The organism is Micromonospora chalcea, from assembly GCF_002926165.1.
Taxonomy (GTDB): Bacteria; Actinomycetota; Actinomycetes; order Mycobacteriales; family Micromonosporaceae; genus Micromonospora; species Micromonospora chalcea.
This window is the reverse complement of the sequence record NZ_MAGP01000104.1, coordinates 1-92,803: the sequence shown is the minus strand read 5'-3', so window position 1 is coordinate 92,803 and position 92,803 is coordinate 1. Positions and strand designations below refer to the sequence as shown.

General features: G+C 73.2%; 78 protein-coding genes. 41 read left to right on the top strand and 37 right to left on the bottom strand.

Annotation, left to right across the window (positions count from 1 at the left end):
* Window positions 1-390 precede the first annotated feature (390 nt).
* Window positions 391-1,650: an Nramp family divalent metal transporter gene (locus BAW75_RS12075; protein WP_104113628.1), complete on the top strand. Its 1,260-nt coding sequence runs from the start codon at window positions 391-393 to the stop codon at window positions 1,648-1,650.
* A 56-nt stretch (window positions 1,651-1,706) separates the two neighbouring features.
* On the opposite strand, the gene BAW75_RS12070 is transcribed toward BAW75_RS12075, so the two are convergent.
* From BAW75_RS12070 to BAW75_RS12055, 4 genes are all read right to left on the bottom strand, one after another.
* Window positions 1,707-2,651 carry an ABC transporter substrate-binding protein gene (locus BAW75_RS12070; protein ID WP_043325074.1) on the bottom strand — a complete coding sequence of 315 codons (945 nt, stop codon included), beginning with the start codon at window positions 2,649-2,651 and terminating at the stop codon, window positions 1,707-1,709.
* A 32-nt stretch (window positions 2,652-2,683) separates the two neighbouring features.
* Window positions 2,684-3,526: an ABC transporter ATP-binding protein gene (locus BAW75_RS12065; RefSeq protein ID WP_069089928.1), complete on the bottom strand. Its 843-nt coding sequence runs from the start codon at window positions 3,524-3,526 to the stop codon at window positions 2,684-2,686.
* Complete coding sequence (locus tag BAW75_RS12060) at window positions 3,523-4,473, bottom strand: FecCD family ABC transporter permease (protein ID WP_244206092.1); 951 nt, start codon at window positions 4,471-4,473, stop codon at window positions 3,523-3,525. Before BAW75_RS12060 ends, BAW75_RS12065 begins: the two co-directional genes overlap by 4 nt.
* Before the next feature lie 191 nt (window positions 4,474-4,664).
* Window positions 4,665-5,711 (bottom strand): FecCD family ABC transporter permease, encoded by a 1,047-nt coding sequence (locus BAW75_RS12055; protein WP_104113626.1) that lies wholly within the window; start codon window positions 5,709-5,711, stop codon window positions 4,665-4,667.
* A gap of 105 nt (window positions 5,712-5,816) precedes the next feature.
* Between BAW75_RS12055 and BAW75_RS12050 the strand changes: the two genes are divergently transcribed.
* Entirely contained in the window at window positions 5,817-6,749 is a 933-nt protein-coding gene (locus tag BAW75_RS12050) for a helix-turn-helix domain-containing protein (RefSeq protein WP_104113625.1), read from the top strand.
* Window positions 6,750-6,753: 4 nt separating this feature from the next.
* The gene (locus BAW75_RS12045; RefSeq protein ID WP_104113624.1) at window positions 6,754-7,113 is read left to right on the top strand and encodes a YciI family protein; all 360 of its coding nucleotides are present in this window, start codon (window positions 6,754-6,756) and stop codon (window positions 7,111-7,113) included.
* 35 nt (window positions 7,114-7,148) lie between these two features.
* Here BAW75_RS12045 and BAW75_RS12040 read toward each other — a convergent pair whose 3' ends face one another.
* Window positions 7,149-7,616, bottom strand: a complete 468-nt coding sequence (locus BAW75_RS12040; RefSeq protein WP_244206091.1) for a cytidine deaminase family protein — start codon at window positions 7,614-7,616, stop codon at window positions 7,149-7,151.
* 142 nt (window positions 7,617-7,758) lie between these two features.
* Between BAW75_RS12040 and hrpA the strand changes: the two genes are divergently transcribed.
* On the top strand, window positions 7,759-11,754 hold the full coding sequence (gene hrpA / locus BAW75_RS12035; RefSeq protein ID WP_104113622.1) for an ATP-dependent RNA helicase HrpA: 3,996 nt from the start codon (window positions 7,759-7,761) through the stop codon (window positions 11,752-11,754).
* 36 nt (window positions 11,755-11,790) lie between these two features.
* Here hrpA and BAW75_RS12030 read toward each other — a convergent pair whose 3' ends face one another.
* Window positions 11,791-13,446 (bottom strand): D-glucuronyl C5-epimerase family protein, encoded by a 1,656-nt coding sequence (locus tag BAW75_RS12030; RefSeq protein ID WP_051611076.1) that lies wholly within the window; start codon window positions 13,444-13,446, stop codon window positions 11,791-11,793.
* 101 nt (window positions 13,447-13,547) lie between these two features.
* Complete coding sequence (locus BAW75_RS12025) at window positions 13,548-14,486, bottom strand: LysR family transcriptional regulator (RefSeq protein ID WP_104113621.1); 939 nt, start codon at window positions 14,484-14,486, stop codon at window positions 13,548-13,550.
* A 35-nt stretch (window positions 14,487-14,521) separates the two neighbouring features.
* Here BAW75_RS12025 and BAW75_RS12020 point away from each other — a divergent pair, with 35 nt between their 5' ends.
* From BAW75_RS12020 to BAW75_RS11985, 8 genes are all read left to right on the top strand, one after another.
* Window positions 14,522-15,253: a succinate dehydrogenase cytochrome b subunit gene (locus BAW75_RS12020; RefSeq protein ID WP_208635235.1), complete on the top strand. Its 732-nt coding sequence runs from the start codon at window positions 14,522-14,524 to the stop codon at window positions 15,251-15,253.
* 1 nt (window position 15,254) lies between these two features.
* A complete protein-coding gene (locus tag BAW75_RS12015; RefSeq protein WP_104113620.1) occupies window positions 15,255-17,192 on the top strand; it encodes a fumarate reductase/succinate dehydrogenase flavoprotein subunit in 1,938 nt (645 codons plus the stop codon).
* A complete protein-coding gene (locus BAW75_RS12010; RefSeq protein WP_030499798.1) occupies window positions 17,189-17,941 on the top strand; it encodes a succinate dehydrogenase/fumarate reductase iron-sulfur subunit in 753 nt (250 codons plus the stop codon). Before BAW75_RS12015 ends, BAW75_RS12010 begins: the two co-directional genes overlap by 4 nt.
* A 142-nt stretch (window positions 17,942-18,083) precedes the next feature.
* Entirely contained in the window at window positions 18,084-19,268 is a 1,185-nt protein-coding gene (locus BAW75_RS12005; RefSeq protein ID WP_064447499.1) for a zinc-dependent alcohol dehydrogenase, read from the top strand.
* Window positions 19,265-20,206, top strand: coding sequence for an SDR family NAD(P)-dependent oxidoreductase (locus BAW75_RS12000; RefSeq protein WP_043325083.1), 942 nt, complete (start codon window positions 19,265-19,267; stop codon window positions 20,204-20,206). Before BAW75_RS12005 ends, BAW75_RS12000 begins: the two co-directional genes overlap by 4 nt.
* 82 nt (window positions 20,207-20,288) lie before the next feature.
* On the top strand, window positions 20,289-21,434 hold the full coding sequence (locus tag BAW75_RS11995; protein ID WP_104113619.1) for an MBL fold metallo-hydrolase: 1,146 nt from the start codon (window positions 20,289-20,291) through the stop codon (window positions 21,432-21,434).
* A 109-nt stretch (window positions 21,435-21,543) separates the two neighbouring features.
* On the top strand, window positions 21,544-22,221 hold the full coding sequence (locus BAW75_RS11990) for a sugar transferase (protein ID WP_244206089.1): 678 nt from the start codon (window positions 21,544-21,546) through the stop codon (window positions 22,219-22,221).
* Entirely contained in the window at window positions 22,218-22,862 is a 645-nt protein-coding gene (locus BAW75_RS11985) for a NeuD/PglB/VioB family sugar acetyltransferase (protein ID WP_104113617.1), read from the top strand. Before BAW75_RS11990 ends, BAW75_RS11985 begins: the two co-directional genes overlap by 4 nt.
* 7 nt (window positions 22,863-22,869) lie before the next feature.
* Here BAW75_RS11985 and BAW75_RS11980 read toward each other — a convergent pair whose 3' ends face one another.
* Window positions 22,870-24,381 carry a deoxyguanosinetriphosphate triphosphohydrolase family protein gene (locus BAW75_RS11980; protein WP_104113635.1) on the bottom strand — a complete coding sequence of 504 codons (1,512 nt, stop codon included), beginning with the start codon at window positions 24,379-24,381 and terminating at the stop codon, window positions 22,870-22,872.
* 48 nt (window positions 24,382-24,429) lie between these two features.
* Entirely contained in the window at window positions 24,430-25,884 is a 1,455-nt protein-coding gene (locus BAW75_RS11975; RefSeq protein WP_167435558.1) for a D-glucuronyl C5-epimerase family protein, read from the bottom strand.
* A gap of 210 nt (window positions 25,885-26,094) precedes the next feature.
* On the opposite strand from BAW75_RS11975, the gene BAW75_RS11970 reads away from it, so the two are divergent.
* On the top strand, window positions 26,095-28,590 hold the full coding sequence (locus BAW75_RS11970) for a Tex family protein (RefSeq protein ID WP_104113634.1): 2,496 nt from the start codon (window positions 26,095-26,097) through the stop codon (window positions 28,588-28,590).
* Window positions 28,591-29,021: 431 nt separating this feature from the next.
* Complete coding sequence (locus BAW75_RS11965; protein WP_104113633.1) at window positions 29,022-29,456, top strand: hypothetical protein; 435 nt, start codon at window positions 29,022-29,024, stop codon at window positions 29,454-29,456.
* Here the strand turns inward: BAW75_RS11965 and BAW75_RS11960 are convergent.
* Window positions 29,419-30,429: a DUF389 domain-containing protein gene (locus BAW75_RS11960; protein ID WP_104113615.1), complete on the bottom strand. Its 1,011-nt coding sequence runs from the start codon at window positions 30,427-30,429 to the stop codon at window positions 29,419-29,421. The genes BAW75_RS11965 and BAW75_RS11960 overlap by 38 nt on opposite strands.
* Before the next feature lie 214 nt (window positions 30,430-30,643).
* Here BAW75_RS11960 and BAW75_RS11955 point away from each other — a divergent pair, with 214 nt between their 5' ends.
* The 3 genes from BAW75_RS11955 to BAW75_RS11945 are packed head-to-tail and all read left to right on the top strand — an operon-like array spanning window position 30,644 to window position 34,187.
* Entirely contained in the window at window positions 30,644-31,774 is a 1,131-nt protein-coding gene (locus BAW75_RS11955) for a DegT/DnrJ/EryC1/StrS family aminotransferase (protein ID WP_104113614.1), read from the top strand.
* Complete coding sequence (locus BAW75_RS11950) at window positions 31,771-32,979, top strand: glycosyltransferase family 4 protein (RefSeq protein WP_104113613.1); 1,209 nt, start codon at window positions 31,771-31,773, stop codon at window positions 32,977-32,979. Before BAW75_RS11955 ends, BAW75_RS11950 begins: the two co-directional genes overlap by 4 nt.
* On the top strand, window positions 32,979-34,187 hold the full coding sequence (locus BAW75_RS11945) for a glycosyltransferase (protein ID WP_104113612.1): 1,209 nt from the start codon (window positions 32,979-32,981) through the stop codon (window positions 34,185-34,187). The genes BAW75_RS11950 and BAW75_RS11945 overlap by 1 nt, the downstream gene beginning before the upstream one ends.
* Here the strand turns inward: BAW75_RS11945 and BAW75_RS11940 are convergent.
* Genes BAW75_RS11940 through BAW75_RS11915 form a run of 6 tightly spaced genes read right to left on the bottom strand, consistent with a single transcriptional unit; the run spans window position 34,124 to window position 40,874 of the window.
* Window positions 34,124-35,503 (bottom strand): glycosyltransferase, encoded by a 1,380-nt coding sequence (locus tag BAW75_RS11940; RefSeq protein ID WP_104113611.1) that lies wholly within the window; start codon window positions 35,501-35,503, stop codon window positions 34,124-34,126. The genes BAW75_RS11945 and BAW75_RS11940 overlap by 64 nt on opposite strands.
* Window positions 35,504-35,557: 54 nt before the next feature.
* On the bottom strand, window positions 35,558-36,880 hold the full coding sequence (locus BAW75_RS11935; RefSeq protein WP_083297124.1) for an oligosaccharide flippase family protein: 1,323 nt from the start codon (window positions 36,878-36,880) through the stop codon (window positions 35,558-35,560).
* Window positions 36,877-38,157 carry an O-antigen ligase family protein gene (locus BAW75_RS11930; protein WP_146074833.1) on the bottom strand — a complete coding sequence of 427 codons (1,281 nt, stop codon included), beginning with the start codon at window positions 38,155-38,157 and terminating at the stop codon, window positions 36,877-36,879. Before BAW75_RS11930 ends, BAW75_RS11935 begins: the two co-directional genes overlap by 4 nt.
* Window positions 38,158-38,195: 38 nt before the next feature.
* Window positions 38,196-39,203 carry an SDR family NAD(P)-dependent oxidoreductase gene (locus BAW75_RS11925; RefSeq protein WP_069089944.1) on the bottom strand — a complete coding sequence of 336 codons (1,008 nt, stop codon included), beginning with the start codon at window positions 39,201-39,203 and terminating at the stop codon, window positions 38,196-38,198.
* A 49-nt stretch (window positions 39,204-39,252) separates the two neighbouring features.
* Window positions 39,253-40,149: an NAD-dependent epimerase/dehydratase family protein gene (locus BAW75_RS11920; protein ID WP_104113608.1), complete on the bottom strand. Its 897-nt coding sequence runs from the start codon at window positions 40,147-40,149 to the stop codon at window positions 39,253-39,255.
* Window positions 40,146-40,874: a sugar phosphate nucleotidyltransferase gene (locus BAW75_RS11915; RefSeq protein WP_069089945.1), complete on the bottom strand. Its 729-nt coding sequence runs from the start codon at window positions 40,872-40,874 to the stop codon at window positions 40,146-40,148. The genes BAW75_RS11920 and BAW75_RS11915 overlap by 4 nt, the downstream gene beginning before the upstream one ends.
* Before the next feature lie 148 nt (window positions 40,875-41,022).
* Here BAW75_RS11915 and BAW75_RS11910 point away from each other — a divergent pair, with 148 nt between their 5' ends.
* On the top strand, window positions 41,023-41,952 hold the full coding sequence (locus tag BAW75_RS11910; protein WP_104113607.1) for an NAD(+)/NADH kinase: 930 nt from the start codon (window positions 41,023-41,025) through the stop codon (window positions 41,950-41,952).
* A 3-nt stretch (window positions 41,953-41,955) separates the two neighbouring features.
* Here the strand turns inward: BAW75_RS11910 and pgm are convergent, their stop codons facing one another.
* Together pgm and glgC are read right to left on the bottom strand one after the other, a co-directional pair.
* Window positions 41,956-43,599 carry a phosphoglucomutase (alpha-D-glucose-1,6-bisphosphate-dependent) gene (gene pgm, locus BAW75_RS11905; protein WP_069089946.1) on the bottom strand — a complete coding sequence of 548 codons (1,644 nt, stop codon included), beginning with the start codon at window positions 43,597-43,599 and terminating at the stop codon, window positions 41,956-41,958.
* A gap of 33 nt (window positions 43,600-43,632) precedes the next feature.
* Entirely contained in the window at window positions 43,633-44,865 is a 1,233-nt protein-coding gene (gene glgC / locus BAW75_RS11900) for a glucose-1-phosphate adenylyltransferase (RefSeq protein WP_043325096.1), read from the bottom strand.
* Window positions 44,866-44,959: 94 nt separating this feature from the next.
* Between glgC and glgA the strand changes: the two genes are divergently transcribed.
* On the top strand, window positions 44,960-46,153 hold the full coding sequence (glgA, locus tag BAW75_RS11895) for a glycogen synthase (RefSeq protein WP_064447489.1): 1,194 nt from the start codon (window positions 44,960-44,962) through the stop codon (window positions 46,151-46,153).
* Between the two features lie 152 nt (window positions 46,154-46,305).
* A complete protein-coding gene (locus tag BAW75_RS11890; RefSeq protein WP_244206088.1) occupies window positions 46,306-46,860 on the top strand; it encodes a Uma2 family endonuclease in 555 nt (184 codons plus the stop codon).
* 16 nt (window positions 46,861-46,876) lie between these two features.
* Here BAW75_RS11890 and BAW75_RS11885 read toward each other — a convergent pair whose 3' ends face one another.
* Window positions 46,877-47,332 (bottom strand): type II toxin-antitoxin system VapC family toxin, encoded by a 456-nt coding sequence (locus tag BAW75_RS11885; protein ID WP_104113606.1) that lies wholly within the window; start codon window positions 47,330-47,332, stop codon window positions 46,877-46,879.
* Window positions 47,322-47,561 carry an AbrB/MazE/SpoVT family DNA-binding domain-containing protein gene (locus tag BAW75_RS11880; RefSeq protein WP_104113605.1) on the bottom strand — a complete coding sequence of 80 codons (240 nt, stop codon included), beginning with the start codon at window positions 47,559-47,561 and terminating at the stop codon, window positions 47,322-47,324. The genes BAW75_RS11885 and BAW75_RS11880 overlap by 11 nt, the downstream gene beginning before the upstream one ends.
* Before the next feature lie 61 nt (window positions 47,562-47,622).
* On the opposite strand from BAW75_RS11880, the gene BAW75_RS11875 reads away from it, so the two are divergent.
* The 7 genes from BAW75_RS11875 (at window position 47,623) to glgB (ending at window position 57,160) form a co-directional block, all read left to right on the top strand.
* On the top strand, window positions 47,623-48,366 hold the full coding sequence (locus BAW75_RS11875) for a class I SAM-dependent methyltransferase (protein ID WP_104113604.1): 744 nt from the start codon (window positions 47,623-47,625) through the stop codon (window positions 48,364-48,366).
* Window positions 48,367-48,397: 31 nt separating this feature from the next.
* Complete coding sequence (locus tag BAW75_RS11870; protein ID WP_104113603.1) at window positions 48,398-49,015, top strand: TetR/AcrR family transcriptional regulator; 618 nt, start codon at window positions 48,398-48,400, stop codon at window positions 49,013-49,015.
* The gene (locus tag BAW75_RS11865; protein WP_104113602.1) at window positions 49,012-50,241 is read left to right on the top strand and encodes an NADH:flavin oxidoreductase; all 1,230 of its coding nucleotides are present in this window, start codon (window positions 49,012-49,014) and stop codon (window positions 50,239-50,241) included. The genes BAW75_RS11870 and BAW75_RS11865 overlap by 4 nt, the downstream gene beginning before the upstream one ends.
* 14 nt (window positions 50,242-50,255) lie before the next feature.
* A complete protein-coding gene (locus tag BAW75_RS11860) occupies window positions 50,256-51,971 on the top strand; it encodes a 3-ketosteroid-delta-1-dehydrogenase (RefSeq protein ID WP_104113601.1) in 1,716 nt (571 codons plus the stop codon).
* Between the two features lie 107 nt (window positions 51,972-52,078).
* A complete protein-coding gene (locus BAW75_RS11855; protein ID WP_104113600.1) occupies window positions 52,079-52,963 on the top strand; it encodes an SDR family oxidoreductase in 885 nt (294 codons plus the stop codon).
* 4 nt (window positions 52,964-52,967) lie between these two features.
* Window positions 52,968-55,064 (top strand): alpha-1,4-glucan--maltose-1-phosphate maltosyltransferase, encoded by a 2,097-nt coding sequence (locus tag BAW75_RS11850; RefSeq protein ID WP_104113599.1) that lies wholly within the window; start codon window positions 52,968-52,970, stop codon window positions 55,062-55,064.
* Entirely contained in the window at window positions 55,052-57,160 is a 2,109-nt protein-coding gene (glgB, locus tag BAW75_RS11845) for a 1,4-alpha-glucan branching protein GlgB (RefSeq protein ID WP_104113598.1), read from the top strand. The genes BAW75_RS11850 and glgB overlap by 13 nt, the downstream gene beginning before the upstream one ends.
* A 68-nt stretch (window positions 57,161-57,228) precedes the next feature.
* On the opposite strand, the gene BAW75_RS11840 is transcribed toward glgB, so the two are convergent.
* On the bottom strand, window positions 57,229-57,588 hold the full coding sequence (locus BAW75_RS11840) for a winged helix-turn-helix transcriptional regulator (protein WP_043325101.1): 360 nt from the start codon (window positions 57,586-57,588) through the stop codon (window positions 57,229-57,231).
* Window positions 57,589-57,669: 81 nt separating this feature from the next.
* Between BAW75_RS11840 and BAW75_RS11835 the strand changes: the two genes are divergently transcribed.
* The gene (locus tag BAW75_RS11835) at window positions 57,670-58,650 is read left to right on the top strand and encodes a zinc-dependent alcohol dehydrogenase family protein (RefSeq protein ID WP_064447484.1); all 981 of its coding nucleotides are present in this window, start codon (window positions 57,670-57,672) and stop codon (window positions 58,648-58,650) included.
* A gap of 91 nt (window positions 58,651-58,741) precedes the next feature.
* On the opposite strand, the gene BAW75_RS11830 is transcribed toward BAW75_RS11835, so the two are convergent.
* Window positions 58,742-59,785 (bottom strand): App1 family protein, encoded by a 1,044-nt coding sequence (locus tag BAW75_RS11830; protein ID WP_402928813.1) that lies wholly within the window; start codon window positions 59,783-59,785, stop codon window positions 58,742-58,744.
* A 119-nt stretch (window positions 59,786-59,904) separates the two neighbouring features.
* Between BAW75_RS11830 and BAW75_RS11825 the strand changes: the two genes are divergently transcribed.
* From BAW75_RS11825 to BAW75_RS11810, 4 genes are all read left to right on the top strand, one after another.
* The gene (locus BAW75_RS11825) at window positions 59,905-61,509 is read left to right on the top strand and encodes a hypothetical protein (RefSeq protein ID WP_104113596.1); all 1,605 of its coding nucleotides are present in this window, start codon (window positions 59,905-59,907) and stop codon (window positions 61,507-61,509) included.
* Window positions 61,510-61,525: 16 nt separating this feature from the next.
* Window positions 61,526-62,329, top strand: coding sequence for a peroxide stress protein YaaA (gene yaaA, locus BAW75_RS11820; RefSeq protein WP_084789663.1), 804 nt, complete (start codon window positions 61,526-61,528; stop codon window positions 62,327-62,329).
* A gap of 109 nt (window positions 62,330-62,438) precedes the next feature.
* Window positions 62,439-63,092 carry a hypothetical protein gene (locus BAW75_RS11815; protein ID WP_030499746.1) on the top strand — a complete coding sequence of 218 codons (654 nt, stop codon included), beginning with the start codon at window positions 62,439-62,441 and terminating at the stop codon, window positions 63,090-63,092.
* 54 nt (window positions 63,093-63,146) lie between these two features.
* Complete coding sequence (locus BAW75_RS11810; RefSeq protein ID WP_083297126.1) at window positions 63,147-64,088, top strand: TAXI family TRAP transporter solute-binding subunit; 942 nt, start codon at window positions 63,147-63,149, stop codon at window positions 64,086-64,088.
* Between the two features lie 12 nt (window positions 64,089-64,100).
* On the opposite strand, the gene BAW75_RS11805 is transcribed toward BAW75_RS11810, so the two are convergent.
* Window positions 64,101-65,552 (bottom strand): sensor histidine kinase, encoded by a 1,452-nt coding sequence (locus BAW75_RS11805; protein WP_064447481.1) that lies wholly within the window; start codon window positions 65,550-65,552, stop codon window positions 64,101-64,103.
* Between the two features lie 10 nt (window positions 65,553-65,562).
* Complete coding sequence (locus BAW75_RS11800; RefSeq protein WP_043325105.1) at window positions 65,563-66,219, bottom strand: response regulator transcription factor; 657 nt, start codon at window positions 66,217-66,219, stop codon at window positions 65,563-65,565.
* 83 nt (window positions 66,220-66,302) lie between these two features.
* Here BAW75_RS11800 and BAW75_RS11795 point away from each other — a divergent pair, with 83 nt between their 5' ends.
* Together BAW75_RS11795 and BAW75_RS11790 are read left to right on the top strand one after the other, a co-directional pair.
* The gene (locus BAW75_RS11795) at window positions 66,303-66,641 is read left to right on the top strand and encodes a DUF952 domain-containing protein (RefSeq protein ID WP_104113595.1); all 339 of its coding nucleotides are present in this window, start codon (window positions 66,303-66,305) and stop codon (window positions 66,639-66,641) included.
* Window positions 66,642-66,706: 65 nt separating this feature from the next.
* Window positions 66,707-67,249 (top strand): acyltransferase, encoded by a 543-nt coding sequence (locus BAW75_RS11790; RefSeq protein ID WP_030499741.1) that lies wholly within the window; start codon window positions 66,707-66,709, stop codon window positions 67,247-67,249.
* A gap of 56 nt (window positions 67,250-67,305) precedes the next feature.
* On the opposite strand, the gene BAW75_RS11785 is transcribed toward BAW75_RS11790, so the two are convergent.
* The 3 genes from BAW75_RS11785 to BAW75_RS11775 all read right to left on the bottom strand — a co-directional run bounded on the left by BAW75_RS11785 (window position 67,306) and on the right by BAW75_RS11775 (window position 72,089).
* Window positions 67,306-69,054 carry a CDP-glycerol glycerophosphotransferase family protein gene (locus BAW75_RS11785; protein WP_104113631.1) on the bottom strand — a complete coding sequence of 583 codons (1,749 nt, stop codon included), beginning with the start codon at window positions 69,052-69,054 and terminating at the stop codon, window positions 67,306-67,308.
* A 188-nt stretch (window positions 69,055-69,242) separates the two neighbouring features.
* Complete coding sequence (locus BAW75_RS11780) at window positions 69,243-70,526, bottom strand: nucleotide sugar dehydrogenase (RefSeq protein ID WP_043325107.1); 1,284 nt, start codon at window positions 70,524-70,526, stop codon at window positions 69,243-69,245.
* Window positions 70,527-70,529: 3 nt separating this feature from the next.
* Window positions 70,530-72,089: a glycosyltransferase gene (locus BAW75_RS11775; protein ID WP_104113594.1), complete on the bottom strand. Its 1,560-nt coding sequence runs from the start codon at window positions 72,087-72,089 to the stop codon at window positions 70,530-70,532.
* Between the two features lie 309 nt (window positions 72,090-72,398).
* On the opposite strand from BAW75_RS11775, the gene BAW75_RS11770 reads away from it, so the two are divergent.
* Window positions 72,399-73,565 (top strand): hypothetical protein, encoded by a 1,167-nt coding sequence (locus BAW75_RS11770; RefSeq protein WP_064447479.1) that lies wholly within the window; start codon window positions 72,399-72,401, stop codon window positions 73,563-73,565.
* Window positions 73,566-73,574: 9 nt separating this feature from the next.
* Here the strand turns inward: BAW75_RS11770 and BAW75_RS11765 are convergent, their stop codons facing one another.
* Together BAW75_RS11765 and BAW75_RS11760 are read right to left on the bottom strand one after the other, a co-directional pair.
* Window positions 73,575-75,452, bottom strand: a complete 1,878-nt coding sequence (locus tag BAW75_RS11765; protein WP_104113593.1) for a DUF6311 domain-containing protein — start codon at window positions 75,450-75,452, stop codon at window positions 73,575-73,577.
* Between the two features lie 11 nt (window positions 75,453-75,463).
* The gene (locus BAW75_RS11760; RefSeq protein WP_104113592.1) at window positions 75,464-76,924 is read right to left on the bottom strand and encodes a hypothetical protein; all 1,461 of its coding nucleotides are present in this window, start codon (window positions 76,922-76,924) and stop codon (window positions 75,464-75,466) included.
* A gap of 176 nt (window positions 76,925-77,100) precedes the next feature.
* Here BAW75_RS11760 and wecB point away from each other — a divergent pair, with 176 nt between their 5' ends.
* Window positions 77,101-78,189 (top strand): non-hydrolyzing UDP-N-acetylglucosamine 2-epimerase, encoded by a 1,089-nt coding sequence (wecB, locus tag BAW75_RS11755; RefSeq protein ID WP_043325111.1) that lies wholly within the window; start codon window positions 77,101-77,103, stop codon window positions 78,187-78,189.
* A 75-nt stretch (window positions 78,190-78,264) separates the two neighbouring features.
* Here the strand turns inward: wecB and BAW75_RS11750 are convergent, their stop codons facing one another.
* Genes BAW75_RS11750 through BAW75_RS11735 form a run of 4 tightly spaced genes read right to left on the bottom strand, consistent with a single transcriptional unit; the run spans window position 78,265 to window position 82,052 of the window.
* Window positions 78,265-78,870: a hypothetical protein gene (locus BAW75_RS11750; RefSeq protein WP_064447476.1), complete on the bottom strand. Its 606-nt coding sequence runs from the start codon at window positions 78,868-78,870 to the stop codon at window positions 78,265-78,267.
* Window positions 78,867-80,249, bottom strand: coding sequence for a glycosyltransferase (locus tag BAW75_RS11745; RefSeq protein ID WP_030499733.1), 1,383 nt, complete (start codon window positions 80,247-80,249; stop codon window positions 78,867-78,869). The genes BAW75_RS11750 and BAW75_RS11745 overlap by 4 nt, the downstream gene beginning before the upstream one ends.
* Window positions 80,246-80,809, bottom strand: coding sequence for a hypothetical protein (locus BAW75_RS11740; RefSeq protein ID WP_051611092.1), 564 nt, complete (start codon window positions 80,807-80,809; stop codon window positions 80,246-80,248). The genes BAW75_RS11745 and BAW75_RS11740 overlap by 4 nt, the downstream gene beginning before the upstream one ends.
* Window positions 80,810-80,837: 28 nt before the next feature.
* Window positions 80,838-82,052, bottom strand: a complete 1,215-nt coding sequence (locus BAW75_RS11735) for a glycosyltransferase (RefSeq protein WP_244206087.1) — start codon at window positions 82,050-82,052, stop codon at window positions 80,838-80,840.
* Between the two features lie 119 nt (window positions 82,053-82,171).
* On the opposite strand from BAW75_RS11735, the gene BAW75_RS11730 reads away from it, so the two are divergent.
* On the top strand, window positions 82,172-83,818 hold the full coding sequence (locus tag BAW75_RS11730; RefSeq protein ID WP_104113591.1) for a glycosyltransferase: 1,647 nt from the start codon (window positions 82,172-82,174) through the stop codon (window positions 83,816-83,818).
* A 41-nt stretch (window positions 83,819-83,859) separates the two neighbouring features.
* Here BAW75_RS11730 and BAW75_RS11725 read toward each other — a convergent pair whose 3' ends face one another.
* The 3 genes from BAW75_RS11725 to BAW75_RS11715 all read right to left on the bottom strand — a co-directional run bounded on the left by BAW75_RS11725 (window position 83,860) and on the right by BAW75_RS11715 (window position 86,849).
* Window positions 83,860-84,903, bottom strand: coding sequence for a Gfo/Idh/MocA family protein (locus tag BAW75_RS11725; protein WP_043325113.1), 1,044 nt, complete (start codon window positions 84,901-84,903; stop codon window positions 83,860-83,862).
* A 56-nt stretch (window positions 84,904-84,959) separates the two neighbouring features.
* Complete coding sequence (locus tag BAW75_RS11720) at window positions 84,960-86,066, bottom strand: DegT/DnrJ/EryC1/StrS family aminotransferase (protein ID WP_104113590.1); 1,107 nt, start codon at window positions 86,064-86,066, stop codon at window positions 84,960-84,962.
* A gap of 150 nt (window positions 86,067-86,216) precedes the next feature.
* Window positions 86,217-86,849, bottom strand: a complete 633-nt coding sequence (locus BAW75_RS11715) for a TetR/AcrR family transcriptional regulator (RefSeq protein ID WP_043325115.1) — start codon at window positions 86,847-86,849, stop codon at window positions 86,217-86,219.
* 154 nt (window positions 86,850-87,003) lie between these two features.
* On the opposite strand from BAW75_RS11715, the gene BAW75_RS11710 reads away from it, so the two are divergent.
* From BAW75_RS11710 to BAW75_RS11695, 4 genes are all read left to right on the top strand, one after another.
* Window positions 87,004-87,906, top strand: a complete 903-nt coding sequence (locus BAW75_RS11710) for an ABC transporter permease (RefSeq protein WP_043325116.1) — start codon at window positions 87,004-87,006, stop codon at window positions 87,904-87,906.
* Window positions 87,899-88,699: an ABC transporter ATP-binding protein gene (locus BAW75_RS11705; protein ID WP_030499725.1), complete on the top strand. Its 801-nt coding sequence runs from the start codon at window positions 87,899-87,901 to the stop codon at window positions 88,697-88,699. Before BAW75_RS11710 ends, BAW75_RS11705 begins: the two co-directional genes overlap by 8 nt.
* Before the next feature lie 104 nt (window positions 88,700-88,803).
* Window positions 88,804-90,303: a bifunctional cytidylyltransferase/SDR family oxidoreductase gene (locus tag BAW75_RS11700; RefSeq protein WP_043325117.1), complete on the top strand. Its 1,500-nt coding sequence runs from the start codon at window positions 88,804-88,806 to the stop codon at window positions 90,301-90,303.
* 19 nt (window positions 90,304-90,322) lie between these two features.
* Window positions 90,323-91,999: a CDP-glycerol glycerophosphotransferase family protein gene (locus BAW75_RS11695; protein ID WP_104113589.1), complete on the top strand. Its 1,677-nt coding sequence runs from the start codon at window positions 90,323-90,325 to the stop codon at window positions 91,997-91,999.
* A gap of 8 nt (window positions 92,000-92,007) precedes the next feature.
* Here BAW75_RS11695 and BAW75_RS11690 read toward each other — a convergent pair whose 3' ends face one another.
* Window positions 92,008-92,754 (bottom strand): alpha/beta fold hydrolase, encoded by a 747-nt coding sequence (locus tag BAW75_RS11690; protein WP_104113588.1) that lies wholly within the window; start codon window positions 92,752-92,754, stop codon window positions 92,008-92,010.
* Between the last annotated feature and the right edge of the window lie 49 nt (window positions 92,755-92,803).

The following is a 92,803-nucleotide window of genomic DNA, read 5'->3' as shown; positions in this document are numbered from 1 at the left end:
CAAACAAGGCCTCACCAAGAAAGAGATCATCCGCTGCCTCAAGCGCTACATCATCCGCGAGGTCCACACCGCCCTCCTCGCCGACTACACCGCCCTCAACACCCCTTGACATCCATAGGAGCATCCGACCGATCCGATCCGGCTCACCGCCGCCCCACCGAACGGCCGTCCCGCACCCGGGACGGCCGTTCGGCGTGCTGCGCCCGGGGCGATCGACCGGGCCGGAGCAGCCGCCGCGGCGGGGCGACACCGTCCCTCGTGTGCGCTTTCCCCTCCGTGCTCAGGTTAGTGGCATATGTGAGTAATAGTCGGGAACAACCCGCCTGACTCCGCCTCGCCCCCGCCGGTCGTCGTCTCGTCCCGCCGCCCGTCGTCCGTCGAGGAGCACCAGTGGTAACAAACGACTCGCCTGTCGTACCCCCACTGCGGACCGCCCGCGCCCCGCGCCCGGTACGCGGACGCCTCATCCTGCTCGGGCCCGCGTTCGTAGCGGCGGTCGCCTACGTCGACCCCGGCAACTTCGCCACCAACTCCACCGCCGGGGCCCGGTACGGCTATCTGCTGGTCTGGGTGGTGGTGGCGGCGAACCTGGCCGCCATGCTGGTGCAGACGCTCACCGCCAAGCTCGGCCTGGCCACCGGGCGCAGCCTGCCCGAACTGTGCCGGGAGCACCTGCCCCGGCCGCTGAACCGAGTCATGTGGGCGCAGGCCGAACTGGTCGCCATGGCCACCGACCTGGCCGAGGTGATCGGCGGGGCGGTCGCGCTGTACCTGCTGTTCGGCGTCCCGCTGCTGCCCGGCGGCCTGATCGTCGGCGCCGCCTCGTTCGCCATCCTGGCGCTGCGCTCCAGAGGTTTCCGGACGTTCGAGATCGCCATCGCGGTGCTGCTCGGGGTGATCGTGCTGGCGTTCGCGGTCAACCTGGTCACCGCGCAGCCGGACGTGTCCGACGCCGCGGCCGGCCTGCTGCCCCGCATGCAGGGCACCGACAGCATGCTGCTCGCCGCCGGCATCCTGGGCGCGACGGTGATGCCGCACGTCATCTACGTGCACTCGGCGCTGACGCCGAACCGCCTGCCCGCCGAGGGCGAGGCGCAGCGACGGGTGATCGCCAAGGGCCTGCGGGTCGACGTGCTGATCGCGCTCGGCGTCGCCGGGGCGGTCAACCTGGCCATGCTGCTGGTGGCGGCGAGCAGCTTCCACGGCACGTCGATCCCCGGCACCGACACCCTCGAAGGTGTGCACGCCGGGCTCGCCACCACGCTCGGTACGGCCGCCGCGGTCGGTTTCGCGGTCGCGCTGCTCCTGTCCGGCCTCGCCTCCACGAGCGTCGGCACGTACGCCGGCGAGATCATCATGCAGGGCTTCCTGCGCCGCCGGATCCCGCTGCTGATCCGCCGGATGATCACGCTGCTGCCCGCGCTGGCGGTGCTCGCGATCGGCGTCGACCCGACCCGCGCGCTGGTGCTGTCGCAGGTGGTGCTGAGCTTCGGCATCCCGTTCGCGCTGATCCCGGTGGTGATGTTCACCCGGCGCCGGGACCTGATGGGCAGCCTGGTCAACCGGCGGGCCACCACCGCGGCGGCGGTGGCGATCACCGCGTTCGTGGTGGCCCTCAACGCGTTCCTGCTCTGGCAGCTGGCCGCCTGAAACACGCCAGCGCCCGTCCGGCCTCGTGCGGCTGGACGGGCGCTGGTGATCGGGGCTCAGGCGGCCAGGTACTTCTCCAGGTCGTCCAGGATCTTGTTGGCGGCGCCCACGCCGATGCCGGTCATCCAGATCTCGTCGGAGACCACGTGCGCCTTGCCGGCCTTGACCGCGGACAGGCCCTTCCACAGCGTGCCGCCGGTGACCTTGGCCTGCTCGGCGGCGGCCTTCTCGCCGTACGCGGTCACGAACACCACGTCGCCGTCGGCCTCGGCGATGCGCTCCGGGCTGACCCGGTCCATCCGCTTGTCCTCCTTGCCGGCGAGCATCTGCCGCTCGGGGCGGCCCAGGCCGGTGTCGCCGACGACGATGCCGGAGAAGGAGTCCGGCCCGTACAGGCGGATCTCGGTCGGCATGAAGCGCACGATGGAGACCTTGCGGGACGCGGCGTCGCCGAGCTTGGCGCCGAAGTCCTTCGCCCGCTTCTCGTACTCGGCCAGCAGGTCCTTGGCCTGCTGCTCCTTGCCCAGCGCCGCGCCGTCGAGGAGGAAGTTCTCCTTCCAGGTGATGCCGACCTTCTCGGTGAAGACGGTCGGGGCGATCTTGGACAGCTCGTCGTAGAACTTCTCCTGGCGGAACTTGCTGCCCAGGATGAGGTCCGGGTTGAGCGCGTTGATCGCCTCCAGGTCCGGCTCGGTGAGCACGCCGACCTCGGTGATGCCGGCGAGCTTGTCCGCGCCGAAGTAGGTGGGCCAGCTCTTCGCCTCACCGGCGGTGGCCGCGCCGACCGGGGTGACGCCGAGCGACAGCGCGGTGTCGATCTTGTCGGTGTCGAGCACGACCACACGCTTCGGCTCGGCGGGCACCTTCGTGGTGCCCATGGCGTGGGTGATCTCCCGGGTCTCCCCGGTGCCGGCGCCGCCGACGGGATCGCTCTCCCCGCAGGCGGTGAGACCGACGCCGAGGGCGAGCGCGGCGGTGAGTGCGACGGCGAGACGACGCATGGTGTTCCTTTCGGTGGTGCGGGTCGGCGCGCTCAGGCGTCGCCGACGGGGACGCCGGCCGTGGCCGGCGTGGCGGCCGGAACGGCCGAGGTCTGGGTGAGGGCCGGCACCACGAGCGGGGCGCCGCTGACCGGGCAGGGCACGACCACGCAGTCCAGCCCGAACACGTCGCGGACCAGGTCGGCGGTGAGGATCTCGCGCGGCTCGCCGGCGGCGACCACCGCGCCGTCGCGCATGGCGATCAGGTGACCGGCGTACCGGGCCGCCTGGTTGAGGTCGTGCAGCACGGCCACCACGGTCCGGCCCCGCTCGGCGCGCAGCCGGTGCAGCAGGTCCAGCACCTCCACCTGGTGGGCCAGGTCGAGGTACGTGGTGGGCTCGTCCAGCAGCAGCGCGTCGGTGTCCTGGGCCAGCGTCATGGCGATCCACACCCGCTGGCGCTGGCCGCCGGAGAGCGTGTCCACCGCCCGGTCGGCCAGCCCGGCGACGTCGGCCAGCCGCATGGCTTCCTCGACCGCCCGGCCGTCCTCGGCCGACCACTGCCGCCACCAGCGCTGGTAGGGCTGCCGGCCGCGCCCGACCAGGTCGGCCACGGTGATCCCCTCGGGCACCAGCGGGCTCTGCGGCAGGACGCCGAGTCGCCGGGCCACGTCCCGGGTGGGCAGGTCCCGGATCGCCGCGCCGTCGAGCAGCACCGCGCCCCGCCGGGGCGTGAGCAGCCGGGCCATGGTGCGCAGCAGCGTCGACTTGCCGCAGGCGTTCGGGCCGACGATCACGGTGAACGTGTCGGCCGGCAGGTCGAGGTCCAGTCCGTCCAGCACGGTCCGGCCCTCGTAGCCGACGACCAGGTCGCGGGTGGACAGCAGCGCGGTCACGAGCGCCTCCCTCGGGTGCGCAGCAGCACGAAGATCAGGTACGGCCCGCCGATCGCCGCGGTCAGCACGCCGGCCGGCAGTTGGGTGGGCGCCAGCAGCCGCCGGGCGCCCAGGTCGGCGAGCACCAGCAGCAACGCGCCCAGCAGCGCGGCGCAGAGCAGCGGCGGTCGCTCGGTCCGGGCCAGCCGGCGGGCCACCTGCGGGGCCACGAGCGCCACGAAGTCCACCGCGCCCACCTGGGCGGTGACCATCGCGGCGGCCAGCACGCCGGTTCCGGCCAGGCCGATGCGCCGGGCCACCGGCCGCAGGCCGATCCCCCGCGCGGTGTCGTCGTCGAGCGTGCTGCTGCGTAGCGCCCAGCCGGCCCAGAGCAGCACCGGCAGCAGCACGGCGAGCGTGCCGGCGATCCAGGCCGCCTCGCTCCACCCCTTGCCGGCGAGCGTGCCGATGAGCCAGATCTGCGCGCGCAGCCCGTCGATCGGGTCGGCGGTGAGCATGACGACCTCGATCAGCGCCCGGAACGCGAAGGCCACCGCCACGCCGGCGAGCACGAACCGCTGGGCGGCCAGGCCGTGCCGGGCGCCGAGCGCGAACACCAGCACCGCCGCGGCCAGGCCGCCGAGCAGCGCCGCCGGCGCCACCAGCACCGCCGCCGCGCCGCTGGTCAGCGCGATCGTGGGGGCCAGCCCGGCGCCCTGGGTGACGCCGATGACGTCGGGGCTGGCCAGGGGGTTGCGGGCCACGCTCTGGATCAGCGTGCCGGCCACGCCGAAGGCCGCCCCGGCGACCGCCGCGAGGACGGCGCGGGGCAGTCGCAGGTCGCGCACCACGAGGTCGTACGGGGTGCCCGCGCCGGAGAGCGACCGCACCACGTCGACGGGGGCCACGTACGGCGTCCCCAGCGACAGGCTGACCACCACCGCGAGGCAGAGCAGCACGAACAGCACCAGCGCCAAGACGACAGGACGCCACCGGAACGGCACCGCCACCGCCGCCCCGACCCGCAGAACCCCGCGCCCGGCCCCCCGCGGCCCACGTCGTTGATCTTGCACTTGCTGCCCCGACCGCGCCGGGATCGCCCCTTTCGCCGGGGCGGCAAGTGCAAGATCGCGGGAGTCTGTGCCGGGGACCGGGGTGGTCATGTCGTCACCGTTTTGGCTCGGTGGACCAGGTAGGCCAGCAGCGGGGCGCCCAGCAGGGCGGTGATGATGCCCGCGGGGATCTCGCCGGGCGGGGCGACCAGGCGGCCCGTCACGTCGGCCGCCAGCACCAGCGCGGGGCCGAGCAGCGCGGCGACCAGCAGCGTCCACCTGTGGTCGGCGCCCACGAGCGCCCGGGCCAGGTGCGGCACCGCCAGCCCGACGAACGCGATCGGCCCGGCTGCGGCCACCGCGGCGCCGGTGAGCAGCACGCCACCGCCGCCGGCGGCCAGCCGGACCAGGGCGACCCGGTGGCCGAGCCCCCGGGCCACGTCGTCGCCGAGGGCGAGCGCGTCCAGGCCACGGGCGGCCAGCAGGGCCAGCAGCACGCCGGCCGCCACGAACGGGAGCACCTGACCGGCCACGCCGACGCCCCGGCCGGTCAGCCCGCCGACCACCCAGAAGCGGTACTCCTCGAACGTGCGGGCGTCGATGCTGAGCAGCGCGTACACGATGGCGCCGAGACCGGCGTCGAGGGCCGCGCCGACGAGCGCGAGGGTGACCGGGCTGGCGCCGTCGCGGGCGCGGTTGGCGACCGCGAACACGAGCAGCCCGGTGAGCAGCGCGCCGGCGATGCCGAACCAGACGTACCCGGCGAGCGTGCCGACCCCGAACACGGCGATGGCCAGCACCACGCCGAACGAGGCCCCGGCGCTGATGCCGAGAATGCGCGGCTCGGCCAGCGGGTTGCGGGTGACCGCCTGGAACAGCACCCCGGCCAGCGCCAGCGCGAGGCCGACGACCAGCCCGAGGACGGTACGCGGCAGCCGCAGTTCCCGGACCACGGTGGTGGCGTCGCCGCCGTCCGGAGAGACGAGCGCGTGCCACACCTGGTCGACGGGGAAATGACGGCTGCCGAGCGCGAGACTGGCCAGCAGCGCCAGCAGGAGCAGGAGCGCCGCCGCCACGGTGACCGCGACGCGGCGGACGGTGCCGCGGCGGACGGGAGCCCCGGCCCGCGCGGGCCGGACGGCGACGGTGGTCACGAGGGGTTTCGCCTTCCGGTTAGGTGCGCCTTACCTTAGCTGACCTGCTAAGGCGTACCTAAGCGGGTTGCGCCTCCACCAGGGGGAGGCACGATGGTGGATGCCATGGACGGTGCGGAGCGCTACTCGATCGGTGACCTGGCCCGGCGGACCGGGCTGCCGGTGAAGACCATCCGGTTCTGGTCCGACCGTGGCGTCGTGCCGCCCACCGACCGAGGGCCGGCCGGTCAGCGCCGCTACGACGCGGCCGCGGTGGCCCGGCTCGACCTGGTACGGACGTTGCGCGAGCTGGGTGTGGACCTGCCCACTGTGCGCCGGGTGGTGACCCGGGAGGTCACCCTGGCCGAGGTCGCCTCGGCGCACGCGGACGCGCTGACCGCGCAGATCCGCCTGCTGCGGACGCGCCGCGCGGTCCTCACGGTGATCGCCCGGCGCGGGGCCACGCCGTCCGAGGCCGACCTGCTGCACCGGCTGGCGGGCCTGGCCGTGCGGGAACGACGGCGGCTGGTCGACGAGTTCCTCGACGCGGCGTTCGGCGGCCTGACCGATCCGGGGTTCGCGGGCATCCGCCGGTCGCTCACACCAGAGCTGCCGGACGATCCGGACGACTGTCAGATCGAGGCGTGGGTGGAGCTGGCCGAGCTGACCCTGGACCCGGGATTCCGGGCTGGGCTGCGCCGGCTGGCCGAGCAGCACGCGGCGGACCGGAACGGCGCCGAGGGCGTACGCCGGGACGTGGTCGCCGTGGTCCGGGATGAGGTGGCCCCGGCGCTCGCCGACGGCGTCGAGCCGGCCTCGCCCGACGCGGATCCGATCGTGGCCCGGGCGGCGGCCCGGTACGCGCGGATCTGCGGCAGGCCGGACGACGCCGACCTGCGCCGGCGGATGCTGGACCGGTTGCGGACCGCGAGCGACCCTCGCCGGGAGCGGTACCTGGAGCTGCTCTCCGTGATCAACGGCTGGCCACCGGCCGAGAGCCTGGCGCCGGTGCTGGACTGGTCGATCCGGGCACTGCGCGCCCGGCAGCACCTAGCCTGAGGACATGCGATTCGACAGGCACACGGTGGTGCTCCTGGTCCGTCCGGACGACGCGCCGGACCTGCCGCCCGACGCCCTGGAGCGGATCCAGGACGCCCACCTGGCCCACCAGGCCGGGCTGGTGGAGCAGGGCGCGGTGCTCGCGGCCGGGCCGTTCCTGGACGGCGACGACGAGCGGATCCGCGGTTTCGCGGTGCTGTCGGTGGACCCGCAGATGGCCCGGGAGCTGTACGCGAACGACCCGGCGGTCCGCGCGGGCCGGCTCGTCGCGCAGGTCAGCAGCTGGATGGTGCCGGAGGGTCAGGTCCGCTTCGAGCAGGTGCCGGTGCCCCGCTCGATGCTGGAGGCCGCGGCCGGCGACTGAGCGTTGCGGCTCAGCGCGCCGGACCGGAGCGCCGGTCAGTCCTCGGCGGCCTGCCGGACGCCCGGCACCACCGGGGTCGGCCACAGCGGGGCACGCGGTCCGGCCGGCACCTCGACCTGCTGGTCGGACCAGACGTACGTCTCGGGCAGCAGGTCGGCGATCGGGACCGCGCGCAGCCCGTCGGGCGGGCCGACGATCACCTTGATCGCCGGGAAGTAGTCGAGCAGCACCTGACGGCAGCGCCCGCACGGCGGGATGACGCCCCGGCCCCGGTCCCCCACCGCGACGATCGTCTCCAGCTCGCCGGCGCCCTGGGTCGCGGCGGCCCCGATCGCCACCACCTCGGCGCACGGGCCGCCGGTGAAGTGGTAGACGTTGACGCCGCTGAACACCCGGCCGTCGGTGCTGCGTACGGCGGCGGCGACGGTGTGGTTGTCGCTGCGGCAGCGCAGCTTCGCCACGGCGGTGGCGGCCTGCACGAGCGCCCGGTCGGTGTCCCGCATGATCATCCCCGCCCCTCGTCGGCCCCGTCGGCCCCCGTCGGCGGCAACTTTATCCCCGCCGGGCGGCCCGCCGGTGACGGCGCGCCCGTCGCCGGTAACCCGGGGGCGGTCCGCCGCGCGGCTGCCTATCCTTGGCGACGACATGCAGAAGCCAGCCGTACCCGCCGCCCCTGAGACCGCCCGCGACCTGCACCGCCGCCTCGCCCCGCTGATGTTCCGCGACCAGCGCCGCCTCCAGCGGCGGCTCGACGGCGTGCGGCGGCTGCGTGACCCGCAGCGGCGGGACGCGGCGCTGGCCGAGATCGGGGCCGAGGTGACCCGGGCGGAGGCCCGGCTGGAGTCGCGCCGCGCGGCCGTGCCGGCGATCACCTACCCGGCGCAGTTGCCGGTGAGTGAGCGCAAGGACGACATCGCCGCCGCGATCCGCGACCATCAAGTGGTGATCGTGGCGGGTGAGACCGGCTCCGGCAAGACCACCCAGCTCCCCAAGATCTGCCTGGAGCTGGGGCGCGGGATCACCGGCCTGATCGGGCACACCCAGCCCCGCCGGCTGGCGGCCCGCACGGTCGCCGACCGGATCGCCGACGAGCTCGGCACCGAGCTGGGCGACGTGGTCGGCTACAAGGTGCGCTTCACCGACCAGGTGGGCGAGAACAGCCTGGTCAAGCTGATGACCGACGGCATCCTGCTGGCCGAGTTGCAGACCGACCGGATGCTGCGGCAGTACGACACGCTGATCATCGACGAGGCGCACGAGCGCAGCCTCAACATCGACTTCATCCTCGGTTACCTCAGGCAGCTCCTGCCCCGCCGGCCCGACCTCAAGGTGGTCATCACCTCGGCGACCATCGAGACCGACCGGTTCGCGAAGCACTTCGCCGACGCCGAGGGCAACCCGGCGCCGGTGGTCGAGGTGTCCGGACGCACCTATCCGGTGGAGGTCCGCTACCGGCCGCTGGTCGAGGTGACCGAGGCCGAGGAGGAGGACGAGGCCGACGAGGAGAACGTCCGGGACCAGATCCAGGCCATCGGCGACGCGGTCGAGGAGCTGGCCGCCGAGGGGCCGGGCGACATCCTGGTGTTCCTCAGCGGCGAGCGGGAGATCCGCGACACCGCCGACGCGCTGGGCAAGCTGGTCCAGAAGAAGCGGTCGCTGCTCGGCACCGAGATCCTGCCGCTGTACGCCCGGCTGTCCACCGCCGAGCAGCACCGGGTCTTCGCCGCGCACTCCAACCGCCGGGTGGTGCTGGCCACCAACGTCGCGGAGACCTCGCTGACCGTGCCGGGCATCAAGTACGTGGTGGACCCGGGCACCGCCCGGATCTCCCGCTACTCCAGCCGGCTGAAGGTGCAGCGGCTGCCGATCGAGCCGGTCTCGCAGGCCAGCGCCAACCAGCGCAAGGGCCGCTGCGGGCGTACCTCGGACGGCATCTGCATCCGCCTCTACGACGAGCAGGACTTCGACTCCCGCCCCGAGTTCACCGACCCGGAGATCCTGCGCACCAACCTGGCCTCGGTCATCCTGCAGATGACGGCGATCGGGCTCGGCGACGTCGCCACGATCATGTTCATCGACCCGCCGGACCGGCGCAACATCACCGACGGCGTGAACCTGCTGCACGAGCTGGGCGCGCTCGACCCGGCCGAGACCGACCCGGCGAAACGGCTCACCGCGCTGGGCCGGCGGCTGGCACAGCTCCCGGTCGACCCCCGGCTGGCCCGGATGGTCCTGGAGGGCGAACGCAACGGCTGCGCCACCGAGGTGGTGGTGATCGCCGCCGCGCTGTCCATCCAGGACCCGCGCGAACGCCCGGCCGACAAGCAGGCCCAGGCCGACCAGGCGCACGCCCGGTTCGCCGACAAGGAATCCGACTTCGTCGCGTACCTGAACCTGTGGCGCTACCTGCGGGAGAAGCAGCGGGAGCTGTCCTCCAGCGCGTTCCGCCGGATGTGCAAGGCCGAATACCTCAACTACCTCCGGGTACGGGAGTGGCAGGACATCGTCAGCCAGTTGCGCCAGGTGAGAAGCACCTCGGACAAGGGTGAGGGCCGGCGCGGCGCCGGCGCCGACCTGCCGGAGGAGATCGACACCCCGAAGGTGCACCAGTCGCTGCTGCCCGGCCTGCTGTCGCACCTCGGCCTCAAGGACGCGCAGAAGCACGAATACCTGGGCGCGCGGGGCGCGAAGTTCGGGATCTTCCCCGGGTCGGCGCTGTTCAAGAAGCCGCCGCGCTGGGTGATGGCCGCCGAGCTGGTGGAGACGTCCCGGCTGTGGGGGCGGGTGGCCGGGCGGGTCGAGGTCGAGTGGGTCGAGCCGCTGGCCCAGCACCTGGTCAAGCGCAGCTACAGCGAGCCGCACTGGGAGAAGAAGCAGGCCGCGGTGATGGCCTACGAGAAGGTCACGCTGTACGGCATCCCGCTCGTCACCTCGCGCAAGGTGAACTTCGGGCGGATCGACCCGGTGCTCAGCCGGGAGCTGTTCATCAGGCACGCCCTGGTGGAGGGCGACTGGCAGACCCACCACCACTTCTGGCGGGACAACCAGAAGCTGCTGACCGAGATCGAGGAGCTGGAGAACCGGGCCCGGCGCCGCGACATCCTGGTCGACGACGAGACCATCTTCGCCTTCTACGACCAGCGCATCCCCGCCGACGTGGTCTCCGGCCGGCACTTCGACTCGTGGTGGAAGAAGACCCGCCGGGAGCAGCCGGACCTGCTCACGTTCACCCGCGAGCTGCTCGTCAACGACGGCCGGGGCGGGGTGGACGAGGAGGACTTCCCGGACGAGTGGCGGGCCGACGGCGTGACGCTGCCGCTGACGTACACGTTCGACCCGACCGCGCCGACCGACGGCGTCACCGTGGACATCCCGCTGCCGCTGCTCAACCAGGTGCCGGCGGAGAGCTTCGACTGGCAGGTGCCCGGGCTGCGCGAGGAGCTGGTGATCGCGCTGATCCGGTCGCTGCCCAAGCCGGTGCGGCGCAACTTCGTGCCGGTGCCCGACTACGCGCGCGCCGCGCTGGCCGCGATCACGCCGGGCGAGGAGCCGCTGCTGGCCGCGCTGACCCGGCAGCTGCGCCGGATGACCGGCGTGACAGTGCCGCCGGACGCCTGGGACCCGGGGAAGCTGCCGCCGCACCTGCGGGTCACGTTCCGGGTGCTCGGCGAGGACGACAAACCGGTCGCCGAGGGCAAGGACCTGCCGGCGCTGCAACGCGAGCTGCGCCAGGAGGTACGGCAGGTCGTGGCCGCCGCCGCGCCGGACGTGGCCCGTTCCGGGCTGACCGAGTGGTCGATCGGCGCGCTGCCGCGCACCATCGAGCAGGTCCGCGCCGGCTTCGCGGTGACCGCGTACCCGGCGCTGGTGGACGAGGGCGCCACCGTCGGGGTGAAGGTGTTCGACTCGGCCGCCGAGCAGGAGGCCGCGCACTGGGCGGGCACCCGGCGGCTGCTGCGGCTGACGCTGCCGTCGCCGGCGAAGTTCCTCCAGGGACGGCTGAGCAACGAGGCGAAGCTGGCGCTGTCCCGCAACCCGCACGGCAGCGTGCCGGAGCTGATCGAGGACGCGGCCGGCGCGGCGATCGACAAGCTGATCGGCGACGCGGGCGGCCCGGCCTGGGACGCCGAGGGCTTCGCCGCGCTGCGCGACAAGGTGCGGGCCGACCTGGTGGACACCGTGGTCGAGGTGATGGACCGGGTCCGCCGGGTGCTGGCCGCCGCGTACACGGTGGAGCAGCGGCTCGGCGCGACCCGCAACTTGGCGGTGGTGGCCGCGCTGGCCGACATCCGTGCCCAGCTCACCGGCCTGGTGCACAAGGGCTTCATCACCGAGACCGGCTACGCGCGCCTGCCCGACCTGCTGCGCTACCTGACCGCGATCGAGCGGCGGCTGGACCGGCTGCCCGGCAACCCGCAGCGCGACAAACAGCAGCAGGACCGGATCGCGGTGGTGCAGAAGGAGTACCAGGACATGCTCGCCGCGCTGCCCCCGCCGCGGCGCGCGACCCCGGCGGCCCGCCAGATCCGCTGGATGATCGAGGAGCTGCGGGTGAACGTGTTCGCCCAGGCCCTGGGAACCCCCTACCCGGTCTCCGAGCAGCGCATCTACCGGGCCATGGACGACGCCGAGGGCCGCTGATCCGCCGCGCCGGCCGACGCCGGCGCGGCGGTCCGGTCAGCGGCGGATCACCGCGCCGAAGCCGAGCCAGCGACCGGCGTACGGCCCCTCCACGAGGCGGACGTGCTCGCGGCCGTTGAGCACCGAGCGGCCGTCGATGGCCACCGCGTCACCGACCCGGTAGGTGGTGGGCACCGACTTCATCAGCCCGGCGGCGTCGATCGAGTACGCCGGTGGCGCGTCGACGGCTATCGTGCCGGGCCGGTGCAGCTTGTAGCCGAACCCGGCGCAGATGCCGACCTGGTACCGGTAGGGCGAGTACTCCTGCACGTAGTAGCCGGCCAGGGTGCCGGCGGTGATCGCGTACCAGATCCCGGTCTGCCGCATGATCTTCACGCGGTCGCCGGAGGGCGCGGCGCTGGCGCGGGCCAGCGTCATCTTCGTCCGCGCGGTCACCGTGCCGGCGCTGTTGAACTTGTACGCGGTGTGCGTGCCGGAGGAGAACCGGATGTTGCCCTTCACGCCGTAGGGCGGGTAGTCGGTGTACCAGAGGTCGGCGAGCTGGGCCAGGTACGTGTCACCGGTGATGGCGTACTGCTGGACGAACTGGAACATGTGGGTGGAGTGGTACTGGCCGGCGTCGATGCCGTGGGTCAGGCAGTAGCGGCTGCGCCAGTGCCGCACCCGGGTCTTCTCCCACACGTCCCGGTAGGTGGTGATCGCGCCCTGCAGCATGAGTTTGGCGTCGGCGTTGCGGGTGAGCACCCAGTAGTCGTAGAGGCCGTACGCGGAGAACATGTGCCCGTTGTAGGTGCGGTCGCCGCGGACCGCCTTCGGGTGCGGGTACTCCTCCAGCCACAGCAGACCGTCGACCACGTACACGCCCCACGGCTGGCCGGCCGCCGCGGGCAGCAGGTACGAGGCGAAGGTGGCGTCCGCGGCGCCCTTCCACTTCGTCTCGCCGGTGCGCTGGTAGAGCCGGGTGAACAGGCTCAGCGCCTGCCCCTGGGCCATCATCGAGTACCAGGGCGCCGGGTAGAGGTCGGGGCCGCCGTGCAGCCGGTGGTCGAACGGGTACGGATAGAACCACGCGCCGGAGCGCAGCGTGCGGCGGTCGATCAGGCGCTGCGCCTGCCGCTTCGCCCGGTCCAGGTATGTCAGGTTCCCGGTGATCCGGTGCGCCTCCATCAGGTGCAGGCCGTACTGCGCCTGCGCGACCGGGTGGTCGTAGAGCCGGCCGCCGAGGCGCACCATGCGCACCCCGGTGGAGTCGTGCACACCGGGATCGACGAGCGGGACCGGCGAGGTCATGTGGTAGGGCTCGATGCCGATCGGCAGTTCCCGGATCTCGAAGTCGTCGTACCGGAACTGGAACGGCACCGACGCCGCGCCGGCGTACCGGCGGGTCGGTCCGCCGACGCGGCCGGCGCCCGGGGTGGAGGCCGCGCGCGGGGCGAGCCGGGGCATGTCCCGGGCCGGGATCGCGGACAGGTTCGGCAGTGGCTCGACCGGCCCCGGCGGGCCGATCTCCAGGGCCGGGTCGATGACCGGGTCCGCCGGCGCCAGGAGCGAGGTCGCCGGTGACGCCGCGGCCCAGGCGGGGCCACCGCCGAGCAGCGGGACCGAGGCGGCGGCCAGGGAGCCGGCGACGACGGCACGCCGGCTCAGTGCGGGTGTCGGGCCGGCGGCCCCGGACGGGTCTTGATGGCGCATGCGAACCTCCCGTGTCTTCACATGCCGGGCATCAGCCTTCCCATGCTGTTCCGGTCGGCCGGGACGAGCAAGGACATTCGTCGCGACATGTCGGAGATCCGTCAAGTGGCGGCAAGCGGCTCGACACCGGCGGGGAGCTGGTCGGCGGCGGTGGCGTCGTGGACGTACTCCAGGAGGATGCGGCGCAGCTCGCGCCCGGCGTGGGTGGGGACCACGTCGCGGCGGCGGGCCACCGCGATGGTCCGGCGGACGCCGGGCGGTACGAGCCGGGTGACCCGGATGCCGGCGCGGCGGGCCACCACGATGCCGGGCACCAGCGCGACGCCGAGCCCGGCCTCGACGAAGCTGAGCACGGCGTCCATCTCTCCGCCGTCGACGGACAGGGTCGGCTCGAACCCGGCCGCCCGGCACGCCTGGAGCGTGGCGTCGCGCAGGTCGTAGCCCTCGCGGAACATGACCAGCGGCTGGTCGCGCAGGTCGGTGATGGACAGCTCGCCGGTGGCCGAGGCGCCGGGCAGCGGGTCGACGGAGGCGACCACCAGGCTCTCGCGCAGGATCGGGTCGGCGCGCAGCCCCGGGTCGGTGCCGGCCGACGGCATGATGATCAGGGCGAGGTCGAGGTCGCCGCGGAGCAGGTCCCGGACGAGGTCCTGCGAGCCGCCCTCCTCCACGCGCAGGTCGATCGTGGGGTGCGCGTCGCGGAACCGGCGCAGCACCGGCGGGGCGAGCGAGGTGGCCAGGCTGGGCGTGGCGCCGAGCCGGACGCGACCCCGGCGCAGCCCCACCAGTTCCTGCACCTCGCGGGTGGCGGTCTCCACGTCGGCGAGGATCCGCTTGGCCAGCGGCAGCAGCACCTCGCCGGCCGCGGTGAGGGTGATGTTGCCCCTTACCCGTTCGAACAGCGGGGCCCCCAGGTCGGCCTCCAGCGCGTGAATTTGCTTACTCAACGAGGGCTGGGTTATGCCGACAAGATCGGCCGCCTGGGTGAAATGTCGTACTTCGGCGACCGCCACGAAGTACCGAAGCTGATGGAGCTGCATCTACATAGCCTACGGCTATCAACGCTGCGATTTCGATGCATTGGACGCCTGATCGAAGTGCTCCTAGCGTCGTTCGCGTGGTAATCACGAAAACTCGGTCGCCCATCCGCTCCAATGTCGGCCTCAAGGCCGTCATGGCGGTGACGGGCATCATTCTGGTGCTGTTCCTGATCGCGCACATGCTCGGCAACCTGAAGATCTTCACGGGCGAGACCTCGTTCGACCACTACGCGCACTGGCTGCGCGACATCGGCACGCCACTGCTGCCGACGACGTGGTTCCTGTGGATCCAGCGCACCGTGCTCACCGTCGCCGTGCTGGGGCACATCGGCGCGGCCACGCTGCTCGCGATGCGGTCCCGGGCCGCCCGCCCGGTGCGGTACGCGCACCGCCGCAAGATCCACGTGAACTACGCGGCCCGCACGATGCGCTGGGGTGGTGTGATCATCCTGCTCTTCGTGATCTACCACATCCTCGACCTGACCACGGGTCACCTGAACCCGAAGGGCGACCCGGCCAACCCGTACGGCAACGTCGTCGCCGACTTCGCGCCGGAGCGGTGGTACGTCACGCTCTTCTACACCCTCGCGCTGGTGACCCTCGGCTTCCACCTGCGCCACGGCGCGTTCAGCGCGTTCCGCAGCCTCGGCCAGCAGACCCCGAAGGGCGAGCGCCGGGCCAGGATCGCCGCGCTCGTCTTCGCCGTCGCGCTCGTCGGCGGCTACCTGCTGGTCCCGTTCGCCGTGATCACCGGATTGGTGTCCTGACATGGATCTGTACCGCGAAGGCGACCCGATCGCCGACACCCGGGCCCCGGACGGCCCGATCGAGACGCGGTGGGAGCGCCACCGCTTCGAGATGAAGCTGGTCAACCCGGCCAACCGCCGCAAGATGACGGTGATCGTGGTCGGCACCGGCCTGGCCGGCGGTTCCGCCGCCGCCACGCTGGCCGAGCAGGGCTACCAGGTGCGGTCCTACTGCTACCAGGACAGCCCGCGCCGGGCCCACTCGATCGCCGCGCAGGGCGGCATCAACGCCGCCAAGAACTACCGCAACGACGGCGACTCGGTGCACCGCCTCTTCTACGACACGGTCAAGGGCGGCGACTTCCGCTCCCGCGAGTCGAACGTGCACCGGCTGGCCGAGGTGTCGGTCAACATCATCGACCAGTGCGTGGCGCAGGGCGTGCCGTTCGCCCGCGAGTACGGCGGCCTGCTGGACACCCGCTCCTTCGGCGGCGCGCAGGTGCAGCGCACCTTCTACGCCCGGGGCCAGACGGGCCAGCAGCTGCTGCTCGGCGCGTACCAGGCCCTCGAACGGCAGATCGGCCTGGGCAACGTGGAGATGAACGCCCGCCACGAGATGCTCGAACTGGTGATCGTCGACGGCCGGGCGCGCGGCATCGTGGTCCGCGACATGGTCACCGGCGAGATCAGCACCGAGATGGCCGACGCGGTGGTGCTCGCCACCGGCGGCTACGGCAACGTCTTCTACCTCTCCACGAACGCCAAGGGCTGCAACGTCACCGCCTCCTGGCGGGCGCACCGCAAGGGCGCGTACTTCGCCAACCCCTGCTACACGCAGATCCACCCGACCTGCATCCCGGTCTCCGGCGACCACCAGTCGAAGCTGACCCTGATGAGCGAGTCGCTGCGCAACGACGGCCGGGTATGGGTGCCCAAGGCCAAGGGCGACCAGCGCAGCCCCCGGGAGATCCCCGAGGACGAGCGGGACTACTACCTGGAGCGGATCTACCCGTCCTTCGGCAACCTGGTCCCCCGCGACATCGCCTCCCGCGCCGCGAAGAACGTCTGCGACTCCGGACGCGGCGTCGGCCCGACCGGCCTCGGCGTCTACCTCGACTTCGCCGACGCGATCAACCGGCTCGGCCGCAAGGCCATCGAGGCCAAGTACGGCAACCTCTTCGAGATGTACGAGCGGATCACCGGCGAGGACCCGTACGAGGTGCCGATGCGGATCTACCCCGCCGTGCACTACACGATGGGTGGCCTCTGGGTCGACTACGACCTGCAGTCGAGCATCCCCGGCCTGTTCGTGATCGGTGAGGCCAACTTCTCCGACCACGGCGCGAACCGGCTCGGCGCCTCGGCGCTGATGCAGGGCCTCGCGGACGGCTACTTCGTGCTGCCGAACACGCTCGCCAACTACCTGGCCTCCTCCGGCCCGCTGGACAAGGTCGACGCGAGCCACCCCGAGGCGGTCGCGGCGCGTACCGACGTCGAGGACCGGATCAAGCGGCTGCTCGCGATCAACGGCGACCGCACCGTGGACTCGTTCCACCGTGAGCTGGGCCAGATCATGTGGGAGCACTGCGGCATGGAGCGCTCCGAGGCCGGGCTGCGCAAGGCGATCGACGAGATCCGCGCGCTGCGCGAGCAGTTCTGGCAGCGGGTGCGCGTGCCGGGCGACGGCGAGGGGCTCAACCAGTCGCTGGAGAAGGCCGGCCGGGTGGCCGACTTCTTCGAGCTGGCCGAGCTGATGTGCATCGACGCGCTGCACCGCGAGGAGTCCTGCGGCGGTCACTTCCGGGCCGAGCACCAGACGCCCGACGGCGAGGCGCAGCGCGACGACGACCGGTTCGCGTACGTGGCGGCCTGGGAGTACACCGGCACCGGTGAGCCCGTGCTGCACAAGGAAGACCTGACCTTCGAATACGTCCACCCCACGCAGCGGAGCTACAAGTGAACCTGACCCTGCGCATCTGGCGCCAGCACGGCCCCGAGGACAAGGGTCGGATGGTGACCTACCCGGTGCAGGACGTGTCCCCGGACATGTCCTTCCTGGAGATGCTCGACGTGCTCAACGAGCGGCTGATCCTCGACGGCGAGGAGCCGGTCGCGTTCGACCACGACTGCCGCGAGGGCATCTGCGGCATGTGCAGCCTCATGATCAACGGTGAGGCGCACGGCCCGCAGCGCGGCACCACCGCCTGCCAGCTGCACATGCGGCAGTTCTCCGACGGCGACACGATCGACATCGAGCCGTGGCGGGCCCGGGCCTTCCCGGTCGTCAAGGACCTGGTGGTCAACCGCAACGCGTTCGACCAGATCATCGCCGCCGGCGGCTACGTCACCGCGCCGACCGGCAGCGCACCGGAGGCGCACTCGGTGCCGGTGCCGAAGGCCGACGCCGACGCCGCGTTCGAGTCGGCCGCCTGCATCGGCTGCGGCGCCTGCGTGGCGGCCTGCCCGAACGGCTCCGGCATGCTGTTCACCGCCGCGAAGATCACCCAGCTCTCGCTGCTGCCGCAGGGCCAGCCGGAGCGCTACACCCGGGTGATCGGCATGGTGGACGCGCACGACGAGGCCGGCTTCGGCGGCTGCACGAACATCGGCGAGTGCGCGGCGGCCTGCCCGAAGGGCATCCCGCTGAACACCATCGGCCGGCTCAACCGGGACTACCTGAAGGCGACCGCCAAGCGCGCCGGCTCCTGACCGGACACGGCACGACCCACGCGACCGCCGCACCCGCATCCAGGGGTGCGGCGGTCGCGCTCGTACGGGGGCCGCCGCCGATTCAAGCCGCCTCTCGCGGGTAGCAGTCCGATGGACGGCACCGGAGAGGGGACATACAGGCATGAAGGCACTGACCTGGCACGGCAAGCGGGACGTTCGCGTCGAGGACGTCCCGGACCCCCGGATCGAGGAGCCGACCGACGCGATCGTCCGGATCACCTCGACCGCCATCTGCGGTTCCGACCTGCACCTGTACGAGGTGCTCGGGCCGTACCTGAAGCCCGGCGACGTCCTCGGGCACGAGCCGATGGGCGTCGTCGAGGAGGTCGGGCCCGGGGTGACCCGGCTCAAGAAGGGCGACCGGGTGGTCGTCCCGTTCAACATCTCCTGCGGCTCGTGCTGGATGTGCGAGCGGCAGCTCTACGCCCAGTGCGAGACCACGCAGGTCAAGAGCCAGGGCAAGGGCGCGTCCCTGTTCGGCTACACCTCGCTGTACGGCTCGATCCCCGGCGGCCAGGCCGAGTACCTGCGCGTGCCGCAGGCCCAGTTCGGCCCGATCACGATCCCGGACACCGGCCCGGACGAGCGCTGGCTCTACCTCTCCGACATCCTGCCCACCGCCTGGCAGGCGGTGAAGTACGCGGACGTCCCGCCCGGCGGCACGCTCGCCGTGTTCGGGCTCGGCCCGGTCGGGCAGTTCAGCGCCCGGATCGGCCGGCACCTCGGCGCGGGCCGGGTGATCGGGCTGGACCTGGTCCCCGAGCGGCTGGAGATGGCCCGCCGGCACGGCATCGAGGTGCTCGACGTCAGCCAGCTCGACGACGTGCCCGGCACGCTCATCGACCTGGTCGACGGGCGCGGCCCGGACGCGGTGATCGACGCGGTCGGCATGGAGGCGCACGGCGCGCCGCTGGGCAAGATGGCCCAGACCGCCGCCGGGCTGCTGCCGGACAAGCTGGCCCAGGCGATGACCGACAAGGCCGGCGTGGACCGGCTCGTGGTGCTGCACGCCGCGCTCAAGGCGGTACGGCGCGGCGGCACCGTGTCGATCTCCGGCGTGTACGGCGGCGAGCAGGACCCGATGCCGCTGATGGAGATGTTCGACAGGGGCATCCAGCTGCGCATGGGCCAGTGCCACGTACGCCGCTGGGTCGACGAGATCATCCCGCTGCTGGAGCGCGACGACGACCCGCTGGGCGTCGAGGACCTGCGGACCCACCGGCTGCCGCTGACCGACGCGCCGCGGGCGTACGAGATGTTCCAGAAGAAGGAGGACGGCTGCGTCAAGGTCGTGCTCGCGCCGTGACCCGGACGGTGGTCGTCACCGGCGCGACCAGCGGGATCGGCCGGGCGACCGCCCTGGAGCTGGCGGGCCGCGGGGACCGCCTGGTCCTCGCGGCCCGCTCCCCCGCCACGCTCGACGAGGTGCGCGACGAGTGCCGGGCCGCGGGCGCGCGGGCGATCGCCGTACCGATGGACGTGACCGAGCCCGGCGCGGTGGCCGCGCTCGCCGACGCGGCGCAGGCCGAGTACGGCCGCGTCGACGCCTGGGTGCACACCGCCGCGGTGATGTCCTACGGCCGTTTCGACGAGACACCGGCCGAGGTGTTCGAGCAGGTGGTCCGCACCGACCTGCTGGCCGCCGCGGCGGTGGCCCGGGAGGCGCTGCTCCGGTTCCGGGCCGGCGGCGGCACGCTCGTGCTCACCGGCTCGGTGCTCGGACACATCACCGCGCCCTACATGAGCGGCTACGTGGCCGCCAAGTGGGGCCTGCAAGGGCTGGCCCGCACGCTCCAGCAGGAGGCACGGGAGACGCCGGGCGTCGCGATCTGCCTGGTCAACCCGGGCAGCGTGGACACACCCGTCTACCGGCAGGCGGCCAACTACCTCGGCCGGGTCGGCCGTCCGCCGCCGCCGATCGCCTCGCCCGAACGGGTGGCGCGGGCCATCGCGCACTGCCTCGACCGGCCGCGCCGCGAGGTGTCGGTGGGGCGGCTCAACGTGGTCATGCGCTTCGGCTTCACCGCCCTGCCCGGGGTGTACGACGCGCTGGTCGGACCGCTGATGCGCCGGGCCGGGCTGACCCGGCAGCCGATCGCCGCCCACCGGGGCATCGTGTTCACGCCGAACCCGGCCGGTGAGGCGGTCCGCGGCGGGTGGCTGCCGGAGGTGTCCCAGGTGGTCCGGGCCGTGGGCGGACGCGCGGCGACTGTGGCGTCCGCGGTACGCCGCCGGCTGCCCTGACCGTGGCGTGGGTGGCCGGCGTGCGGGCGGACCGGGACGACTGTGGTTACCGTGTACGGCGGGACACGGCGGAGGGACGAGTATGCGGGAAGCAACGGGGCAGGAACCGGACCGGACGCGCGGCGGGCGGGTGTGGAAGCTCGCCGGGCTGGCCGCCGTCGCCGGGCTGGCCTGGACGGCGCGGGACGTACCGGCGCAGCTCGGCGGACGGCTCACCGGCGCCCGGGCGGAACGGGCGGCCCGGTCACCGCGCTTCCGCGACGGCACCTTCCACAACCCGGCCGGCGCCAGCGCCACCATGGTCGCCGACCCGGGCCGCAACCTGCTCCGGGAGCTGGTCTTCGGCAAGCAGAAGCGGCGGCCGGGCAGCCCGGTGCCGCTGCTGCGCCCCGGCGCCGCGCCGGCCGCCGACCCGGCCCGCGAGCTGAACGTCGTCTGGTACGGCCACGCCTCCACGCTCGTCGAGATCGAGGGGCAGCGGGTGCTGCTCGACCCGGTGTGGAGCGACAGGTGCTCCCCGTCCGGGCTGGTCGGCCCGCGGCGCATCCACGAGCCGCCGGTCCGCCTCACCGACCTGCCCCCGCTCGACGCGGTGCTGATCTCACACGACCACTACGACCACCTCGACATGGAGACCGTCCGCACGCTGGCCGATCTCCAGTCCGCACCGTTCGTGGTGCCGCTCGGCGTCGGCGCCCACCTGGCCCGCTGGGGCGTACCCGAGCACCGGATCGTCGAGCTGGACTGGTCGGAGAGCCACCGGGCCGGCGGGCTGACGCTCACCGCCACCGCCGCGCAGCACTTCTCCGGGCGCGGACTGCGCCGCGACGGCACGCTGTGGAGCTCCTGGACGATCACCGGTACGCACCGGAAGGTCTTCTACACCGGCGACTCCGGCTACTTCGACGGATACGCCGCGATCGGCGCCGAGCACGGCCCGTTCGACGTGACGCTGATGCAGATCGGCGCGTACGACAGGGCGTGGCCGCACATCCACATGTTCCCGGAGGAGGCGGTCGCCGCCCACCTCGACGTACGCGGCGGACTGCTGGTGCCGGTGCACTGGGGCACGTTCAACCTGGCCCTGCACGACTGGTCCGAGCCGGTGGACCGGCTCTGGGCCGAGGCGAAGGCGCGCGACGTGCGGCTCGCAGTGCCGCGCCCGGGCGAGCGGGTGGTCGTGGACGAGCCGCCGGCGGTCGACGGCTGGTGGCAGTCGGTCGCCTGAGCCACGCCGAAAAATTCGGACAAGGCAATCTTCTGCGCATATTTGCGTACTCTGTTCGCTGACGAGTCAGCGGCCGGAGGACAGCATGCAGGTTCGCCTCTCCCCAGGCGTGGAAGACCCCCGCACACCCACACCGCAGGCAGGCGTCGCCGCCACCGTCAAACGGGGTGTCGACGTCGTCGTCTCGGCGACCGCCCTGCTGGTGACGGCACCGATCCTGGCCGCGGTGGCGGTCGCGGTGCTGCTCGGCATGGGCCGCCCGGTCCTCTTCCGCCAGCGGCGCATCGGCCGGTACGGCGGGGAGTTCACCATCCTGAAGTTCCGGTCCATGGCGGGCGGCGGCGACGGCTTCTCCCCCGGCGACGACCAGGCACGGCTGACGCCCCTGGGGCGTTGGCTGCGGGCCACCAGCCTGGACGAGCTGCCCAGCCTCTGGAACATCCTGCGCGGCGACATGAGCCTGGTCGGCCCGCGCCCGTTCCCGACCAGCTACCGCGACCTCTACACGCCGGAGCAGTTCCGCCGGCACGACGTCCGGCCCGGCCTCACCGGGCTCGCGCAGGTCAACGGCCGCAACGAACTGGGCTGGGCGGAGCGTTTCGCCTACGACCTGCGCTACGTGGAGCACTGGAGCCTGCGGCTGGACGCCCGCATCCTGGCCCGGACCGCAGTCGCGGTGCTGCGGCAGCAGGGCATCAGCGCGCCCGGCGCCGCCACCGCGCACGAGTTCCGTGGCACCGCCGCGGAGGATCCGGTGGCGGCGACCGCGGGAAGCGGGTCCCGGTGACCCTCGACCTCGTCGTCGTCGGGTGCGGCGGCCACGGCCGGGAGATCGCCCAGATCGTGGCGGCGGTCAACGAGTCCGCCGCGCGGCGGCCGTGGCGGCTGGCCGGCTTCGTCGACGACAACCCGTCCGAGCAGAACCGCAAACGCGCCGAGTCGTGTGGCGCGCCGTACCTGGGGACCGTGGCGGCGCTCGGCCAACTACCGCCGCAGACCCACGTCGTCCTCGGCCTGGGCGACCCACGTGTCCGGCAGAAGGTGGGCGCGCGGGTCGACACGTACGGCAGGCCGGCGGCGAGTCTCGTCCACCCGGACGCCACCGTCGGCCCGGACCTGGTGTCGGCCGAGGGCCTGGTGGTGTTCGCCGGTGGCCGGATCACCACCAACGTCACCGCCGGGCGGCACCTGCACGTCAACCAGAACGCCACACTCGCGCACGACTGCGTGGTCGGCGACTACGTCTCCCTGCACCCGCTCGCGGCCGTGTCGGGCGACTGCCGCCTCGACACCGCCGCGCTGATCGGAGCGGGCGCGGTGGTGCTCCCCGGCCTGCGGGTCGGCGCCGGTGCGACGGTCGGCGCCGGCGCGTGCGTGGTACGCGACGTGCCGCCGGAGATCGTGGTCAAGGGAGTACCGGCCCGCTGAGCGGCCCTCAGAGCACGAAGGCGTCGGTCCAGAGCGCGCCGGAACGGCCCGACAGCGCGTCCAGCATGGCCACCGCCTGACCGTCGGTGAGCTGCGCGACGAAGTCGACGATCGCCCGGCCCCGGGCCCGGCCGATCCGGTCCGGGGTACGCGGGTGCAGCTCCGCCTCGGCCAGCTCCACCAGGTCGTGCAGCCGGCGCGGCAGCCGGGACTCCTCGTCCGGGTCCAGCAGCCACTCCCAGAGCGCCTCCACCAGCGTGCCCAGCAGCCGGGCCTGGCCGCGCTGGTGCAGCGCCAGGTCCGGGCGGGCCAGCACGAACCGGTGGTGCACGAACTTGAGCACCTGCACCTCGTGCCACTGCGCCTTGGCCAGCAGCACGTACCCGGAGCGGACGTGCGGGTCCGGGGTCACCGTGATGGCGTCCACGAAGCGGGTGGACCAGCGCGCGGAGAACCGGGCGACGTACTGCTCCGCCTCGATCGAGCCGTCGAACGGCAGCGCCAGCAGCCCCTCCACCAGCTCCTCGCGAACGTGTTCGACTGCGGCGGCGAACGCCTCGTCGTCGGCGATCCAGCCGTCCTTGCGGTGCAGTTGCCGGCGCAGCCGCTCGATCGCCGCGCCGGGGCGCCGGCCCGCCGCCTCCAGCGCGGACGCGGTGATCGACCGCAGGTGCCCGCACTCGCGCTGCCAGGCCATCAGCTCGGCCGCCACCGCGCCCTGCTGGAGCACCCCGACACGGTAGAAGTCCTCCACGTCGTGGATCGCGTACGCGATGTCGTCGGCGGTGTCCATCACCGACGCCTCGGGCGTCTGCTGCCAGTCCGGGATGCGGCCGGCGAACGGCTCCCGCGCCTGACGCAGGTCGTCCAGCTCGGTGCGGTACGCGCCGAACTTCACCGACCCGCTCTCCGGGTCCTCCGGCGGGGCCGCCGCGCCGCGGGGCGCCGGGTCGAGGTGCCGGGGGTGCGGGTCGGGATGGTCCAGCCGGGTCCACGGGTACTTCAGCATGGCGGCCCGGACCGCCGCGGTCAGATCCAGCCCGGTGGTCGCCGCGCCGCGGATCTCGGTGCTGGTGACGATCCGGTACGACTGGGCGTTGCCCTCGAAGCCGTCGGCCAGCCCGAGCCGCTGCCGGGCCAGCCGGTCCAGCACCCGCTCCCCCAGGTGCCCGAACGGCGGGTGGCCGAGGTCGTGCGCGAGCGCGGCGGCCTCCACCACCTCCGGGTCGCAGCCGCCGAGCTTGTCCAGCAGGTCCCGGTACACCGGGTCGGCCATCAGCCGCTCGGCGATCGCGCGCGCCACCTGGGCGACCTTCAGGCTGTGGGTGAGCCGGTTGTGCACCAGAAGCCCCGACCCGCCGGGACTGATCACCTGGGTGACGCCGTTCAGCCGGGCGAAGAACGGCGAGCCGACGATCCGGTCCCGGTCGGCCCGGAACGGGCCGGCCGCCAGGTCGCCGAGTGCCCGGGCGCTGCCCCCGAAGAGCCGCCGGGCCCGCGGATCCGCAGGTGCCTCCATGATCGCCACGCTAGCGCAGCGACTCGCCCGGCGCGCCACGACCTGTGTCTAGGGCAGCGGGGGCGCGTCCCCCAGCACCAGCCCGGGGGCCGCCGGCAGCCAGTAGCCCAGGTAGGTGCCGGCGGTGACCTGGTAGCTCAGGCGGCCGTTCACCCAGGCACTGGCCCCCATCGGCGCGCCCGAGGTGCGCGGGAAGGTGACGGTCTTGGACCCGACCACCTGCCACCTGCTGTCGTAGGCGTAGCCGGTGTAGGTGCCGGGCTCCACGGTCAGCAACCGGGTGGGCGCGTACGTGTGCTGGACGAACTTCCCGGCGAGCCACCGGTTCGCGGCGTCCTCCGCGACGAACATGCCGGCGAACACGCCGTTGGCCATTCGGTAGTAGACGCCCCGGCCGGTCACCCGGACGCGCTGGTCGGCGGTGGCGGTGGAGAAGCGGATCAGATTGATCGACTTCTGCGCGACGATCCGGCCGGCCGCATCGAACTGGTAGGCGACGTGGGAGCCGGGACCGAACCACACGATGCCGTCGACCGGTGGGTACGGATAGTCGGCGCGCAGCACGTCGGCGTACGCGGCGAACACGCCGGCATGGGTCAGCTGGTGCAGCGAGAGCATCTGCTGGGTGTGCACCTGGTGGTAGCTCGGGTAGGAACGCGCGCAGCCGACCGAGTACCGGCTGGCCCACTGCGGGACGCGCAATATGGCCGGCACGTACCGCCGCACCGTCGTGGCCGTCCCGTCCATCAGGCTCACCGCCCGGCTGTCCCGGGTGATCCGCCAGTAGTCGTACACGCCGTAGAACGCGTAGATCATGCCGTTGAGGACCCGTTCCCCGCGCACCCCCGGGCTGTCCGGGTATTCCTCCAGCCACAGGTAGCCGTCCGCGTCGGTCCAGCTGACCCAGGGCACGCCGAGCTGCGGTTCGAGCGTGAGGCTGAGGAACGTGCGGTCCGCCGCCGTACGCCAGGTGGCGTCGCCGGTCACCTCGTACAGCCGGACGAACAGGCTGAGCAGCTCCCCCTGCGCCATGGCGCTGTACCAGGGCGCCTGGAGCACCAGCCCGGTGCACCGGGGCAGGTCGAAGGGGTACGAGTACCACCACGCCCCGCGGGACTCCACCTTGCGGTCCAGGTTCCGCCGGGCCTGCGCGATCGCCCGGTCCAGGAAGAAGCGGTCACCGGTGACCTGGTAGGCGTTGAGGTTGTCCAGCCCCCAGTCGGCCTGGACCACCGGGTGGTCGTAGAGGACGTCCTGCCAGTTGAAGAGCCGCACCCCGGAGGCGTCGTGCGCCAGCGGGTCGGTCCGCGGGACTGTCATCTGCCGCGAGGTCGGTGAGACCGAGCCGGGCAGCAGGCGCGGCAGGTAGCCGTCCCGGGCGTACGCGCTGAGCGTCGCGCTCCGCTCGGGGAGGGCCGCCGCCGCGCCGGTCACCGGCGTCCCCGCCAGGCCGAGGGCGAGCACCGCGGCCACCGGCGCGCGCCAGGACAGGCGGATCCTCATGGGACCTCCAAGGTCGGGATTGTGCCTCCCATCCCAGCAACCTCTTGTCGCTTTTGCCACCCTCGTTTCATCATGCGTGGAATAGACGTACATAACATGAATACTTCTGACTTTTAGGTATCCTCCGCCGGACGCGGACGGGCGCGGACGCCGGCGTCGCACCGGGACGGCAGAATGCACGGGAACCCACCCGAGAAGGCGGATCAGATCGTGACCCAGTCAGTGCACCAGCGGATCGCCGAGGAACTCGGCGTCGCCGAACGTCAGGTGCGGGCAGCAGTCGAGCTGCTCGACGGCGGCGCCACAGTGCCGTTCATCGCCCGCTACCGCAAGGAGGCCACCGGCCTGCTCGACGACGCGCAGCTGCGCACACTGGAGGAGCGCCTGCGCTACCTGCGCGAGCTGGACGAGCGGCGCGCGGCGGTGCTGGAGTCGATCCGCAGCCAGGGCAAGCTCGACGAGGCGCTGGAGGCGCAGATCCTCGCCGCCGACTCGAAGTCGCGCCTGGAGGACATCTACCTGCCCTACAAGCCGAAGCGGCGCACCCGCGCGCAGATCGCCCGCGAGGCCGGGCTGGAGCCGCTCGCGGACACGCTGCTCGCCGACCCGGCGCAGGACCCGAAGGCGGTCGCCGCCGGGTTCGCCGACCCGGACAAGGGCGTCGCGGACGCCGCCGCCGCGCTGGACGGCGCGCGGGCCATCCTGATCGAGCGCTTCGGCGACGACGCCGACCTGATCGGCACGCTGCGCGAGCAGATGTGGTCGCGGGGCCGGCTGGTCTCCCGGGTACGCGAGGGTCAGGAAACCGCCGGGGCGAAGTTCGCCGACTACTTCGACTTCGCCGAGCCGTACCCGAAGCTGCCCTCGCACCGCATCCTCGCCATGTTCCGGGGCGAGAAGGAGGGCGTGCTGGAGCTGACCATGGATCCGGAGGCCGACGGGGACGCCGACGCGAACCCGGGCCCCAGCCGGTACGAGGCCGCCGTGGCGGGACGCTTCGGCGTCAGCGACCAGGGACGGCCCGCCGACAAGTGGCTGGCCGACACGGTGCGCTGGGCCTGGCGTACCCGGATCCTCATCCACCTCGGCGCGGACCTGCGGATGCGGCTGTGGCAGGCGGCCGAGGAGGAGGCCGTGCGGGTCTTCGCCACCAACCTGCGTGACCTGCTGCTGGCGGCGCCGGCCGGCGCGCGTCCCACCATGGGTCTGGACCCGGGCCTGCGCACCGGCGTGAAGGTGGCGGTGGTCGACGCCACCGGCAAGGTGGTCGCCACCGACACGATCTACCCGCACGAGCCGCGCCGGCAGTGGGACGCCTCGCTGCACACGCTCGCCACGCTCGCCGCCGCGCACGGCGTCGAACTGGTCGCGATCGGCAACGGCACCGCCAGCCGGGAGACCGACAAGCTCGCCGCCGACCTGATCAAGCAGCACCCGGAGCTGAAGCTGACGAAGGTGGTGGTCTCCGAGGCGGGCGCGTCGGTCTACTCCGCCTCCGCGTACGCCTCGCAGGAGCTGCCCGGCCTGGACGTCTCGCTGCGCGGCGCGGTGTCGATCGCCCGCCGCCTCCAGGACCCGCTGGCCGAGCTGGTGAAGATCGACCCGCGGTCGATCGGCGTCGGGCAGTACCAGCACGACCTGTCCGAGGTGAAGCTGTCCCGCTCGCTCGACGCGGTGGTCGAGGACTGCGTCAACGCGGTCGGCGTGGACGTCAACACCGCCTCCGCGCCGCTGCTCACCCGGGTGTCCGGCATCGGCGCCGGGCTGGCCGAGAACATCGTGCTGCACCGCGACGCCAACGGGCCATTCCGCACCCGGGCGGAGCTGAAGAAGGTGCCCCGGCTCGGGCCGAAGGCGTTCGAACAGTGCGCGGGCTTCCTGCGCATCCCCGGCGGCGACGACCCGCTGGACTCCTCCAGCGTGCACCCCGAGGCGTACCCGGTGGTGCGTCGCATCCTCTCCTCCACCGGGCAGGACCTGCGCGCGCTGATCGGCAAGTCGGCGATCCTGCGCGGCCTGCGCGCGACCGACTTCGTCGACGACACGTTCGGCCTGCCCACCGTCACCGACATCCTGGCCGAGCTGGAGAAGCCGGGCCGCGACCCGCGCCCCGAGTTCCGCACCGCGACGTTCGTCGAGGGCGTGGAGAAGATCAGCGACCTGACGCCGGGCATGGTGCTGGAGGGCGTGGTCACGAACGTGGCCGCGTTCGGCGCGTTCGTCGACGTGGGCGTGCACCAGGACGGTCTGGTGCACGTCTCGGCCATGTCGCACACGTTCGTCAAGGACCCGCGCGACGTGGTGAAGTCCGGCGACGTGGTGAAGGTCCGGGTGCTCGACGTGGACGTGCCGCGCAAGCGGATCTCGCTGGCGCTGCGGCTGGACGACGAGGCGCCGGCCGGCGGCGGGCGCCCGGCGAGCGGCGACGGCCGGGGCGGCTCCGGTCCGCGGCCGGGCGGCCAGGGCCGGGGCGGCCAGGGTCGCGGCGGGCAGGGCGGAGGCGGCCAGCGCGGCGGCTCGGGCGGCGGCCAGGGTCGCGGCGGGCAGGGCGCCGGCCAGCGCGGTGGCGGGCAGGGCGGCGACCAGCGCGGTGGCGGGCAGGGCGGCGGGTCGCGCGGTGGCCAGCAGCAGCGGCCCGGGCGCGGTGGCGGCGCCCCGCTCAACGACGCCATGGCGGAGGCGCTGCGACGGGCCGGCCTGGCCTGACACGTCCCGCTGCCGGGCCGAGGTCACGAACGCCTCAGCCCGGCAGCCCCGCCGGGGAACCGCGACGCGCCGGCCCGTGTCGCGGTCACGCGCCCCGGCAGGGCGACGGCCGCGGGGACGGGCCGAGGCACCGGCATGGAACCCTTGATCAACACGATCTCGCCGAGGTGGTGGTATCAGAGGCTCCGCGACACCACCACTTCGGCGAGCTGGAGTTGATCACACCGGGCAGCGCGCCGGGAAAGGGACGGGTCACGCCTGCCGGAGCCGCGAACACCACTCACCAAGCGCGTTGTTGACCAAGGAGTTTGTGGCCTGTTCGGGGCGTTCGACTGACACAAACCCCTTGATCACCGCAGCCTCGGCGGTGCGCGCGCCGGGCCCGACGGCCTGTGCGCCGGGCGGGGCCGGTTCCGCGTACCCTCGCGGTCGTGGGCGGTGAGGACGACGAGCGGTGGCGGGAGCGGCGACGCCACGCGGTGCGGGCGCACGCGGAGGCCGCCGCCCGCGAACGCGAGGCCGAGCAGGCGGAGGCCGCGGAGCTGGTGGCCCGGTTCGCCGCCGAGGCGCTGCGGCGCGGGCTGCGCGCCGGCCGGCTGACCGCGACCGGGCACGACGGGCGCGGTCGCTACCGCACGCGGATCACCGGCTGGTACGTGGACCGGGCGCACAGCCGCGCGGTGGACACCGACGGGCGTTTCTACCTGCTCACCGTGCCGCCGGGCCTGCGGACGCGGCTGCTCGGGGCGGACCCGCCGCCCAGTCCGCCGCCGCTCGTGGTCGGCCGGGGCGGCCGGGACGGCGAGTCGGTGCCGCTGGCGACCCTGCTCAGCCGTCGTCTCGACGCCGGCGACGACTGGCGCTGACCGGGGCCGGACGCCGGTCTGCCCGCTGCCGGGGCACCGCGTGCGCGGCCCGCCGGGCGACGTGCCGCCACCAGCACAGCTGGACCGCGAGCGTGAGCAGCCCGGCGAGCACGATCGCGGCCAGGTTGATCACCAGTTGGAGGGCGGAGCCGGCCGCCTCGTGCCACACGCCGTACGCGGACGCGACGGCCACGTTCGCCGCCGCCGGCACTGTGGTCACCGAGATCAGCACACCCACGAGCGAGCCGGACTTCTTCGAGGTCAGCGACAGCATGCCGGCCACGCCGGCGAGCAGGCCCACCACCCAGGACAACGCGTCCGGACGCCAGATGAAGTCGGTCATCGGCCGTTCCGCCAGCAGCATGTCCCGGTCGACCAGGCCGGCCGCGGTGAGCGCCCAGGTGCTCAGCGCGGTGGCCGCCATGGCGACGAGGAAACCGACCGTCAGCGCCTTGACCGAGTGGCCGACCACGCGCGGCTGACGCCGCAGCAACGCCACGCAGAGCGCGGCGAGCGGACCGAACTCGGGGCCGACCACCATCGCGCCGACGATCAGGATGGGCTGGTCCAGCAGCACGCCGATTCCGGCGATCATGGTGGCCACCACGATCAGGGCGAGGAACGTGCCGGTGAGCACCGTCTGCTCGCCGGTCTTCGCGGCGATCTCGTCCCACACCACGGCGTCCTCCCCGTGGCCGGGGGCTTCTTCGGCGGCCCGGTCGGCCGCCTCGGACAGGGTCAGCTCGACGTCGTTGGTGGCGATCGCGCCGTGCGCCTCGACGCCGAGTTCCTGGAGCCGGCTCAGTACGCCGTCGGCGCTCTCCCGGACCACGTCGCAGGTGACGTAGTCACCCGCGGGCTGGCGGGCGGCGCCCGGCAGCACCACGAGGTGCGTGACGCCGGGGTCGGCGGCCAGCAGCTCCACGACCGCCGACGACTGGTCGCGCGGCGCGATCACCCTCAGGTGCAGCACTCGGGACTCCCGGATCGTTGATTCCTGGCGGGGCCGCCGAACTCTACTCGTTCCCGGGCTCAGCGGTTCCCGGCTCGACGGCGTCGCGCGGCACGATCGTGTGCTTTTCGGCACGAACACGGCGTACGCCATCACTCCTTGCCGGTTGTCCCGTTTTACCGTCCGTGACCCTTCGCTGCCACGACCGTGATCCCGCTGCGGGGACGGAGGCTCGATGACCGGCCGGATCTACCTTTCCCCGCCCGACGTCGGGCCCCTGGAGGAGTCATACGTGCTCCGCGCGATCCGCTCCGGTTGGGTCGCGCCGCTCGGCCCCGAGGTGGAGGCGTTCGAGCGGGAGGTCGCGGACCGCGTCGGGACGGCCGGCGCGCTGGCCCTGAACTCCGGCACGTCCGCGCTGCACCTCGCCCTGCTCGCCCTGGGGGCCGGGCCGGGAAGCGTGGTGGTGGCGCCGACGATGACGTTCGCGGCCACCGCCAACGCCGCGGTCTACACCGGCGCCGAACCCGTCTTCGTCGACTGCGACCCGGCGACCGGAAACATGGACGTGGCAGCGCTCGCCGAGATGCTCGGCATGCTGCGCCGATCCGGCGAGAAGGTCGCCGCGGTACTGATCGCGGACATGTTCGGCACCTGCGCCGACTACGACGCGCTGCTGCCGGTGTGCGAGGCGGCGGGCGTGCCGGTGGTCGAGGACGCCGCGCAGGCGCTCGGCGCGACCTACCGCGGGCGTCCGGCCGCCTCCTTCGGGCGGCTCAGCGCGCTGTCGTTCAACGGCAACAAGATCATCACAACGTCCGGTGGGGGCATGCTGCTCTCCGACGACGAGGCGTTGCTGGCCCGCTGCCGGCACCTGGCCACCCAGGCGCGCGAGCCCGTGCCGCACTACGAGCACGTCGACGTGGGTTACAACTACCGGCTCAGCAATCTGCTCGCCGCACTCGGCCGGGCCCAGTTGCACCGGTTGGACGGAATGATGCGCCGGCGCCGCCTGGTGCGCGAACGGTACGCCAAGCTGTTCTCCGGCGTGCCCGGGGTCCGCCTGCTCGGGGACGGGGACGAAGGCTCGAACTGCTGGCTGACCAGCATCGTGGTCGACCCCGAACGGACCGGGTGGGCGGCGGCGGAACTCGGGGCCCACCTGTCCGCGCGGGACATCGAGACCCGGCACGTGTGGAAGCCGATGCACCGGCAGCCGGTTTTCGCCGGGTGCCGATCGGTCGTGACGGGCGCCTCGGACCGCCTGTTCGCCCAGGGCCTCACGCTACCCAGCGGCTCCGTCCTGGACGACGGCCGTCTGGCGCGGGTCATCGGCGCCGTCGAGCAGTTCCTGGACGCCCGGTGACGGCCGGCGCGGGCACGCGCCCGCTGCGGATCGCCGTCCTGCTCAAGACCGACCAGGGTGGACTCTGGATCGTCCCGCAGGTGGAGGAACTCCGCCGCCGCGGGCACGAGGTCGTGGCGATCCTGCCGCGCGAGACCGGGCGGCTCACCGGGGAGCTGCGGCAGCGAGGTGTCGAGGTGCACGACTCGCCGTTCGACTTCCGCTTCCGGCCGCGCCCGTCGACGCTGCGGGACCTGTGGCGGCTGCGCCGCCTGATCGGCCGGATCCGCCCGGACGTCCTGAAGTACCACCTGTACGCGTCAGCGCTCGCCGCCCGCTTCGCGAGCCTACGCATGCCGCTGCGGCGGGTGCACATGGTGGCCGGGCCGCTGTACCTGGAGTCTCCGCTGATCAAGCTGGTCGAGCGGGTGTTGTGGCGGCTCGACCACGTCACCATCTGCGGCACCGGCCACACCTCCGGCCTCTACGGCGCGCTCGGATGTCCCGCGTCCCGGCGCCCGGTCGTCACCTACGGCGCCCGGACCGCGCACTTCGCCGACCTGGAGGGCTCGACCGGCCGGCGGGAGGTACGGGCGAAGGCGCGCGCCGAACTCGGCATCGAGGAGGATGCATTCGTCGTCATCATGGTCGCCTACGTCTATCCACCCCGGAAGCTGGTCCACCAGGGCCGCGGCATCAAGGGACACGACGTGCTGCTGGCGGCGTGGCGCGAGTTCCGCGCCGCCCACCCGGACGCCCGGCTGCTCCTGGTGGGCGCCGGTTTCTCGGCGGCCGGCGAGGCGCACCGCCGCGAGTTGATCGGCCGTTTCGGGGTCGACCGCGATCCGAGCGTGACGTGGTTGACGTCGGTGTCGGACGTCCGGGCCTGCTACCGTGCCGCCGACGTGAGCGTCAGTCCCTCGCTGTCCGAGGGACACGGCGCCGCCTGTGAGGCGGGAGCCACCGGGGTGCCCAGCATCGTCAGCGACGCCGGCGGTCTGCCCGAGACGGTCGACGAGACGACCGGCTGGGTGGTGCCGCGCAACGATGTGGCCGCGCTGGTCGCCGGACTGGAGCAGGCCCACCGGGAGTTCACCGACGGACGGCTCCGCCTGCGCGGTGAGCGGGCCCAGCAGTTCGCCCTGCGGCACTTCGACAACCAGGTGGCGGCCGCCGACGTCGCCGACGTGGTGGAGGCCGTCTGCCGCACCGGTGGGAGATCCTGATGCGGGTCGTGGTGACGTCCGAGTCCCGCTTCACCCGGACTCCCGACGGCGCGGTGTGGGTCGAGGCCGGGCCGGACAACTCGATCTGGCGACGCTACCTGGTCGCCTTCGACCGGGTGCGCGTCGCCGCCCGGGTCCGGGACGTCGACCGACGGCCGGAGGCCGCGGCCCGGGTCGACGGGGACGGCGTCGAGGTGTGGGCGTTGCCGTACTACGTCGGGCCCCGGGGTTACCTGCTCGGGCGGCGGGCGATCGCCGAGGCGGTGAGCGCCGCTGCGGAACCAGCGGACGCCGTGGTGCTCCGGGTACCGTCACCGATCGGCTCACTGCTGGCCCGGGCGCGTAGCCGGGCGCGGCTCCCGTACGCGCTCGAAGTGATCGGCGATCCGTACGACGTGCTCGCCCCGGGAGTCGTCCGGCATCCGCTGCGGCCGCTGCTGCGCACGCTGTCCACCCGGACGCTGCGCGGGCAGTGCCGCGAGGCCGCCGCGGTGGCGTACGAGACGGAACGGCGCCTGCAACGCAGGTATCCCACGTTGCCGACCACGCCCACGGCCGGCATCTCCAGCGTCGACCTGCCGCCGGCGGCGTTCGTGCCGCGGGCCCGGCCGGTCCGGCGGCTCCCGGACGAGGCGACAGTGGTTTCCGTCGGCTCGCTCGAACAGCTCTACAAGGGGATCGACACGCTCATCTCCGCGTTGGCGCTGATGCCCGCCGACGGTCCCCGGGCTCGGCTCGTGCATGTCGGCGTGGGCGCCTACCGCCCCCACCTGGAGCGGTTGGCCGACCGGTCGGGAGTGGCCGACCGGCTGAGGTTCACCGGTCCGCTGCCCGACGCCGACGCGGTCCGCCGCCAACTGGACGCGGCCGACCTGTTCGTGATGCCGTCCCGCACCGAGGGCCTGCCCCGGGCGCTCATCGAGGCGATGGCCCGGGCGCTTCCGGCGATCGGTTCGACCGCCGGGGGCATCCCGGAGTTGCTCGATCCGGAGTGCCTGGTTCCACCCGACGACCCGGCCGCTCTGGCCGCCGCCGTCACCGCGATGCTGGCCGACCCGCGCCGGCTCGCGGACGCCTCGGCCCGCAACCTGCGCCGGGCACATGACTTCTCCGCCGAGACGCTGGACGCCCGCCGGGCGTCGTTCTACCGGACCGTCGCCGAGACCGCCGCCGGACCGGGCGGGCCTGCTCGTCGTCCCGTCCGCTGACGTCCGGCGGCGTCCCGGAGGATGTCGAGGTAGCGGCCGAGCTGATCCTCCCGGAACAGTCCGTCCAGCGCGGTGGCCGGCACGGCCGGCACCCGCCCGGTCCGCTCCTTCACGGCCAGCCACTCCCGCAACTGGGACGCGATCGCGGCCGGGTCGTTCGCCACGACGCCCGCGCCGCGTTCGCGCAGCAGGCGTGCGGCCACGCCGTTCTCGTAACCGAGCAGCAGGACGGGGCGGCGGGCCTGGAGATAGTCGAAGATCTTGCCGGTCATCGTGCCGGCGTCCCGCGGATCGTTCCACATGAGCAGGACCAGCGCGTCCGCGTCGGCCTGGATCCGCCACGACTTCTCCGGCGAGACCGGGCCGAGCAGCGTGACGGAGTCGGCCACGCCGGCCCGCTCGGCGGCGGCGCGGGTGATGCCGTGGTCCTCCCCCGCGAAGATCACATGCACCCGAGCGGCGTCCGCGCCGAGCAGGGCGATCGCGTCGACGAGCGGGCCCGGGTCACGCCTGCCCGGATAGATGTAACCGGTGTGTGCGAGCGTCAGAGTGGCCCCCGACGCATCGACGCCAGCGGGAGTCGCGGCGGACTCCGCCGGCACCGGCCGACGGTCGATGCCGTTCATCACCACACGCGTCCGCACCCCGAACGTGTGGTGGATCGTGTCGGCCAGCGGCTCCGAGACCGTCACGCACGCCGCGACCGTCCGCAGCACTCGCCGCTCCAGCCTCTTGTCGACCGCTCGGCGTAGCGCTGTCCGGACCCAGTGGTCGTTGCCGACCGACCACAGATCCCGGTAGTCCGCGACCCAGGGCGCCCGGAACCGCCGGGCGAGCGTCGCGGCCACCACGAACCCGGAGAAGGGCGGGCCGGACGCCAGGATGACGTCCGGGCGCCAGCCCGCGGCGGCCCGGTCGAAGGTGCGCGCCGGTGGACGGATCCAGTTGAGCTGCGGGTCCGGCAGCAACAGCTCCATGCCGACCTTCACCAGGAGGCGATCGGCGCCGGCGCGGATCCGCCGGAGCCGGGATGGCGACGCTGTTCCGCCGCCGGTCACCGCGCCGCCCCCGCCTCGGCCGGGCCGTGGCAGCCGTGGTGACGGCGCGACCCGGATCAGGTGCTCCTCGGGCACCGGGACGGGAACCGTGCCCTGGTTCGCCCCGACCGCTGTCAGTACCCGGACGTCCCACCCCTGTCGTGCCGCGAACGCCGCGAGGGCCGCGGGACGGCGGGCGCCGACGGTCTCCGCCGGTGGGAAGTGGTACGAGACGATCAGCAGGCGCGGTGCCGGCTCCGGATGCAGGTCGTTCGTCATGCAGGGATAAACGATTTCTTCCCGGACAAGAAATGACGAAAGGTGTCGAACGCCTCACCCCTGCGACACGAGTTGCGGCGCGGGGCGGGGACGACCGCGGTCCCGGCCGGCCGCCGTCACGACCCGCAGCGACATCAGCCACCCGACGCCGTACGCCAGCGCGCCGGACACCCCGAACGCCCACACCGCGGTCAGCGGTGACCCGCCGACCAGAGCCACCACGGACACGGCTCCCGCCACCAGCGCGACGCGGCCCGCGTCCCAGGCGAGCTGAAGACCCTGTCGTTCGAACACGACAAGCGTCTGCGACAGCGGAGAGACCACGAGTTGCGCCGCCATGAAGACGGCCAGGGCCTGGGCATAGGCGCCGCTGCTGTGCCACTGCGCGCCGAAGACCAGGCTGAAGGCCGCGGGCGCGCCGACCACCACGAGGAGCGCGCCGGGACCGGCGACCAGCGCCAGCCTCCGGCTGGCGCGCAGAAACGCGCGCCGGCCGCTCCGGGGCTGCTCCCTGGCGATCCGGGCGATCTCCCCCAGGTAGACCTGGGCCACCGCGGACGCCACGAGCGCGGCGGGCATGGCGAGCACCCGCTGGGTCAGTCCCAGCCAGCCGGCCACCGCCGAGCCGTACCAGTAGGCGATGAGCAGCACCGGCAACTGCGTGCCGAGGACGTTGAGCAGACCGGACGGGGCCAGGAGGAACGGGAACCGCCGGTACCGGCGTGCGACCGCCAGCAGGCGTGGCGGCCGCCGGCCGGCCCGGGCGGTCGCGCCGCGCCGACGGGCGTCCCGGAGCAGGACCGCGGCGGCCGCGACCTGACCGAACCCGAAGCCGAGCGCCAGGCCACCGGGGCGAAGTCCCGCCACTCCGGCCACGATCTGGGTGACCACCACCGCCACGGACTGGAAGAGGTTGCGCCGGCCGATCGCGCCGTAACGACGGTGCCGCACCGCGAACTGGTTCAGCACGAGGACGACACCCATCGCGGCGGCGGAGGGCGGCACCACCCAGAGCCAGCGGGCCAGTTCGGGCTGACCGAACCAGAGCGCCGCCCGGTCCCCCGCCAGCAGGACGACCGCCGATGCCAGGATCGCCGTGCCGGCGGCCGCGACGAGGCCGAGCCGCACCAGCGCGCGTGCGTCCTCCTCCCGCTCGGGAAGCGGAACGGCCATCTCGAACCGGAGCGCGGCCACCGTGCCCACTGTGAGCACGAGCGCGGCGACCACGGCGAGCACGCCGAAGTCAGCCGGGCGGTAGAGCCTCGCGAGCAACGGGACCGCGGCCAGCGCCAGCAGTTGACCGCCGGCCGACCCGGCGGCGATGCCGAGCACTCCGCGCCGCCCGCTCGACATGGCGAGCCGCGCCCGCCACCTCACCCAGCGACCCCCGGGCGGTCGACCGGCCGCGTCCGCCCGCCGCGAGCCCGTACCCCGGCGGGCAGTGTCGCCCCGGCCAGCACGAGCACGCCGAGGGCCAACGCGGCGAAGAGCGGACGACCGGCGTTCACGTCCCCGGACGTCGACACCGCCACCACGTTGAAGGCCAGCACGGCCAGGACGAACCCAGCCACCGGATCACGCCTGGTTGCGCGCCAGAGCCCCGCCGCGACGACCACGGTGGCCAAGATGAAGGCCCCGCCCACCAGCCAGCCCGCCTCGGCCGGCAGCTCCAGCCACAGGTTGTGCGGATAGTTGTGCACGAGCATGCCGGAGTAGTCGCCCCAGTTGCCGTAGCCGACGCCGCCCGGATTCTCGGCGATCATCGGCACGCTGACCTCCCGCATCTCCGCTCGGGCGGTGCCGAACATCTCCTCGCTCGGATCGACCAGGAGCGCGTACACCCGGGGCGGCAGCAGCGACGGCAGGGCGATGACGGCGAGCACCAGGCCGCCCATCAGGCCCAGACCTACCCACTCACGCCGGCCCCGCCGGATCTTCAGGCGGAACCCGGCCAGCACCAGGATGAAGAGGGCCACCACAGTGGCCAGCAGCGGTCCCCGGGAGCCGGTCGCCAGAAGACCGAGGCCGAGCAGCACCGCCAGGCCCGCCGCCCACCACGCCGCCACCCGTTTGCGCAGATAGAGCCAGGTGAGAGCGACGAGCGCACCGCCGATTGCCCGGGCCAGCCAGATCGGGTTGGAGCCGAAGCCGTCGGCCCGGCCGTCCTGCGGATCACCGTTGAGCGTGGCGATCGCGAGCACCACCCCCGACAGGACGAAGACGGCGGCGAACATCTCGACGTCACGCCGCCCGCGCAGCACCGCCACCGCCGCCGTGGCGAACACGGTCAGCGTCATGAGCAGCAGGAACTTCTGCCGGCCGTAGTCCGTCTCCGGCGGGTGCAGGATTCCCGGCAAGGCGAGGACGCCGAAGACCACGAGGGTCCAGAAGATCACTGTCCGGGACCGCGAGGCCGGACGGAGCAGCTCGTGCAGGAGCAACGGGACCGCGAGCACCACTGCGGCGATCAGGAACCCGCGGCCGACCATGCGCGGGAACTGGTCGAAGTTGAGCACCAGCACCACGGCGGTGGCGCGCAGCACCGTCGAGACGACACCACCCGTGCGCCGTACCGGTGTCTCCGGTCCTGCGGGCCCACCGGGGCCGCGGACCGTGCCGATCGCCGACGACCGGCGGCTGTCCTGCATCACCATCACGTTCGAGCCTCCTGCGGCACCGAGCTTGGAACCCGTCACACCGCCCGGTCGGAGCGGTAACGCGCGAGATTGGCCGGATCGAGGAACCACTCGACTGTCGCCTTCAGCCCCTCGTCGATGCTCGTGACGGGCTGCCACCCGGTCCGCGACCGGAGCAGGCCGGCGTCGCCGAGCAGGCGTTCCACCTCGGACTCCGCCGGGCGGAGCCGGGACTCGGTGACCACCACCTCCGGCTGGGCGCCGAACATCGCGGCGATCTTGCGGACCAGGTCGCCGACCGAGGTCTCCCGGCCCGTCGCGGCCTGGAACACGCCGCCCACCACAGCGTCGTCGGGTGCCGTGCCGACGGCCTGGAACGCGGCCACGGTGTCCGTCACGTAGAGGAGGTCCCGGGTGGTACGCAGCGCGCCCAGCCGGATCACCCCGTCCTCCTTCGCCAGCTGGCTGATGATGGTGGGGATGACCGCCCGGGTGGACTGCCGGGGGCCGTACGTGTTGAACGGCCGCAGCGTGACCACCGGCAGGCCGAAACTGAGGTGGTAGCTCTCGGCCAGCTTGTCCGCGCCGATCTTGGAGGCGGAGTACGGCGACTGCCCGCGCAACCGGTGCTGCTCGGTCATCGGGACCGTGGTGGCCGTCCCGTACACCTCGCTCGTAGAGGTGACCACGACCCGGCCGACGCCGGCCGTCCGCGCGCTCTCCAGCACGTTGAGCGTGCCGGTGATGTTGGTGTCCACGTAGGACTGCGGCGCGAGATACGAGTACGGGATGCCACCCAGCGCGGCCAGGTGATAGACGGTGGAGGCGCCGTCGACAAGCCGCTGCACCATCCCCCGGTCGCGGATGTCCCCCGCGACGACCTCGACGCCGGCCAACTGGTCCGGGCCGAAGGTGTCCAGCCAGCCGTGCGATCCGGCGCCGTTGTAGCGCACGAGGGCGCGTACCGGGTGGCCCGCGGCGACGAGGGCCTCCACCAGGTGGGAGCCGATGAAGCCACCGGCTCCGGTCACCACCACCGGCCCGTCGGACGACTGTGCGGTCATGATTCGCTCCTCCTCTTCACCGGTCCGGCCGTACCGGTACCGGGTCGGCTCAACGAGCCGGCGCAGCCGCCGGAGCCGCCTGGCTCCACAGCGCGCCGACCGAGTCGTACAGGTCGTGTTCGGGCGTCCACCCCAGGACCGAGGCGGCCAGGCCGACGTCGGCGCGCATCCAGCCCACGTCGGCGGAGCGGGGGGACGGCGCATGGTCCTCCCGGACGCGGACCGGCCGGCCGGCCGCCGTGACCAGCAGGTGGACGGCGTCGCGCACGGGCACCGCCCGGCCGCTCGCCACGTTGAGGACACGGGCTCGCGGCGCCGTGACGGTCACCGCCCGCCCGACCGCGGCGGCCACGTCCCGCACGTCCACGAAGTCCCGGTACGCGTCCAGCGGGCCGGTGCGCAGGTCCTCGCCGGGCGCGAGGCGCGACAGCAGCGCCGCCACCCGGCCGAGCAGCGTCGTGCGGGGCATGCCGGGACCGACGGGGTTGAACACCCGGAGCACTACCGCGTCCACCCGGCCGGCTGCGGCCGACAGCTCCGTGAGGCGGGTCGCCGCGGCCTGACTCACGCCGTAGGCACTGACCGGCGCCGCTGGCAGGTCCTCGGCGGCCGCAGCGCCGAACGGAACGGGACCGTACTCGGCGGCGGAGCCGAGGCGGACCAGGCGGGCGCGGGGCGCGGCGACGGCGACGGCGTCGACCAGCTTGGCGGTCACCAGCGTGTTGGCCCGGACGAGGTCCTCGGCGGTGCCGCTCACCGCGCCGGCACAGTTGACCACCGCATCCGGCCGGACGGTGTCGAGCAGCGCACGCAGCGTCTCCGGCGCCGCGGTGACCAGTTCGCACTCGTCGCGCGACGGGCACGTGAGGTCCGCCGTGGCGGCCAGCTCCCGTCGTACGTGCGCGCCGATGAAGCCGGAGGCGCCGAAGAGGAGTACGCGCATCATGCCCCGGCCGGGGTGCCGGCGGGCAGGAGCAGGTCCCGGACCTCGGCGAAGCACCGGTTGGCCTCGTCGTAGTCCTCGGGGCGGCCGATGTCCAGCCAGTAGCCGTCGAACTCGTAGCCGGCCGGTGGTTCGCCCCGCCCCAGCAGGTCGAGCACCAGCTGGTCGAACCCGAACGGCTGCCCGACCGGGTAGCGGGCGATGGTGCTGCGGGAGAGTCCGTAGACGCCCATGCTCACCCGGTAGTGCAGGACCGGCTTCTCGGAGAAAGATGTGATCTTGTCGCCGGCCAGTTCAAGAACCCCGAAGTCGATCTTGACGGTACGCCGGTAGGTGGCCACCGTCAGCGGCGCGCCCGACCGCGCGTGGGTGGCCAGGAGGTCGGCGTAGTCGAGGTCGGTGAGCACGTCGCCGTTCATCACCAGGAAGTGCTCGGGCAGCCGGTGCCGGATGCCGAAGAGCGGGCCGATGGTCGACAGCGGCCGGTCCTCCTCGACGTAGTCGACCGCCAGGCCGAACCGGGAGCCGTCGCCGACGAAGGCCCGGATCAACGCGCCCAGGTGGTTGATCGCCAGGGTGACGTGGGTGAAGCCGCGATCGGCGAGCTGCCGCAGGACGATCTCGAGGATCGCGTAGCTCTCGCCGATGGGCACGAGCGGCTTGGGCAGGGTGGAGGTGTAGGGACGCAGCCGTACTCCCGCGCCGCCCGCCATGATCACGACATGCATCGACTCTCCACTCGTTCCCCCGCCCTACCTCGCGTCCAACGAACCGGACCCACCCGGGGGTACGGAAATCACCTGTTCGGGGGCGTTTCCCCGGCTTCGCGCCCGCGGGTGGGCCCGCCGCCGCGCGCCGCTGTGATGAGCTGTACCGGTGGCGGGAGATGTGCTGGGGCTGGTGCTGCACCCCACCCGGGACGTCTCCGAGGTGGTGCGGATCATCGTGGACTGGGCGGCCCGGCACCGGATCACCCTCGCCGTACGCGCCGAGGACCGTACGCGCGTGCCGGCCGCGGTGGAGGCGGTCGCCGCGGACGAGCTGGCCGACCGCTGCGCCGCGCTGATCAGCATCGGCGGCGACGGCACCATGCTGGGCGCGCTGCGGATGGCCGTACGCGACCCGAAGCCGGTGCTCGGCGTCCACCTGGGCCGGGTCGGCTTCCTGGTCGAGGTGGAGCCGCCGGACCTGCCCCGGGCGCTGGAACGGCTGGTGGAGCACGACTTCACCGTCGAGTCGCACGCCTGCCTGGCCTGCGACGTCTGCGGCGACGACGTGGTGGCGTTCAACGACATCGCCCTGGTCCGGCAGCCCGGCGCCGGGTTCGTCACGGCCACCCTGGCGGTGGACGGCCAGCGGTACGGCTACTACCGCTGCGACGCGCTGGTGGTGAGCACGCCGACCGGCTCGACCGCGTACAGCTACGCCGCCGGCGGCCCGTTGATCTCACCGGCCACGGAGGCGATGGTGGTGACGCCGTCGGCGCCGATGGCCGGGATCTCCCGCTCGGTGCTGCTCTCCGCGCACGAGACGGTGCACCTGGAGCTGCGCGCGGACTCGGCGCCGGTGGCGGTGGAGATGGACGGGCTGCTGATCCGGCAGGCGGCGACCGAGGGCTCGGTGCACATCCGGTACGTCAAGGACGCCGGCCGGGTGGTCCGCCTCGACCCGCGCCGCTACCAGGAGCGCAACCAGCTCAAGTTGAGCCTGCTGGGCACGCCGCTGCTGCCGGACCAGCTGCGCGAGCTGTTGCCGGACGGGTTGCGGGAGCAGCTCAACCGCCGGGAGCTGCCCCCGCCCCGGTGACCGTCAGGACGCCCCGAGCACCCCGTCGACGAGCGCCTTGGCCTCCTCCTGGATCCGGGCCAGGTGCTCCGGACCCTGGAACGACTCGGCGTAGATCTTGTAGACGTCCTCGGTGCCGGACGGGCGGGCGGCGAACCAGCCCGACTCGGTGGTCACCTTGAGGCCGCCGATCGCGGCGCCGTTGCCGGGCGCGGTGGTGAGGATCGCGGTGATCGGCTCACCGGCCAGCTCGGTGGCGGTGACCTGCTCCGGCGAGAGCTTCGCCAGGACCGCCTTCTCCTCGCGCCCGGCCGGGGCGTCGATGCGGGCGTACGCGGGCGCGCCGAAGCGGTCGGCCAGCTCGGCCCAGTGCTCGCTGGGCGTACGCCCGGTGGTGGCGATGATCTCGGCGGCGAGCAGGCAGAGCAGGATGCCGTCCTTGTCGGTGGTCCAGGTGCCGCCGTCGCGGCGCAGGAACGACGCGCCGGCGCTCTCCTCGCCGCCGAAGCCGACGGCGCCGTCGAGCAGGCCGGGCACGAACCACTTGAACCCGACCGGGACCTCCAGCAGCGGGCGGCCGAGGTCGGCCGCGACCCGGTCGATCATCGAGGAGGAGACGAGCGTCTTGCCCACCGCCGCGGCCGGGCCCCACTGCTCCCGGGTACGGAACAGGTGGCCGATCGCCACGGCCAGGTAGTGGTTGGGGTTCATCAGGCCGCCGTCGGGCGTGACGATGCCGTGCCGGTCGGCGTCGGCGTCGTTGCCGGTGGAGACCGCGTAGTCGTCCCGGGCGGCGATCAGCGAGGCCATCGCGTTCGGTGACGAGCAGTCCATCCGGATCTTGCCGTCGCCGTCGAGCGTCATGAACCGCCACGTCGGGTCCACCAGCGGGTTGATCACCGTCAGGTCGAGGCGGTGCCGGTCGGCGATCTCCCCCCAGTACGCCACGCTCGCCCCGCCCATCGGGTCCGCGCCGATGCGCACCCCGGCGTCGCGGATCGCGTCGATGTCCAGCGCGGCGGGCAGGTCGTCGACGTACCGGGCGAGGAAGTCGTACCCCCCGGTGGTGTCGGCGGCGCGCGCCCGCGCGTACGGGATGCGTCTCACCTCCTTGAGCCCGGCGGCGAGGATCGCGTTCGCGCGGTCCTGGATCCACTTCGTGGCGTCGGTGTCGGCGGGCCCGCCGTGCGTGGGGTTGTACTTGAAGCCGCCGTCGGACGGCGGGTTGTGCGACGGGGTGATCACGATGCCGTCGGCGAGGCCGCTGGTGCGGCCCCGGTTGTGGGTGAGGATGGCGTGCGAGACGGCGGGCGTCGGGGTGTAGCCGTCGCGGCTGTCGCGCAGCACGGTGACGCCGTTGGCGGCGAGCACCTCCAGCGCGTCGGCCTCGGCCGGCGCGGAGAGCGCGTGGGTGTCCCGGCCGAGGAACAGCGGCCCGTCGAGGCCCTGCTCGCGCCGGTAGTCGCAGAGCGCCTGGGTGACGGCGAGGATGTGGTCGGAGTTGAACGCGTGGCGCAGGCTGGACCCGCGGTGCCCGGAGGTGCCGAAGGAGACCTGCTGCGCCGGGTCGTCCGGGTCCGGGTGCTCGGCGTAGTAGGCGGTGACCAGCCGGGGCACGTCGACCAGATCGTCGGGCTGCGCGGGCTGGCCGGCACGGGGGTGGGCCACTGCGGGATCCTCCTCGGGTTGCGGTGGTGCTGCTCAGGGCTCGACGCGCTGGCCCTTGCCGATCACGACGATGCCGTTGTCGGACACGGTGTAGCGCTGGCGGTCCTTCTCCAGGTCGACGCCGATCTCGGCGCCCTCCGGGACGTGGACGTTCTTGTCCAGGATCGCGCGCCGGACGACCGCGTGGCGGCCGATCTGGACACCCTCCATCAGCACGGCGCCGTCGACGTGCGCCCAGGAGTGGACCTTCACCTTCGGCGACACGATCGAGTTCTCCACCAGCGAGCCGGAGATCACCGAGCCGGGCGACACCATCGAGCTGACCGCACGGCCGACCCGCTCGCCCCAGGCGTGCACGAACTTGGCCGGCGGGTACGGCGGCTGCTCGGTGTAGATCGGCCACTCGAAGTTGTAGAGGTTGAACACCGGGTGCACGTTGATCAGATCCATGTGCGCGTCGTAGAACGAGTCGAGCGTCCCCACGTCCCGCCAGTAGCCGCGGTCCCGGTCGGTGCTGCCCGGCACCTCGTTGTCCTTGAAGTCGTAGACGTTCGCCTCGCCGCGCTCGACCAGCATCGGGATGATGCTGCCGCCCATGTCGTGCTTGCTGGTCTTGTCCGCCGCGTCGCGCTCGACCGCCTCGCACAGCGCCTTCGTGGTGAACACATAGTTGCCCATCGAGGCGTAGATCTGGTCCGGCGCGTCGGGCAGCCCCACCGCGTCGGTGGGCTTCTCCCGGAACGCGCGGATGCGCTTGCCGTCCTCGCCGACCTCGATCACGCCGAACTGGTCGGCCATCGACAGCGGCTGCCGGATGCCGGCGACCGTCACCCCGGCGCCGGAGGCGATGTGGTCGTCGACCATCTGCCGGGGGTCCATCCGGTAGATGTGGTCGGCGCCGAAGACGATCACGTAGTCGGGCTGCTCGTCGTTGATCAGGTTGAAGCTCTGGTAGATCGCGTCGGCCGAGCCGGCGAACCACCACGGGCCGCGGCGCTGCTGCGCCGGCACCGGCGTGACGTAGTTGCCGAGCAGCGTCGACATCCGCCAGGTCTTGGTGATGTGCCGGTCCAGCGAGTGCGACTTGTACTGGGTCAGCACGACGATCTTGAGGAAGCCGGCGTTCGCCAGGTTGGACAGGACGAAGTCGACCATGCGGTACATCCCGCCGAAGGGGACGGCGGGCTTCGCCCGGTCGGTCGTCAGGGGCATCAGGCGCTTGCCCTCCCCGCCGGCCAGGACGATCGCGAGCACCTTGGCAGCCATGCTCAGACGCTAACGACCCGGAACCGACTTCACCACTCGGACGCCCACACTTGCGCACCGCGTGCGACACGCCGCTCTGCACTAGGGTGCGGGCATGGCACCGATGCGCGTCGACCTGCTCACCCGCGAGTACCCGCCGGAGGTGTACGGCGGCGCCGGCGTGCACGTGGAATACCTCGCCCGCGAGCTGCGCCGGCTCGCCGACGTGCGGGTGCACTGCTTCGGCGCGCCGCGCGACGAACCCGGCGTCACCGCGTACGCCGAGCCGGCCGCGTTGGCCGGCGCGAACGCCGCGCTGCGGGTCATGGGCGTCGACCTGGAGATGGCCGCCGGCACGGCCGGTACCGACGTGGTGCACAGCCACACCTGGTACGCCAACCTGGCCGGGCACACCGCGAAGCTGCTGCACGGGGTGCCGCACGTGGTCACCGCGCACAGTCTGGAGCCGCTGCGCCCGTGGAAGGCCGAGCAGCTCGGCGGCGGGTACGCGCTCTCCTCCTGGTGCGAGCGGACCGCGTTCGAGGCCGCCGACGCGATCATCGCGGTGAGCGCGGGGATGCGCCGCGACGTGCTCACCGCGTACCCGGCGGTTAACCCGGACCGGGTCCGCGTGGTCTACAACGGCATCGACACCGCGCAGTACGCCCCGGACCGGAACACCGACGTGCTCGACCGGCTCGGCATCGACCCGTCCCGGCCCAGCGTGGTCTACGTCGGGCGGATCACCAAGCAGAAGGGCCTGCCGTACCTGCTGCGCGCCGCCCGCGAGCTGCCCGCCGACGTCCAGCTGGTGCTGCTGGCCGGCGCACCTGACACGCCGGAGATCGGCGCGGAGGTCGAGGAGCTGGCCGCCGAGCTGCGCGCGAAGCGGTCGGGGGTCGTCTGGGTGGCGGCGATGCTGCCCAAGCACGAGGTGATCCAGGTGCTCACCCACGCCACGATCTTCGTCTGCCCGTCCGTGTACGAGCCGATGGGCATCGTCAACCTGGAGGCGATGGCCTGCGAGACGGCGGTGGTGGCGACCGCCACGGGCGGCATCCCGGAGGTGGTGGCCGACGGCGAGACCGGACTGCTGGTGCCGATCGAGCAGGCCGGTGACGGGTCCGGCACGCCGCTGGACCCGGAGCGTTTCGTGGCCGACCTGGCCGCGCGCATGAACGAGTTGCTGGCCGACCCGGAGCGGATCGCCGCGTTCGGGGCGGCCGGGCGGCGGCGCGCGGTGGAGCACTTTTCCTGGGACGCGATCGCCCGCCAGACGCTCGAGGTCTACCGCTCGGTGGGGGTGTAAGGAAGGGCACCTTCTTAACGCCTGCGGTAGAGGAAGGGCACCTTCTTGACAGTCCGCCCGAGACGACGGCCCGGCCCGGACTGCGGCACGCCGCACACCGTCCGGCGCGTCCGTGTCGGCCGCGAGCGCGCTCGGCCCGGTACGATTCCGGCATGAGCGCGGAGGCGGTGGGCAGATCCATGCCGTCGACCGTGTCGCTCGACGACCTGACCGCGATGATGGCCGCGGACGAGCACCATCGATACGAGATCAGCCCTGAGGGAGTTCTCTCGATCATGCCGCCGCCGGGATACGCCCATGCGATCATCGCGACCCGGCTCATGGTGTGGCTCGCCCAGGGCGGCGTACCGGCGGATCACGTCGCCCAGGCAGTCGGGCTGCGCATCCCGGGCCGGCACGGCGGCGTCGGTGGACGCATCCCCGACCTCGTGGTGTGGAGCAAGACGCAGGCCGACGGCGTGTGGCTGCCACCGGGCGACGTGCTTCTCGTGGTCGAGATCGTCTCGCCCGGCTCCGAGGGCATCGACACGGTGACCAAGCGCGGCGAATATGCGGGAGCGGGCATCCCGCAGTACTGGGTCGTCGAGCAGGACCCGGCGCAGACCGTCACGATGCACCGCCTGAACGGCTCGCGTTACGACGTACGGGCCACCATGCCGCTCGCCTGGGTCCTCAACACCACACCGGTCGAGCACGACCTCGGCTGACGGCCCTGGCGGAACATCAATCGTCGGGCGCGATGAGGGTCAATCCGGGAAAGTAACTGCGGTAGCGGCTGCTGTCGCGGGTCAGCAGCCGGTAGCGGCAGACCGCTGCGTGAGCGCCGATGTAGAAGTCGGCGATCGGCGAACGCTTGGCATCCCCACGCGACCGGTGCCGCGCGTACGCCTTGCCGGCCAGGAAACCGGCCGGGTAGGGCAGTTCCTCGCGGAGGAAGTCGGTGGCCGGCAGCGCGTCATCGAGGTCCTCCACGCGGGCGAAGCGCACGGACACCTCGGCGTAGACGATCGGGTTGATCACCAGGAGGCCGGCATCACGGGAAGCGGCCAGGGCGTCGCCGGACCAGTCTGCCCACTTCGGGTCGTCGGTGAAGATGTCCAGCAGGACATTCGTATCGACGAGGGTCGCGACCGTGTCGGTGGCTCGGCCCGCCACGGCCCGGACCCGCTCACTCGCCACGGAGCAGTTCCATCAGCTCATCTGTCGACATGCCCTCGACCTCTCGAGCAGCGCCTCGTCCACGCATGCGCCGGACCAGGCGTCGCCCACGGGTTTCCGCGTCCTCGACGCGCACGATGCGCAGGGCGCCGCCCTCCTCGATCACGTCCACCTCGTCGCCCTCGTGCAGGTTGTGCCGCGCACGCAGCTCAGCCGGGATGGTCACCTGCCCCTTGCTGTTCAACCTCATCGCGGTCCTCCTGTCACGTAATACAGATGATACGTGTCACAGGCCGAAGTAGGGTCGCCCGATGCCCGATGCGACCTTCGCCCATCCGCGCCTCGCGCCGGTCTACGACGCGTTCGACGGCGACCGGGACGACCTGGCCGCCCACCTCGCGCTCGCCAGGGCGTTGGGCGCGCGCACGGTGCTCGACGTGGGCTGCGGGACGGGGTCGCTGTCGGTCCTCCTGGCCCGGCACGGGCACACGGTCGTCGGCGTCGACCCGGCCGAGGCGTCCCTCGACGTCGCGCGGGCCAAGGACGGGGCCGGCGCGGTCCACTGGATCCACGGCGACGCCACGGCGCTGCCCGCGCTCGACGCCGACCTCGCCACGATGACCGGGAACGTGGCGCAGGTCTTCCTGACCGACGCCGACTGGGGGCGGACGCTCCAGGGCATCCACGCCGCGCTCCGGCCGCAGGGGCATCTCGTCTTCGAGACCCGGCGTCCCGAACACCGCGCCTGGGAGGAATGGGCGACTGACACCGGCCCGGTCGTCCGGTCTGTCCCGGGCGTCGGGCGGGTGGAGCGGCGTCTTCGGGTCACCGCGGTCGACCTGCCGTTCGTCTCCTTCCGCTTCACCTACCGGTTCCTGACCGACGGGGCGGTGGTCACGTCGGACTCGACGCTGCGGTTCCGCGACCGCGACGAGGTCGAGTCGAGCCTGACCGCCGCCGGATTCCGGGTGCTCGACGTGCGGGAGGCGCCTGACCGCCCCGGTCGGGAGTTCGTCTTCGTCACGCAGCGGCGTCGGCCTGCCGCCGATTATTGACGCTTCCTGCCAAAAATGCTTCACTGGTCACATGGCCTCGGACAACCTGCCCGCGCGGCGCCGACGTGGCCGGCCCACGGTGCTCGATCCCGAAGCGGTCGGCACCGCGGCCCTGCGGCTCTGGGCGGAGCGCGGCTACGGCGCCACCGGCTGGGACGACATCTCCGCGGCCACCGGCATCAGCGCCCGCACCCTGATGCGGCACTTCCCGTCCAAGGCCGCCCTCGCCTGGGTGGGGGTGCCCGCCGCCACCCGGCGGCTGTCCGAGGCGTTCCGCACGCTGCCCCTGGACATCCCGCTGTCGGACGCGCTGCGCGCCGCGGTGGTCGCCTCCGTCTCCGACGACGCGCTCGTGCTCAGCGCGGGCGGGTACTGGATGCGGGTCGTCGCCGAGGAGCCCGAACTGGCGGAAGCCTCCGCCCGCGCCTACGCGCCCTGGACCGAGGCCCTCGCCCGGGAGATCGCCCGGCGCCGACCGGGAGCGCCGACGGCGATCTACCAGGCCGTCGCCGCCGCGTACCGCGAGGCGGCCCAGGGCGCGCTGTACGACTGGGCCCGCGGCGGCCCCGACGGCTCGCCCGCTAACGCCGTCGACGCCCTGCTGCGCCGGCTGGACATCCGCATCACCACACCCGAGGAAGCCCCGTGACCACCACGCGCCCGATTCCCGACCCGCTCGCCCCCGCCACCCTCGGTCCGGTGCGCCTGCGCAACCGCGTCATCAAGTCCGCGACCTTCGAGGGGGCGACCCCGGACGCCCTGGTCACCGACCGCCTGATCGAGTACCACACCGCCGTGGGCCGCGGCGGCGTCGGCATGACGACCGTCGCCTACCTCGCCGTCGCGCCCGAGGGGCGCACCGAACGCGGCCAGATCTACTGGCGGCCCGAGGCGCTGCCCGGGCTGCTCCGGCTGACCGAGGCGGTGCACGCCACCGGCGCCAAGGTCAGCGCCCAGATCGGCCACGCCGGGCCGGTGGCGAACTCCCGCTCGAACGGGCTGCCCTCGCTCGCCTCGTCGGCGCGGTTCAACCCCCTGGCGATGGGCTTCGACCGCGCCGCGACGCACGACGACATCCGCCGCATCGTGGCCGCACACGGCAGCGCCGCCGCGGCGGCGCGCGAGGTGGGCTTCGACGCCGTCGAGGTGCACCTGGGCCACACCTACCTCGCCGGATCGTTCCTGTCGCCGAAGCTCAACCGGCGCCGGGACGAGTTCGGCGGCGCGCTGGCCAACCGCGCCGAGTTCCCGCGCCGGATCCTGGCCGCCGTCAAGGAGGCAGTCGGCGACGACGTGGCCGTCATCGCCAAGATGAACATGAGCGACGGCGTACGCGGCGGGTTCGACCTCGACGAGTCGATCCCGTTCGCCCGGATGGTGCAGGCCGACGGGCACCTGGACGCCCTGGAGCTGACCGGCGGGTCCTCGCTGCTCAACCCGATGTTCCTGTTCCGGGGCGACATCCCGCTGGCGGCGATGGCCGCGCCCCAGCCGCCGCTGCTGCGGCTCGGCATGAAGATGTTCGGCCGGTTCCTGTTCCGCGACTACCCCTACCAGCCGCTCTACTTCCGCGACCTCGCGCTCCGGTTCCGCCGCGAGCTGTCCATGCCGCTGATCCTGCTCGGCGGCGTCACCGACCTCGACGGGATGCGCACGGCCATGAGCGACGGCTTCGAGTACGTCGCGATGGCCCGCGCACTGCTCCGGGAGCCGGATCTGATCAACAGGATCAGCCGCGACGCCACCGCCCGGTCGCGCTGCACCCACTGCAACCTCTGCGCCGCCAGCATCTTCACCGGCACCCACTGCCCCCTGGACGCCGAGGGGACGGCGGCGCTCGTCGCCGCCGGCACCCGGCCCGTCGTCGCCCCGTAGCAAGGAGTCCCCCGATGTCCGTACCCCGGCAGCCCCGGCCGACCTCGGTCGACCTCGTCGTGATCGGCTCCGGCACCGGCCTCGCCGCCGCGCTCAGCGCCCACGAGGCCGGCCTCTCCGTCGTGGTAGTGGAGAAGTCGCGCTGGGTCGGCGGCTCCACGGCACGCTCCGGCGGCGCCTTCTGGATCCCCGCCAATCCCGTGCTGGCCGCCGAGGGCTCCGGGGACACGCCCGAGCGCGGCGCGGCGTACCTGGAAGCAGTCGTGGACGGCTCCGCGCCCGAACAGCGCTGGCGCAGCTTCCTGGAGCACGGCGCCGCCACGATCGAGATGCTCACGCGGACCACCCCGATGCGGTTCCTCTGGGCCCGCGGCTACTCCGACTACCACCCGGAGCTGCCCGGCGGCACCGCCGAGGGCCGCAGCTGCGAGTGCCGCCCGCTCGACCTGAAGGTCCTCGGCGCCGACCGCGCGCGGCTGCGTCCCGCCGTCCTCTCCGCACCAGTGCCCATGCCGGTCACCGGCGCGGACTACAAGTGGCTCAACCTGATGGCGAAGACCCCGGTTCGCGCGCTGCCCCGCATCGTGACCCGCCTCGCCCAGGGCCTCGGCGGCCTCGCGCTCGGGCGCGAGTACGCCGCCGGCGGCCAGGCCATCGCCGCCGGCCTGTTCGCCGGCGTCCGCCGCGCCGGCATCCCGGTCTGGACCGAGACCGCGCTGGAGCGGCTCCTGGTCGAGGGGGACCGGGTCGTCGGGGCCGAGCTGCGCCACGGGGAGACGACGTTCGACGTACGGGCCGAGCGGGGCGTCGTGCTCGCCACCGGCGGCTTCGACCACGACCTGCCGCTGCGGCACGCCCACCACCACCGCGACCTGGGCGACTGGAGCCTCGGCGCGGACAGCAACACCGGCGACGGGATCCGCGCCGGGCAGGAGGCGGGCGCCGGCACCGACCTGATGGAGCAGGCGTGGTGGTTCCCCGCCGTCGCGCCGGTCGGCGACGCCGCGCCGTCGGTGCTCCTCGCCGAGCGTTCCCTGCCCGGGTCGCTCATGGTGGACGGCACGGGCCGCCGGTTCGTCAACGAGTCCTGCGACTACATGACGTTCGGGCAGCGGGTGCTCGGCCTCGCCGACGAGGGCGGAGCGCTGCCGGCCATGTGGCTGGTCTTCGACCAGCGGTACCGCAACAGCTACGTCTTCGCCGGCACGCAGTTCCCCCGCGCCCCGCTGCCGAAGTCCTGGTACGCGGCGGGCATCGCGCACCGCGCGGGCAACCCGGGTGACCTCGCCCGCTCGATGGGCGTGGACGCCGACGCGCTGAGCGCCACCCTGGCGCGGTTCAACCAGCTCGCCGCGGCCGGCGTCGACGACGACTTCGCGCGGGGCGCCAGCGCGTACGACCGCTACTACGGCGACCCGACGGTGACGCCGAACCCGAACCTGCGGCCCCTGGCCGGCAACCTGTACGCCGTCCGGGTCGTCCTGTCCGACCTCGGGACCTGCGGCGGGATCCGGGCCGACGGCCTCGGCCGGGCGCTGTCCGACGCGGGGACACCGGTCCCCGGGCTGTACGCGATCGGCAACGCCGCCGCCAACGCCTTCGGCCGCACCTACCCGGGGGCCGGGGCGACCATCGGCCAGGGCCTGGTCTACGGCTACATCGTCGGGCGGCACGCGGCGGGCAAGCTTTCCGCCGCCGACCAGGCCCCGGCCCGCCGGACGGCGGAATAGGCACGGTCTTGTCGCGATCACCGCACCCGGGGCCGCCCGGCGTGCCAGCATCCGGCAGGACGCACGGGGCCGACCCGGACGACCGCCGGCGAAGCGGAGGAACCGACATGGGTACGTACGCGGTGACCGGCGCGGCCTCGGGCATGGGCCGGGCGTCCGCCGAGCGGCTGCGGCGCGACGGGCACACAGTCGTCGGCGTGGACCTGCGGGACGTGGAGGTGATCGCCGACCTCTCCACACCGGCCGGGCGCGCGGCGGCGGCCACCGAGGTGCTGGAGCGCGCCGGAGGGCGGCTCGACGGGGCGGTCTGCGCCGCCGGGCTCGGCGGCATCCCCGGCCGGGACCGCCTCGTGCAGCAGGTCAACTTCTTCGGCGTGGTGGAGCTGCTCGAGGCGTGGCGACCGGCACTGGCCGCCGCCGGCAACAGCAAGGTCGTGGTGTTCGGCTCGAACTCCGTCACGCTCACCCCGATGGTGCCGGAGCGCGCCGTACGGGCCCTGCTCGACCGCGACGCCGACCGGGCGCTGCGCGTGGTGGGGCGCTTCGGCAAGCGCTCGGCGCCGTTCGCGTACGCGAGTTCGAAGCTGGCGGTGACGCGGTGGGCACGCCGCGCCGCGATCTCGCCGGAGTGGGCCGGCGCCGGCATCCGGGTGAACGTCCTGGCCCCCGGCATCATCGCCACCCCGCTGCTGGAGGAGCAGATCGCCCGGGGCGAGAAGGAGGCGGTCGAGGGGCTGCCGGTGCCGATCGGCGGGCGCGGCCAGCCGGCGGACGTCGGCGAGTGGGTGACGTTCATGCTGTCGCCGGCCGCCGACTTCCTCTGCGGTTCGGTGATCTTCCTGGACGGCGGCTCGGACGCCTACTTCCGCACCGACGACTGGCCCGTCTCCACCGGGCCGGCCGGGGTGCTGCGCTACATGCGGCGCGCCAAGGCGTGGCGCCGCGGAAGCAGCGTGCAACCGAGCGCGAGAGGATCTCGCGCAGTAGGTTGAGCGGGTGACTGGACGGTTCCCGATCGAAGACGTCTCCCCCGTCGTCTCCTGCGGTCGCTACCCGGCCAAGGCGGTGGTCGGCGAGGTCGTGCCGGTGTCGGCGCGGGCCTACCGCGAGGGCCACGACGCGCTCGGGTGCAACGTGGTCTGGCTCGGCCCGGACGGCGCGGCCCGCCCGTTCACCCGGATGCGCCCGGGCGAACCCGGCCAGGACCGCTGGCACGCCACCATCCGCCCGGACGCGGTGGGCCTGTGGCGCTTCGCCGTGGAGGCGTTCCAGGATCCGTACTTAACCTGGCAGAACGCGGTCACCAAGAAGCTCGCCGCCGGCCAGGGCGCGGCCGAGCTGGCGAACGACCTGGCCGAGGGCGTACGCGTGCTGACCGCCGCGCTGGAGCTGGTGCCGAAGGCCGACCGGGATCGCGTACGCGAAGCCGCGCGGGCCCTGGCCGACGACGGCCTGGACCTGCCGCGGCGGGTGAGCGCGGCGCTGGACCTGGCCGACCTGCTCTGGGAGCACCCGGTCCGTGAGCTGGTCACCACCGGCGAGGAGCGCACGCTCTGGGTGGACCGGCCCCGGGCGCTCTTCTCCGCCTGGTACGAGTTCTTCCCCCGCTCCGAGGGCGCGGTCCCGGCGACAGTCGACGCGCCCGCCCGTTCCGGCACGTTCGCCACCGCCATGGAGCGGCTGCCGGGTGTCGCGGCGATGGGTTTCGACGTGCTCTACCTGCCGCCGATCCACCCGATCGGCCGGGTCAACCGCAAGGGCCGCAACAACGCGCTCACCGCCGGGCCGGACGACGTGGGCTCGCCGTGGGCGATCGGCGCGGCCGAGGGCGGCCACGACGCCATCCACCCCGATCTGGGTACGCCTGAGGACTTCCGCGACTTCGTCGCGGCCGCCGCCGAGCAGGGGCTGGAGGTGGCGATGGACCTGGCGTTGCAGTGCGCGCCGGACCACCCGTGGGTCACCGAGCACCCGGAGTGGTTCACCACCCGGGCCGACGGCAGCATCGCGTACGCGGAGAACCCGCCGAAGAAGTACCAGGACATCTATCCGCTGAACTTCGACAACGACCCCGAGGGCATCCGGGCCGAGGTGCTGCGGGTGGTGCTGCACTGGGTCGGCGAGGGCATCCGGATCTTCCGGGTGGACAACCCGCACACCAAGCCGTTCGACTTCTGGCACTGGCTCATCGCCGAGGTCAAGAAGGTCGACCCGGACGTGCTGTTCCTGGCCGAGGCGTTCACCCGGCCGGCGATCATGCACGGGCTCGGCAAGATCGGTTTCACCCAGTCGTACACCTATTTCACCTGGCGCACGACGGCGGCCGAGATGCGGGAGTACTGCGAGGAGCTGGTCGCCTCGGTCGACTGGATGCGGCCGAACTTCTGGCCGAACACGCCGGACATCCTGCACTCGTCGTTGCAGCACGGCGGCCCGCCGATGTTCAAGATCCGGGCGGTGCTGGCCGCGCTGCTCTCCCCCTCCTGGGGCATGTACGCCGGGTTCGAGCTGTTCGAGCACGTGGCCCGGCCGGGCGCCGAGGAGTACCTGGACAACGAGAAGTACGAGCTGCGGCCCCGGGACTGGGACGCCGCGCTGGCGCAGGGCCGGTCGCTGGCGCCGTTCATCACCACGCTGAACCGGGTACGCCGGGACAACCCCGCCCTGCACCAGCTACGCAACCTGCGGTTCCACGACATCGACAACCCGGCGCTGCTGTGCTGGTCGAAGCACGACCTCCAGACCGGCAACACGGTGATCGTGGTCTGCTCGTTCGACTCCCGCGAGGTGCAGTGGGGCAACACCACGCTCGACATGCCGGCGCTCGGGCTGGACTGGCACGAGCGGTTCACCGTGCGCGACGAGCTGACCGGCGCCGAGTACGACTGGGGGCAGCGCAACGCGGTACGCCTCGACCCGTACCTGCAACCGGCGCACGTGCTCACCGTGCGCCGCCCGGCCGCACCGGCCCCCGCCGAACCGGAGCGGCCGGCCGCACCAGACCTGACAGTCGAAGACGTACCCGCCGACCTCTCCGGCGGCACCGCCCCGACCGCACCGGCCGACAAGGACGACGCCCGATGGACCAGCTGATCACCGGCGAGGTACACGACCCGCACGCCGTGCTCGGCGCACACCCGGCCGGCGGGAGCACCACGATCCGGACGCTGCGCCGGGGCGCCGGTGAGGTGACGCTGCTCGTCGACGGCGAGGCGCACCCGATGAAGCGGGTGCACGACGCCGGTGTCTTCGAGGCGGTGCTCCCCGGCGAGGTGCTCGACTACCGGGTCGAGGTGGACGGCACGACGCACGACGACCCGTACCGTTATCCGCCCACGCTCGGCGACCTCGACCTGCACCTGATCGGCGAGGGCCGGCACGAGCGGCTCTGGGCGGCGCTCGGCGCCCGGGTCTTCGACGAGGGCGTCGCGTTCACCGTCTGGGCCCCCAACGCCCGCGCGGTGCGGCTCGTCGGCGACGTCACCGGCTGGGCGCCGGACGACGGGTGGCCGATGCGGTCGCTCGGGTCCAGCGGCGTGTGGGAGATCTTCGTGCCCGGCCTGCCGGTGGGCACCCGCTACAAGTACCGCATCCTGGGCGCCGACGGCAGGTGGCGGGACAAGGCCGACCCGATGGCCGCGCGCACCGAGGTGCCGCCGGCCACCGCGTCGGTGGTGCACGAGTCACGGTACGAGTGGGGCGACGCGGACTGGCTCGCGCGCCGGTCGCGGCAGGCGCCGCACCAGGAGCCGATGAGCGTGTACGAGGTGCACCTGGGCTCGTGGCGGCCGGGCCTCGGCTACCGGGAGCTGGCCGAGCAGCTCACCGCGTACGTGCTGGAGATGGGCTTCACCCACGTGGAGTTCCTGCCGGTGATGGAGCACCCGTTCGGCGGCTCGTGGGGTTACCAGGTCACCGGCTACTACGCGCCCACCGCCCGGTTCGGCGACCCGGACGACTTCCGGTATCTGGTGGACCGGCTGCACGCCGCCGGCATCGGCGTGCTCCTGGACTGGGTGCCGGCACACTTCCCGAAGGACGAGTGGGCGCTCGCGCGTTTCGACGGCACCCCGCTGTACGAGCACCCCGACCCGCGTCGCGGCGAGCACCCCGACTGGGGCACGTACGTCTTCGACTTCGGCCGCAATGAGGTCCGCAACTTCCTGGTCGCCAACGCGCTGTACTGGCTGGACGAGTTCCACATCGACGGGCTGCGCGTGGACGCGGTGGCCTCGATGCTCTACCTGGACTACTCCCGCTCCGAGGGGCAGTGGGCGCCGAACGTGCACGGCGGCCGGGAGAACCTGGAGGCGATCGCGTTCCTTCAGGAGGTGAACGCCACCGTCTACCGGCACCACCCGGGCGTGCTGATGATCGCCGAGGAGTCCACCGCCTGGCCCGGCGTCACGAAACCGACCTCCGAGGGCGGGCTCGGGTTCGGGTTCAAGTGGAACATGGGCTGGATGCACGACACCCTGCTCTACACCTCCAAGGACCCGATCTACCGGCAGCACCACCACCATCAGCTGACGTTCTCGCTGGCGTACGCGTGGAGTGAGAACTACGTGCTGCCGATCAGCCACGACGAGGTGGTGCACGGCAAGGGCTCCCTGGCCGGCAAGATGCCCGGCGACACGTGGCAGCGGCTGGCCACCGTGCGGGCGCTGCTGGCGTACATGTGGGCGCATCCGGGCAAGCAGTTGCTCTTCATGGGCTGCGAGCTGGCCGACGACAGGGAGTGGAGCGAGGAGCGCGGCCTCGACTGGTACCTCACCCACGACCCGGCCCGGGCGGGCGTGCAGCGGCTGGTCGCCGACCTGAACCGCGTCTACCGGGCCAGCCCGGCGCTCTGGGCGCAGGACACCGACCCGGCCGGCTTCCGCTGGATCGCCGGGGACGACGTGGCGAACAACGCGGTGTCGTTCATCCGGATCGCCCCGGACGGGCAGACGCTGGTGTGCGTGGCGAACTTCTCCGCGCTGCCGCTGGACGACTACCGGATCGGCCTGCCGGCAGCAGGTACGTGGGCCGAGGCGCTGAACACCGACGCGAACCACTACGGCGGTTCCGGCGTGGGCAACCTGGGCGAGGTGCACGCGGAGAACATCCCCTGGCACGGCCTGCCCGCATCGGTCTCCCTGCGGGTCCCCCCGCTGGGCGTTCTCTGGCTCCTACCCGCAACTGCCTGAGTGCGAGTACCGCCAGAACAGCCACGGCGGCCGGCACTGAGACAGCGTCTTCGGTTGGGCGGGTTGGTTCAGCGCTCGTTCTGTTCCTGGAAGTCGATGATCGCTTCGCCGTTGTCTCGAGCCCAGTCGGTCAGAACCTTGATCGGCTCGACCAGGGTCTGCCCGAGTGGAGTGAGGCTGTACTCGACGCGTGGGGGTGCCTCGGCGTAGGCGTGGCGTTCGACCAGGCCGTATGCCTGCAGGCGGCGCAGGGTCTGGGTGAGGACCTTGTGGGAGATGCCGCCGATGAGGTGGGCCAGCTCGCCGGGGCGCCGGGGTTGCAGGCTGAGTGCGAACAGCACGATCACCGCCCACTTCTCGGTGATGATCTCGACGGCCAGGCGGGTGGGGCAATCGGCGAGGAAGACCGGGCCCGGGGTGTCGTGCACAAAGTCGAAAGGTACCAGCGGGTTCCTATCGGCTCCGTAGCGTCTTGCGGCGAAGCCCTTCAGGAACGCAAGGAGCCATTCATGCCACGAGTAGTCGTGTTCGACGAGACCGGCGGTCCGGACGTTCTGCGCGTCGTCGACGAGCCGGTCGTCGAGCCCGCGGCCGGCGAGGTACGCGTACGGATCGAGGCCTTCGCGGTCAACCCGCTCGACCAGATGGTCCGGGCCGGGCAGTCCCCGCGGCCCGTGCCGTTGCCGCACGCGCGGCTGGGCGTCGAGGGGACCGGTGTGATCGACGCGCTCGGGTCCGGGGTGACCGGGCTGGCCGTCGGCGACCCGGTCATCCTCGGTGCGATACCCGACTTCGAGACCAGGGGTGCGTACGCCGAGTACACAGTGCTGCCGGCCGACCGGGTCGTGCCACGGCCCGCCGGGCTGGAGCCCGTCGCTGCGGCGGCGCTCTGGGTGTCGTACTTCACCGCCTACGGCGCGCTGGTGGACAGAGCCGGGATGCGGCCCGGGGACCAGGTCCTGATCACCGCGGCGTCGGGCGGTGTCGGGCGGGCCGCGATCCAGATCGCCAACCAGATCGGCGCCGTGCCGATCGCGGTCACCCGGCAGAGCGCCAAAGTGGAGAGCCTGTTGGCCGCCGGAGCCGCCGCGGTGATCGCCACCGACCGGGAGGACATCGGGGAGGCCACCCGGCGGCACACCGGTGGGGTGGGCGCCGACATCATCCTGGACGCTGTCATGGGCCCGGGCCTGGCCGAGCTGTCGCTGGCTGCGAAGCTCGGCGGCACCCTGGCCACGGTGGGCTGGCTGGACCCGCGCCCGGCGTCGTTCCCGGCGAATCCGTCACTGACCATCTATCGCTACATGAGTTTTGCGGACATGGTCGACCCGGTGACCGCCCGGCGCGTCGCCGCGTTCCTGGCCGCTGGTGTCCGCACCGGCGTGCTGCAACCGATGGTGGACCGGGTGTTCACGTTGAACGACATCGTCGAGGCGCACCGGTACCTGGAGAAGGGAACGGCGACGGGCAAGATCGTGGTGACGCCGTGACAGTCGGCCGCCGATCATGAGGTTGACGGCAGTTGTTGATCTCTACAAGGCGGTCAACCTCATGATCGACGCGAAGAGGAGGGGCCGGCGGTCAGACCAGGTCGGCTTCGCGGAGGAGCTTCCAGAGGCCGGCGCCGTCGGGGGCGCTGAGCCACTTCTGGCCCACCGGGCCGGAGGACGACGACCGCCCGGCCGGGGCGGGCAGGCTGCCGGCCAGCACCGACTGGGTCGGCGACAGCTGCCGGATCGCCACCCCTGCGACGTGGTCCGGGTGCGCGGCGGCGAACTCTCGGTAGATCTCCGGGTCGTGCTGCCCGTCGTCGCCGATCAGCAGCCACCGCACCTCGGGGAACTCCCGGGACAGCCGGGCCAGCGTGGCCCGCTTGTGCTCCCGGCCGCTGCGGAACCACCGGTCCGCGGTCGGCCCCCAGTCGGTGAGCAGCAGCGGCCCGGCCGGGTAGAGGTGGCGGGACAGGAACCGGGTGAGCGTCGGCGCGACGTTCCAGGCGCCGGTAGACAGGTAGAACACCGGCGCGCCCGGGTGGGCGGTGGCCAGCCGCTCGTACAGCACCGCCATGCCCGGCACCGCGGTGCGGGCGTGCTCGTCCAGCACGAACGTGTTCCACGCGGCCAGCAGCGGCCGGGGCAGCGCGGTCACCATGACGGTGTCGTCGATGTCGGAGAGGATGCCGAACCGGACGGCCGGGTCGAGCACGCGCACCAGCGCCTCCACCGGTTCGGCGTCGGCGACGCTGAGGCGTACGCAGCCCCAGCCGGGGGTGAAGTCGGCCTCGATCACGGTGTCGACGAACCCGCTGCGGTCGGCGGTCACCTCCTGGCGCACGCCGTCGGCCTCGATGGTCACCCGGATGTGCTTGGCGGGCAGCGTGGCGAAGCTGCGCCAGCCCCGCACCTTGTCCAGGCGGCCCCGCCGCCGGGTGTCCGGGCGGCCCAGCAGTACCCGGCAGAGCACCCGCGCCCAGCCCGGGGCGCCGTAGCCCGCGTACGCGATGATGTTGGGCTGCCACCCGGTGCGCCGCAACCGGCGCTCGACCAGGCCGTGCACGGCGTCCTCGAAGCGCGCGGCGCGGTGCAGTCGCGGTACGGCAAGCTGGTCCGGTGGTGTGGGTGGCACGCTGCAACACTGCCACACCCGGCCGGGCCCGGCCACGCGAGTGATCCACACCGATCGGCCCTCGGAGCCGCGTTCCGCCGTGACAGACTGCGGTCGGGGCGACGACGGGGGCGTTGGTCGTGTCGACGACGAAGCGGGACCGGGTGCGGCCGCGTCCGGACGCGCCGGCGCTGGCAGCGTTGCTGCTCGGTGTGGCCGGAGTCGGCTACCGCCTGGTGCTGACGCTGCTCACGGTGCCCGCGTCGAACAGCGACGAGGCCACGTTCGGGCTGGCCGCGCTGCACATCGCCGAGCGCGGTGAGCGGCCGGTCTTCCTCTACGGCCAGCGCTACATGGGCGTGCTGGAGTCCTACCTGGCCGCGCCGCTGGTCGGCTGGGCCGGGCCGAGCTGGCCGGTGCTGCGGCTGCCGCTGCTCGCGCTGTTCGCGGTGTTCCTGTGGCTGGCGTACCGGCTGACCCGCCGCCTGTTCTCCCCTTGGCTGGCGGTCGTCGTGGTGGGCCTGCTGGCGCTCGGCTCGGAGCGGGTGGTCCGCGACCAGCTCACAGTGGTCGGCGGCCGTCCGGAGGTGAAGCCGGCGGTGCTGGCGATGCTGCTGCTCGCGGTCGCGCTCGGCGAGGAGCGGGTCCGGCACCGCTGGCTGGCCACCGGCGCGTTCGGGCTGCTCGCCGGGCTGGCGCTCTGGTCGGACTGGCTGATCGCGCCGTACCTGCTGGTGGCGGGCGTGGTGCTGGTCCTGGCCATGCCCCGGGAGCTGATCGGCTGGCCGGGCGTGCTGCTGGTGGCGGGCTTCGCCGCCGGGATCGCGCCGGTGGTGAAGGACAACATCGTCGCGCCGGCCGGGCAGGACTCGCTGTCGGTGTTCCGGGAGATCAGCACCAAGGAGGGCGTCGCGCCGTCGCTGGCCGAACGGCTGCGCGGCGGACTGCTGGAAGGGGTGCCGCTGGCGTCCGGCCTGTGCCCGATGGACGGCTGCGCGCGCTGGACGCAGTGGTTCGGCGTGCTCTACCCGGTGCTGCTGGTGGCCGCCGCCGCGCTCGGGCTGGTCGCGTACCGCCGGGCCGCCGACCACGCCGCGCGGGTCCGGGCCGCGGCGATCCTCGCGCTGGTAGTGGGCGCGGCGCTGACCCTGCTGGCGTACGTGCGCAGCCCGCTCGCCGCGACCGACCCACTCGGCAACTCCCGGTACCTGTCGGTGCTGCAGATTTCGCTGCCGGCCGTGCTGTGGCCGCTCTGGCTGGCCGCCGCGCACGCGCTGCGCAGAACCGCCGGTCCGGCCGCCCGGCTCGGCGGCGCCACGGCGGCCGTGGTGCTGGCCGGGCTGACCGCCGCCACGCTGGCCGGGACCGTGGCGTTCCTGCCCGGCGTGCCGGGCGTACGGGACGAGGAGCGCACGGCCCGCCGCCTGGCCGACACGGTGCGGGAGGCCGGTCTGCACGAGGTGTACGGGGACTACTGGACCTGCAACCGGCTGATCTTCAACACCGGAGAGACGGTGGCCTGCGGCGTGCTCGACGGGGCGCTGACGCCCGGGCAGAACCGCTATCCGGCGTACTGGCAGCGGGTGGCGCGCGCGCAACGGCCCGGGTACGTGCTGGACGTCGGCTCCCCCGCCGAGCGCACGCTGCGGCGGCTGCTTGGTGACCGCGCCGACGCGGCGGTGGTGGCCGAGGTGGGCGGCAGTCGCGTGTACCACCCCGACCGTGCCGTGCGGCCGTGGCGCTGAGCCCGGCCCGTACGCTGTGCCGGTGCTCATCCTGCTGCCCCCGTCGGAGGGGAAGGCCGAGGCCGGCACCGGCCGCCGGCTGGACCTGTCCCGGCTGTCCCTGACCGAGCTGAACCCGGCCCGGGAGGCGGTGCTGACCGCGCTCGTCGACCTGTGCGCCGGGCCGGACGAGACGGCGGCCCTGGCCGCGCTGGGCCTCACCGAGGGGCAGCGCGGCGAGCTGCGCCGCAACGCCCGGCTGCGGGAGGCGGCGACCGCCCCGGCCGGGCGGCTCTACACCGGGGTGCTCTACGAGGCGCTGGGCCTGGACACACTGCCCCCCGACGCGCAGCGGGCGGCCCGCCGCCAGGTGCTGATCAGCTCCGGGCTGTGGGGCGCGGTACGCCTCGCCGACCGGATCCCGCCGTACCGCTGCCCGATCGGGGCGCGGCTGCCCGGGCTCGGGGCGCTGTCGGCGTACTGGCGTGGCGCGCTCGGGCCGGTGCTGGAGCCCGCCGCCGGACGCGGCCCGGTGCTGGACCTGCGCTCCGGCGCGTACGCGGCCACCTGGACGCCGCGCGGCGCGCTCGCCGAGCGGACGGTGACGGTGCGGGTGCTGCACGAGCGGACCGTGGACGGCACGCCGACCCGGTCGGTGGTGAGCCACTTCAACAAGGCGACGAAGGGGCGGCTGGTGCGGGATCTGCTGCTCGCCGACGCCCGGCCGCGTACCGCCGACGCGCTGGTGGGGGCGCTTCGGGAGCTGAAGTACACGGTCGAGGAGGCGCCCCGGGCGGCCGGGCGGCCCCGGCAGGTCGACCTGGTGGTCACCGAACTCTGACCGGCGGGCTTCCCGCAAATTTTGCTCAAGGCTCGGCCGCATCGGTTCCCGACCCGGCCGTTGGCGGCAACGGTAGAGGTACCCCGACTCTGACCGAGGAGCTGCGCCGATGCTCGCCGAGCCCACCTCGCTGCTCGACCGCCCCCGCCCGTCCCCGCCGCTGGACTGGCTGACCCTGACCGACGCCTTCGAGATCGCCTGCATGGTGCGCTGCACGCCGCCGCCGGCCGCCGACGTACGCCGCCTGGACCCCGGACCGCACCGGGGCGGGATCGCCGAGTTCAACCGCGAGGACGCGGCGCACCGGATGCGGCAGCTGCTGGGTCGACTCGACGTGCCGGTGCAGCACGAACTGACCACCGGTGGCCTGCGCCGCCGCTACGAGCTGCACCGGCTGGCGGTGCCGCCGCAGCACCGGGCGGCGTACGCGAATCTGCTCACCACGGGCTGGCGGCAGGGCCGCCGGGAACTGCTCGGCGGGCCGTTCCCGGGCGCCTCGGCGGCGCGGCGGCTCTGGCGGCCCCGGCTGGCGGCGGCGGCCTGGCGGGCGGCGCTGCTCGCCGGCGGCCGGCACGTACGCCGGCACTGCCTCGGCATCCGGCTGGCCGACCGTGACCTGGCCGCGGTGCTGGTCCGCAGCGCGGCGCTGCTGGAGGTGCCGGCGGCGTTGCGGCCGGGCGCGGGCTGCTTCCTGGTGATCGTGCCCAACGGAGAGCACCGGACCCGGATCACCGAGAGCGCGGAGCTGGCCGCCGCCGGCTGACCGGCCCGGCGGCGGGCTTGCGCGGCGGCGGGTGCACGGCGCAGAGTGCAGCCCGTGAGCCGACACTGGCCTGTGCGCGCCGCCGCCCCGCTCGTGCTGGTGCTGCTGCTCGTCTCCGGCCTGGCCGGATGCCGGGACGAGCCGGCCGAGCCGACCCGGATCCGCATCGCCACCGGCAGCCCGACCGCCGTCTACCACGCCTTCGGCCAGTCGCTCGCCGCCGTGCTCAACCGGGAGCTGCCCGGGGTACGGGCCGAGGTGGTGGTCACCGCCGCCTCGGCGCAGAACGTCCGGCTGGTCGGGTCCGGCGCGGCGGAACTGGGCTTCACCCAGGCCGACGTGCTCCCGGCACGTGAACCCGAGCATCCGTCGGTGCTCGCCGTGGCCCGCGTCTACGACGACCTGCTGCACCTGGTCACCCGCGCCGGCGGCCCGATCCGCACGCTCGCCGACCTGCGCGGCCGGCGGGTCTCGGTGGGCGCCGACGGGTCCGGCACCGAGATCACCGCCACCCGCCTGCTGGAGGTGGCCCAGCTCGACGGCGACCGGATCCGCCAGGAGCACCTCGGGCTGGACGACTCGATGACCGCGCTGCGGGAGGACCGGATCGACGCGTTCTTCTTCTCCGGCGGACTGCCCGTACGCGGCGTCGCCGACCTGGCGGAGCGGACCTCGCTGCGGATCGTGGACCTGGGCGAGTGGACCGAGGCGCTGCGCCGCGGGTACGGGCAGGTCTACGTGACCCGGGACATCCCCCGCTCCATGTACCAGGCGGAGCCGGTCAGCACGGTGGCGAACCCGAATTACCTGATCGTCCGCGCCGACCTGCCCGCCGCGCTGGTGCGCGACGTGACCCGGCTGCTGATGGAGCGCCGGGCGGAACTGGCCGCCGCGCACCCGGCGGCGGGCCGGATGAGCCAGCGGTCGGCGATCGTCACCACCCCGCTGCCGCTGCACCCGGGCGCGGCGCAGTGGTACCGCGCCGCGAAGCCCTGAGCCCGCGCGCGGTCAGCGGGTGGCCGGCTCGCCGTCGTGTCGCGGGCCCACCGGCTCGGCGGTCTCGGCCTCCCCGCCGGCCTCACCCGGATCGTCGGCGGGCGCCGGGAACCACAACTCGGCGACCAGGCCCCGGGGCTCGCCCCGGCGCATGGTGAGCCGGCCGTCCGAGGCGTCCACGAGCACCGCCGCGATGGTCAGCCCGAGTCCCGCGCCGTCCACGTTCTGCACGTCCGGCGCCCGCCAGAACCGTTCGGTGGCCTGGTCGAGCTGGCTGGCCGTCATGCCCGGGCCGGTGTCCCGGACGGTGAGCGTCGTACCGCCCTCGGCGGCGCGGACCGTCACCGTCACCTCTCCCCCGGCCCCGCTGAACTTCACCGCGTTGTCGATCAGGGCGTCCAGCGCCTGGTCGATGGCGGTGGGTACGGTGCGGGCGTACACCGGCTCGCCGTCCGCGTCCAGGCGCAGCGCGACGTCGCAGTGCCGGGCCAGCGGCAGCCAGGCGGACACCCGGGACGCGGCGGTGGCGGCGGCGTCCACGGTGACCCGCTGGTTCTCCTCCCGCTCGGCGCGGGCCAGGGTCAGCAGCGCGTCGAGCACGGTGGCCAGCCGGTCGGTCTCCTCCAGCGCCAGCCGGTGCTCGGCCCGCCCGTCCGCGTCGCTGAGGCTGGGACCCAGTTCCTCGACCCGCAGCCGCAGCGCGGTCAGCGGGTTGCGGAGCTGGTGGCTGGCGTGCGCGACGAAGGCGCGCTGCCGGTCCATCACGTCGGAGACCGCGTCGGCCATGTCGTTGAAGCTCGTCGCGAGCCGGCGCAGCTCGGGTGGGCCGAGCCGGGGGCGCACCCGCGCGGTCCGGCGGCCCTCGGCGATCTCGTGGGTCACCGCGTCCAGCTCGGTGACCGGGCGCAGCACCCAGCCGGCCAGCCCGAACGCGGTCGAGACGCAGGCCAGCACCGCGAGCAGGCCGATGCCGGCCAGCAGCAGCCACCACGCGCTGACGGTGCGGCGCACCCCGTCCGCCGGGCTGGTGGTCACCACCGCGCCGAGCACCTCGCCGCCGTCGTTGATCGGCACGGCCGTCACCACCGGCCCGCCGTCCCACGGCCAGACCGACTCGGGGCCGCTGAACTGCTGCCCGGACAGCGCGGTGTCGAGCGCCGCGCCGGTGCCCGCGCCCGGCTCCCAGGCCGACGAGGCGGCCACGGTACGGCGCTCCCGGTCCACCACCGCGGCACCGATGCCGTAGAGGGCGTCGTAGGCGGCCAGTTCCCCGTCGAGCGGACCGGGGCTGCCGCCGCGCAGCGCCGGGCCGGCGAGCGAGGCGAACCGGGTGGCGTCGGCGAGGCGGTCGGCGCGTACCCGGTCGGTCTCCCGGGAGGCCAGCGTGAACGCCAGCGGCGTCTCCAGGGCGATCAGGACGAGCACCATCAGCAGCAGGTAGCTGATCACCAGTCGGCGCCGCACGGGCCCCTCCTCACGCGCCGCGGAGCCGGTAACCGACCCCGCGCACGGTCTCCACCAGCGTCGCGTCGCCGAGCTTGCCGCGCAGCGACCCGACGTGCACCTCCACGGTGTGCCGGTCGGCCCAGGTGGTGCCCCACACGTCGAGCAGGATCCGCTCGCGCGGCACCGCCACCCCCGGCTGGCGGGCCAGCGAGAGCAGGATGTCGAACTCCTTGCGGGTGAGCGACACGTCCCGGCCGTCCACGCTCACCGTCCGGCCGCCGACGTCGATGCGCACCGGCCCGGCCTCGATGAGGTGACGCTCCGGGACGGTGTGCGCGGCGCGGCGCAGCACCGCCTCGATGCGCGCCTGCAACTCCACCATCGAGAACGGCTTTACCACGTAGTCGTCGGCGCCCAGCCGCAGGCCCAGCACCCGGTCGCGTTCCTCGCCACGGGCGGTCACCGCGATGATGCCGAGCTGGCTGCTGCGGCGGCGCAGCTCGCGGCACACCTCGGTGCCGTCGCCGTCGGGCAGCGTCAGGTCGAGCAGCACCAGGTCGCAGGGGGCGGCGGAGAGCGCCGCGGCGACTGTGGCGGCGTGTTCCACCTGGTAGCCGCGCCGGGTCAGCGCGGACGACAGCGCGGCGGCGACCCGACGGTCGTCCTCGACCAGGAGGATCCGCACCCGTTCCTCCCTCCGCTCGACGTGTGCCCTGCGAATGGTGGCAGACGCGCCGCCGGGACGCGAGGCCGCTCTAGGCTGCTGGCGTGATCTACAAGATTCTCTCCGACGACGAGTGGGCGCGGGCACGGGCGGACGGGCGGTTCGCCGGCACCGCGATGGACCGGCAGGACGGCTACGTCCACCTGTCCGCCGCCGACCAGGTGGTGGAGACCGCGCGGAGGTTCTTCGCCGGGGTCACCGGCCTGACCGTGCTCGCGGTGGACGAGTCCCGGCTCGGCGTCGCGCTGCGCTGGGAGGAGTCCCGCGGCGGCGCGCTGTTCCCGCACCTGTACGCCGCGCTGCCGGTGGACGCTGTCGTCGCCGCGCATCCGCTGCCGGCCGACCGGCCCGCCGCCGACGCGGTGGCCGAACTGCTCGGGTGAGCGCTCGTTATGCTGCGTCGAGCCCGCCCGACGGCGCGACGCGCCCTGCCACGATGCGAGTTGAGATGACTGACAGCAACGACCGGTCCGCCTCCGTCTTCGTCCACCCGACGGCCGACGTGGAGGACGGCGCCAAGGTCGGCGACGGCACCAAGGTCTGGCACCTGGCGCACATCCGGTCGAGCGCGCAGGTCGGCGCCGGCTGCGTGATCGGCCGCAACGTCTACGTCGACGCGGGCGTCACGGTGGGCGACCTGGTGAAAATCCAGAACAACGTCTCGGTCTACCAGGGCGTGACCATCGAGGACGAGGTGTTCGTGGGTCCCTGCGCCGTGTTCACCAACGACTTCCGCCCGCGCGCGCAGAATCCGGACTGGACGATCACGCCGACGCTGATCCGGCGTGGCGCCTCGATCGGCGCGAACGCCACGCTCGTCTGCGGCATCGAGGTGGGCGAGTACGCGATGATCGCCGCCGGTTCGGTGGTGACCCGCGACGTCAAGCCGTACCAGCTGGTGGCCGGCAACCCGGCCCGGCCGAAGGGCTGGGTCGACGCCAAGGGCGAGGTCGTCTCCCGCGACGTCGACAACCCGCCGCACCAGGGCTGACCAGGCGACGAGGGGCGACGACCAGGCCGGTCGTCGCCCCTCGTCATGGGTACGCCTCAGCCGCAGAGCCGGCCGATCTCGTCCCGGAAGCGGTCCATCGGGTTCGACCCGGCCGGGCCGAGCAGGTACTCCTTCAGCTCCCGTCGCGCCCCGGTCATCGGGTCGTCGCCGGACCGCGTCACGTCGAGGATCTTCGCCAGCTCGCCGCAGTCCGCCGAGAGCAGGTACGCCGCGCGCGCGGTCGGGAACTGCCGGCGGAACTCGTCCTCGGACAGGCCGGCCGGGTTCGCCACCACGTACGGCCGCTCGCTCTGCACGAAGTCGGAGACCACGCTGGACACGTCGCTGACCAGCAGGTCGGTGACGTTGAAGCAGTCGAACAGCCCCGGCGTGCGGCCGGTGACCACCAGGTGCGCGGTCCCGTCCAGCGAGGACGGATCGGTGTCGCCGCCGGCCGCCTTGATCCGGCCCACGATGCGCTCGTGTACGGCCCGCGCCTTCGCCGACCGGCTGCCGGTCAGCGGGTGCGGCTTGTAGATGACCCGCACGTCACCGGCGGCGAGCAGCCCGGAGACGATCCGCTCCCCCATCAGCACCAGCGAGGTGTGGTACGGGTCGTCGTCGAGCCAGCCCTCCCAGGTGGGCGCGTAGAGCACGGTGAAGCGGTGGTCGGCGGCGCCGGAGCCGAACGTGTGCACCCCGGCGAGCTGCGGCCGGCCGACCTCCACGATGTCGCGGTCCAGCACGCCGACGTCGGCGCGCGCGTACCGCTCCCGCCCGGCCGGCCCGGCCACCCAGACCTCGTCGTACACCTTGCTGTACGGATTCACGCTCGCCTGCTTGTCGCTGTCGCCGTGGCCGACGAAGACGTGCTTGACGCCCGGTTCCCGCAGCAGGTGGATGTTGGCGCCGACGTTCGCGGCGTACAGCGCCACGCGCAGCGAGCTGAGGTCGAGGTTCATGAAGTCGACGCCGGCCGGCACGCAGATGACCGGCAGCCGGGTGTCGGCGAGCTGCTCGAACGCGTCAGCGGCGCGCAGCAGAACCACCGCGCGGCGGCCGGTCGCCTCCACCGGGGCGAGCCACATGTTGGCCTGGTAGACGTCCTTGGCCGGGCCGGCGAAGTAGAGCGCGACCTCGGGCCGTTCCCGGGCCATCCAGTCGTGCACGGCGGGCAGCACGCCCGGCTGGCTGCCACGGCCGCGCAGCGCGGTCAGCGCCAGCACCGCGGCGGTGACCAGGCCGGCGGCGAGCGTCACCAGGCCGGTGACCACCACCGGGGCGACCTGGTCGCGCGCGGCGGCCACCACCGCCGCCGGCACCAGAAGCACGTTGAGCAGCGGCATGTTCAGCCCGGCCAGCCACCGCGCCCAGGCCGGCGGCACCGGGACGCGCCGCAGCGCGCCGAGGTCGATGTTGCGGGTGTACGCCGGGGGGTCGACCCGCCCGTCGATCACCTTCGTCACCGCGTTCGTGGCTACCGCAACGGTCCAGAGCGCGGCGGGCAGCAGCAGCACCGCGATCGTGCCGGCCACGCCGGGGCGGGCCGAGACGACCACCAGCAGGACCACCGACAGGTCCCGCACCAGCCGCCGGAAGGTCTCGCCGAGCCCGGCCTTGTCGAGCAGTTCGGCGGTCGGAGTGTGCCGCCCGGCCAGGGCCAGTTCACCGGCGAAGGCGACCACGGCGGCCACCGCGAACGGCACCACCAGGCCGAGTACTCCGGAGAGGACCATGACCGCGTAGCCGAGGAGCGTCGCGCCCACCGCGGCGAGACCCTGCTGGCTGCGAATTCTGCTCAACAACGACACGCTCCCTGTCTGCCCCGACGTCGGCCAGGTTCGATTCGGACCGCTGCGACCCTAAACGGGTCACATGACACAAGTATTGCCGGGGTGTCCGGCAGGTGAACGGCGGACGCCGATCGGCTGGTGGCGACACGCGACGGGCCCCGGCCGTGATCACGGCCGGGGCCCGGTACGCGCGTGTGCGGTCAGCCTCCGATGACCACCCGGCGCACGCCGGTCCAGCGCTCCGGGTCGGTGACCCGCCGGCCGTCCACGAGCACCGTCACGCCGGGCAGGTCGGCCGGGGACAGCGTGCGGTACTCCGCGTGGTCGGCCTGGATCACCGCGGCGCCGAGCGGCTCGCCGTCGTAGCCGGGCAGGCCGTGCGCGGCCAGCTCCTCGTTGCTGTACATCGGGTCCGACACGTACGGCACCGCGCCCCGGCGGCGCAGCGCCTCGACGGTCGGGAAGACGCCGGAGAAGGCGGTCTCCTTGACGCCACCGCGGTAGGCGGCGCCGAGCACCAGCACGCCGACCCCGGTCAGGTCGCCGTACGCGGCGGCGAGCAGGTCGACCGCGTACTCCGGCATGGCCGCGTTGGCCTCGCGGGCCGAGCGCACCACGGTGGCGGCCGGGTCGTTCCACAGGTACATCCGCGGGTAGATCGGGATGCAGTGGCCGCCGACCGCGATGCCCGGCGAGTGGATGTGGCTGTACGGCTGCGTGTTGCACGCCTCGATGACCTTGGTGACGTCCACGCCCACGGTGTCGGCGAAGCGGGCGAACTGGTTCGCCAGGCCGATGTTCACGTCCCGGTAGGTCGTCTCGGCGAGCTTGGCCAGCTCGGACGCCTCGGCCGAGCCGAGATCCCACACGCCGTTGGGGCGGTCCAGGTCGGGCCGCTCGTCGAAGTCGAGCACCGCCTCGTAGAACCGGACGCCGTGCGCGGCCGACGTCTCGTCGATGCCGCCGACCAGCTTCGGGTAGCGGCGCAGGTCGGCGAAGACCCGGCCGGTGAGCACCCGCTCGGGGCTGAACACGAGGTGGAAGTCGGTGCCGGCGGTGAGGCCGGACCCCTCGGCGAGCATCGGCGCCCAGCGGTTGCGGGTGGTGCCGACCGGCAGCGTGGTCTCGTAGCTGACCAGCGTGCCCGGCTTCAGCCCACGGGCGATGGCCCGGGTGGCGTCGTCCATCCAGCCGAAGTCCGGCACGCCCTCGGCGTCCACGAACAGCGGCACGACCACGACGACCGCCTCCGACTCGGCGACCGCGGCGGCGGTGTCGGTGGTGGCCGACAGCAGGCCGGCGGCGACCGTCTCCTTCAGCTTGACGTCCAGGTCGGCCTCGCCCGGGAAGGGCACCGCACCGTCGTTCACCAGCTGGACGACCCGCTCGGAGACGTCGGCCCCGATCACCCGGTGCCCCTTGGACGCGAACTGCACGGCCAGCGGCAGACCGATCTTGCCGAGCGCGACGACGCAGATGTTCATGAACTACTTTCCTCCTCGGGGGAGCCGGCGCCGAAGACGGGCCGCGACCCGGCGAAGCGTCACCGGCCAGACGGTGAACGCCAAGTGACCTTTGTGGTTGTTGTTGATCGTGACCAGATGCAGTCGGGTGCCGTCGCGGTACACCACCCGGTGGATCAGCGGCGGCCGGAACCCCCGCACCGGGACGGCGGCGCTGTCCGCCACCCGGACCCGGACCGCCCGGGTCGTTCCCGCCGGACCGAGGTCGGCGGCCAGATCCGGGAGCCGGAACGTGGCCTCCACAGTCGTGCCCATCGGGTCGGCCGGCAGCAGCCGCGCCGCGGCCTCCGCCTCACCCACCCGCACGGACATGTCCCCGCCGACCAGGTCGGCGAGATCCGGCCGGGGACTGCGGGCGAGGATCTGCACCCGCCGGTCACCGTCGGGCCCGGTCACCGAGCGTACCGAAACCGCGGTCAGCGCGGCGAGCCACCGGCTCGCCGCCGGCTCCAACTCGTACCATTCGTCACTCAGGCCACCCGCCTCACCGAAGCCCGGGAACGCGGCGAACCAGCGCTGGTCGCGGACCACCGTCGAGGGCAGGCCGTCGGCGGCGGTCAGCCGGATGATCGCCACCAGGTCCTCCGGCCGGCCGTACGCCGCAGTGCCGACGAGTACGCGGGTGGCCGCGTCGAGCCGGTCGCGGATGCCGTCGGTGAGGTACTCCCGGACCAGCTTGCCGACCCGCGACCGGACCTGCTCCCGGGTCTCGGCGTCGAGCTTGAGGTAGTCGGGGCGGAACAGCTTCGCGATCTCCCAGGCGAAGTGGCGCCGCAGCACCGCGTCGCGCCGCTGCCCCGGCTCCACCATGTCGGCCACGAACCGGACGATGCGCTCCACGCACTCCAGCCGGGCGAGATGGTCGCTGCGGTAGGTGATGTTCGTGGAGTTGAGGCGCTTGACCGCGAAGTAGTAGTCGTAGTCGGCGAGCACCGAGATGCGGGCCGCCCGCAGGCACGCCTCCAACGTGAACGGCTGGTCGCTGCCGACCGCCATGTCCTCGGGGAAGCGCAGGTGGTGACGCTCGATCAGGTCCCGCCGGAACAGCTTCGTGTTCGACAGCGAGAACGGCAGCGGCGAGTCGAACAGGTCGATGTCGGACCGGGTCCGGTCGTAGATCTCCTGGTGCACGTAGCGCTTGTTCACGCCGACCATGCGGCCGAGCACCACGTCCGAGCCCCACCGGTCGGCCGCCGACACCAGCCGCACCCGCGCCTCGCGGCCCAGGTGGTCGTCGGCCCCGATGAAGAACACGTACCGGCCGGTGGCCAGGTCCAGCGCCCGGTTGCTGGGGGCGGCCGGCCCGCCGGAGTTGGGCTGGTGCACCACCGTCAGGACCGAGGGGTACGCCGCCGCGAACCGCTCCAGCTCCGCGCCGCTGCCGTCGGTGGAGCCGTCGTCGACCGCGACGATCTGCAGCCGGTCGTGCCCGATCGTCTGGTTGACGAGCGACTCGAGGCAGGTGGTGAGGTCCGGCATGGTGTTGTACACCGCGACGACGACCGTGACGTCCGGTCGGCTCACCGCCCGGCCGCCGTCCGGGCCGAGGTGTCGATCGTGACGGCGCCCCGTGCCGCGGCTGCCGCCCCCAGGTCCGCCGCAGAGATCGCCCCGTCAGAACCCATGCCCGTCCGTCTCCGTGTCAACCACTGTCGCACGTGCGACCCGAGCGAGTGTACGACAAGCGCGGCGCGGGAGGCCGATGCCCGGCCGTGCCGGGAAGCCGGTGTAGCCGTTGCTACCCTGCACCCGGCTCCGGGGCAGCGCTCCCGCCGGTCGCCGACGCCCCGGACGCTGACGCCGGGGGCGAAGATCACTCGGACAGGACCACGCATGACCGCACCGACGCGCGGCCAACAGCCGCCCGCGGAGACGGTTTCCCAGCACCGGGCCTCCTTCGGGCACCGGCTGGCGACCGCCTTCCGCAACGCCCTGCCCGCGCTCGTCGGCTACGTCGCCGTGCGAGCGGTGGGGCTGGTCACGCTCTGGCTCTGGGCCCGCGCCACCGGGGCCCGGCCGGCCGCGCTGCTCACCGGGTCCGACGGCGTGTGGTACCTGCGGATCGCGCGCGACGGCTACGACGGCTACGCCCGGGTCCAGAGCGACATGGCCTTCTTCCCGCTCTATCCCCGCCTGGTCGGGGCGCTGGAGCCGTTGACCCCGCTCGGCGCGCGCGCCACCGCGCTGGCGGTCGCCGCGGTTGCCGCGCTCGCCGCCGCCTGGGGTCTGTTCGCGGTCGGCGAGCGGCTGTACGACCGCCGCGTCGGCATCCTGCTCGCCGTGCTCTGGGGCGTGCTGCCGCACAGCATCGTGCAGAACATGAGCTACAGCGAGGGGATCTTCACCGCGTTCGCCGCCTGGTCCCTGTACGCGCTGCTGCGCCGCTCGTGGCTGCTCGCCGCCGTGCTCAGCCTGTGCGCCGGACTGACCCGGCCGACCGGCTCCGCGTTGCTCGCCGTGGTCTGTCTCGCGGCGCTGATCGCGGCGTTGCGCCGCCGCGACGGCTGGCGCCCGTGGGCCGCGCTGGTGATCGCGCCGGCCGGCTGGGTCGGGTACCTGGCCTGGGTGGGCTGGCAGACCGGGCGGCCGGACGGCTGGTTCCACATCCAGGACGCCGGCTGGGGCACCACCTTCGACTTCGGCGCCGACACGGTCCGGGTGGCGCAGCGCGTGCTGGCGCAGCCCACGGCGCTGACCATGTACGTGGTGACGCTCGTGGTGCTGATCGCGCTGGCGCTGTTCGTGCTCAGCGCCCTCGACCGGCAGCCCTGGCAGCTCCTGCTCTACAGCGGCCTGATCCTGCTCACCACGCTCGGCGCGGCCGGCTACTACCACGCGAAGGCGCGCTTCCTGCTGCCCGCGTTCCCGCTCCTGCTGCCGGTCGCCGTCGCGCTGGCCCGGGCCGGCTGGGCCCGGGCCGTCACCGTGCTGGCCCCGCTGCTGATCGTCTCCGCCTACTTCGGCGGCTACGTCCTGATCATCTGGAACCGGTCGCCGTAGGCGCGCCGCTCAGTTGCTGAACGGCCGCACGTCCCAGAGCCACACGTCGTCGACCTGGCGGCCCGGCCCGTACAGGGCGTCGAGCACCACGCGCAGGTCTTCCTGCCGGCGGTGCTTGGGCAGCGCCACCGCGTCCGCCCGCCAGTAGCGGGCGTCGGCGCGGGCCTGGGCGACCTCGGCCGGCGTCACGTCGGTGCCGCGCTTGCCCTCCGCGACCAGCGTGAGCAGCTTCGCCGTCGGCTGCGGCTCGACGCCCCACCGCCCGGTCGGGTCCTCCTTGGACGTGGGGGCGAGGAAGTAGCCCTGCGGGACCGCGAACTCGGCCAGCGCCGCCGAGCCCCAGTAGACCGAGGTCATGTTCGCCACCGGCACCGGCACCAGGGTGCGGCCGGGGGCCACGTGGTCACGCCAGGTGCCGGCGGTGACGAAGTCCGGCACCGCGGGACGGCCCTGGGCCGGCAGCGGGGTGGGCAGGAGCGGCACCAGCGCGGCAGCCACCGCGACGACAGCGATCCGGGCCGGCAGCCGGTCCCCGTCACGCGCGAGACTCGCCATCCGGTCCAGGGCCAGCGCCAGCAGGACACCCACGGCCATGGTGGTGATGAACCCGAAGCGAGCCACCACCACGGCGTCGAAGACCGGAAGGTGCTGCAGCAACGCGAACGGCGCCGGGATCGTGGTCCGCTCGGTGCCCCAGGTCCAGGTGGTGCCCATCGACAGCAGCGCGCACACCACGGCGACCAGGGTCAGCACCCGGACGGTGACCTCCTTGCGCAGCCACCACGCGGCGGCGACCGCCACCACCACCAGCGACCAGCCGAAGAAGCTGACCTGCTCGGTGGTGTTCGGGCCCCACCCGCCGGCGCTGGTCGGGCTGCCGGCGATCGACTCGGTCGCGTAGCGCACGTAGGAGCCGAGCTTCAGGGCGTAGACGTCGGGGCCGCCGGGGTGCCCCATCCGGTGCTGCGGCCCGAAGAACTGCATCCACAGCGGGTACGCGGTGACGACAGCGACCAGCGCGCCGGCCACCCCCAGCCCGCCCAGCAGCCGGGGGGCGCGCCGCAACGCGACCTTCGGCGCCAGCGCGAGATGGGCCAGCGCGGCGAGCAGGCAGCCGAGCGCGAGCAGGAAGAGGATCTCCACGCTGATGAAGAACTGTGCCGCGATCAGCGCGCCGAGCACCAGCCCGTCCCGCAGCACCCGGCCGCCCCGGGCCAGCACCAGCACCCGCCAGCCGATCAGCGGCACCAGCCACTGCGCGGTCATGTGCGGGTGCCCGTTGCTGTGCGACACCAGCGCCGGCGCGAACGCGCAGAACAGGCCGCCGACGAACGCGGCGGCACGGGACCGCACCACGTGCCGGGACAGCACGTGGTACCAGGCGTAGCCGGTGCCGACCAGGTTGAGCGTCATCAGCAGCACGTACGCCGTCGGGGCGCCGAACAGCAGCGTCACCGGCGACAGCAGGATCCCGGGCAGCTGCATGCCGACGTTGGTCATCAGGTTCACGCCGTCGGGGGCGTTCTGCGCGGTGGTGAAGAACGGGTTCTCCAGGTGCCGGACCGCGTGCGCCGCGTACGCCAGCATCCACTCGTTGAATCCCTGGTCGTCCGGGCGGCTGCCGAGCAGGCGTCCGTCCGGGTTGCGCCACCCGCGGGCGGTCACCAGGAGCGCCCAGGCCAGGTAGACCGCCGCGACGACGCCGTCCCACCGGCTCCACCGCCGGACCGGCCGCTCGCCGGTCCCGTCGCCGGCCTCGGTGCGGCCGCCGTCGTCCGTCCCGGTCTCCGCCGGCTCCGGCGCCCGGCGGACCTCCGTGTCGCCGGGCGAGGTGTCTCCGGGAGTGGCCGCAGCGGGGTCGGTGGGACGGGTGTCCGGAACGGTCATGAGGCAGGAGTTTACGGCTGCGCGGCGTCGTCGCCCGGCACCCCCCGGGCCGCCCGCCCGGCGCGTCTCCACGGCCTGGTCAGCGCCGCGTCGAGCGCCGCCACGGCCAGCACCACCAGGCTGATCCGCAGGTAGATCGCCTCCTGGATGCCGAACCGGCTGTACTCCCCGGCGGACAGCATGAGGCTGGCGAGCACACTGACCAGGCTCACCACCACACCGAGCACGCCGGCCAGGACGAGCCACGGTCGCCGGCGGACCGCGCCGGTGAGCACGCACGCCAGCACTGTCGCCACGACGGCGCCGGCGAGCAGAGGAAGCACCAGGTCGCGGCGCGGGTACCAGACCCTCTCGACCGCGTCCGGCAGCATCGACACCGGGCGGCCGTACGTGTGCAACTCGGTGCTGCCCAGCGCCATCGGCAGGATCCGGCCGACCATGATCTCGCGGTAGTGATCCGGCTCGGCCATCGCGTACCGGAAGCCGATTGCCATCTCGTGCTCCTCGGCCCACCGCTGCAGTTCGGGGCAGTTCGCGTACGCCTCGGAGAACTTGCGGACGTTCCACCGCCGGACCAGGCTCGGGTCCTCGATCGCCACGCACCGCGGCATGCCGAGCTCGCGGTGGTAGACCTGCCGAATCTCCGGGTCGCGCTGCACCTCGACCATCAGCCGGTAGAGGAACGTCTCGTCGGTCTGCGAGCGGCCCGACGCGCTCCACCTGGCGAACGTCTCGTCGGTGGGACCGAGCAGCGCCGCGTTCCAGCCCAGCCCGGCGCCGATCGCGACCAGCGCCACCACCGCCGCCCAGCGGTGCGGGCGGCTGCGCCACGCCAGCACCGCCAGCACCGCCGGCACCAGCGCGATGAACAGCAGCATGTCCTGCCGGACGAACATCCACCACACGGTCACCACGACCGTGGCGGCGAGCAGCGGCCACGAGCGCCGGCGCACCCAGAGCACCAGCAGGCCGAACGCGAGCAGGCCGAGGCTGATGGAGAGCGACTCGGCGGTCAGCGTGTGGTCCCACACGTAGACCGCGCGGGTCAGCGCCAGCACGAACAGCGCGACCCCGGCGCAGACCCGGGCGGTCGTGCCGCGCAGCATCGTCCAGAGCGCCAGCACGAGCACCACCCACGCCGCGGTGCTGATCAGGGCCTGCGTCCACGCGCGGGCCGGATCGCTGCCGGCGAGCGTGTAGAGCAGCGGCGTGCCCCACAGTCGCGGCGCGTGCCCGGTGAAGGAGAGCGTCGCGGTCGGGTTCGGCCCGTCGAGCAGCCCGGCGTACGACCGGGTGTCGAAGGTGCGGAACGCCTCGGCCCGCGCGGCGATACTCAGCCGCGCGGCGACGAACGCGACGACCAGACCCGCGAGCACGAGCTGCGCGGGGCGCGGCCGGGGACGCGGCCGCCGGGCGGCGGGCGGCTCAGCCGGCTCCTGCGGGCGCTCTTGAACGACCGACGACTCGACCATGACGGGATTTCCTCGCGCTCGTGCCGGCCTTGTCGGCGTCCAGAAGCGGAATGCCCCGATGTTAGCCTGGATCGCCCGCGTGGGGGTTCCCCTCACCGGCCGGCGCAGCCGGTTCCGCGGGGCGCCCACGGACGCCGCCCCGGTCGGACGGACAGTCAATCGGAGGGATCACCCACATGAAGGTCGTCAGCATCGTTGGCGCCCGGCCCCAGCTGGTCAAACTCGCACCGATCGCCGCGGCGTTCGCCGCCACGGAGCACGAGCACGTCATCGTGCACACCGGGCAGCACTACGACGCCGACCTCTCCGACGTCTTCTTCTCCGGGCTCGGCATCCCCGACCCGGACGTGCACCTGGGCATCGGTTCCGGCAGCCACGGCGTGCAGACCGGCAAGACGCTGGCCGCCCTCGACCCGGTGCTCGCGGCCGAACGACCCGACTGGGTGCTGGTGTACGGCGACACCAACTCCACGCTGGCCGGCGCGCTGTCCGCGGTGAAGATGCACCTGCCGGTGGCCCACCTGGAGGCGGGGCTGCGTTCGTTCAACCGCCGGATGCCGGAGGAGCACAACCGCGTCCTCACCGACCACTGCGCCGACCTGCTGCTGGCGCCCACCGAGGAGGCGGTGCGCCACCTGTCCGCCGAGGGCCTGGCCGCCCGTTCCGTGCTGGTCGGCGACGTGATGGTCGACGTGTGCCTGCGGGTCCGTGACGCCGTGCTGGCCGGTGACCAGCCGCGTCCCGAGCTGCCGGCCGGCATCGACCCGGACGCCCCGTACCTGCTGGCCACGCTGCACCGGGCGGAGAACACCGACGACCCGGAGCGGCTGGCTGCGCTGGTGGGCGCGCTCGCCGAGCTGCCGGTGCCGGTCGCCCTGCTGGCGCACCCGCGCCTGCTGGCCCGCGCCGAGGAGCACGGCATCAAGCTGGGTGGCGGCGCGCTGCACGTGGGCCGGCCGCTGCCGTACGGCGGCATGGTGGCCGCGGTGCTCGGCTCCGTCGGTGTGGTGACCGACTCGGGCGGCCTGCAGAAGGAGGCGTACCTGCTGGACCGGCCCTGCACCACGCTGCGCCCGGAGACGGAGTGGGTGGAGACCCTCGCGGACGACTGGAACCGGCTGGTTCCGGACCCGTCCGCGCTGGGCGCCGACGGCTGGGTGCGGACCGCCACCCGGCCCCGGCCGGCCGCCGCGCGCGGCAACCCGTACGGTGACGGCCGCGCGGCCGAGAACGTGGTCCGGGTGCTCGCCGAGCACGCCCGCTGAAATCGGACCGGCCCGCCGGGCGCCGTCGCGATCGACGGTGCCGGCGGGCCGCTTCACGTGGTGCGGCAGGCGGCGTCAGGCCGCCGCGGTGAGCTGCGCCAACGGGGGCGGGTCGAGCGAGGTGGTGGCGACCACGTTCGGGAAGCGGCGGGCCAGCCGCCAGCCGAGCGTGATGGACAGCGCGTCGGAGGCCACGATCAGGTCGACCGGGTCGCGCTCCAGGTCCAGTTCGGACAGCCGCTTGTCGGCCAGCCTGGACAGCACCAGCGGGCGCACGTTCGAGTACGCCTTCATGAACACTCGCTTGTGGAACGCCCGGCTCAGGCGCTCCTGCCGCCGGCTGAGGCCGCTCGCCGTGCCGCCGCCGGCCAGCCGGCTCAGCCCGCGGGCCACCCGCCGGGGTCCGCTGGTGACCACGATCCGTTCGGTACGCAGCAGCGGATGCCGCTTCTCGGCGGCGCCGAGGGTGAACAGCCGCACGTTGGGCCGGCCGGCCAGGTCCGCCCAGTTGGTGTCGCTGAGGACCACCACGTCCAGCCGGGCGCCCTCGTCGAGGAGCCGCTCGGCCAGCGCCACGACCTTCTCGTGCGGTTTGTGGTTGAACGCCAGCAGCAGCGCCCGCGGCGTGCGGGACGCGCCCGCGGTGGGCGGCTGGTTGCCGGCTGCGTCGTCGAACGTCACGATGCGATCCTTCCCGCCTCGATCTTGCGCCTGACCATCGAGCGCAGCCTGGCCTCCAGCGGCGCCGTGACCGCCTGCCGGGTGAACGTGTCGGCGTGCGCACGCGCCTCGGCACGCTGCTTCGCCGACATGTCCCGGGCCGCCTTGCCGGCGGCGATCATCGACTCGGCGATGTCGTGCACGTCGAGGCTCTCCGGGTTGAACCAGAGGGGATAGCCGGCCAGCACGTCCTGCGCGGCGATGCCGGGCGCGTGCACCGAGACGATCGGGCTGCCGCTCGCCATGTACTCGAAGATCTTCCCGGAGGTGACGTACCGCGCGCCGCCGGCCAGGAAGACCAGCACGTCGCTGTCCTGGTAGACCTTGCCGACCTCGGTCTTGGAGACCGGGCCCCGGTAGTGGATGCCGTACTCGGGCAGCGCGTGCCCCTGCTCGCCCTCGACCAGGCCGAGCCGCGCGATGAGGTCGGTCTTGCCCTGCTTGAAGTAGCCGAGGTGACCGTGGATGTTCAGCTCCGCGTCGGCCAGGTCGGGATGCCGCCGGGCGATCTGGAACGCCTCGGCCATCTGCTCCACCGGCTGGGTGCTGTTCATGGTGCCGAGGAAGGAGAAGCGCAGCGGGCGGTCGCGGTCCGACTCGGACGGCGGCGTGGGCGCGTCGAGCTGGGTCAGCAGATCCGGGTCCCAGCCGTTGGGGACCACCATCATCCGGTCCGCGGCGTTCGGGTAGCGGTCGGCGTACCAGGCCAGCAGCGGCTGGTTGACGAAGATCGAGGCGGAGGCGTCGCGCAGGATCCGGCGCTCCCAGCGCCAGGCGGGGTGGCCCGGCTCGTACCCCGGCTCCTCGGTGAACATGTTGAGCGTCCAGGCGTCGCGGTAGTCGACGGCGAACGGCACGCCGGTGGCCTTGTGGATCATCCAGGCGGCGGCGAACGAGGCGAACGGGTTGCCGGTGGCGAGCACCACGTCGAAGCGCCGCCGGGCGTGCATCCGCAGCGCCTTGCGCACCGACGCCAGCGCCCAGGACAGGTAGTGCTCGGGGAAGAACTTCTTCAACCCGAAGTTGTAGAGGTTGCGGGCCAGGATCGGCGACATGCCCCGGAACCGGCCGTAGGCGTGCAGGTCACGTTCCCAGGCGAAGTGGCTGATGTTGGGCCGCTCCACCTGGACCGACGGGTGCACGGTCTCGGCCAGCTGCTCGTCGACCGAGCCGATCACGCGGTGCAGGAACGACAGCGGCGACGCGAAGGCGGTCACGTCCCAGCCGTGCTCGGCCAGGTAGTTCGCGGTGGCCCGGGCCCGGTACACGCCGCTGGCCCGCGACGGCGGAAAGTAGAAGGACAGGTACAGGATGCGCGGTCGGCGCGTCGGGCGCGTCATGGATTGTCCCCCTGGGCGGAATCCGGGTCGGGTCGGTTCTGGCCATCGGTCGCCACTCCAGAGTAGTCGTAACTGAAGCAGACTCTCGGGCTCGCGTGACCGCGTCGGCGCTCCAGCAGGCGCACCGCGTACGGCATCGCCACCGGATCGGTGACGACGAGCACATCCACCGTGGGACGCGCGCAGGCCCGGGCGAGAAGCCGGTCACGCTGGTCGCCGCGCATCCGCACGAACGCCCGGTGCGCCGGGTCGGCGAGGCGCCGCTGGAACGCGCGCTCGGCCCGCTTCGACACCTTCCGCAGCGGACCGCGGCCGATGGTCCGCAGCAGTTTGCGGGGCGCCTTGTACAGCGCCGCCTGTTCGACCCGGTCGGCCGGCAGCCGACGTTGCAGGGCGGCCAGGTCGATCACCCGCACGCCGGTGGCGAACGTCTCACGACTCCAGGGGCCCATCTTGTCGACCACCACGGTGGCGGCGCCCCCGTCGGCGATCACCTGGCGGGACTCCTCCACGACCGCGCGCCGCCGGACCGACCCGACGGACAGGAAAAGGACGTGCATCTCACTCCATCAGCTGCGGCGCCCGGCGTCAGACCGCCGGGTCGGCCTCGTCGGAGAACCACAGGCGGCGGTGCGTCTCGGCGACGGCGGCGTAGCCGTACCGGTCGGCGAGCGCCTTACGGGCGTGGGCCGGTTCGAGGTCGTCGGGGAACCGGGACCGCAGCCGCCGGTATCCGGCGACGATCGTCTCCGGGTCGTCTGTCACGTCGATCATCTGACCGGCGGCGTCCTCGATGCCGGCCAGCGTCCGCTCCGGACCGCCGCAGCGGGTGACCAGGACGGGCAGCCCGGCCGCGATGGCCTCGATGACCGCCACCCCGAACGTCTCGCGGCGGCTCGGGTGCACCAGCAGGTCGTGCTCCCGCATCAGCTCCAGCGCCCGCTCGGGCGGGACGGCCCCGGTGAACGTGACCGCGTCGGCCACCCCGAGCTCGGCCGCCCGGGCGGTCAGGCTCGCCAGCAGCGCGCCCTCCCCCACCAGCGTCAGCGTCAGTGCCGGGTCGTCCTGCCGGCACCGCGCGAACGCCTCCAGCAGCAGCGGTACGCCCTTGAGCTCGGAGAGCGCGCCGACGAACAGCCACCGGCGCAGCGCGGTGATCGGCGTCGGACGGGGCCGGTCGAAGGAGATCGGGTTGGCGATCGCGCCGATCCGGTCCGCGTGGTGCGGGAACGCCTCGACCAGCGGGGCCCGGACGCCCTCGCCCACGGCGAGGAAACCGGCGCACCGGTCGAGCACCTCGTCGTACATCTCCCGGCCGCGGGCGGTCTCGAGCACCTTGTCCAGGAAGCTGGCGTGCTCGGTCACGTAGACCCGGGTGTCCGGGCCGGCGTTGCGGATCGCCGCCCAGCCGCTGGGCAGCCCGACGTGGGCGTGCACGACCGGTGCGGTGAGCGGACGGCCGCCGAGGGCCGCGCGCAGCGCCTCGTCGTGCCGGTCGGTCCTGGCCGCGTGCCCCAGCCCGCGGGGCACCGGCACCGGGACGTAGACCAGGTCGGCGCCGCCGACGGTCGGGGTGCGGTGCCGGGCGTGGCCGAGCAGGACGCGGTGGGCGTCCTTGACCCGGCGCTCAGCCGCCGGATCGAGGGCGGCCACCCAGGCGTCGCAGTGATAGACGGTCATCCGGTCGGAAACCGGTGCGGTCGCGTCGACCATCGCCTGGACGAACGAGCCGCGGAAGGGCAGTTCGCGGGTCGGGAACCAGGGCGTGAGGACGACGACGTCCCGTGCTGAAGTTGCCGGCACCCGAACCTTCCTCGCCGCAAGTAGGGACCGCGCCACGTTAACATGCACGAACCGCGCTCGCCGACCACGCGGGTCGGCGTTGCGGCGCCAGCCTCCGCGATCGGAAGGACCCAGCCCAGATGGGCAGCAAGCTCGCAGCCGGCGTGCTCCGTCGCGTCACCGCTCCCCGGGTGGTGCGTCACCGCGCGGCGGCCCGTCTGATCCACGGCCTGGCGGCCGCGCCGCTGCTGCCGGCCGGCGCGCGGTCGTCGCTGGCCCGCCGCCTGCGCGCCGGCATGGTCCGGGCCGGCTGGCCGGCGGCGGAGTCCCGGGCCGCGCTGGTCGCGGTGGCCGGTGGCGTGGGCCCGGCCGCCCGTGCCGACCTGCTCGCGCAGGAGGCCGCCGACGAGATCGCCGAGGGACGCACCCCGGCCCACCTGACTGCCGCCGTCGAGGCCGACCTGGCCGAGGCGGACCGGGCGTACGCCCGGGGTGACGGCGAGGCGGCGGCCCGGCGGCTGCACCGGGTGCTGCACACCCAGTTCCACCGGGTGATCCACTTCGACCAGCTCGACTCGCCGCTGGCGGACGATCCGGCGGCGTTCCTCGCGCCGCTGCACGGCAGCGCCGTGGGTCGGGCGCTGCTGACGCCGCGCGGCCGCCGGCAGCCGGCCGCGCCGCCGCCGACGGACCGGCCGCAACGGGTGCTGCTGCTGCTCAACGGAAGCGCGCACTTCGTGCAGGCGATCCGGGAGCGCTACGCCGCCCACCCCGATGTGGAGCTGCGTTACGTGCGGCTGGACGACGACCCCGTGGCCGGGCCGCTGATCCGGCAGTCCAGGCGCATGACCGCCGAGGCGCTGCTGCGCGACACCGAGTACGGCAGGCAGGTCGAGGCCTGGCTGCGCCCGCACCTGGACTGGGCCGACACGGTGTTCGTCGACTGGGCCGCGGCGACCGCTGTGATGGTCGGCCTGGTCGACCCCGGCGACACCCGGGTGGTGGTCCGGCTGCACAGCTACGAGGCGTTCGGCAGGTGGCCGAACCTGATCGACTTCAGCCGGGTGGACGACGTCGTCTTCGTCTCCGAGCACCTGCGTGACTTCACGCTCCGGGTGGCGCCCGGGCTCACCGGCGCGCACGCGCCGCGTACCCACGTGTTGTGCAACGCGATGGACCTGGCGCCGTTCGCGCGGCCGAAGGACTCCGCGGCCCGGTTCACGCTCGGCCTGGTGGGCACCAGCGCGGTCGCCAAGGACCCGCGGTGGGCGATCGAGGTGCTGCGGCTGCTGCGCGCCGCCGACGAGCGGTACCGCCTGCTGCTGGTCGGCGGGAGCATCGACACCGGGATGAGCCGGGCGGCGCGCGACTACGCGGCGGCGCTGGAGACGGATCTGGCCGAGCTGGCGCCCTCCGGCGCGGTGACCCGGCTCGGCCACACCGACGACGTGCCGGGTGTGCTGACCGGCATCGGCGTGGTGCTCAGCAGCTCGGTGCGGGAGAGCTTCCACTGTGCCGTGGTGGAGGGCGCCGCGAGCGGCGCGGTGCCGGTGGTGCGGGACTGGCCGTTCTTCGCCGATGGGGAACACGGCGCGCGTACCGTCTTCCCGGCCGACTGGGTGGTCGCGACGCCGGCCGAGGCCGCCGCCCGCGTCCGTGCGGTCACCGCGGACGAGCAGGTCTGGCGGGCCGCCGGCGAGGCCGCGGCCAAGCACGCCTCGGCCACCTGGGACTGGTCGGTGAACGCACCGGGCTTCGACCGTCTGCTGGGGATCGACGGGAGGTGACCGGGCCGGCCGGGCGGCGGCGACGCCCGGCCGGGCCGGTGTCAGGCCGGTGTCGGCTGCAGGCCGCGCCCGTCCCGGTCGGCGGCGGCCGGGCCCACGGCCACGGTACGGCCGTCGGACGCGGATTCCAGCAGGGCGGCGGCGACCTGGACGGTACGCAGGCCCTGCCGCAGGGTGACGATGTCGCTCTGCTTGCCCTCCACCGCGTCGCGGAACCGCTCGTGCTCGACCAGCAGCGGCTCCCGCTTCGGGATGGCGTAACGGACCATGTCACCCTCGGCCACGCCGCGGAACGCGCGCAGCGCCTCCCACTCGGTGTCGATGGCGGCGTTGGCGTAGAAGGTGAGGTCGGCGGTGAGCGTGTCGGCCACGAAGCAGCCCTTGTCGCCGGTGACGACGGTGGACCGCTCCTTGAGCGGGCTCAGCCAGTTGACCAGGTGGTTGACCATGGTGCCGTCGGCGAGCTGGCCGACGACGGCGACCATGTCCTCGTGCAGCCGGCCGCTGCGCGAGACCGTGCGGGCGGAGACCGAGGTGTACTCCTGGCCGGTCACCCACGCGGTGAGGTCGATGTCGTGGGTGGCCAGGTCCATCACCACGCCGACGTCGGCGATCCGGTGCGGGAACGGGCCCTGGCGCCGGGTGACGACCTGGAACACCTCGCCCAGCTCCCCGGCCTCCAGGCGGGTGCGCAGGCTCTGCAGCGCCGGGTTGTAGCGCTCGATGTGGCCGACGCCGGCGACCAGGCCGGCGGCCTCGAACGCCTCGACCAGCCGGGTCGCCGCGTCGACGGACTGCGCGAGGGGCTTCTCGATCAGCGCGCAGACGCCGTTGGCGGCCAGCTCCATGCCGATCGGCTCGTGCAGCGCCGTCGGGCAGGCCACCACCGCGTAGTCGACGCCGAGGGCGAGCAGGTCGCTCAGCTCGGGTACGACGGGCGCGCGCAGCGTCCCGGTCACGTCGCCGGCCGGGTCGACCACGCCGACCAGCTCGACGCCGTCGAGGTTGGACAGCACCCGGGCGTGGTTGCGCCCCATGGCGCCGAGGCCGATCAGACCGGCGCGCAGCTTGCGACCTTCACTCACTGAGCCCTCCTTCGTTCGCGACTGCGGGGCTCGCAAACCCGGCTCACTCCTCGCGCTCACCGGGCACCGCCGGCCAGGTTCGCGCCCTCGGCGATCCGCTCCAGGTCGGCCTGGCTCAGCGACGGGTGCACCGGCAGCGAGACGACCTCGGCGGCGGCCCGCTCGGTCTCCGGCAGGTCCCACGCGCCCGGCTTGCCGTCCACGAGGTACGGCTTGAGCCGGTGGATCGGGGTCGGGTAGTAGACCGCGTTGCCGATGCCCAGCTCGGTGAGGCGGGCCTGGGCGGCGTCCCGGTTGCCGGTGACGCGCACGGTGTACTGGTGGTAGACGTGCCGGGCGCCGTCGGCGACCGGCGGGGTGACCATGCCGGTGATCGCCGAGTCGAGGAACTTGGCGTTGGCGCGGCGCTGCTCGGTCCACTCGCCGAGCTGGGTGAGCTGCACCCGGCCGATGGCGGCGGCCACGTCCGTCATCCGCATGTTGGCGCCGACGATCTCGTTGGCGTACCGCTGCTCCATGCCCTGGTTGCGCAGCAGCCGCAGGGTACGGGCCAGCTCGGCGTCGGCGGTGCTGATCATGCCGCCCTCCAGGGCGTGCATGTTCTTCGTCGGGTAGAAGCTGAAGCAGCCGGCGGTGCCGAACGCGCCGACCGGGGTGCCGTTCAGCTCGGCGCCGTGCGCCTGCGCGGCGTCCTCGACCACGGCGAGTCCGTGCTGCTGCGCGATCGCCATGATCCGGTCCATCGCGGCCGGGTGGCCGTAGAGGTGTACCGGCATGATCGCGACGGTCTTCGGCGTGACGGCGGCGGCGACCGCCTCCGGGTCGACGCAGAAGCTGCCCGGCTCGATGTCCACGAAGACCGGCTCGGCGCCGACCAGCCGCACCGCGTTGGCGCTCGCGGCGAAGGAGAACGAGGGCACGATGATCTCGTCGCCCGGGCCGAAGCCGAGCGCCATCAGCGTCAGCTGCAGCGCGGAGGTGCCGGAGTTGACGGCGACGCAGTGCCGGCCGCCGACCAGGTCGCCGAACTCCTCCTCGAACGCCGCGACCTCGGGGCCCTGCACGACCCGGCCGCTCCGCAGCACCCGGACGGCCGCCTCGATCTCGGCCTCGCCGATGATCGGCCGTGCGGGGGGAATGAACTCTGGATGCGGCCCGGCCATGGGGCTTCCTCCTGTCGACACGTGGTTCATGGGAGACATTTCGGGGGATGCTACCGCTCTGTCAGGAAAACAATCGGGTCGCGCTGATTGTCCGACTGAATGTGACGTTCTGTTCATGATCGACGACGGCCCTCCGGGGAGCGACCCGGGTCAGACTTCCACCTCGTCGCGCACAGGCCCCACGCATGCTACCCGCAGGGCGGCGACGATCGCGGCCGCCATCCGGGGCACCTCGGCGGGCTCCAGCGGGGCCCGGGAGATCGCCATCCGCCAGTACACCGGCCCCACGATGAGATCGACGGCGGCGCGCCGGTCGGTGTCCGGGGACAGCTCGCCGCGCTCGACCGCCCGGCCGATCAGGATCCGCCCCACCGCCTGCTGGTAGTCGTCCAGGGCGGCCTGCAGCTTCTCCGCGATCTGCGGGTTGCGGGCCGCCTCGGCCAGCAGGTCCGGGATGATCTGCGCGGCCAGCCGGTGACGCAGCGCACGCGCCATCACGTGCAGCAGGATCTCCAGGTCACCGAGCAGGCTGCCGGTGTCCAGCAGCGGGATGTTGCGGCCCGCCACGGCGGAGACCATGTCCAGCACCAGGTCGAGCTTGGACCGCCAGCGGCGGTAGATGGCGGTCTTGCTCACACCGGCCCGGCGGGCCACCGCCTCGATGGAGAGGCGACCGTAGCCGACCTCGGCCAACTCCTGCATCACGGCGGTACGGATGGCGCTGGTGATCTCCCCGCGCAGCACCGCCGCGCCGGCCGGGGCACGCCTCTTCTCGGTCGTCACGTGGAACAATGTAGCGCAACGACGGTACGGTTGCGTCCCGACGTTCGGTGGACTACCTTCCATGCAGCAGCGAGGCGGCTCCTCCCCGCCGGGCCACGCTGGATCTGTTCACCGCACTGCTCCCCATCAGCACGAAAGATCGGAGCGCCTGATCATGGCCAACACCGCGGTGGCCGACCCCGAATCCGGACTGAGCCGGGCCGAACTGGCCCGGCGGTACGGGTTGCGGGTCGCCGGGGAACGACCACCACTGGGCGAGTACACCCGCCGGTTGTGGGCGTACCGGCACTTCATGACCGCGTACTCGCGGGCGAAGGTCGCGTCCTCGCTGAGCAACACCCAGCTCGGGCAGCTCTGGCAGGTGCTGACACCGCTCACCAACGCGGCGGTCTACTTCCTGATCTTCGGCGTGATCCTGTCGCAGAACCGGAACGTGTCGAACTTCATCGCGTACCTGTGCACCGGCGTGTTCATCTTCATGTTCACCCAGACCGCGGTGTCGAACGGCACCAGCGCGATCACCGGCAACCTGGGCCTGATCCGGGCGCTCCAGTTCCCCCGGGCCGCGCTGCCGATCACGGTCACGCTGGTGCAGCTCCAGCAGCTGCTCATGTCGATGGTCGTGCTGGGCGCGATCGTGCTGTTCACCGGCGAGCCGGTGACCTGGCGCTGGCTGCTGCTCGCCCCGACGCTGCTGCTTCAGACGGTCTTCAACATCGGCCTCACCATGATCATGGCCCGGATCGGCTCCAAGATCACCGACCTCAAGCAGATCATGCCGTTCGTGATGCGCACCTGGCTGTACGCCTCCGGCGTGCTCTACCCGGTGGCGCTGTTCCGCCAGCACCTGCCGCACTGGGCCGCGAGCCTCCTGGAGTGGAACCCGCCGCTGGTCTTCATCGAGCTGGCCCGCTTCTCGCTGCTCAACTCCCACCAGCCCGATCTGGTCAGCTCGCCGCCGAAGCTCTGGGCGCTGGGCCTGTTCTGGGCGGTCGTCATGGGCATCGGCGGGTTCGTCTACTTCTGGCGCGGAGAGAAGGAGTACGGCCGTGGCTGAGCAGACCCTGCCGCTGAACGCCGGTCCCGTGATCGACTCGGGTCGCGTGCCCACAGTCGTGGTGGACGACGTGCACGTGATCTACCGGATCCACAAGGGCGCGAGCGGCGGCACCACACCGGTCTCCGCGCTCAAGCGGATCGTCTCGCGCACCAAGGCGCCGAACATCCGCGAGGTGCACGCGGTCAAGGGCGTGAGCTTCACCGCGTACCAGGGTGAGGCGATCGGCCTGATCGGCAGCAACGGCTCCGGCAAGTCGACGCTGCTGCGGGCCATCGCCGGGCTGCTCCCGCCGGCCCGCGGCGCGGTCTACACCCAGGGCCAGCCGTCCCTGCTGGGCGTCAACGCCGCGCTGCTCAACGACCTGTCCGGCGAGCGCAACGTGGTGCTCGGCTGCCTCGCCATGGGCATGCAACCGGACCAGGTCAAGAAGATCGCCCCGGAGATCATCGAGTTCTCCGGCATCAACGAGCGCGGCGACTTCGCCTCGCTGCCGATGCGCACGTACTCCTCCGGCATGGGCGCCCGGCTGCGCTTCGCCATCTCGTCGGCGAAGAAGCACGACGTGCTGCTCATCGACGAGGCGCTGGCCACCGGTGACCGCAAGTTCCGGGTCCGCAGCGAACAGCGGGTCCGCGAGCTGCGCGACAGCGCCGGCACCGTGTTCCTGGTCAGCCACTCCATCGGCTCGATCCGGGACACCTGCGAGCGGACCATCTGGCTGGAGGGCGGCGTCCTGAGGATGGACGGCCCCACCAAGGAGGTCTGCGACGCGTACGAGGGCCAGAAGTAGCCCGCCGGAGCGCACCGGTCCCGGGATCGCCCGGATCGGTGCGCTCCGCCGTCCGCGTTAAGGTTTTCGGATCCATCCCCTTTCACCCAGAGTGAGGTACGGCAATGACGCAGGACCACACCACCGCACCGGACGCCGCGCCGGCGAGCCCGGCACCCTGGCGACCCGCGCGTACGGTGGCCGTGATCCTCGCCGGGGGGACCGGCACGCGCCTCGGGCTGGGCATCCCGAAGCAGCTCCTCAAGATCGCCGGTAAGCCGATCATCGAGCACACCCTGGCCGTCTTCGAGGCCGCGCCGGAGATCGACGAGATCATCGTGCTGATGGCCACCGGCCACGTCGACGACGCGCGGCGCATCGTCGCCGACGCCGGCTTCCGCAAGGTCACCAAGGTGATCGAGGGCGGCGAGACCCGCAACGACACCACCCGGATCGCGCTCGACGCGGTCGGCGAGGGCGACGTCAACATCCTCTTCCACGACGCGGTCCGCCCGCTGGTCAGCGCCCGGATCGTGCGCGAGTGCGTGAACGCGCTCTGGACGTACTCGGCCGTCGACGTGGCCATCCCGTCCGCCGACACGATCATCCAGGTCGACGCGGACGACTGCATCACCGACATCCCGGTCCGCTCCCGGCTGCGCCGCGGCCAGACCCCGCAGGCGTTCCGCTCCGGCACCATCCGCGAGGCGTACCGCCGTGCCGAGGGCGACCCCGACTTCGCCGCCACCGACGACTGCGGCGTGGTGCTGCGCTACCTGCCCGGCACGCCGATCAAGGTGATCGACGGCTCGGACGAGAACATCAAGGTCACCCACCCGGTCGACGTGCACCTGGCCGACAAGCTGTTCCAGCTCGCCGCCGCCCAGGCGCCCCGGCTGACCCACCGCGGCTACGCCGAGGAGCTGACCGGCCGGACCATCGTGGTCTTCGGCGGCAGCTACGGCATCGGCCACGACCTCGCCGAGCTGGCCCGCGGCTACGGCGCGCAGGTCTTCCCGTTCAGCCGCTCCACCACCGGCACCCACGTCGAGCGCGCCGAGGACGTCACCGCCGCGCTGAAGACCGCGTTCGAGGCCACCGGCCGGATCGACCACGTGGTGGTCACCGCCGGCATCCTGGAGAAGGGCGCGCTCGCCGAGATGGACTCCGAGACGATGGACCGTCTCCTGCACGTCAACTTCGTCGGCCCGGTCACCATCGCGCGCCAGTCGCTGCCGTACCTGCAGCAGACCAAGGGCCAGCTGCTGCTCTACACGTCCAGCTCGTACACCCGGGGCCGGGCCCGCTACGCGCTCTACTCGGCCACCAAGGCCGCGCTGGTCAATCTCACCCAGGCGCTCGCCGACGAGTGGGCCGAGTTCGGCGTACGGGTCAACTGCGTCAACCCGGAGCGCACCGCCACCCCGATGCGGACGCGGGCGTTCGGCGAGGAGCCGGAGCACACGCTGCTCTCCTCCGAGGCGGTCGCGCAGGCGTCCCTGGACGTGCTGATCTCCGAACTGACCGGCCAGGTGGTCGACGTGCGCCGGTCCCCCGGCGAGCAGGTCGCCGCCGTACCGGCGCAGCCCGGCGCCGACCGGTCCGAGCTGTCCACCGGCGCCTGAGACCGACGGGACGTGCCAGATGCGTGGTGACCTGGTCCGCAAGCTGCTCGCCCGAGTACTGACCACCGGGCTGGCGGTGCTGGCCTTCCTGGTCGTGGCGCTCACCGGCGCCACCGGCTGGGGCCTGGCCCTGGCCGTCGCGGCGCTCGCCGCCACCGCCTGGGAACGCCGGGTCCGGCCGTCCGCCGACGGTCTCGCCGAGACGGTGCTCGTCGCCGCCGGCATCCTCGTCGGCTACGCCCGGCGCCTCGACGACGGCTTCGACCCGGCCCTCGCGGCCACCGCGCTGGTCCTGCTCGGCCTGGTGCTGCTGGTCGGCCCGCTGCGGCAGGCCGGCGCGCTGGAGATCCGGGCGGCGAACCTTCCGGTACGCACGTGGACGCCGCTGGTCGCCGCCCGGCTCGGTGACGCGCTGCTGGTGCTGCTCGCCGTGGTGGCGCTCGCCGCCGCGCTGGCCCTGCCCGCCTTCACGGCGCTCGCCGCCGCGCTGCTCGTCGGCGCCGGCTGCGGGGCGGTCGCGCTCGACCTCGCCCGGCGCCGGTTCCGGCCGCCCGCCGGCGGGGGCCCGGTCGGCCATGCCCTGCGCCGCCACCAGCCCGAGTTCGTGCTGCACTTCTCCGCGCCGCCCGGCTCCGAGTACCAGGTCACCATGTGGCTGCCGTACCTGGAACGGATCGGCCGCCCGTTCATGGTGGTGCTGCGCGAGCCGGAGCTCCTGCCGGCCGTCGCCGCCGCCACCCGCGCCCCGGTGGTCCTCTGCCCCACCCTGAAGGCGCTCGACGAGGCGCTGGTGCCCAGCCTGCGCGTCGCGTTCTACGTCAACCACGGCGCGAAGAACGCCCACCTGATCCGGTTCAACCAGCTCACCCACGTGCAGCTGCACCACGGCGACAGCGACAAGGCCCCGAGCGCCAACCCGGTCTCGGCCATCTTCGACAAGATCTTCGTGGCCGGGCAGGCCGCGATCGACAGGTACGCCCGCGCCGGCGTGGAGATCCCCGCCGACAAGTTCGTCGTGGTCGGCCGGCCCCAGGTCGAAGCCATCGAGGTACGCCGGGAGCCGGCCGCCGCCTCGGCGCACCCGACGGTCCTCTACACCCCGACCTGGACCGGGCACCACGCCGACGCCAACTACTGCTCGCTGCCGGTGGCCGAGACGCTGATCCGCCGGCTGATCGACCGCGGGGCGGCGGTGATCCTGCGCGCCCACCCGTACACCGACAAGAACCCGGCCTCGGCCCGCCAGCTCGCCCGGCTCACCGAGCTGCTCGCCGCCGACCGGGCCAAGACCGGCCGCCCGCACCTGTTCGGCGCCGCCGCGGCCCGCGAGCTGACGCTCACCGAGTGCGTCAACCGCGCCGACGCGCTGGTCTCCGACGTCTCCGGCGTCATCTCCGACTGGCTCTACTCCGGCAAGCCGTACGCGGTCACCGACACCGGCGCCGACGGCGAGCACTTCGTCGAGCGGTTCCCGCTCGCGGCGTCCGGCTATGTGCTGCGGCGCGACATGTCCAACGTGGACCAGGTGATCACCGACCTGCTCGACGCCGACCCGAAGGCCGCGCAGCGCTGGGCGGCGCGCACCCGCTACCTGGGCGACTTCCCCGCCGACGCCTACGCCGAGGCGTTCCTCGCCGCCGCCCGCCGCGAGCTGGAGGCCGACTGGGCGGTCCCGGCGCAGCGCGCCGTCGTGTAGGCCCCGCTCTACAGGTACGCGTCGAGCAGGGCGAGCACGGCGGCCGGGTCCTCGACGTGCGCGTTGTGGCCCAGGCCGGGCAGGGTGGCCACCGGCACGCCCAGCTCCTTGAGCTGCGCGTCGCTCACCATCGGGTCCTGCTCGCCGCGGGCCAGCAGCACCGGCACGCCGGTCGCGGCCAGCAGGGCGGGCAGCCGAGGCTCGCCGACCGCGAACGCGGCCGGGTCCATCGCCAGCCGCCAGCGGCCGTCGACCCGCCGCAGCCCCGCCTCCACCACCGGGTGGTCCGGGGCGAACAGCCCGGCCAGCCCCGAGACGCGCAGGTAGCGGCGGGCCGCCTCGTCCCGGGTGGCGAACCAGGTGACCGGCCGGGCGGCCAGCTCGCTCGCCTTCGCCAGCTCGGCCGGGGACCAGACCGCCTTGATGCCGAGCCCCACCACCGCGTCCACCGGAAGAGCCCGCTGCCGGGCCGCGAGCGCCAGCGCCACCACCCCGCCGAGCGAGTGCCCGAGCAGCACCAGCCGGTCGTGCGGGCCCAGCCGGAGCGGACCGAGCCCGTCCGCGACGCGCTGGGCCAGGGCGTCGAACGAGTAGCCGTCGAGCGGCGGCGACCAGCCGTGGCCGGCCAGGTCGGGGGCGAGCCAGCGCCCGGGCCAGCGGCGCTCCAGCAGCGGCGCCCAGGGCGGCCACACCTCGCCGGTGGCGCCCATGCCGTGCAGGAGAATCAGGTGCCGGTTCCCCGTCGCATCGCCCATTGGCGCAGTCTGCCACCGCCCGCCCCGGACACGCGAGACCGAACCCGCC

What these genes read in the sequence shown, in the direction of transcription:
- BAW75_RS12070 (WP_043325074.1), bottom strand. Translation starts at nt 2,651, where the DNA reads ATGCGTCGTCTCGCCGTCGCACTCACCGCCGCGCTCGCCCTCGGCGTC.
- BAW75_RS12050 (WP_104113625.1), top strand. Translation starts at nt 5,817, where the DNA reads ATGGACGGTGCGGAGCGCTACTCGATCGGTGACCTGGCCCGGCGGACC.
- BAW75_RS12045 (WP_104113624.1), top strand. Translation starts at nt 6,754, where the DNA reads ATGCGATTCGACAGGCACACGGTGGTGCTCCTGGTCCGTCCGGACGAC.
- BAW75_RS12040 (WP_244206091.1), bottom strand. Translation starts at nt 7,616, where the DNA reads ATGCGGGACACCGACCGGGCGCTCGTGCAGGCCGCCACCGCCGTGGCG.
- hrpA (WP_104113622.1), top strand. Translation starts at nt 7,759, where the DNA reads ATGCAGAAGCCAGCCGTACCCGCCGCCCCTGAGACCGCCCGCGACCTG.
- BAW75_RS12030 (WP_051611076.1), bottom strand. Translation starts at nt 13,446, where the DNA reads ATGCGCCATCAAGACCCGTCCGGGGCCGCCGGCCCGACACCCGCACTG.
- BAW75_RS12025 (WP_104113621.1), bottom strand. Translation starts at nt 14,486, where the DNA reads ATGCAGCTCCATCAGCTTCGGTACTTCGTGGCGGTCGCCGAAGTACGA.
- BAW75_RS12020 (WP_208635235.1), top strand. Translation starts at nt 14,522, where the DNA reads ATGCATTGGACGCCTGATCGAAGTGCTCCTAGCGTCGTTCGCGTGGTA.
- BAW75_RS12015 (WP_104113620.1), top strand. Translation starts at nt 15,255, where the DNA reads ATGGATCTGTACCGCGAAGGCGACCCGATCGCCGACACCCGGGCCCCG.
- BAW75_RS12005 (WP_064447499.1), top strand. Translation starts at nt 18,084, where the DNA reads ATGAAGGCACTGACCTGGCACGGCAAGCGGGACGTTCGCGTCGAGGAC.
- BAW75_RS11995 (WP_104113619.1), top strand. Translation starts at nt 20,289, where the DNA reads ATGCGGGAAGCAACGGGGCAGGAACCGGACCGGACGCGCGGCGGGCGG.
- BAW75_RS11980 (WP_104113635.1), bottom strand. Translation starts at nt 24,381, where the DNA reads ATGGAGGCACCTGCGGATCCGCGGGCCCGGCGGCTCTTCGGGGGCAGC.
- BAW75_RS11975 (WP_167435558.1), bottom strand. Translation starts at nt 25,884, where the DNA reads ATGAGGATCCGCCTGTCCTGGCGCGCGCCGGTGGCCGCGGTGCTCGCC.
- BAW75_RS11955 (WP_104113614.1), top strand. Translation starts at nt 30,644, where the DNA reads ATGACCGGCCGGATCTACCTTTCCCCGCCCGACGTCGGGCCCCTGGAG.
- BAW75_RS11945 (WP_104113612.1), top strand. Translation starts at nt 32,979, where the DNA reads ATGCGGGTCGTGGTGACGTCCGAGTCCCGCTTCACCCGGACTCCCGAC.
- BAW75_RS11940 (WP_104113611.1), bottom strand. Translation starts at nt 35,503, where the DNA reads ATGACGAACGACCTGCATCCGGAGCCGGCACCGCGCCTGCTGATCGTC.
- BAW75_RS11930 (WP_146074833.1), bottom strand. Translation starts at nt 38,157, where the DNA reads ATGGTGATGCAGGACAGCCGCCGGTCGTCGGCGATCGGCACGGTCCGC.
- BAW75_RS11925 (WP_069089944.1), bottom strand. Translation starts at nt 39,203, where the DNA reads ATGACCGCACAGTCGTCCGACGGGCCGGTGGTGGTGACCGGAGCCGGT.
- BAW75_RS11920 (WP_104113608.1), bottom strand. Translation starts at nt 40,149, where the DNA reads ATGATGCGCGTACTCCTCTTCGGCGCCTCCGGCTTCATCGGCGCGCAC.
- BAW75_RS11915 (WP_069089945.1), bottom strand. Translation starts at nt 40,874, where the DNA reads ATGCATGTCGTGATCATGGCGGGCGGCGCGGGAGTACGGCTGCGTCCC.
- glgC (WP_043325096.1), bottom strand. Translation starts at nt 44,865, where the DNA reads ATGGCTGCCAAGGTGCTCGCGATCGTCCTGGCCGGCGGGGAGGGCAAG.
- glgA (WP_064447489.1), top strand. Translation starts at nt 44,960, where the DNA reads ATGGCACCGATGCGCGTCGACCTGCTCACCCGCGAGTACCCGCCGGAG.
- BAW75_RS11890 (WP_244206088.1), top strand. Translation starts at nt 46,306, where the DNA reads ATGAGCGCGGAGGCGGTGGGCAGATCCATGCCGTCGACCGTGTCGCTC.
- BAW75_RS11880 (WP_104113605.1), bottom strand. Translation starts at nt 47,561, where the DNA reads ATGAGGTTGAACAGCAAGGGGCAGGTGACCATCCCGGCTGAGCTGCGT.
- BAW75_RS11875 (WP_104113604.1), top strand. Translation starts at nt 47,623, where the DNA reads ATGCCCGATGCGACCTTCGCCCATCCGCGCCTCGCGCCGGTCTACGAC.
- BAW75_RS11870 (WP_104113603.1), top strand. Translation starts at nt 48,398, where the DNA reads ATGGCCTCGGACAACCTGCCCGCGCGGCGCCGACGTGGCCGGCCCACG.
- BAW75_RS11860 (WP_104113601.1), top strand. Translation starts at nt 50,256, where the DNA reads ATGTCCGTACCCCGGCAGCCCCGGCCGACCTCGGTCGACCTCGTCGTG.
- BAW75_RS11855 (WP_104113600.1), top strand. Translation starts at nt 52,079, where the DNA reads ATGGGTACGTACGCGGTGACCGGCGCGGCCTCGGGCATGGGCCGGGCG.
- glgB (WP_104113598.1), top strand. Translation starts at nt 55,052, where the DNA reads ATGGACCAGCTGATCACCGGCGAGGTACACGACCCGCACGCCGTGCTC.
- BAW75_RS11835 (WP_064447484.1), top strand. Translation starts at nt 57,670, where the DNA reads ATGCCACGAGTAGTCGTGTTCGACGAGACCGGCGGTCCGGACGTTCTG.
- BAW75_RS11815 (WP_030499746.1), top strand. Translation starts at nt 62,439, where the DNA reads ATGCTCGCCGAGCCCACCTCGCTGCTCGACCGCCCCCGCCCGTCCCCG.
- BAW75_RS11790 (WP_030499741.1), top strand. Translation starts at nt 66,707, where the DNA reads ATGACTGACAGCAACGACCGGTCCGCCTCCGTCTTCGTCCACCCGACG.
- BAW75_RS11780 (WP_043325107.1), bottom strand. Translation starts at nt 70,526, where the DNA reads ATGAACATCTGCGTCGTCGCGCTCGGCAAGATCGGTCTGCCGCTGGCC.
- BAW75_RS11770 (WP_064447479.1), top strand. Translation starts at nt 72,399, where the DNA reads ATGACCGCACCGACGCGCGGCCAACAGCCGCCCGCGGAGACGGTTTCC.
- BAW75_RS11765 (WP_104113593.1), bottom strand. Translation starts at nt 75,452, where the DNA reads ATGACCGTTCCGGACACCCGTCCCACCGACCCCGCTGCGGCCACTCCC.
- BAW75_RS11760 (WP_104113592.1), bottom strand. Translation starts at nt 76,924, where the DNA reads ATGGTCGAGTCGTCGGTCGTTCAAGAGCGCCCGCAGGAGCCGGCTGAG.
- wecB (WP_043325111.1), top strand. Translation starts at nt 77,101, where the DNA reads ATGAAGGTCGTCAGCATCGTTGGCGCCCGGCCCCAGCTGGTCAAACTC.
- BAW75_RS11745 (WP_030499733.1), bottom strand. Translation starts at nt 80,249, where the DNA reads ATGACGCGCCCGACGCGCCGACCGCGCATCCTGTACCTGTCCTTCTAC.
- BAW75_RS11740 (WP_051611092.1), bottom strand. Translation starts at nt 80,809, where the DNA reads ATGCACGTCCTTTTCCTGTCCGTCGGGTCGGTCCGGCGGCGCGCGGTC.
- BAW75_RS11730 (WP_104113591.1), top strand. Translation starts at nt 82,172, where the DNA reads ATGGGCAGCAAGCTCGCAGCCGGCGTGCTCCGTCGCGTCACCGCTCCC.
- BAW75_RS11720 (WP_104113590.1), bottom strand. Translation starts at nt 86,066, where the DNA reads ATGGCCGGGCCGCATCCAGAGTTCATTCCCCCCGCACGGCCGATCATC.
- BAW75_RS11710 (WP_043325116.1), top strand. Translation starts at nt 87,004, where the DNA reads ATGGCCAACACCGCGGTGGCCGACCCCGAATCCGGACTGAGCCGGGCC.
- BAW75_RS11700 (WP_043325117.1), top strand. Translation starts at nt 88,804, where the DNA reads ATGACGCAGGACCACACCACCGCACCGGACGCCGCGCCGGCGAGCCCG.
- BAW75_RS11695 (WP_104113589.1), top strand. Translation starts at nt 90,323, where the DNA reads ATGCGTGGTGACCTGGTCCGCAAGCTGCTCGCCCGAGTACTGACCACC.
- BAW75_RS11690 (WP_104113588.1), bottom strand. Translation starts at nt 92,754, where the DNA reads ATGGGCGATGCGACGGGGAACCGGCACCTGATTCTCCTGCACGGCATG.